80 protein-coding genes are annotated in these 96,706 nt (G+C 40.3%); 48 read left to right on the plus strand and 32 right to left on the minus strand.

The features are described 5' to 3' along the window. The 6 genes from B879_RS04100 to dnaG form a co-directional block, all read right to left on the minus strand. Positions 1–1,513, minus strand: a 1,513-nt coding sequence (locus B879_RS04100; protein ID WP_051012659.1) for a tetratricopeptide repeat-containing sensor histidine kinase, incomplete at its 3' end; no start/stop codon positions are given. A gap of 114 nt (positions 1,514–1,627) precedes the next feature. After that, positions 1,628–2,884, minus strand: coding sequence for a S8 family serine peptidase (locus B879_RS04105; RefSeq protein ID WP_009183879.1), 1,257 nt, complete (start codon positions 2,882–2,884; stop codon positions 1,628–1,630). A gap of 140 nt (positions 2,885–3,024) precedes the next feature. Beyond that, the gene (surE, locus tag B879_RS04110) at positions 3,025–3,807 is read right to left on the minus strand and encodes a 5'/3'-nucleotidase SurE (RefSeq protein ID WP_009183880.1); all 783 of its coding nucleotides are present in this window, start codon (positions 3,805–3,807) and stop codon (positions 3,025–3,027) included. 5 nt (positions 3,808–3,812) lie between these two features. Further along, positions 3,813–4,478, minus strand: a complete 666-nt coding sequence (locus tag B879_RS04115) for a hypothetical protein (protein WP_009183881.1) — start codon at positions 4,476–4,478, stop codon at positions 3,813–3,815. A gap of 81 nt (positions 4,479–4,559) precedes the next feature. Beyond that, positions 4,560–5,777, minus strand: a complete 1,218-nt coding sequence (locus B879_RS04120; protein WP_009183882.1) for a bifunctional 3,4-dihydroxy-2-butanone-4-phosphate synthase/GTP cyclohydrolase II — start codon at positions 5,775–5,777, stop codon at positions 4,560–4,562. Positions 5,778–5,858: 81 nt separating this feature from the next. Continuing rightward, positions 5,859–7,796: a DNA primase gene (gene dnaG, locus B879_RS04125; protein WP_009183883.1), complete on the minus strand. Its 1,938-nt coding sequence runs from the start codon at positions 7,794–7,796 to the stop codon at positions 5,859–5,861. A gap of 175 nt (positions 7,797–7,971) precedes the next feature. On the opposite strand from dnaG, the gene B879_RS04130 reads away from it, so the two are divergent. The 7 genes from B879_RS04130 (at position 7,972) to B879_RS04160 (ending at position 17,852) form a co-directional block, all read left to right on the plus strand. Further along, positions 7,972–9,066 (plus strand): Mrp/NBP35 family ATP-binding protein, encoded by a 1,095-nt coding sequence (locus tag B879_RS04130; RefSeq protein WP_009183884.1) that lies wholly within the window; start codon positions 7,972–7,974, stop codon positions 9,064–9,066. A gap of 12 nt (positions 9,067–9,078) precedes the next feature. After that, on the plus strand, positions 9,079–9,327 hold the full coding sequence (locus B879_RS04135; RefSeq protein WP_009183885.1) for a NifU family protein: 249 nt from the start codon (positions 9,079–9,081) through the stop codon (positions 9,325–9,327). Positions 9,328–9,337: 10 nt separating this feature from the next. Then, positions 9,338–12,379, plus strand: a complete 3,042-nt coding sequence (locus B879_RS04140) for a M43 family zinc metalloprotease (RefSeq protein WP_009183886.1) — start codon at positions 9,338–9,340, stop codon at positions 12,377–12,379. A 154-nt stretch (positions 12,380–12,533) separates the two neighbouring features. Further along, positions 12,534–13,295, plus strand: a complete 762-nt coding sequence (locus tag B879_RS04145; protein ID WP_009183887.1) for a PASTA domain-containing protein — start codon at positions 12,534–12,536, stop codon at positions 13,293–13,295. Between the two features lie 12 nt (positions 13,296–13,307). After that, entirely contained in the window at positions 13,308–15,146 is a 1,839-nt protein-coding gene (locus tag B879_RS04150) for a T9SS type A sorting domain-containing protein (protein WP_009183888.1), read from the plus strand. A 6-nt stretch (positions 15,147–15,152) separates the two neighbouring features. Next, positions 15,153–15,464: a rhodanese-like domain-containing protein gene (locus tag B879_RS04155; protein WP_009183889.1), complete on the plus strand. Its 312-nt coding sequence runs from the start codon at positions 15,153–15,155 to the stop codon at positions 15,462–15,464. 93 nt (positions 15,465–15,557) lie between these two features. Next, positions 15,558–17,852 carry an acyl-CoA dehydrogenase family protein gene (locus B879_RS04160; RefSeq protein WP_009183890.1) on the plus strand — a complete coding sequence of 765 codons (2,295 nt, stop codon included), beginning with the start codon at positions 15,558–15,560 and terminating at the stop codon, positions 17,850–17,852. 1 nt (position 17,853) lies between these two features. Here the strand turns inward: B879_RS04160 and B879_RS04165 are convergent, their stop codons facing one another. Further along, positions 17,854–18,897, minus strand: a complete 1,044-nt coding sequence (locus B879_RS04165) for an acyloxyacyl hydrolase (protein WP_009183891.1) — start codon at positions 18,895–18,897, stop codon at positions 17,854–17,856. A gap of 107 nt (positions 18,898–19,004) precedes the next feature. Between B879_RS04165 and B879_RS04170 the strand changes: the two genes are divergently transcribed. Both B879_RS04170 and B879_RS04175 read left to right on the plus strand, forming a co-directional pair. Further along, positions 19,005–19,610: a class I SAM-dependent methyltransferase gene (locus B879_RS04170; RefSeq protein ID WP_009183892.1), complete on the plus strand. Its 606-nt coding sequence runs from the start codon at positions 19,005–19,007 to the stop codon at positions 19,608–19,610. Between the two features lie 80 nt (positions 19,611–19,690). Then, positions 19,691–20,494, plus strand: coding sequence for a universal stress protein (locus B879_RS04175; RefSeq protein ID WP_009183893.1), 804 nt, complete (start codon positions 19,691–19,693; stop codon positions 20,492–20,494). A gap of 119 nt (positions 20,495–20,613) precedes the next feature. Here the strand turns inward: B879_RS04175 and B879_RS04180 are convergent, their stop codons facing one another. Then, positions 20,614–22,398, minus strand: a complete 1,785-nt coding sequence (locus B879_RS04180; RefSeq protein WP_009183894.1) for a bifunctional metallophosphatase/5'-nucleotidase — start codon at positions 22,396–22,398, stop codon at positions 20,614–20,616. 163 nt (positions 22,399–22,561) lie between these two features. On the opposite strand from B879_RS04180, the gene B879_RS04185 reads away from it, so the two are divergent. The 4 genes from B879_RS04185 (at position 22,562) to B879_RS04205 (ending at position 27,657) form a co-directional block, all read left to right on the plus strand. Next, positions 22,562–23,434, plus strand: coding sequence for a TraB/GumN family protein (locus B879_RS04185; RefSeq protein ID WP_009183895.1), 873 nt, complete (start codon positions 22,562–22,564; stop codon positions 23,432–23,434). Between the two features lie 449 nt (positions 23,435–23,883). Further along, positions 23,884–24,444 carry a hypothetical protein gene (locus B879_RS04195; protein WP_009183896.1) on the plus strand — a complete coding sequence of 187 codons (561 nt, stop codon included), beginning with the start codon at positions 23,884–23,886 and terminating at the stop codon, positions 24,442–24,444. Position 24,445: 1 nt separating this feature from the next. After that, positions 24,446–25,897, plus strand: coding sequence for an aldo/keto reductase (locus B879_RS04200; protein ID WP_009183897.1), 1,452 nt, complete (start codon positions 24,446–24,448; stop codon positions 25,895–25,897). 59 nt (positions 25,898–25,956) lie between these two features. Further along, positions 25,957–27,657: an amidohydrolase gene (locus B879_RS04205; RefSeq protein WP_009183898.1), complete on the plus strand. Its 1,701-nt coding sequence runs from the start codon at positions 25,957–25,959 to the stop codon at positions 27,655–27,657. Positions 27,658–27,933: 276 nt separating this feature from the next. Here B879_RS04205 and B879_RS04210 read toward each other — a convergent pair whose 3' ends face one another. Together B879_RS04210 and B879_RS04215 are read right to left on the minus strand one after the other, a co-directional pair. Beyond that, complete coding sequence (locus B879_RS04210; protein WP_009183899.1) at positions 27,934–28,284, minus strand: hypothetical protein; 351 nt, start codon at positions 28,282–28,284, stop codon at positions 27,934–27,936. 335 nt (positions 28,285–28,619) lie between these two features. Beyond that, complete coding sequence (locus B879_RS04215) at positions 28,620–29,339, minus strand: hypothetical protein (RefSeq protein ID WP_009183900.1); 720 nt, start codon at positions 29,337–29,339, stop codon at positions 28,620–28,622. A 113-nt stretch (positions 29,340–29,452) separates the two neighbouring features. Here B879_RS04215 and B879_RS04220 point away from each other — a divergent pair, with 113 nt between their 5' ends. Next, positions 29,453–30,379 carry an NAD-dependent epimerase/dehydratase family protein gene (locus B879_RS04220; protein ID WP_009183901.1) on the plus strand — a complete coding sequence of 309 codons (927 nt, stop codon included), beginning with the start codon at positions 29,453–29,455 and terminating at the stop codon, positions 30,377–30,379. 44 nt (positions 30,380–30,423) lie between these two features. On the opposite strand, the gene B879_RS04225 is transcribed toward B879_RS04220, so the two are convergent. Beyond that, complete coding sequence (locus B879_RS04225; protein WP_009183902.1) at positions 30,424–30,900, minus strand: class I SAM-dependent methyltransferase; 477 nt, start codon at positions 30,898–30,900, stop codon at positions 30,424–30,426. A 384-nt stretch (positions 30,901–31,284) separates the two neighbouring features. Between B879_RS04225 and B879_RS04230 the strand changes: the two genes are divergently transcribed. Both B879_RS04230 and B879_RS04235 read left to right on the plus strand, forming a co-directional pair. After that, positions 31,285–32,094: a phytanoyl-CoA dioxygenase family protein gene (locus tag B879_RS04230; RefSeq protein ID WP_009183903.1), complete on the plus strand. Its 810-nt coding sequence runs from the start codon at positions 31,285–31,287 to the stop codon at positions 32,092–32,094. A 3-nt stretch (positions 32,095–32,097) separates the two neighbouring features. Further along, positions 32,098–33,309 (plus strand): Gfo/Idh/MocA family protein, encoded by a 1,212-nt coding sequence (locus B879_RS04235; RefSeq protein WP_009183904.1) that lies wholly within the window; start codon positions 32,098–32,100, stop codon positions 33,307–33,309. 36 nt (positions 33,310–33,345) lie between these two features. Here the strand turns inward: B879_RS04235 and B879_RS04240 are convergent, their stop codons facing one another. After that, positions 33,346–33,894 carry a hypothetical protein gene (locus B879_RS04240; RefSeq protein ID WP_009183905.1) on the minus strand — a complete coding sequence of 183 codons (549 nt, stop codon included), beginning with the start codon at positions 33,892–33,894 and terminating at the stop codon, positions 33,346–33,348. A gap of 199 nt (positions 33,895–34,093) precedes the next feature. Here B879_RS04240 and B879_RS04245 point away from each other — a divergent pair, with 199 nt between their 5' ends. The 10 genes from B879_RS04245 to B879_RS04285 all read left to right on the plus strand — a co-directional run bounded on the left by B879_RS04245 (position 34,094) and on the right by B879_RS04285 (position 45,951). Beyond that, positions 34,094–34,732 carry a hypothetical protein gene (locus B879_RS04245; protein WP_083847927.1) on the plus strand — a complete coding sequence of 213 codons (639 nt, stop codon included), beginning with the start codon at positions 34,094–34,096 and terminating at the stop codon, positions 34,730–34,732. A gap of 126 nt (positions 34,733–34,858) precedes the next feature. Beyond that, positions 34,859–36,973, plus strand: a complete 2,115-nt coding sequence (locus tag B879_RS04250; RefSeq protein WP_202949583.1) for a tetratricopeptide repeat-containing sensor histidine kinase — start codon at positions 34,859–34,861, stop codon at positions 36,971–36,973. A 90-nt stretch (positions 36,974–37,063) separates the two neighbouring features. Continuing rightward, positions 37,064–38,299 (plus strand): BamA/TamA family outer membrane protein, encoded by a 1,236-nt coding sequence (locus B879_RS04255; RefSeq protein WP_040400246.1) that lies wholly within the window; start codon positions 37,064–37,066, stop codon positions 38,297–38,299. Positions 38,300–38,341: 42 nt separating this feature from the next. Beyond that, a complete protein-coding gene (locus B879_RS04260; RefSeq protein ID WP_009183909.1) occupies positions 38,342–39,175 on the plus strand; it encodes a fumarylacetoacetate hydrolase family protein in 834 nt (277 codons plus the stop codon). Positions 39,176–39,294: 119 nt separating this feature from the next. After that, positions 39,295–40,935, plus strand: a complete 1,641-nt coding sequence (locus B879_RS04265) for an acetolactate synthase large subunit (RefSeq protein WP_009183910.1) — start codon at positions 39,295–39,297, stop codon at positions 40,933–40,935. Beyond that, entirely contained in the window at positions 40,932–42,332 is a 1,401-nt protein-coding gene (locus B879_RS04270) for an aldehyde dehydrogenase family protein (protein WP_009183911.1), read from the plus strand. The genes B879_RS04265 and B879_RS04270 overlap by 4 nt, the downstream gene beginning before the upstream one ends. A 491-nt stretch (positions 42,333–42,823) precedes the next feature. Next, a complete protein-coding gene (locus B879_RS23410; RefSeq protein WP_262481903.1) occupies positions 42,824–43,669 on the plus strand; it encodes an amidase family protein in 846 nt (281 codons plus the stop codon). Further along, on the plus strand, positions 43,579–44,478 hold the full coding sequence (locus tag B879_RS23415) for an amidase family protein (protein ID WP_262481904.1): 900 nt from the start codon (positions 43,579–43,581) through the stop codon (positions 44,476–44,478). Before B879_RS23410 ends, B879_RS23415 begins: the two co-directional genes overlap by 91 nt. A gap of 30 nt (positions 44,479–44,508) precedes the next feature. Next, the gene (locus tag B879_RS04280; RefSeq protein WP_009183914.1) at positions 44,509–45,681 is read left to right on the plus strand and encodes an MFS transporter; all 1,173 of its coding nucleotides are present in this window, start codon (positions 44,509–44,511) and stop codon (positions 45,679–45,681) included. Positions 45,682–45,750: 69 nt separating this feature from the next. Continuing rightward, positions 45,751–45,951, plus strand: coding sequence for a YdeI/OmpD-associated family protein (locus B879_RS04285; protein WP_009183915.1), 201 nt, complete (start codon positions 45,751–45,753; stop codon positions 45,949–45,951). A 192-nt stretch (positions 45,952–46,143) separates the two neighbouring features. Here the strand turns inward: B879_RS04285 and B879_RS04290 are convergent, their stop codons facing one another. Then, the gene (locus tag B879_RS04290) at positions 46,144–46,410 is read right to left on the minus strand and encodes a type II toxin-antitoxin system RelE/ParE family toxin (protein WP_009183916.1); all 267 of its coding nucleotides are present in this window, start codon (positions 46,408–46,410) and stop codon (positions 46,144–46,146) included. A gap of 20 nt (positions 46,411–46,430) precedes the next feature. Further along, a complete protein-coding gene (locus B879_RS04295) occupies positions 46,431–46,673 on the minus strand; it encodes a hypothetical protein (protein WP_009183917.1) in 243 nt (80 codons plus the stop codon). A 268-nt stretch (positions 46,674–46,941) separates the two neighbouring features. Between B879_RS04295 and B879_RS04300 the strand changes: the two genes are divergently transcribed. Both B879_RS04300 and B879_RS04305 read left to right on the plus strand, forming a co-directional pair. Next, positions 46,942–47,547: a hypothetical protein gene (locus B879_RS04300; RefSeq protein ID WP_009183918.1), complete on the plus strand. Its 606-nt coding sequence runs from the start codon at positions 46,942–46,944 to the stop codon at positions 47,545–47,547. 28 nt (positions 47,548–47,575) lie between these two features. Continuing rightward, a complete protein-coding gene (locus tag B879_RS04305) occupies positions 47,576–47,968 on the plus strand; it encodes a nuclear transport factor 2 family protein (RefSeq protein WP_009183919.1) in 393 nt (130 codons plus the stop codon). A 186-nt stretch (positions 47,969–48,154) separates the two neighbouring features. Here the strand turns inward: B879_RS04305 and B879_RS04310 are convergent, their stop codons facing one another. Further along, positions 48,155–49,276: a Gfo/Idh/MocA family protein gene (locus tag B879_RS04310; protein ID WP_009183920.1), complete on the minus strand. Its 1,122-nt coding sequence runs from the start codon at positions 49,274–49,276 to the stop codon at positions 48,155–48,157. Between the two features lie 143 nt (positions 49,277–49,419). Here B879_RS04310 and B879_RS04315 point away from each other — a divergent pair, with 143 nt between their 5' ends. The 5 genes from B879_RS04315 (at position 49,420) to B879_RS04335 (ending at position 53,710) form a co-directional block, all read left to right on the plus strand. Then, positions 49,420–50,037 (plus strand): TetR/AcrR family transcriptional regulator, encoded by a 618-nt coding sequence (locus B879_RS04315; protein WP_009183921.1) that lies wholly within the window; start codon positions 49,420–49,422, stop codon positions 50,035–50,037. Positions 50,038–50,124: 87 nt separating this feature from the next. Beyond that, positions 50,125–51,201 (plus strand): MBL fold metallo-hydrolase, encoded by a 1,077-nt coding sequence (locus B879_RS04320; RefSeq protein ID WP_157231516.1) that lies wholly within the window; start codon positions 50,125–50,127, stop codon positions 51,199–51,201. Positions 51,202–51,368: 167 nt separating this feature from the next. Then, positions 51,369–51,581, plus strand: a complete 213-nt coding sequence (locus tag B879_RS04325; protein WP_009183923.1) for a hypothetical protein — start codon at positions 51,369–51,371, stop codon at positions 51,579–51,581. A 127-nt stretch (positions 51,582–51,708) separates the two neighbouring features. Continuing rightward, positions 51,709–52,101 (plus strand): DUF302 domain-containing protein, encoded by a 393-nt coding sequence (locus B879_RS04330; RefSeq protein ID WP_009183924.1) that lies wholly within the window; start codon positions 51,709–51,711, stop codon positions 52,099–52,101. Between the two features lie 373 nt (positions 52,102–52,474). Further along, positions 52,475–53,710: a polysaccharide deacetylase family protein gene (locus B879_RS04335; RefSeq protein WP_009183925.1), complete on the plus strand. Its 1,236-nt coding sequence runs from the start codon at positions 52,475–52,477 to the stop codon at positions 53,708–53,710. A gap of 35 nt (positions 53,711–53,745) precedes the next feature. On the opposite strand, the gene B879_RS04340 is transcribed toward B879_RS04335, so the two are convergent. Then, the gene (locus B879_RS04340; protein ID WP_009183926.1) at positions 53,746–54,831 is read right to left on the minus strand and encodes a hypothetical protein; all 1,086 of its coding nucleotides are present in this window, start codon (positions 54,829–54,831) and stop codon (positions 53,746–53,748) included. Between the two features lie 218 nt (positions 54,832–55,049). Here B879_RS04340 and B879_RS04345 point away from each other — a divergent pair, with 218 nt between their 5' ends. Next, a complete protein-coding gene (locus B879_RS04345; RefSeq protein WP_009183927.1) occupies positions 55,050–56,138 on the plus strand; it encodes a DUF6544 family protein in 1,089 nt (362 codons plus the stop codon). Between the two features lie 116 nt (positions 56,139–56,254). On the opposite strand, the gene B879_RS04350 is transcribed toward B879_RS04345, so the two are convergent. After that, positions 56,255–58,351 (minus strand): prolyl oligopeptidase family serine peptidase, encoded by a 2,097-nt coding sequence (locus B879_RS04350; RefSeq protein WP_009183928.1) that lies wholly within the window; start codon positions 58,349–58,351, stop codon positions 56,255–56,257. Positions 58,352–58,527: 176 nt separating this feature from the next. Then, positions 58,528–60,747, minus strand: a complete 2,220-nt coding sequence (locus B879_RS04355) for a sodium-translocating pyrophosphatase (RefSeq protein ID WP_009183930.1) — start codon at positions 60,745–60,747, stop codon at positions 58,528–58,530. Positions 60,748–60,935: 188 nt separating this feature from the next. On the opposite strand from B879_RS04355, the gene B879_RS04360 reads away from it, so the two are divergent. Next, positions 60,936–62,195, plus strand: coding sequence for a DUF819 family protein (locus B879_RS04360; RefSeq protein WP_009183931.1), 1,260 nt, complete (start codon positions 60,936–60,938; stop codon positions 62,193–62,195). Between the two features lie 83 nt (positions 62,196–62,278). After that, a complete protein-coding gene (locus B879_RS04365) occupies positions 62,279–64,966 on the plus strand; it encodes a phosphoenolpyruvate carboxylase (RefSeq protein ID WP_009183932.1) in 2,688 nt (895 codons plus the stop codon). Here B879_RS04365 and B879_RS04370 read toward each other — a convergent pair. Continuing rightward, positions 64,941–65,348, minus strand: coding sequence for a response regulator (locus B879_RS04370; protein WP_009183933.1), 408 nt, complete (start codon positions 65,346–65,348; stop codon positions 64,941–64,943). The two genes, B879_RS04365 and B879_RS04370, sit on opposite strands and share 26 nt — an antisense overlap. Before the next feature lie 224 nt (positions 65,349–65,572). Between B879_RS04370 and B879_RS04375 the strand changes: the two genes are divergently transcribed. From B879_RS04375 to B879_RS04405, 7 genes are all read left to right on the plus strand, one after another. Beyond that, complete coding sequence (locus B879_RS04375; protein WP_009183934.1) at positions 65,573–66,331, plus strand: outer membrane lipoprotein-sorting protein; 759 nt, start codon at positions 65,573–65,575, stop codon at positions 66,329–66,331. Further along, the gene (locus B879_RS04380; RefSeq protein ID WP_009183935.1) at positions 66,331–67,563 is read left to right on the plus strand and encodes an ABC transporter permease; all 1,233 of its coding nucleotides are present in this window, start codon (positions 66,331–66,333) and stop codon (positions 67,561–67,563) included. The genes B879_RS04375 and B879_RS04380 overlap by 1 nt, the downstream gene beginning before the upstream one ends. Beyond that, positions 67,560–68,777 carry an ABC transporter permease gene (locus B879_RS04385; RefSeq protein WP_009183936.1) on the plus strand — a complete coding sequence of 406 codons (1,218 nt, stop codon included), beginning with the start codon at positions 67,560–67,562 and terminating at the stop codon, positions 68,775–68,777. Before B879_RS04380 ends, B879_RS04385 begins: the two co-directional genes overlap by 4 nt. An 11-nt stretch (positions 68,778–68,788) precedes the next feature. Beyond that, entirely contained in the window at positions 68,789–69,478 is a 690-nt protein-coding gene (locus B879_RS04390; protein WP_009183937.1) for an ABC transporter ATP-binding protein, read from the plus strand. Next, entirely contained in the window at positions 69,453–70,757 is a 1,305-nt protein-coding gene (locus B879_RS04395) for a hypothetical protein (protein WP_009183938.1), read from the plus strand. The genes B879_RS04390 and B879_RS04395 overlap by 26 nt, the downstream gene beginning before the upstream one ends. 110 nt (positions 70,758–70,867) lie before the next feature. Continuing rightward, a complete protein-coding gene (locus tag B879_RS04400) occupies positions 70,868–72,523 on the plus strand; it encodes a Na/Pi cotransporter family protein (protein ID WP_009183939.1) in 1,656 nt (551 codons plus the stop codon). 190 nt (positions 72,524–72,713) lie between these two features. Beyond that, positions 72,714–73,406, plus strand: coding sequence for a hypothetical protein (locus tag B879_RS04405; protein WP_009183940.1), 693 nt, complete (start codon positions 72,714–72,716; stop codon positions 73,404–73,406). 61 nt (positions 73,407–73,467) lie between these two features. Here the strand turns inward: B879_RS04405 and B879_RS04410 are convergent, their stop codons facing one another. Then, positions 73,468–76,887, minus strand: coding sequence for a DUF7133 domain-containing protein (locus B879_RS04410; protein WP_009183941.1), 3,420 nt, complete (start codon positions 76,885–76,887; stop codon positions 73,468–73,470). 322 nt (positions 76,888–77,209) lie between these two features. Between B879_RS04410 and B879_RS04420 the strand changes: the two genes are divergently transcribed. Next, positions 77,210–78,313 carry an alanine racemase gene (locus B879_RS04420; RefSeq protein WP_009183942.1) on the plus strand — a complete coding sequence of 368 codons (1,104 nt, stop codon included), beginning with the start codon at positions 77,210–77,212 and terminating at the stop codon, positions 78,311–78,313. 19 nt (positions 78,314–78,332) lie between these two features. Here B879_RS04420 and B879_RS04425 read toward each other — a convergent pair whose 3' ends face one another. The 9 genes from B879_RS04425 to B879_RS04465 form a co-directional block, all read right to left on the minus strand. After that, on the minus strand, positions 78,333–79,130 hold the full coding sequence (locus tag B879_RS04425; RefSeq protein WP_238542080.1) for a DUF2490 domain-containing protein: 798 nt from the start codon (positions 79,128–79,130) through the stop codon (positions 78,333–78,335). Positions 79,131–79,144: 14 nt separating this feature from the next. After that, positions 79,145–81,130: a hypothetical protein gene (locus B879_RS04430; RefSeq protein ID WP_009183944.1), complete on the minus strand. Its 1,986-nt coding sequence runs from the start codon at positions 81,128–81,130 to the stop codon at positions 79,145–79,147. Position 81,131: 1 nt separating this feature from the next. Further along, a complete protein-coding gene (locus B879_RS04435; protein WP_202949584.1) occupies positions 81,132–81,833 on the minus strand; it encodes an outer membrane beta-barrel protein in 702 nt (233 codons plus the stop codon). Positions 81,834–81,941: 108 nt separating this feature from the next. Continuing rightward, complete coding sequence (locus B879_RS04440; RefSeq protein ID WP_009183946.1) at positions 81,942–82,409, minus strand: hypothetical protein; 468 nt, start codon at positions 82,407–82,409, stop codon at positions 81,942–81,944. 12 nt (positions 82,410–82,421) lie between these two features. Continuing rightward, the gene (locus B879_RS04445; RefSeq protein WP_009183947.1) at positions 82,422–83,246 is read right to left on the minus strand and encodes a DUF2490 domain-containing protein; all 825 of its coding nucleotides are present in this window, start codon (positions 83,244–83,246) and stop codon (positions 82,422–82,424) included. 11 nt (positions 83,247–83,257) lie between these two features. Beyond that, positions 83,258–85,210: a toxin-antitoxin system YwqK family antitoxin gene (locus B879_RS22825; RefSeq protein WP_009183948.1), complete on the minus strand. Its 1,953-nt coding sequence runs from the start codon at positions 85,208–85,210 to the stop codon at positions 83,258–83,260. A gap of 242 nt (positions 85,211–85,452) precedes the next feature. After that, a complete protein-coding gene (locus B879_RS04455) occupies positions 85,453–85,779 on the minus strand; it encodes a hypothetical protein (protein ID WP_009183949.1) in 327 nt (108 codons plus the stop codon). Between the two features lie 105 nt (positions 85,780–85,884). Continuing rightward, positions 85,885–87,273 carry an arginine decarboxylase gene (locus B879_RS04460; protein WP_009183950.1) on the minus strand — a complete coding sequence of 463 codons (1,389 nt, stop codon included), beginning with the start codon at positions 87,271–87,273 and terminating at the stop codon, positions 85,885–85,887. A 126-nt stretch (positions 87,274–87,399) separates the two neighbouring features. Next, positions 87,400–87,885: a hypothetical protein gene (locus tag B879_RS04465; protein ID WP_009183952.1), complete on the minus strand. Its 486-nt coding sequence runs from the start codon at positions 87,883–87,885 to the stop codon at positions 87,400–87,402. A 175-nt stretch (positions 87,886–88,060) separates the two neighbouring features. Here B879_RS04465 and glgX point away from each other — a divergent pair, with 175 nt between their 5' ends. Further along, positions 88,061–90,160, plus strand: a complete 2,100-nt coding sequence (glgX, locus tag B879_RS04470; RefSeq protein WP_009183953.1) for a glycogen debranching protein GlgX — start codon at positions 88,061–88,063, stop codon at positions 90,158–90,160. Here glgX and B879_RS04475 read toward each other — a convergent pair. Continuing rightward, positions 90,157–91,302, minus strand: coding sequence for a methionine aminotransferase (locus B879_RS04475; RefSeq protein WP_009183954.1), 1,146 nt, complete (start codon positions 91,300–91,302; stop codon positions 90,157–90,159). The two genes, glgX and B879_RS04475, sit on opposite strands and share 4 nt — an antisense overlap. Then, complete coding sequence (locus B879_RS04480; protein ID WP_009183955.1) at positions 91,299–92,594, minus strand: APC family permease; 1,296 nt, start codon at positions 92,592–92,594, stop codon at positions 91,299–91,301. The genes B879_RS04475 and B879_RS04480 overlap by 4 nt, the downstream gene beginning before the upstream one ends. A gap of 160 nt (positions 92,595–92,754) precedes the next feature. Here B879_RS04480 and rocF point away from each other — a divergent pair, with 160 nt between their 5' ends. Next, positions 92,755–93,705, plus strand: a complete 951-nt coding sequence (rocF, locus tag B879_RS04485) for an arginase (RefSeq protein WP_193786159.1) — start codon at positions 92,755–92,757, stop codon at positions 93,703–93,705. Positions 93,706–93,894: 189 nt separating this feature from the next. Here rocF and B879_RS04490 read toward each other — a convergent pair whose 3' ends face one another. After that, positions 93,895–94,287, minus strand: a complete 393-nt coding sequence (locus tag B879_RS04490) for a hypothetical protein (protein ID WP_157231517.1) — start codon at positions 94,285–94,287, stop codon at positions 93,895–93,897. A gap of 15 nt (positions 94,288–94,302) precedes the next feature. Here B879_RS04490 and argS point away from each other — a divergent pair, with 15 nt between their 5' ends. Both argS and B879_RS04500 read left to right on the plus strand, forming a co-directional pair. Continuing rightward, the gene (argS, locus tag B879_RS04495) at positions 94,303–96,093 is read left to right on the plus strand and encodes an arginine--tRNA ligase (RefSeq protein WP_009183958.1); all 1,791 of its coding nucleotides are present in this window, start codon (positions 94,303–94,305) and stop codon (positions 96,091–96,093) included. A 2-nt stretch (positions 96,094–96,095) separates the two neighbouring features. Next, positions 96,096–96,677: a glutathione peroxidase gene (locus B879_RS04500; RefSeq protein WP_009183959.1), complete on the plus strand. Its 582-nt coding sequence runs from the start codon at positions 96,096–96,098 to the stop codon at positions 96,675–96,677. Positions 96,678–96,706: the final 29 nt, after the last annotated feature.

Genomic DNA, 96,706 nt, shown 5'->3' on the forward strand with positions numbered 1-96,706 from the left:
GAAAAAGATCAGTATCCACCCATATCCTTAGGTTTTTTTCCATACTGAGGCGAAATGTCACTTCTTTTCCTTGTGCATACTGTTCAAGCAAATTCAAACAATCATCAATGACCTGACCGGCATGTGTAGGCCTGAGCTGTACTTTAAACCCTTCCATTTGTGCTCTCGACCATGTAAGGATATTATCGAGTGTGACATATAGCCCATCTACATTTCTTTTAAGCTTGGGGGATAATTCCAAAAACTCCTCCTTACTTATATTTTGGTCATTTATCAAACCCAGGACACCCTGTAATTGAGCGACAGGAGTTTTTAGATCATGGGCTAAAATAGAAAAAAGCCGATTTTTTAATTTATTGGACCTGTCTAAATTGTTGGATTGTTTTTCAAGTTCCCATTTTTGCTGCTCTACTTTCATTTGATTATTCAAAAGTTCCACATTGATGGCCTTGGCTTTTTTATGCAAGGACCATAACCAAACAAAAAGTATGGCAAGGAATAAGGTTCCAATTGTAAAAAGAATATTGTAGGTTTTAAAACTTTTAATTTGAAGATCCTGATAATCATTTTCTGCCCTTAGGTAACGGATTTCCGCATCACTTTTTTCAACTTCAAACATGGCAGAGATCAGGGCAAGCCTATCCTTATTGACCCTATCTTCAAGAATATCACTCAAGCGGTTATAAGACATCTGATTGAAATAGGCCATATCTAATTTTTCCACTTGTTCATAAGCAATGGCCAGGTACTTATAGCATTGAATCAATTCATCCTGAAAGTTTTTTTCCAAGGCAATGTCTTTGCCCTTTTCCAATAACTCAATAGCTTTGGTCACTTCGGATTTATTTAAAAATGCATGTCCCAAACGATGAAGGATTGATGCTTCAAAAGATTCCAAACGTTGATGACTCGCAGTTTGTAAAGCAAAATTATACGTGGCTATGGCTTCATCATTCAAGTTTCTGGCCAATTGTATATCACCTAATACCCTATAAATAAAACTGTTATAAAAATTGGTATTGAATTCATTATTGATCATGAGCGACTGATAGGCATACTGATATGCTGAGTCAAGCTGCGTCGTGGCCAAAAAGTTAAGTGCTGTATTATTTAGACTTCTTACCATGACAAAAGGATCATCCAACTGGACACCAATTCCATATGCTTCTTTAAACTTTTTAATGGCTTCAGGGTAATTTTTTTGCTTATAATAAATGACCCCGAGATTATTTAAGCTCATGGCCACTCCCCTTTTATCTCTGATTTTATAGCTGATTGTGTAGGCATCTCTGGAAAACCTAAATGCTTTGTCCCATACACCGGTTCTATAATAGATCCAACCCAGGTTTTCCTTGGCATTAGCTAAAATCAAGGAGTCATTTAAAGCTTTACCCAATTTTTCGGCCTCATTTGCATATTCAAATGCCTGGGACAAATTTTTCTCTCTGACCAAAAAAGAAAGCCTATTAAGGACCTGTCCCCTTTCTTTCCCATCCAATTCTTGTAAAATCAAACTTCAGCTCCTCAAATGGATCAATATTTTGGGCTTTTAAATCCCAATAAAAACCAAAAAAGTGTTATTAAAAAGAAATTATATTTCATCCCCTAAAAATCTGTTAATTAAAAATCATTCCCTTCTAAAAGCAATGGGTGCTGGATCAGGAAGCGGATAATTCAAGACAAAACCATCTGTACCGATACTTCCCAAGACCCTCAAGCCCGCCACATGAGGTGCAGCCATTGAAGTACCAGTGGAATTAGCATACCTTCCATTTAACCAAGTAGACCTGATGTTTACACCTGGTGCAGCAAATTTCACAGGATGTCCAAAATGGGAAAATGGTGCAAAAACATCACCGTTTTGAAAGGCCGATACGGTAATGGTAAAAGTACCTTCTACCCTTGCCGGACTGAAAGCGGAAGCTGGCAACCTACTGTTGCCTGCCGCTATGACCATCCAAACCCTTCTTTTATTGGAAACATTCAAGACTGCATCATCCAATACCCTACTTTCATCAAAACCACCAAAGCTCAAATTGGCCACGTCACCGGGAATTCCTCTTACACCTACATATTCAATACCTGCCACTAAACCAGAATAGGTATATGCCGCTCTAGGACCTGTAAATATTTTAACCGGCACAACAGGTACACCTGCAGCTACGCCGACTACCCCAAAACCATTGTCTAAAGCTCCAACGGTACCTGCTACATGGGTACCATGTCCATGCTCATCCTGAACATTCCAATTGGGTCTTTTCCCTCCATAAGCATCAAAGCCTTTCCTGACATCCACATTTAGGTCTGGATGATTTATATCAATCCCGGTATCCAAAATGAATACACTGTGCCTGCCCCTAAAAGGAAAAGCCCCACCTACTCTTTGTACTCCCCATGGAATAACCTGTGTACTTTCTTTTTCTTCCTCCGCTACGGGCCTACCTCTTTGGATTTCAAAAGGCCCAAGCTCTCCTTTTCTGTCTTGCTCCAAATAATTTACTTTTGGATCAGCCATAATAGCAGGTAAGGTCTCAGGTTTGATCCGGGCTGAGAAACCAGTGAGCGCTGTAGTGAAAATATGCTCTAAACCTTCAGGGTCAATCCTGTGCTTTCTGAAAAAAGCATCCACTTCTTTTCTCATCATAGCTTGAGAGTTTTCATAATAATCCCAATCAACCCTGAATGATAGCTGATCTTCGTGAAAAACTACGATATATTGATCTTCAATGGGCTCAGATTTAAAATTGGGAAAAGTTGAAAAATTCTCTTCCTCAAGATTTTGAATCTCCTGAATGGGGTCAGGTGAGCAGGAATACAATAAAACGCTGAACAAAAGTACATAAATGCTTTTATCAATGAGTAGAATTAAAAACCTGTTAATCATATACTTACAAAATGAATAGTGAAACCTAAATCTATGTAAAAACACAAAATAATGGAAAAATTTCCCGAAATATTTCTCTTATGAAATAAAAAAAGGCTGACAAAAATCTTGAACAGCCTTTCTTTTTTTATGATTTTTTGTCAGAGTTCATCCCAGTTCCAATCCTCATTGATCTGATTGATGGCATGATGCGCAGTAAGATCATATTGACAGGGAACAATAGAGATATAATTATTGGCAATGGCCCATTCATCGTTATCCTCGCCTTTATCAAAGTTGACAAAATTGCCTGCCATCCAAAAGTATTTTCTTCCATTAGGGTCAAATCGTTCAGAGAACTCTTCTTGCCACTTGGCATGAGCTTGCCTGCAGACCTTTACACCTTTGATGGGTTCATTTCTTTTTGGGGGAAAATTCACATTCAATGCAACACCTTTGGAAAGCCCGTTGTCCAAAACCTGTTTCGCTATCTTATACACATATTCTTCAGTATGGCTAAAATCTGCCTTAGAAGAATAATCGCATAGGCTGAAACCAATAGAAGGATAACCTTCAAGTGCACCTTCAATCGCCGCTGACATTGTACCGGAATACAAAACAGAAATGGAAGTATTACTCCCATGGTTGATACCTGATACGATAAGGTCTGGCTTTCTGTCTTTGAGTACATAATGCTTGGCCAATTTGACGCAATCAGCAGGTGTTCCGCTGGATTTAAAAGCCTGAACATCCTGAAAGATATCCTCTTCATACAACCGAAGGGTTTCACCAATGGTAATGGCATGGCCCATTCCGGACTGGGGACTATCGGGCGCAAGTACCACTACTTCACCCAATTGTTTCATAATATTTACTAAAACCCTGATGCCTTTTGAAGTGATTCCGTCATCATTAGAAACCAAAATCAATGGTTTTTTTGACATAAAAATTACTTAATTTGGTTATAATATGCAGTTATTCTGAGCAAATCTCCTCTTTTATCATGAGACAACCTATTTTTTCTCATAAAGAGTTGGACTTCATCTGCCCTATCATCAAAAATATCTAATAATTCCCTCTTTTTGAGTGAATATCTTTGAAGTCTGCCATCTTTAATGAAATAATAATTGAAGGATAATTTGTAGGCTCCCCCTATAGGAGGGCCCCACAAAGGATTCATAGCCATAGGTGCCATCCCCATGCCCATGCCCCTATTGTCTATGACGATTTGTTCCCTGCACAGCAGCACGATATCATTGCCCTCCGTAAGAATTTCAAAAAAAGTAGGCGTTTCGTAATCCCCTGTAGAGGCATATGGTAAGGTATAAAAGGTTCTAATGCCTCCATATACTTCATCAAATATTTCAAATTGCCTTACATTAGAAGCACCAAAGGTCTTTATACCTGTGTCCTGAAGCTGTACCACATTATTCTCTAGGTCATATTTGACCATACCCTGGATAACCTGCCCATCCTCAGTAACAATTTGACCCTTATGCCATACCTGTGAAGGAAACTGGTTTCCCTGCGCATGAACCAAAAATATGGTCATGAGAAACATGATGACAGTATAGAAGGATATTTTAATCATAAGTATATTTACTTGTCTACTCATGATAACGATTTATTTTTACAATTGGTTGATTTGATGCATAAAATCTTGTAGAAAATCCTCGAATTAATGAACCCTGAGAAGTTATTTTTTCAAAATATTATGTCCCATCTTATCCCTTTTGGTAGTCAGATACTTTTCATTATGTGGGTTTGGGCTAATTTCAATAGGTATTTGTTCCACGATTTCCAAACCATAACCGATCAAACCTACCCTTTTGGTAGGGTTATTGGAAATTAACCTGAGCTTACTGATACCCAAGTCTCGCAAAATTTGAGCGCCAACCCCATAATCTCGCCTGTCCATCGGGAGACCAAGTGCTAGATTAGCCTGAACGGTATCCATACCCTGCTCTTGTAATTTATAAGCCTTCAATTTATTAACCAGACCTATTCCCCGCCCTTCCTGATTCATGTAAAGTACAACACCTTTTCCTTCTTTCTCCACCATTTGCATTGCCGCATGCAATTGTGGACCACAGTCACACCTGCAAGAACCAAAAATATCTCCGGTCACACAGGAAGAGTGGACTCTGACCATAACAGGTTCTCCTTGCTCCCAAGAACCTTTGATTAATGCCAAATGCAAGTCATCAGTATTGGTTTGCCTAAAAGCAATTAGTTCAAAATCCCCCCATGTTGTAGGCATTTCAACACCTATTTCTCTTTTGATCAGGGATTCATTCTTTAACCTGTATGCGATTAAATCTTTGATGGAAACCAACTTAAGTTGAAAACGCTCGGCAACTTTTACCAAATCGGAAAGTCTCGCCATCGTCCCATCCTCATTCATAATTTCTACCAAAACCCCTGCAGGCGAAAAACCTGCCAGTCTGGCAAAATCAATCGCTGCCTCCGTATGCCCGGCCCTTCTAAGCACTCCACCTCTTTTGGCTTTAAGCGGAAAAATATGACCTGGTTTTCCCAGTTCATCAGGGTGAATGCTATCGTCCACCAGGGCCTTAATTGTTTTGGATCTGTCACTAGCTGAAATTCCTGTGGTACATCCATGGCCTATGAGGTCAATGGATACAGTAAATGGCGTCTCATATGCAGCAGTATTTTGCCCGACCATTAATTCTAAGCCCAATTGCTCACAACGATCCTCAATCAAAGGCGCACAAATCAATCCCCTACCATGCGTGGCCATAAAATTAATGATTTCAGGTGTGACCTTTTCTGCGGCACAGACAAAATCTCCCTCATTCTCCCTGTCTTCATCATCTACAACAATAATAACTTCACCTTTTTTTATGGCTTCTATGGCATCCTCAATAGGATCGAGCTTGATATCTTCTGACATTTTATTTTAATACTTGGGTTTAGTCGATGTAAAATTACATCCTTTATTGAGTTAAACATCGAAAAACAAATGAAAGTTTGGTTAAAAGCTGATCACAATTCCCAATTGCTTATCTATTTCAACCTGGTATTTTTTCAGTTCCATGTAAACAGATATTCTCTCTGTAATGACTTCTTCTTGGGCTTTTTCCGTTTCAGCCTCTTTTATTTTGGCTTTGGCTTCGTCCAGCATGTTTTTGATTACCTTTTTCTTTAAATGCAAAATGCTGTCATATACAGTTTTGGCAAGATCATCTGCTTCATGATGCGTAAAAATCTGGAACCGACTTTCCCACAAAGTTGACAATTCATATTTTTTAGTAATAAGGTGTATGACCTCCTTTTTGACCTCCTGATCATTATGTTGTAAAAAGTATTCAGGCTGAGGAAGTACCCCCTGCAACAAGGCTTCTTTATAAAGTGTCAATATTTTAGCGTACACCGGTGTTTTGAATTCAAGCTCCTCAGTTTCCTGCAAAAGGTATTGACAGACATGCAGCTCTTCAGATACCATCTCAAATCCATAATTCACCAATAACCTGAGCATTTCCCTTTCTTGTAACTCAATCAACCTGTAAAGTGCAGTGGGGACTTCTTTGGTTGGCAGTAAGTCTTCAACAAAATCTGTCGTGGGCGAATTTTGGGTTTTGAAAAATTGGTCTTTTTGAGACTTAAGGTAAATTTTATTCAGTTCTGCCTGAATAATCTGCTCATCAATCTCAAGAAGGCCTGCTGATTGCCGGACATAAACCGTTCTGATGACTGGGTCCGGGATTTTTGAAATGCTTTGAACCACCTGCTTGATCAAATCAGCCTGTTTGATAGGATCATTACCTGCATCATCAGCGTGCAAACCGATCATAAAGGAAATAAAGTCCTGGGCATTATCTGCCAAGTAGGAAGAAAAAGCAGCAGATCCTACTTTTCTGGCAAAGCTGTCCGGATCTTCTCCTTCGGGGAAAACCACAGCCTTTACGTTCAAACCGCCTTCCAAAATCATATCAATACCACGCAATGAAGCTCGGATACCTGCAGCATCCCCGTCATATAGTACAGTAATATTGTCCGTAAACCTTTTGATCAGTTTGATTTGATTCTCCGTCAAAGATGTGCCAGAAGAAGCCACAACATTCTCAATTCCCGCAAGGTGAAGGGAGATGACATCTGTATATCCTTCCACCAAATAACAGTTATCTTTTTCCCTGATGGATTTTTTAGCTTGAAAAATACCGTAGAGTATGTCACTTTTATGATAGACTTCTGTTTCAGGAGAATTGATGTACTTTGGCTGTTTTTTATCCTGGGTCAATATTCTGGCGCCGAAGCCAATAGATTTACCCCCTAAATTGTGGATGGTAAAAGTTACCCTACCTCTAAATCGGTCATAGAACCTGGAAGCATCTCCTTCTTTCTGGAGAATCAGCCCTGCCTTAAGCAATAAATCAGTAGAATGTCCCCCTTTTTGAGCCGCCTGAAGTAGGTAATCCCAACCATTCATCGCATAGCCCAGGTCAAATTTTTCAATGATTTCAGGAGTAAAACCCCTTTCTTTAAAATAACTTAAACCTATCGCCTTTCCTTCCTCAGTTAGCAGGTTTTTAACAAAAAACTCCTTGGCAAAATTGAGCACGATATAGAGACTTTCACGCTCATTATAAGCCTGAACTTCCTCAGGCGTGGCCTGTTTTTCTTCTTCAATTTCAATTCCATACTTACCTGCCAACTGACGGATAGCTTCATTGAAGCCTATCCCTTCAATGTCCATTACAAATTGTATGGGGTCTCCTGCCTTACCACAACCAAAGCATTTATATATCTGCTTGGTAGGTGATACAGAAAAAGAGGGGGATTTCTCATTATGAAAAGGACAACAGGCCCAAAGGTTTTGGCCTTTTTTCTTAAGCGGTACATAGTCGCCTACGACATCTTCAATATCTACTCTGTCTTTTACCTTATCTGTAGTCGCTCTGCTGATTGCCATTTTTATTCCCTTAGACTTCAAAGATAAAAGTATTCCGACAAAATTCAGCCGTATTTGACTTCGAAACTATTTACAAGGATTGGGGGTTTGTACAGATATAAAGGAGTATTCTTTCCTTTTGCCTTTTAATTTAGCGCATTTATAAACTAATTTGCAGCCCGTATAAATAGAAAAAATGTCGATCAATAAAGAAGCCGTTTTAAAAGCACTTTCCACCGTCGAAGACCCTGATTTAAAAAAAGACCTGGTAACACTTGGAATGATTCAGGATCTCCATATCGATGGAAAGCAAATAAAATTTAAGGTTGTACTGACCACACCTGCGTGCCCATTAAAGGAAGTGATTAAAAACAATTGTATTGAAGCTTTGGAATCAGCTTTCGGAGAGGATATAGCTTTGGATATTTTTATGACTTCAAACGTAACCACTGCAAGGGACAACGCACCTTTATTACCCAAAGTCAAAAACATCATTGCCATTGCCTCTGGTAAGGGTGGTGTTGGAAAATCCACCACTTCCAGTAATCTTGCTGTGGCTCTGGCCAACACTGGCACGAAGGTTGGTTTAATTGATGCGGATATCTCCGGACCTTCCATTCCAACCATGTTTAACGTAGAAGCCGAGCAGCCCGGTGTGAAACAGATTGACGGTAAAAATGTTATTATACCTATTGAACAGTATGGCGTGAAGTTGATGTCGATAGGTTTCCTCACCCCTGCAGATTCAGCTGTGGTTTGGAGAGGTCCAATGGCCAGTTCAGCACTCAAGCAGTTTATTGGAGACGTGGAATGGGGAGAATTGGACTATTTGTTAATTGACCTGCCTCCGGGCACTTCAGACATCCACTTGACTATGGTCCAAACTATTCCGGTTACCGGTGCAGTGATTGTAACAACACCTCAAAAAGTGGCATTAGCAGACGCTACCAAAGGTTTGAGTATGTTTAAACAACCGCAAATAAATGTACCTGTTTTAGGTGTTGTGGAAAATATGGCTTATTTTACCCCCGAAGAATTGCCTGATAACAAATATTATTTATTTGGCAAAGAGGGTGGGCAAAAATTGGCTGAAAAATTTGGAGTTCCCTTTTTGGGGGAAATTCCCATTGTGCAAACAATCCGCGAAAGTGGTGATATCGGTTACCCGGCAGTTATGAGGGAGGGCGTATCTCAGGAAGCATTTTCCTTGGTAGCTGAAAATGTGGCCAGGCAGGTAGCCATCAGGAATGCTGCCCAGGCCAAAACAGAAGTAGTTCAGGTGAAAATTTGATAATCGAATAGCATGAATTTAACATTAGTAGAAAAGGTAGAAAAGGCGCTGAATAGTATCAGACCTTATTTAGAGGCAGATGGGGGAAATGTGAAAATTGTTGAAATCACAGATGATATGATTTTGAGATTGGAACTCACAGGCACCTGCAGTTCATGCCCCATGTCCAGTATGACATTAAAAGCGGGAGTAGAAGAAGCCATAAAACGAGATATTCCTGAAATAGTGAAGGTTGAGGCCATAAATGTCGCTGTCGCATAATTTATTACACATGAAAATAATTGCTTCTCAGATAAGGATAGGTTTAATTCTATCCTTTTTCTTGTTATTAATTTCTCCAAGCAGTTTTTCACAGCAGTTTTTTGGACAGAGTTTTCAGCATATTCATGATGAAAAATGTGCCGCTACCCATATGGAGAAGCTACAAGAGGAGCAGTTGGGTATTTATGGCAGTAAAGAATTTTTTGAGTCCTGGATGAATGGGCAAATCAAAGAAAGAAAGTCAAGGCCACAGACTAGAACCACAGAAGATGTTAAATTTATCCCTGTTGTGGTGCATATCATTCATAATGGAACACCTATCGGTGAGGGTGCCAACATCTCTTTAGCACAAATTGAATCCCAAATACGTACTTTAAATGAGGATTTCCGAAGACAAAATCCAGATGCAAGTCAAACCCCTGAGGAATTTTTAGGTGTAGCAGCTGATTCAAGAGTAGAATTTGTCCTGGCCAAACAAGACCCTAGGGGTTTACCTACCGATGGGATTAACAGGGTACAAGGACCAAAAACTACCTATAGTCCAAACGATGCTGGTCTTATTGGCCAATTGGCCCAGTGGCCACCTGAAGATTATCTTAATATTTGGGTAGTTCCATTGGTCAACCCATTTATTGGCTACGCTACTTTTCCTGTGTCCAATCTCCCTGGTTTAAATTTTCCTGCTGCAGCAAGGGAAACAGATGGCGTAACAGTGGACTATCGCTACTTCGGACAAGGAGGATCTGCGGTCGGAGGATCAAGAGGTCGAACACTTACCCATGAAATTGGACATTTTTTTGGACTACGGCATATATGGGGAGATGGCAACTGCAATGCAGACGATTTTGTAGACGACACTCCTAACCAGGATGGCCCCAATAACATTTGCAGACCCACTCCCCGAGTGACATGTGGTACAAGGGACATGGTGGAAAATTATATGGATTATACCACGGACGTCTGCATGAATATTTTCACACAGGGTCAGGTGGATAGAATGGATGTGGTATTGGCGAATAGTCCGAGGCGTGCCAGCTTGGTCAATGGAAGAGCAACCATTGAACCTATTTTGCAAGACAATGATTTGGGCGTTGAGCGCCTTTTGAACCCACAAAATTTTATATGTGAACTAAATATCGTGCCAGAGGTATTAATATTCAACTCTGGAAGTAACCGCATCACTTCTGCCAGGATTGAAATCCGTAACAATACCAATTTACTGCAAAGCCTTAACATTAGCTTGGACCTGGAAACTGGTGATAATACCATTGTTACTTTTAACCCGGTAACACTCAACAATAATTCCAATAATTTTGAAGTCAATATTGTAGAGGTTAATGGGACTACAGACCCTAACCCCTCCAACAATAGCGTTACGTCCACTCCTGTATTACAACCTGAACTTTCTCTCCCTTATAGTCTGCGCATTGAAGACATAGGAAATACCTGGGTGATTGATAATCCTGATAATGATATCACTTGGGAAACAATTCCACTGACAATCGGTGGCAGTACACAAGAGGTTATACGAGTTCAAAATTATGAATATGATGCCATCGGAGAATTGGATTTCTTAGTTTCTCCACAGATCAACCTGAATCAGTTTCCTAACGCACAACTTACTTTTCTCATGGCGCATGCGCCGTATAATGCACAGGGTTTTGGGGATGATCTGATCATTGCCATTTCAGCTGATTGTGGGAATACCTTTGAAATCATTGATGCCCCATATAGCAAGGACAGGGTATTCCTTCAGACTTCAGAACCCACACTTAATGAATTTGTACCACGAAATGAAAGTCAGTTCAGAAGAGAAATTGTCAATTTGGCTCCTTTTGCCGATTTGGGCAACGTGAGAATTGCTTTTATCAACAGAAATGGATTCGGTAATAACATTTACATCAAAGATATTGAAGTCCTTGAAGAAGAATTCTTTAAGTATGATGTGCAATTAACCCAACTGGTCAGTCCCACTCCAATATCTACTGGAAATCACGAAGTAGAGTCAATTTTGCTTAAAAACACAGGGAACTTACCGATTTCTGGTTTTGTTTTCCGAAGGACCACCAGTTTTACGCCTAGACAATCGTTTTTGGCTAGAGGTACAGTCGTTCCACCGGGTGATTCAACACTGATCAATCTACCCATTTCCACCCGCGAAGGTGTTAATCAGCTGATATACAGACTAGAATTTCCGAATTTTGATCAGAATCCTCGAAACCCAATAGTGCTGGATAGACATGTGGTCATTCACCAAGAAAATATCAGGTCCCCTTGGCGCCAAAACTTCAATAATGCCGTAAATCTTGATCCTTGGGTAGCCATTAATCCTGAAAATAACCTAAGGGGTTGGGCGCTTTCACCGCTTCAGGTTGGCTCTTCCGCCAGTAATGTAGTCCGAATAGATCCTGTTGCCGGCATGAATACATTTTGGCTTGGTTCTCCCACATTTGACCTTACGCGAAGTAGTCAGGCTGCCCTATTTTTCGATAGAGCGGCAGGAAGCGTGAGTCCAACGACCAAGTTATTGGTTTATGCCAGTGACGATGGGGGGACAAATTATCGTGAAGTCTTTAATAAATCAGGGAATGACCTTGTAACCGTCAGTTCAGGTGACCCCAACCCAAATAGTTCAGGGGATTTCACCAGAGAATATGTCAATTTGAGCGATTTTGCCGGTTCAAATAAAAGTATGGTTCGTGTTGCCATAGTGCTAGAGGGACAGGAAGATACAAACAGTACCATTTTCCTGAACAATATAGAATTGTTCCTTTCCGCCAACCCAGAGCCTGTTGATCCTGGATTAGGCAGTACCATCATTTATCCAAACCCAGCCAACGAACTGTTCAATATCGTCTTCAATTTACCAAGATTTGAGACAGTCAAAATTCAGATTGTATCTGCTACAGGCACTTTGGTACATGATGTGGATTACCCGAATACCTTGAACCAGACCTATACTTTCAGCTCAAGGAATTTCTCAAAAGGTCTTTTCATCGTCCAAATTACCAGCCAATCGATAACAGAAACACGTAAACTGATCATCTATTAACAGGCTTTTGAACCGGAGCATTTCATGGTGTTTCCGGTTTTTGTTCTTTTTCTTAAAAATTTGGCTTATTCTTTGAAGACCCCAGATAGATATTAACGTTTGAAAAAATTAATTATACCTTTATACGTTTGAACTGTAACTTACCTCAAATTTCATGAGAGATTTAAAAACCTCCACCAAAAAAATTGTCACCCATTTGACTATTGTATTTGGTATACTATTGGTTTTCGCTTTCCTTTTTCTTAAAGTATTCCTCCCCTCCTATACCAATCACGGGCAAACGGTGAGTGTTCCTGATCTGGAAGGATTTGAATTTAACCGATTAGAATCCTACCTGAGTGAAAGAGATTTGCAGATAGAAGTAGCTTTGGATAGCGGCTACAACGCTGATCTTCCACCATTAACCGTATTAAAACAAAATCCAAGGGCAGGAAGCAAGGTCAAACAGGGCAGAAAAGTATATGTTACCTTGAATTCGAAAAATGCCCCAATGATCAAAATGCCCAATTTGGTCAATGCACCACTTAAAAACGCACAGGAAATTTTGAATAACATGGGACTTATCCGTGGTGAATTCATTTACATTCCAGATATAACTTTCAATGTGGTCCTTGAACAACGCTACAGAGGCAGGAATATCCCTGAAGGATTTGAAATTCCTAAAGGTTCTCAGATTGACCTTGTCATTGGTGATGGTCTGGGGAATCAAATATTGGATGTACCTAATTTGATCGGAATGGATGAAATTGACGCAGAATTTCTTATTTTAGGATCAGGTTTAAGGTTGGGGAGGATCAATTATGTGGAAACGGATACTGTTCCTTCTGGGATTATCATTAGGCAGATACCACCACCGGGTGCAGAAATGAAAACCGGAGAGCCAGTAGATGTTTGGATTTCTGATGTGAAAAGATAATTTGTAGTTTTCATGTTCAAAAGGAAGGCAGTTGCTTTTATTTTTATTACTTGGGCACTTTTAATATGCGCACAGCAGGCCAATGCTCAATTTCAACAACTTCCTACACCCATATTCCCATCAGAGGAAAAGGCTATTTTGAATGCCAGAATATTGGAAAACAACCTGCAACTGCCATTCTGGGATGATTTTTCCAGTCCTGGGGTGGACCCCGCAAAATGGATCAATGGAGGAACTACCCAATCCTATACCGTGGGCAATGCACCACCAAGCTTGGGGGTATTGCTTATGGACGGTGTGGATGAAAGAGGTAGGCCATACTCAAATGTTCCAATAGAACAGGGTATCAACGATCAGATAACCTCCTTGCCTATAGATTTGTCCGGTCTTTCTGAGGCCGAAAAAAACACCGTATTTCTAAGTTTTTTTTGGCAAGCAGGTGGAAAAGCGGAATTACCGGATTTCAATGATGACCTCAACTTGTTTTTCTTGGATTCAGCAGGAATATGGACTCAGGTATGGCGTGTATCTGGAGAGTTAGAAGCCGAGCAGTTCTTTTTTACCCCTGAAATAATACAGGTGACTGAGGATTTCCAACACGAAAATTTTCAATTCAGGTTCCAAATCAGCGGAAGAGCTTCCGGTCCTTTTGATGCATGGCTTTTGGATTATGTGTACCTGAACAAAAACCGTAATCCAAATAACCTGTTTTTCCCGGACAGGGCGCTGACCCAGACAAACTCCCGCCCATTGGGGAAGTACGCTGCCATCCCCCTATTTGAACTAAAAAATAAAAATAACACCATCTGGACCAATGTCTCCAATGAGTTTAAAAACTTGGAAAACCGTTTCAGGGCTATGGAGTACTCCATAGAATTAAGAAATAAAGCAGATGATGCCCTGATAAGCAGGATTAATAACAACACCCCTTTTAATCCTGTGCCATTAGCGAATGAAAGACGCACATTTACAAGTAATAATTTCGGTAATATTGATCTACCTGAAGCAGAAACAGACCTGGAATTAACCACCTATATCAGTTCAGGAGATCGGTTTCTTTTCCAGATTGTAGATGGAGACAGCCTGATTTTTGAACAAGTGGACCTACGGGTAAATGATACCGTCAAAACCATCATTACAGTAAAGGATTTTTATGCCTATGACGATGGTATTGTGGACTATTCCGCTGGAATTAATCAAAGGAATGGGATGTTAGCCAACCGCTTTGAGGTAGAAAATCCAGCATATGTCAAGGGGATCAGTATTAATTTTACCAATTTTCTCCAAGCAAATACCTTTATTGATTTGATGGTGTGGAATAACTTAACCAACGAGCCCCTTTTTGTCAAAGAGGTGTTTATCCCCGAAAAAGAAGTGCTTGGTGAATTTGCTTACTTTGAACTGGAAGAAAATGTCCGGGTAGAGGGCAATTTTTTTGTGGGCTTTACTCAGTTCACCAACGACTTTGTCTATGTGGGACTTGATAAAACCTTTGATAATGGCAGTGAGATATTTTTCAACGTTTCCGGAAGCTGGGAACAAAATACCATTGTGGGAGGCTCATTGATGATCAGGGTGCATTTAAGCGAGGAACCCCTTTTAGCAGAAGAAGAGCAGAATACGAAAACATTAAAGGTATTTCCAAATCCTGTTACAGATTGGCTAAGCATTGAAGGGGATATTGACAGTTACCAGGTATTTGATAACTTTGGCAGGAGCCTTGATCTACCCGAAGAAAATCCCGAAATTAACAGTAAAATGATTAATTTTGCCGGGTTGCAAAAAGGAATTTACCTGATTCAGGTGATTCAGGGAGAAGAACAAAAATCATTCAGAATATTAGTTAAATAACAAAACATGGAAGACATTACCGTATCAGAATTGAGAGAAAAATTACAGAATAAAGAAGATTTTGTATTCATAGATGTGAGGGAAGAATGGGAATACGAAGAAGATAATCTAGGAGCTGACAATATACCTTTAGGCCAATTGCCTTATGAATTGGACCAACTTGAACAATATAAAGACAAGGAAATTGTACTTCAGTGCCGTTCGGGTGCAAGAAGTGGAAATGCCAAAAAATTCATGGAAACAAGAGGCTTTACCAAAGTGAGAAACCTCCTGGGTGGTATTTTGGCATATAGGGAAATGGAAGAGGAAGAAAATTAAATTCAGGGAATTTATACCCGGAATTTGACACAAATCATTTTTCTTTGCTATTGCCTTATTTTTTCACTATATTTTTTCAGAAAAATTTTCCCTATGTCACCAATTGATCTATTTCCAAGACAGTCAAAACTAAATGTTTTTTTACCTTTTTATTACACTTTGTGGGCCGATATGGTACTCACACCAACAGAGTTTCAGGTAATGCAAAGCCTGATTTTTGAACTTGATTGGTTAAGTAATACCGACCGTGAATTACTGATTGAAAACCTGAATCCTGAAAAAGCTCCTTCTCCAAAAACGCTAAAGCAATGGAAAAAATCAGTAGAAGGGCTAGATCTGGATTCAAAAGAGTCTTTGACGGATATAGCGCTTACCCTTGCCAACAAAAATACACCAGAATTCAGCTTTTCCGATAGTTCCATACAATCTTTTCGTTCTGCAGAAAATGCGCTGGGCATCGTTGGTAGAGAAGCCCGTTATATTTTTAGAGAAGGACACAAAACGCAGACAGCCAAACACCAGGCAGAAAGTAATTTTGATATCCATATTATGACTGAGTTTCTCAATGGAGAACAGTCCGAATTGATAAGGAAGGTGAAAACAATTATATCTGACCCGACTTTTTCATTGAGGGAATATGAAAGCTTAGCCGAACAAAGGGAACAGGTCTTAAGCTGGTGTAAAGAATTGGCTAGACAAGGCTTTGGGTCTTGGGCCTATCCTGAATTTGCCGGTGGTAAAAATGACATGGCGGGATATTTCACCATTATGGAAACCCTCTCATACCATGATCTTAGTATGGTGATCAAATTTGGCGTACAGTTTGGGCTCTGGGGTATGAGTATCTACTTTCTCGGCACAGAAAAACACCACCAAAAATACCTGAAGGATATCGGTAGCTTGCAATTGCCCGGTTGTTTTGCCATGACAGAAACAGGACATGGATCCAATGTCAGGGGGCTGGAAACCACAGCAACTTACAATCAGGAAAACAAAACTTTTACCATCCACACCCCTCATCCAGCCGCAAGAAAAGAGTATATAGGCAATGCAGCCCTACATGGTGAAATGGCCACTGTTTTCGCCAAGTTGATCATTGAAGGGGAAGATTATGGGGTCAATGCATTTGTCGTACCTATAAGAAATAAGAACGGGTCACTTATTGATGGCGTTAAGATTGAGGATTGCGGTAGAAAAATGGGACTCAATGGCGTGGATAATGGCGTAATTTACTTTGATCAATTGGTCATTCCCAAGGACAACATGTTGGACAGGTTCTCTTCAGTAAACGAAAATGGTGAATTTGAAAGCCCCATAAGTTCAGATAATAAAAGGTTTTTTACCATGTTAGGCACCTTGGTAGGCGGAAGGATCGGTATTCCAAGGTCTGCTTTATCCGCAAGCAAGACAGGCTTGACCATAGCCATACGTTATGGAGACAAAAGGAAACAGTTTGGCCCTCCGGGAGGAGACGAAGTTCCCGTTCTCAATTACCGCATGCACCAAAGAAGACTCATCCCCCCTTTGGCCAGTACTTACGCTTTGCATTTTGCACTACAGTACCTTACAGTTCGATATCTCAATCATTCTGAAAAGGATGCCCAGGAAATAGAAGCATTAGCAGCAGGGCTTAAAGCTTATACCACTTGGTTTACTACAAAAACACTCCAAATCTGCAGGGAAGCCTGTGGGGGAAAAGGTTATCTTTCTGAGAATAGAATCGATGATTTGAAAAACGACACAGATGTCTATACCACTTTTGAGGGAGACAATGTGGTTTTGATGCAATTGGTAGCAAAAAACAGACTAACGGAATTCAGACAAGAATTCAGTGACATGAATATGTTTACTGTAGCCAATTACCTGGCCAATCAGGCTAAAGTCAGCATAACTGAAAAGAATCCGATCATTACCCGCAGTACAGATGAATCACATCTTTTGGATTTCAATTTTCACCTCAGTGCTTTCAGATATCGGGAAAGAGCCATATTGAGCAGTGCCGCAAGAAGAATCAAAAGACATATTGATGATGGAATGGATTCCTTTGATGCCTTCAATGTGGTCCAACATCATTTGGTCAATGTAGGTCAGGCTTACATCGAAAGGGTCATCCTGGAAAGCTTTCAGGAAGGGATACAGAAAATAAGTAATGCAGGATGTAAAGCTGTCCTTTCCCAGCTATGTCAATTGTTTGCACTCTACACGCTTGAAAACAACAGGGGCTGGTACCTGGAACAAGGTTATATGGAGGGGGTGAAAACCAAAGCCATCAGAAAAATGGTTAACCAATTGTGTTGGGACGTCCGAAAAGACGCCCTTGCCCTCACAGATGCTTTCGATATTCCGGAATCTTGTATTAAAGCACCCATTGCACAGAGAAATCAGTAACCTAAAACGCCCAACCTAATCTCAAATCTATATTTTCAGCCACATGTCCATGGGCTTTCAATGAGATCCCTAAAGATAAATTTTTGAAATAGCGATATTTCAGAATGTACCGCTGATAAAATAAATTATCCACATAACCAATGGGTTTTTGGGTGTAGACTCCTATTCTTTGGCTAAAATCAAATCTCCCAAAAAGAAAATGATGGGCAATATATGGGGAAGGCATAAGGGCCTCCAAGCGGCTATTGTTCACAGACAGGGAATAATCTTTATTCAGTTCAATGCCCCCACCAATCCCATTGATGGCAGATAAAGGTTTTACGGCACCCAAGACCAAGGAAAAAGTAGGCCTTCTAGCCTCCTGTTCCACAGATCTTCGTGTTGTCAATCCACCTTCCAAGAAAAAAGAAAGTTCCTTGTCTAAATCAAGACGGAAATATTGCGGAAGCCTATCCTTTTTCAGGTAATAGGATATACCGAATCCCAGCATGGGGAAATTAATACCCTTGTTAGGTTGTCTTTGACCTCCATTGGAGATATGGTTGTAAGACAGTGAGATACTGGCCTCTATTTGCTCATTTAAGGTATATGCCAATCTGGGTGTAAGAAAAAGCAGAAAACTCAAATTTGAACTGAAAAAAACATTATCTGGATTATTTTTTTCATTAAATACCCTGTCTAAATAAGTGACCCCCATTCCAGTGAGCACACTGAAAGTCCATTTAGGGTGCCGCCAGATCGAAGGTTCAAAAGTCCCTGAAAGACTACTTGCCGTACCCAAAATTTCCCTGTTTGAAAAATTATAATGACTGAGCTGGAGCCCCAAATAATGAAAGCAATTGCAGGCAGACCATTTTTTTTCAGACAAACCCATCATTTGAAAATTTAAGTTGAAGCCATAGGGGTTATTTTGAGCAAAAGGTCTTAACTCTGGTGAATGTGGAATAATGAAACCATAAGAAGATTCTAAATTCAAGCGGGAATTGAATTGGGCATGGGTCAAATGACTGAAAAGTAGTAAAAATATAATCAAATAAAAGCGCATGATCTAGGTCTTAAGTGACAATAGTTCTACTCATTATAGAAAGGATTGTTGCAATTTTACAGGTAAGATTAAAACAACAATCATTAACATTAAAACCATAAATAACGATGAACGCAAATTTTTGGGATGAAAAATTTGGCCAAGCCCCAGGCCTATACGGAGAATCACCCAATGACTTTGTCAGGCAGCAATTAGCGAAACACCCAAAAGGTAAAATTCTGTTTCCTGGTGAAGGAGAAGGTAGAAATGCCCTTTATGCAGCTTCATTGGGCTGGGAGGTCACAGCTTTGGACCAAAGCAAGATTGCACAAAAGCACACCCTGGAAAAAGCAAAAGATTTGGGGCTTACCATTGATTATCAGGTCTGTGATGTAGTAAACTTTATCTCGGCGCCCAATGAATTTGACGTTATTGCCCTGATTTATTTTCACCTGCCCTTGATGATTCGTGATAAAGTACACCAAAAATTTATAAAGGCCCTTAAAGATACCGGTACGTTGATCATAGAAGGTTTTGGCAAACCACAGCTCCAATTTAATTCCGGAGGACCTAAGTCTCTGGAAATGCTTTATGATTTGGATGAGCTCAAAAATAGTTTTCCCGGAATGACCTGGGAGTCAGAATTTGACGGTATAATACAACTCAATGAAGGTATTGGACATAAGGGGGATGCACATGTGGTAAGGCTAATCGGTAAAAAATTAGGGTCCTAACTGATTAAAGTCAGTATTTTTTTATAATTTCTGACATATATTGAAGGCAAAACAAGAATCAAAACAATAACCAAACGGCCATGAAAATACTTGTCCCTACAGACTTTTCAGACAATGCAGCTAATGCTTTGGAATTTGCAAAAAAAATTGCCCACAAGGAGAATGCTTCTATCACATTATTTTATGCCTTTTATGCAGTTTATGATTTTGCTGCCCAAGCCACAGAAATACTTGGTCAAATCGAACAGGATGCCAAAACAGCACTAAAGAAAGCAGTGGAAGAAGGAAAGGCAGAAGGCCTGGAGTTTAACTATAAAATCGTACAGGGAACGGTTGCTTCAGCTGTAACTTCTTTTGCATACAGGGAAGATTATGACCTGGTGGTGATGGGTACCCAAGGTGCAAGCGGTATTAAGAAAGCATTGATTGGGTCCAACACAGGACATGTAATCAAGGAAAGCAAAACCAGCGTAATAGCAGTGCCTGAAAAAGCAAAATTGGAATTGGTAACAAAAATTTCAGTGGGTCTCGAACTTGAGAAAGAAGAGGAGAAGTTTTTCAATAGTTTATTTAAGCTCACCGTGGACCTTGGGCTGCCCTATGAATTTTTCCACATCCAAAAAGAGGGGAATTTCGAAAAAGAGATAGAGTTTAAGGGACTTGAAGCACATCTCAAAGAAAAATACCCAGGGCTTAGTCTTGATTTTAAAATTTATAACCATAAGGATACAGAAAAAGGCCTCAAGGATTATCTTAATACAAATAAAGATAGCTTTCTGGTGATGTTTTATAAGGGAAAATCTTTCTTCGAATACTTGTTTAACAAAAGTGAAAGCCTAAAAATGGCTTATCATACCCATGTGCCGCTTCTGATTATCAAATAATTTTTCTTTAAAAAATAAATGGGACTGACTTTAATATTTTAGCCAGCCCCTTTGTTTCTATTATTATAAGCAAATCCAAATTATGAATTCATAATCCCGGTCAATGCTTCATGACACGATTACCTGAACTCATAATCTACACCTGACACTTGTGTCAATAAGGTAGCTGGTGCATCCAAAGCCACTGCTGCTCCTCTTGGGGTTGGGTTAACAGGTGAGTTTTCCCTGAGATAGTTCAGCATGACATCATGCAATGTTAAATCCAGATTTTGCACATTTTTTACATTATTCATCCTACAGACCACATCTTCAGGATCTCCCTCACGTTCGCATGCAGATATGCTGTATATCTTATTCATGTCCAAAGGTTGCCCCTTGATTGTCATGGAATCGACACGCTTACCTTCGTCTCCAAATGCGTGAAATCTAACTTCCATCCCATTAAATTTGATCACCCAGCCACCAAACCTTTTGGAGGCATCTTCAGCAAACACATTATTCAGCTCATTTTCCATCCAGTTCCATAACTGCTGACCCGTAACCTCACCTTTTCTGACGATGCTATCTACAGGTAACATGTCATAAATAAACCCCCTGGTGATGGGGATGTTTCCGGTTTCATCCGGTGTAACCAAAGGAGGACAAAAACGGAATCCATTGGATAATACAATATCTATATCTGGCATGTTATACCTCAGTGCATCTGTCACCATGGTATCGATAGGGTTTTCGATTACAAAATACCTGTATAATGGTACGGTACTGTAGCCCACCACTGTATTGATATCTTCCTTGAAAGGCGCTTCTACCTCTTCAATAATTTTTGCTATTCTTGGAGAACCCTTGATATCATCCGCAGGAACATCCAATAAGGCATATTCATCACTGACTACTTTTCCTTTGTCTACCTCAAGAACCAATTTACCCAAGAATGAGCCAAAAGCACCTGGCTGTACTACCTTAGCATATTTTCCCTGGATAGGTCTCCTTACTCTTTCATGGGTATCTGCCCCAAAAATGTAATCTACTCCCTCACAAGCAGGGTGGTTGGAAAGTGCTATTTCCTGTGATAAGCCAGTATGGGAAAGAATTCCTACAAAAGCACACTGTTCCTGATTCCTAAGTACATCTACATAATGCGCCAGATTTTCTTCAGGTTTGGTGAAGATGATACCTTCACTGTAACCTGGCGATTGTCTTTTGGGGACCAAATGGTCATTGTATCCAACAAATCCAAATTTCACCCCGTTTACTTGCCAAATATAATAAGGTGGAAAAATCAGCTCTCCCCGCTTACCATCCCCTAAATCATGATACATATTGGCACAAACCTTATTGCCATGCAAAGCACCCATGAGTTGCTGCATAGGTCCTTTATTATATACCACTTCCCAATTACCAGGGAGGTATAGATCGTATGACATGGCATTTAAAATGGGGACAATGGCTTTACCTTCCGTTTTCACAGAAAGCATGGAACCCTGAAACATATCCCCTGTATCCATCAACAATGAATATTCCGCTTTAGCCCTTTCTTCCTGAATAAACGTATGTAGATTGGCATAACCTCCAGCCTTTCTGAATACTGCCTGACCATCTTCCCAATACAATTCATCATGGGGATGGATTTGACAATGTACATCGGTAGTTTGAAGAAAAGTGACTTTGAACTTATCCTTAGGCTCACCGTTTCCGATGGATGATTCAGGTTTAGGGCTGCTACAAGAAGTCAGTGGACTGGCGGCAAATAAACCTGTACCCGCTCCTAAGGCTCCTAATTTTTTAAGAAATTCTCTTTTTGATGTATTCATCTTGGTTTTGGTTTCCTTTGGGTTATGCATTCCTTGAGAAGATTTTTTGGTTTGATAATTACCTAAGGTTCTTGAATAAACCAATGGTAGCATGATTTTTGAATAGCATATATTTTGGCAAAATATACTTGAATCCAAATATCAAATAATTGAAAAGGAAACTTTGTGACTTTTATTACAGGAAATTATTCAACACAGCTGTTAATGGCTGAAAATGATATTTTTTTGTAATTTCATATAAAATCAAAAAACCGACATGAAGAAGAACCATCTGCTGTTTGCTATGCTATTGCTCTTTAACCTTTCTTTCAGCATTGGCTGTTGGGGGCAGATTTCAGATGGCCGTTCTTTGCTTTGGAAAATATCAGGAGATAAACTTCCAGCTGATTCCTATCTATTTGGGACCATTCACATCATCTGTCAAGATCAGTTTAAGATGGATGAGCGGATTTTGAAAGCTTTTGAATCTTCAGAGAAAATAGCATTGGAACTTAACCTTTCAGATCAAAATGAACTGATGGCCATGCAAAAGCTTTCAATGAACGAAAACTTTTCAAATATTCAGGATGAATTCGAAGAAGAGGACCGGGAGGCAATTGATGCATTTTTAACAGAACATTATGGGATAGGACTTCAGCAGTTTGGCATATTCAAACCATTCGCACTTTCCAGTTTGATTTTGGTTAAATTATTACCCTGTGAAGAAGTTGGTAGCTATGAGTTGTTTTTTGTCGAAAAAGCAAAAGAAAAATCCATACCCATGATGGGCTTGGAAAGTGGAGACTTTCAAGCTGGACTTTTTGATCAAATACCCCTTCAACAACAGCTGGTTGATTTGGGGAGAATGGTCACTGATCCAGAAAGTTTAAAAGAATTCGAAGAATTGGTAAAAGCCTATCTGGACGAAGATATTGACCGGCTCTATGCCCTGATTACGGAAGCAGATTTATTTGTGGAGTATGGAGACCTTCTTTTAGTAGAAAGAAACAAAAACTGGATTCCTATCATCGAATCATTGATCATGGAGCAGTCCACCTTTATCGCAGTGGGTTCGGGCCATTTGGCCTCAGAAGTGGGAATCATACAATTGCTTCGGAATGCAGGTTATTCGGTAGAGCCTATCAAATAATTTTTATCTCCAAAGACACATTATTAACTTTTATTAATTACAAACTGATATAATTAGGGCATGCTGAAAAACGCCAATTGGAGAATAATTTCTTTAAATTTTGATGAATACCCCATTTATTAAGCACTGTCTTTTTAAGCAGGTGCAAACTTATTAAATGCTCTGGTTTGATTTGCGTGCACTTGAAAATTTCAAAATTTGAAATTATCAGGCTAGCCAGGCATACCATCCCTGCCTGTCGACTTGACAGGTTCAAATAGGGCTCATTCGAAGAATAAGCATACATCTTCATTCGCCCGCTTTGAACTTGCCTACCGATAGGGAGGGCTGGCATACCTGAGACTTTTTCAGCAAGCCCTAATTATAAAAATCTAGAGGTATTTTCCTGATTTTCATGACTTTTAATAGGATTTTATTAAATTCGGGTGCTACTTATCACCTCCTACATCATGAAAAACGCAAGCAAAACATTGAGTTATGGATATGTAAAGCAATTGACTTTAGTACTTGTTGCTGCAATCATCTTTCCTTTTTTCATTCACTTACTTCCTCCCTATAATGGATTTCCCGTGGGCGCCTATTTGCTACCTATGTTTTATATTCCATTCATAGCTTTGTTTGCTTATGGATGGAGATTAGCTTTACCCATTGCATTATTAGCCCCATTTTTAAACACCATGATTACTGGAAACCCAAACTGGGAATTTTTGGTGGTACTAACCTTAGAATTGACTATTTTTTCTTGTATTGCCTATCTCTTGCTACAAAGTGATAAAGTCAAATTATTTGCTGCACCATTGTCATATATTGGAGCTAAAATCAGTTCATCGATACTTCTTTTGTTTATTCCTTTGGTAAAAGCAGTTCCTTTTGATTTCTTAATTTCTTCCACGCTTAGGGCTATTCCAGGAATCGGGTTACTTCTTTTGATCAATTATTTGATGCTTAAGTATTTTAATCCTAACAATTCCGTGCATAAAAAGAATTTCAATATAGGCCATCAGCAATAACATGAGCGAAAGTAAAACTCCCCTATCTCTGGACCAAATCAAGCAAAGGTTGCAGGCATATCCCTTACCCAAAGTGGATTTGGTGGTAGGCATAGCGGAAGGCGGTAGGATTCCTGCTCAAATGGTTGCCGGATTTTTGGGTAAGCCCTTGATCACTGTAAAGGTGAATTTTCGGGACAAGGACAATCAGCCTCATAGAACAAGCCCTGAGTTTCTTGAACCCTTCTCTTTAAACTTCCAAAAAGGGGCTTCAATTTTATTGGTAGACGATGTCGCTGTAACAGGTAAAACTTTGGAAGTGGTGAAGGAAAAGCTAAATGATTATCAGGTACTGACATTTGTATTCAAAGGTAAAGCAGACCATGTGCTTTTCCCTGAAATCAAAACCTGTGTGACATGGCCTTGGAAAGCTGTTAAGGAAGATGAATTACATCAAAACAGTGAAAGAAGAAAATTTTTGAAATCCCTGGCAGGAATTACAGCAGGCATGATGCTTCCTTTCGGAGGTAAAGCAGTGGCTGATATGGACCAACAAAATAGGTTTTCAAAAGATCCAAACAGGGACAGGTTCGGGGATTTATTGCCCAAGAGAAAATTCGGTAATACAGGCATTGAAATGACCATGCTTGGACTTGGTGGTGCCCATATAGCCAGAATGAGTGAAAAAGAAGCAGAAAGAACCATAGAAACTGCTTTGGAGGGCGGAATCCGTTTTTTTGATAATGCAGAATCCTATGGCAATGGACTGGCAGAAAAACGGTATGGCATGTTCCTGACGCCCAAATACCGAGATGTAGCCTTTATACAAAGTAAAACCACTGCAAGGGATGCCAAAACTGCCAAAGCCCACTTGGAAGGAAGCTTAAAACGCATGAATACAGACTTTTTGGACTTATGGTTTATCCATGCAGTTAGCAGCCCGGGAGATGTAGATCATAGAATAAATAATGGGGTTTTGGATGTTTTTTTGGAAGCCCAGCAAAGTGGAAAAGTTAAATACATAGGCTTTTCAGGACATTCCGATTATAAAGCACATCTCCGGATGTTGGAAAAGAGTGATACCATGCAGGCTTGTCAAATGCCTGTAAATGCCTTTGATCCTAACTACAAAAGTTTCATCAATAATGTAATGCCCCAACTGATCGAAAAGAATATAGCTCCAATTGCTATGAAAACTTTGGCCAATGGAGGCTTCTTTGGGGGCACTTCCCATTTTATGCATGGCAACAAACCTAAGATTGTCCCCAATGTACTGACTGTAGAAGAAGCGCTCTATTTTTCTTGGTCACTTCCCGTTTCGGTTTTGGTAACCGGTGCTGATGATGCACAAATGCTCAAGGAAAAAATTGACCTGGCCAAAAAATTCAAAGCCTTTCATGAGGATAAAAGGTTGGAATTGGTAGAAAAGGTGGCGGACTTTGATGGACAGTTCGTGGAATATTATAAGGTTTGATGTAAGAATATTTGTTCTTTTGCCTTACAAAATCCTAATTTTAGAAAAATTAAAAATTCATGAAATACACTTTCTTAGTCGGCCTGATTGCCATGCTCCTATTTGCATGTGGAGCGGATAAATTTGCCGATCAGGTTTATTTGAATGGCACTATATACACCGTAGATGCATCTAGACCCCAAGTAGAAGCCATAGCCGTAAAAGAGGGGCTTATCCTTGCTGTGGGCAGCAAAGAAGAAATTCAAAAATTAATTGGTAATAAAACTGAAGTCATTGACTTGGCAGGAAAAACAATGACTCCCGGTTTTATAGAATCCCACGCGCACTTAATGGGAATAGGCTATAATAAACTGGACATAGACCTTATGTATGTCCAAACCTATGATGAACTCGTAGAAAAAGTTGCCGAAGCAGCAGCAAATGCCGAACCGGGAGAATGGATTACGGGAAGAGGTTGGCATCAGGATAAATGGATTAAAATGCCTGAAAATACGGTGAAAGGTTTCCAGACGCATGAGCAACTGAGTGCAGTCACACCTGATAACCCGGTTTTTTTGGCTCATGCTTCAGGTCATGCGTCATTTGTCAATCAAAAAGCCTTGGAATTGGCAGGTATCACCCCATTGGGAAGTGAAAACCCCATTCAAGAAGTCGAAGGTGGAGAAGTTTTAAGAGATGAACTGGGCAACCCAACCGGTGTCTTGGTAGAAACAGCATCAGGACTGGTGAGGAAACTTGTACCGGAAGATACTCCGGAAAGAAGAGAGAAAGCACTTGAATTGGCATTACAGGAACTTGCAGAAAAAGGTATCACCTCCTTTCATGATGCCGGAAGCGGTCAGGATTTCATTGATCTTTTAGAACAATTTAAAGCAGAAGGGCGCCTCACTTCCCGCATGTACGTCATGCTCAGCAGCAGGCAGCCAAATCTATTGCAAGACTGGTACAAAAAAGGCCCTCATATAGATCCTGACCATATGGTAACCGTCAGATCCATCAAACTCAACATGGATGGTGCATTGGGGCCATGGGGTGCTTGGTTGTTGGAAGATTACGAAGATAAGCCAGGCCATAGAGGTCATGAGACGATGCCCATAGCTTTGGTAACAGAAGTTTCTGAAAAAGGATTGGAGTTGGGTTTTCAGGTATGTTCCCATGCTATTGGAGACCGAACCAACAGGGAGGTTTTGGACAGGTATGAGGCCGCATTTGCCAAATTCCCAGCCGTCACCGATCACCGTTTCAGGGTAGAACATGCCCAACACCTACATCCTGATGACATCAGCAGGTTTGGTGAATTGGGCGTCATCGCAGCCATTCAGGCCATACACCTGAGTTCGGACAGACCTTGGGCCATTGGTAGATTAGGTGCCAAAAGGATCAAAGATGGTGCCTATGTATGGCAAAAATTACTGCAATCAGGAGCGATCATTTCCAATGGTACCGATGCTCCTGTGGAGCCTTTGGATCCTGTGCCCTCTTTCTTTGCCTCGGTAACAAGAAAAACCCTTAAAATGACGCCTGAAGGTGGCTTTGAACCTGATCAAAAGATGACGAGGGAACAAGCACTCAAGTCTTATACCCTTGATGGCGCCTATGCAGAATTTGAGGAAGATTTCAAAGGTTCAATCGAAGTGGGAAAAGCTGCTGATTTTACTGTCTTTGACCAGGACATCATGCAGGTTCCCGACAATCAATTGCTCAATACAAAAGTAACCATGACGGTAGTTGGAGGAAAAACCGTATATAAAGCCGATTGAAAAACAGTAAAAGGCCTGATGGGAGAATGAACCATGAGGCCTTTTTTCTTTTTATCTTTTAACCTCTGCCTTGAGGTCAAAGGAAAATAAAGGTATCCCCAGCTGCCGGAGGGGAGAGATTCCAGTTCTAAATGGGTAAATTGATTAACTGAAGTTCTGATGGAAGCACCTACATTTCCCCTTATTAGAAAAAGGTGCAGTTTTTACCAAGTTTGTGAATGAAAGCAATCATTTCCTGCTTTTGATAAATTATCTCTTCAAAATATTTGAAGGATACTATTTACTGCTTTTAACAAATAATCCATTTTGAAATAAATACTCCAAATCTTTCCCAAAAATATTGAGGTCTCCCAAGGAGTCTCTTGGAATGAAAAACCACCTTTCATTTTCAATTACAGCAGATGTTCCTTCGATAGGACCTTCATTGGCCATGGGTATCCCTCCATTTCCCTCCAATAAAGAATAGCTTTTTGCGGTCTTAAAACTCTTTGACTTTCTGGGCTCTCCTATTTCCTCTGAAAAATCCCAAAAAGCAATAAGACTACTTTCAATAGACGTCAAATGTGTTTGCGGCTTATCACAAGCACTCAAGAATACTGCTGTTATTAAAAACCATAATTTTCTCATCTTTTTACTGATTTAAACTTTTGTGAAATAATAAATTATTCTTAATGAAATATTGCCATTCAAAGGCTCTGTATTCCAGTATGTTTCTATTCCTTTGCGTCCAATTTTTTGCCTTATCAATCCATTCAGGGTTAAGGTGGATCAGAAGTTCATGCTCCCTGTCCTCGAGATTATGGAAAGTTAAATAGCAGATCCTGCAAGTGAAAAGCTTTAAGGTCAGAGCCGACTCTCCTCCAATAGTCGCAATTTTAGGTAATAATCAACTTCCCATCCAGCCACTATTTAATGTCAGGTATGTTATAATACACCCTATAGGTTCAAAAAACCTCAACTAATCAAAACCTCTCCCTTAACAACTCAGCCCTGACGATTTCTGAAAAATCATCCTTAAGTTCATAATACAGCCAAAAAGCATTGTCAATCCGATCACTGTCATCGATATCAGGCATCCTGATATAGCGGGTTCCCACACCTGGAGGCCAGGCTGCAGAAGTGGCTTTAAGGTGCAGAACACCATTTTTATAGGCGAGTTTCCTGACCTGAAGTGTATTTGTGTTTCCATTATTCAAGCGGGCTGTTAAAAATGTCCCCTTGATAATTTGTCCATTGTTGGGATCGATTTCACAAACCACACTGACTTTGGGCCCTCCTCCCCTTTCATAACCGGACTGGAAAACATTACTGAATGCCCCTACCTTCACCTGACGGGCATTGATATAGGTTTGAGCGGTACTTCCCCCATCTACAGAAAAAACAGCAAACAATCTTCCATCAAACCAACCCAACAACAGGCCCCTCCCATCCACGGGCGTCTCTTCATACCGCAACCGCCAAACAGTGTTTCCGGAAGCATCCCTTTTATGAATAAAAGGATCTTGGTTTAAGGAAGTGACCTGATCAAAACCTGTAGTATATTGGTTGCCTTCTTCATCATTTACAACATTAGTCTCTGAATAATCCAATCCTTTAAATACTGATGGATTCTCTTTTTCCTGACAGGAAAATACTGCAAAGCTCAAGCTGAGAAGAAAATAAAAATACAATCGGTGGTCCATAAAATAATTTATCGTTCATTAATTTAAAAAAATAACTAATCAATTATTAGGCCAAATCTATTAAAGCATTAATATTGGGATCTTTTTGTAAATTTAGGAAATAGACAATTCCTATGACATCCAATTCCCTACATACGATTCTTGGTTCGACAGGCAATATTGGAACTGCACTTGCCAAAGAATTGACATCCTACACCTCCAATATCAGATTGGTAAGCCGAAACCCAAAAAAAGTCAATACAACAGACCAACTCTTTAAAGCAGACTTGCTCAAATCAGAAGAGGTAGCGGCTGCTGTAAAAGGTTCGGAAATTGTATATTTGGTAGTGGGGATCACGTATAAAACAGTGCTTTGGGAAGAGCAATGGCCTATTATCATGAAAAATGTCATCAGGGCCTGCCAAGCTGAAAAAGCCAAATTGGTGTTTTTTGACAATATGTATTGCTATGACCCAACTCATGTGGGGCACTTAACAGAAGATAGTCATATCAATCCAAAGAGCAGAAAAGGAAAAGTCAGGGCAGAAATCGCCCATATGCTGATGGAAGAAATAAATAATGGCCAACTTACCGGAATGATCGTTAGGGCAGCTGATTTTTATGGTCCAAATGCAAGACAAAGTTTTCTAAATGAATCGGTTATCAAACGAATGAAAGCCGGTAAAACAGCACAGTGGCTTTACAACAAAGACAAAAAACATTCATTTACTTTCATTCCGGACGCTGCATTTGCTACTGCCTTTCTGGCCCAAAAAGAATCGGCTTGGAACCAAGTTTGGCACCTGCCCACTTCCAAAGCCTATCCCAGTGGTCAGGAAGTGGTGGATATTTTAGCGAAACACTTAAAAAGCAGCAATAAAATAGCTGTTCTGCCAGGTTTTATGGTATCTGTTTTGGGATTGTTCATACCCATTTTGAAAGAAATAAAAGAATTGAGATACCAATTGGATCAGGATTATCGCTTTGATTCCAGCAAAATTGAATCAACGTTTGGATTAAAAGCAACCCCTATTGAGGAAGGTCTGAGCAATTGCTTATAAGGCATTTACATTAGAAAAACAATGGGGTATAAAATCCTTGTTTTTCAGGGAACTAACCATAAAAAAATCTTATGCTTTTTCCCATCTGCCAATTCAATGGTTCTTGTCTCATGCGGCTCCCAATCCCCCATGTCAAAGCGGTGGGAAATCACCCTTGTACCAGAAGGCATTTCCCAGATTCTCGGTCTCAATTTCAAATTAATGTCCGGAAAAAGATATAAAGTCAGCACGGTGGCTTTACTGAAATCCAGTTCAAACAAATCCCCTTGCTTAAAGTCCACCAAATGCCCTACTCCTTCCTTGTTCGCCAAATCAAAAGCTTCCTGAATCAAGTCCTTATCAATCTCTATACCCAGTCCTTTGGTACCAAATTTTTTTGCTGCCAAAATAGGAATTCTTCCATCACCTGAGCCCAAATCAATAATGTAATCATTTGAGGTGACTTCTGCCATATCCAGCATCTCTTCAATTACTTCCCATGGCGTCGTGACAAATGGAACCAGATCAGCAAAGGTGGCCAAGGTATCCTGTGCTTTGATATCGGAAAGGACCCAAGAAAAAAAGCTTAAAAAAACACCGTTTTCAATTTATTACCCATTGAAATTCAATTATTTAAATAGATTTATCCTAACTAATTTCAAACACTACATTTGCTGTTTTTTGACCAGAAGCAACATAGTTGGAACCGCACGACTGCTTTCATTGTAGCATCTAGAAGTAAGATATGATGGGCCTAAAGTAGGTAATTTTCTGTGAATAAACACCTTCACAAAATCTACTCAACCATCGTAAAATTCTTTATAAATTCATTTGAATTGAATAACTTATAGGACAATACCACTAGTCTTTTGCCCGAAGTCATATGTAGGGCTTTTGCTTTCCCAATAAACCCTAAATCATTCCTTATGAAAAAAGAACAAATTGAAGCCTATAAAAATGATGGCTATTTAATAGTCAGACAAATGTTCAGCCCGGAAGAGATTTCACTTTTATTCAGTGTGGCCACCGATGATTCTGTAACGGGCAATTCATTTGATCTGAATGACCAAGATGGGAAGAAAACCAAACTCACCTTATGGTTTACTGCGGGGGATGATTCTTTTGGACTGATGTCCAAATGTAAAAGGATGGTATCGTCCGTTCAGGATTTGTTGGGTCCTGGAGAAGTGTGCCACTTCCATTCAAAGGTCATGCAAAAACAGCCCAAGGTGGGTGGTGCCTGGGAATGGCACCAAGACTATGGCTACTGGTATAAAAACGGATTCCTATTTCCTGAAGCGATGATTTCGGTCATGGTGGCCTTAACTGATGCCAACAAAGAAAATGGCTGTTTGCAGGTTTTAAAAGGAACCCATAAAATGCAGCGTTTTGAGCATACTTTTGTTGGAGAACAGCAAGGTGCAGACCTTGATTTTGTTAAAGAAGCTGAAAAGATTTCAGCATTGGTTTATTGTGAATTAAAAGCTGGAGATGTGCTTTTCTTCCATCCCAACTTACTGCACCGATCTGAGGCCAATTTATCAGACTTCCCCAGGTGGTCTGTGATTTCTGCCTATAATTTGTCATACAATATTCCATTTAGAGAAAAGCATACATCCTGTATCACTCCTCTGGAGATGGTTCCCGACGAAGCCGTTTTGAAAAGTGGAAAAAAAGAAGTTAGCCAAGCGGACTTCCTGAAAAAAGAAGCCGAAATCACCCTGAATGTTAAATAAATTATGGTCAAAATATGTATTCTAGGAGGAGGCTTCATTGGAAGGTTTTATGCCGAATCTCTAATTGGTAGACGCGGTAAAGATCCCGTTAAGGTAATCTATGCACGAAGAGAAGAAACCGCCAAAAGATTTTCCTCCGATTACAAAGTAGCTCATTACACCACCGATATGGAAGCTGCTATTTCCCATCCCGAGACAGATATGGTGGTGATCGCCTTACCGAATTATGTGCATGAAGAAGCGGTTATGCTTTGTGTGAAACACAAAAAGCCGGTACTATGCACCAAACCATTGGGTAGAAACGCAGAAGAGGCGCTACGCATGACCTTGGCATGTGAAAAAGCTGGGATTTTTGCAGGTTACCTCGAGGACTTGTGTTATACCCCAAAGTTCCTCAAATCTGTGAAAAGTGTGGAATCCGGTGCCATTGGTAGAGTATTATGGGCCAAGTCCAGAGAAACCCATCCTGGTCCCCACTCCGATTGGTTCTGGGATTTGGAAAAAGCAGGAGGAGGTGCCATTGTGGATTTGGGATGCCATTGTATTGAAATCGCCAGGAACTTCATTGGAAAGGATGTACTTCCCGTCGAAGTAATGTGCTGGGCCGATACCCAAGTAAAACCCATCGAGGCAGAAGACCATGCCATAGGCCTGGTCAAATATGAAAATGGCGCTATTGGACAATTTGAAGTGTCTTGGACCTTCAGAGGCGGTATGGACTTAAGGGATGAGGTGATGGGAACTGAAGGTACGATTTGGATAAATTCTTTCTTGCGTACTGGATTTGAAATGTTTAGTAGTGGTGAAGGCACAGACTACGTAGCCGAAAAAGCGGAAACTGCTGCTGGATGGCTCTTTCCTGTGGGTGATGAGGCCCATGAACTAGGTTATCCCAATATGTTCATTGACATGTTTGATGCCTTTGAAAATGGAGCCCAACCCCGCGAAACCTTCTATGATGGTTATGTAGTGAATGCCATTATTGATGCGGCTTATAAATCTGCCAAAACAAAATTATGGGAACCTGTTGAATTGCCGGTTTGGAGAGGAAAAAGAGGCTTGACAAAACCCTCCGTGTATACGGAATATGACAAAGACCACTGGTTTATCAAAGAAGAAATTCTTCCTAATAAAGATAAAAAAATCATTATTAAGCATAAAACTACAGGAGAGGTTATCGAGAAACGAATAATTGGTAAAAACACAACGGGATAGTTGGAAAAATATATCTGTCTATAAACTAATCGTGGCTCAGTTTTTTATGATCCATTTTGCTGAAATAAAATAAGCAAAAGTCCAACTGATGATAAGGTTAAATCCAACACCAAGCCCATAAATCGCTGGCATAGCCCACCAATTTAATTGCTGGCCAATTATGCTGCTCACCACGGCAATAGCTGCAATTAACATGATTAAGACTCTTTTTGAAAGCGGCATTTGTCTGCTTAGGAAGAGCAGAAAGGTTAAAAAAACAGCTACCATAAATTGAGTCAATAACTCAAGCGCGAAATAGGTCTCAGCATCATACCTGGCAATCGGTGCACTGATGATCCATGAAAAGGATTTGTCTGTGGTCAATGTCGATATTTTTCCCACCATGACCTCATCAAACTTTTCAGTAGTAAGTGATCCAGGATCCATTTTTATCTCTTGAGGAGCCTGAAAAGCTTCCGTTTGCTCACCTGATTGGGCAGTTATCACTTGGGTACTAGGTATTCCCCAAGGAAATATCTGGGCCAATCCTCCGAAAAGAAATAAAATTACGGTAATCGCCAGTGTTGAAAGGATGAATTTTTTCATAGTGCACAATTGAACGGTTTATAATCTTAATTTTCTGAAAATTTGGAAGCCATAAATTGGGTCAGCAAGGGTTTTCTTTAAGCAATCCTTCTTAATTTATTATAAGTTAAGGATTCATTGCTTAACTTTTGAAACTTTCCATGGAAAATGAAGTTAACCATTTGGCCTATATGGAATTATAAAGTCTCAAAATTCTGAAATGAAATATAAATTATTAGCATTTTTTCTAATGTTGACATTTATGGGTGTTATACCCATTACTTCCTGCGTGGACCAATGTAATGGTCCATGTGGATGTTTTCCGGTGTTTGAAGCAGAAGAACATTCCATAACCCAACTGGCCATTGAACCGGTTTTTAGGCATGCACAAAGTCAGCCTTTTAATCCGGAAATGTTTTATTTTTATCAAACTTTATACCTTGGAATTTTGGCTTCTGATTTCAGGCAGGTCAGTGAAAAAACGGAAAATATTGCCCATAGATCCGGCTTCTTTCCTTCAGCTTTGGCCAATTGTAGTTCGGGAGAAATTGTATCAATAGAAACGCTCAGCGGATTAAAGGTGATCAACAGAAGTGCCATTCAAATTACTGAGGATATTTTTTTGGAAGAAAGAGAGGATATAACAGATAAATTTGTAGCTACTACCAACTTTCAGCAAATGGTTAGCATTGAAGATTTTTTGAAAAGAGGACACCGCTTTCAAGAAAAAGTTAGATTTCATATACGGTTTAATCAAAAACCCAGGTCTAATTCGGACCTTGTATTTGATGTTTTTTTGGAATTGAGCAATGGCAACAATTTTATTTTCCGCAGCCAAAGATTAAAAATATCTCCTTGAAGAATGCGATTTTTTCAGGCCTAATTCTTTTTGTTTGCTTATCATTGTACTAAAGTTTTTATGATGCCTCAAAAAACTATATTCCATTTGTTTTTCTTATTTCTGCTTTTACCCCAATTCTTGGTGATGGGTAAAACAGATTCATTGATAAGGGCATTGGATAACTTGAATGCTCAAAGCCCAAAGGACTTGGAAAAGATTGCCGAGTTACAATTTGAGATAGCGATGATTTTCTATCAGGACCGCGACTTTTCATCTTCTCTACAATATCACCAAGAAGCGGGTGATAATTTTTGGACCACTAAGAACTATACAAAATTTGGAGAGTGTTTACATAACCTGGGAAACATTTCCTACTTCTTGGGGGAATCAGATAAGGCTATCGCCTATTATTCCAAGGCCATTACCCAAAGGGAAAAGATTAATGACACCAAAGGTTTGGCCACTAGCCTTAACAATCTGGCCAATGTGTACAACCGATTGGGGAATTATGCTGCAGCCCTTGAAAATTATGAAAAATCCATAGTGATAAAGGAACTGTTAGATGACCAAAAAGGCATAGCCTCCAGTTTAAAAAATATAGCTTCCATTCATTATTTCAGGGATAATTATGTGGCCGCTTTAGAAATCAATTTTAGGGCACTGAGAATTTCAGAATCACTGGAGGATGAAACGGGGATATCATTTGTTTACAACAATATTGCCCTGATCTACGAAAAGCAGGAAAAATTTCAGGAAGCTTTAGCGTACTACCAAAAATCTCTGGCCATCAAAGAAAAGGCTAAAGACGAACAAGGTATGGCGACAACCCTCAACAATATGGGAAGTCTTTACCAAAAACTAGGAGAAGAAAAACCAGCATTGCGGTCCTTACAACGCTCTCTTGATATATCTGAAAAAATAGGTGAAAAAGAAGGTATATCAGCAGCCCTGAATAATATGGCCACCGTGTATGAGGAGATGGGCGATATAGAAAAGGCCATGCTGCTTTTTATTGAATCCCAGAAAATCGATGGAGAAATTGGCAATAAAAGAGGCATGCTATTAAGCATTACCAGCCTATCTAACATCAATTATAATTTGGGAAACTATGAAACTTCCCTACGTTTGGCCCTTGAAGGTATTCAACTTGCCAGTCAACTGGACTCAAAAACTGAACTCAGGGATTTGAATGCCCTGATCAGTAAAAATTATGAGGCCTTGGGTAATTTCCGGTCTGCCCTAAAACACAACCAACTTTCTCAAGCATACGCAGACAGTGTCTTCAACCAGGAAATCGAAAGGAAAACAGCTAGGATTGAAGCAGAATATGAATACGATAAAAAATTATCGATTATACAGGCTGAACAAAAGGCTTTGGAACTTGAAAATGAAAAAGAAATCCAAAGGCAAACTTTCCAAAAAAGAATGCTGCTACTGGCATTTTTTGGTATTCTGTTGATTTCCGGGGTTATTTTCATCAATTACAAAAAGCAGAAAAAAGCCAAGCAACTATTGGAAATCAAGACGGCAGAGCTAGAGGAGGCCAATCAGGTGAAATCAAAGTTATTCAGTATTATCGGACATGACCTAAGAGGTCCTATCGCCAGTTTGTATATGCTATTGGGACTCTACAGAAAAGAGCAAGTGAAAGATTCAGAATTTAGAAGTTTAGCTCCTGAATTGTACAAAAATGTAGGTGCCATTATGGAAACCCTCAACAATCTATTGAGATGGTCCATGGGCGAAATGAAAATGGTGAAGGCTGATCCTAAACCGACATTGCTTCATGAAAAAGTAGAGGAGCTAAGGGAATTTTTCTCAACTTTAATTGCACAAAAACAATTGAATTTGACCAACCGGGTTCCAGATCAACTTCATATACTGATTGACCCCAACCATTTGGAACTGATTCTTAGAAACTTATTGAGCAATGCCATCAAATACTCCCATAATCAAGGCAATATTATTGTCTCTAGTCTAGAAAATGAAGATACAATAGTTATTGCTGTTAAAGATGATGGAATTGGCATGGATGAAAATGAAGCAAAACAGCTTTTTAACAATAACTTAGCTAAAAGCAAGAGAGGGACTTCTGGGGAACAAGGGACAGGGCTTGGTTTAAACCTGAGTCAACTTTACATAGAACAGAACGGCGGAAAAATTTGGATTGAATCCGAAAAAGGCAAAGGCAGTACTTTTTATTTTGAGCTGAAAAAGTCATTGGAAAGCAGTCCTGAACTAAGTGAAATTATCCCATGATTCATCTTTCATATAAATTGTTGGAGTGAAGAAATAAGTGTAAATTAGGCTTAAGCAATAATGCCCAAACCAGCCTTAATTTCATACAAAATGAACCCAGCAAATCGCCTCAGATTACCCATCCAAGGCATCCTTTTAATTTCTTTAATTTTTCTGGTCAGTGGTCTAAGCCTTGCACAGGAAGTTACCGAAAAGAAACCTAAAAAAGAACGGAAAGTATCCATTGTCCCACTTCCGGCCATCGCAGGCGATCCCACTTCGGGGCTCATTCTGGGCATTGCTCCTGCTTTTTCCTGGACCATGGGCAATCCAGAAACCACTAGCATGTCCACTGCTATTGGTTTGGGCCTGGTCACTACCAAAAGACAGCTTTACACCTCTCTTAGATCCAATGCTTTTTTAAATGATGATGCTTACACCATTTTAACGGATTTCAGATTCAATATCAACAATCAACCAACCTATGGTTTGGGCACTAAAATATGGGCCAGACCTTGGAGAGAAATCCCTCCTACCGAAGAAGTAAATGATTTACAAAAGGAGATGATTTTCTTCAGGCATGTGCGCTTGTACGGGATAGTCATGAAGCGATTTCAGGATAGCCGGTTTTTTTATGGTTTAGGCTATCATTTTGACAATATGTTCCGAATAGATGACAGAAGCCTGGACCTTGAAGTTTCTCCTCCGGAATTGACATTTCATGAAGTTTATCAGAGGGAAAGGAACCTGCCAACAACAGCCTATAAACAGTCCGGGCTGTCATTCAATGCGGTCTATGATAGTCGGGACAATGTGGCCAATCCTTATACCGGAAAATATTTATATGCGTCATGGAGAGGGTTTGCTGAGTTTTTAGGCAGTACCTCAAATAGTGGAACATTATGGCTGGAATACAGGGATTATTTCAGTTTGAGCAAAAATAGGCCAAGAAACATCCTCGCGCTTTGGACCTATGCCTGGTCCGTCACCAATGGAGAAGTACCCTATATGTTTTTACCAGCTGTGGGCTGGGACATGTTTGCCAGATCAGGAAGGGCCTATACACAAGGAAGATTTAGAGGGGAAGATGTAGTGTACTCTGAATTGGAATGGAGATTTCCCCTACAAAAAAACAAAGAAAGGTTCGGGGGCGTCCTATTCGCCAATACCAGCACCGCCAGCAGCCGAGGAGAGGACATCAACCTGTTCAATCATTTTCAAATGGGTTATGGACTAGGTTTGCGGTACATGGTCCTACCCAAACGAAGGATCAACATTGCCCTGGATTATGGCTTTGGGATAAGAGGGGAATCGGGAATATTCCTTAATGTGAATGAAATGTTTTGATTTTTTAGTACTTTCAATCCCAAACCTATTTAACCTATTTTCATGAAACTATATAAATCCGCTAACGACATTATTATTGAACAGGATGGGAAGCACTATTTGGCTCAAACCCGTGATTGGGACCACTTGGTCAATCAAAAAAATCTTTTTAAAGAGTTACAGGAAGAAATAAACCCCTGGAATGAAATCAATTGGCAACCTGACCAATTAAATGCCCCAATAGGTACCCAGGAAATCTGGGCAGCAGGTGTTACCTATTACAGGAGCAGGGAAGCACGAATGGAAGAATCAAAAGAAAGTGGCGCCGCAGTTTTTTATTCCAAAGTCTATGAAGCAGAAAGGCCAGAGCTGTTCTTCAAATCTACCCACTACCGAGTAGCACAGCCAGGAGGGCAGGTGAATATCAGGAAGGATTCCAAATGGAATGTACCAGAGCCCGAGCTCACATTATTTGTAAACAAAGCCAATGAAATTGTAGGCTATACGGTTGGAAACGATATGAGCTCCAGAGATATAGAAGGGGAAAACCCCCTCTATCTCCCACAAGCCAAATGTTATGATTATTCCGCAGCTATTGGCCCTTGTCTTTGGATCCCAGAAAAACCTATCAATCCGGACGCTAAAATATTTATGCAAATTGAAAGGAACGGGAAAATGGTTTTTGAAGGGGAAATTTCCATCAATCAAATGAAAAGAAAACATACCGAGTTAGTAGATTATTTGACCAAAGAAATGTCTTTTCCCAATGGGGTTTACCTGATGACCGGAACTTGTCTGGTACCGGATGATCACTTTACCCTAGAAGAAGGAGATTGGGTCCACATTGAAATTGATGGCATTGGAAAGCTGAGCAATAAGGTGGGATTATCCTCTTGAATGGAAGATTATTTCTGGATTTTTATTAGATAAAATTCAGCTGAAACAAACATTTCATAGGATTTTTTCGTGTTTAATGTATTAGGAAAGTTCTTTTTAATCATCATAACCCCTATTTAATGAAAGCTTCAGACCTTTTTGTAAAAGCCTTGGAAAACGAAGGCGTGGAATATATTTTTGCCGTTCCCGGTGAAGAAAACCTAGATTTTCTCCAGTCCCTAAAAAACTCCTCCATCCGCTTGGTGGTCACCCGGCATGAACAAGGTGCCGGTTTTATGGCAGCCACTTATGGGAGGCTCACAGGAAAACCTGGCGTATGCTTATCCACTTTGGGACCAGGAGCCACCAATCTGGTTACCCCTGCCGCATATGCCCAGTTGGGCGGAATGCCCATGTTCATGATTACAGGACAAAAGCCTATCAAAAAAAGCAAACAAGCCCGCTTTCAGATCATCGATGTGGTTGATATGATGCGTCCTATCACCAAGTACACCAAACAGATAGTCAATTCCAATAACATGACTGCCCAAATCAGGGAGGCCTTTAGATTGGCCATAGAGGAAAAACCGGGAGCTGTACATTTAGAGTTTCCTGAGGATATTGCCCAAGAGACTTGCGAAGAAAGACTCTATGAGCCAGTTGGCCACATCATTCCAAAGCCTGATGAAACAGCCATCGAAAAGGCGGTTGAAATGATCCATGCTGCCAAAAACCCTTTACTCTTAATAGGTGCAGGTGCCAATAGAAAAATCACATGCGATGCCTTGAGGGATTTTGTGGATGGTACGGGTATCTACTTTTTCAATACCCAAATGGGCAAAGGGGTCATTGACGAGAGGCATGAACAATACTTAGGTACCGCCGCCCTTTCCAGCAATGATTTTGTACATGCAGGTATTGATGCTGCTGATTTGATCATCAATGTTGGTCATGACGTGATAGAAAAGCCTCCCTTCTTTATGGAAAAGGGCGGAAAAAAAGTCATCCATGTAAACTTCTCCCCTGCAGAGGTGGATCAGGTGTACTTCCCACAGCTGAATGTGGTGGGCGATATCACCAATGCCATCAAACAGTTGACAGCTCGGATTAAAAAGCAAAGCCATTGGGATTTTGAATTCTATAAAAAAGTAAAAAAGGAAGTTCAGGAACATTTGGGTAAGTATTTTGAAGATGAAAGGTTCCCCATGCTGCCCCAAAGGCTAGTCAACCTCCTGCGCAACAAATTGGCGTCTGAGGACATCATCACACTGGACAATGGAATTTACAAACTCTGGTTTGCGAGAAATTATCCCTGCCACAAACCCAATACCCTGCTCTTGGACAATGCCTTGGCCAGCATGGGAGCAGGACTGCCATCAGCCATGATGGTCAATATGCTGTATCCTGAAAGGAAAGTTGTGGCAGTCTGTGGTGACGGAGGCTTTATGATGAATTCACAGGAAATGGAAACCGCCGTCAGGTTGGGGCTTGACCTTACGGTGATCATTCTCAATGACCATGCTTATGGAATGATCAAATGGAAACAAGAGGATATGGGATTTGATGATTTTGGACTGGATTATAACAATCCCGACTTTGTAAAGTATGCCGAGAGCTATGGGGCAAAAGGTTTCCGCCCGGAATCAGATAAGGATTTTCAGGAAATCCTTGAGGAATGTTTCACAACAAAGGGTGTAAAGTTGATTGATCTGCCTGTGGATTATTCCCTGAATCATCCAATTTTAAATGTTATGTTAAAAGAGAAAGCACAAAAATTATGAGTGACACCAAAACATTGAAAGTTTTTTCCCCTTATGACCAAAGTCTGATCAAAGAGATCCCCATGGTCGGTGAAAAAGAGGTGGAAAATGCCCTTCAAAAAGCCTATGCCCTGTTCCTTGACAGGAGTCAGTGGATTCCTGCTTATAAAAGAATTGAAATTCTGGAAAAAGTCCAGGAATTGATGAAATCAAGGGTAGAAGAACTGACGAAAACAGCGGCTGAAGAGGGGGGTAAACCTTATGTGGACTCCAAAGTGGAAATACTTCGGGCCATCAATGGGGTGAAAATAGCGGCTGAAGAAATCGGAAGATTGACCGGAGAACAAATCCCGATGGGAATTACCCAAGCTTCGGTCAACCGGATAGCATTTACTACACGGGAACCCATTGGCGTAGTGGCTTCCATTTCCGCATTTAACCATCCCTTAAACCTCATTGTCCATCAGACAGTCACTGCTTTTGCGGCAGGTTGTCCGGTAATTGTAAAACCTGCTTCCACTACCCCACTTTCCTGTTTGGCTTTTGTGGACCTGCTCCATGAGGCAGGTGTGCCCGATGGATGGGTGCAAGCTGTTATTACAGACAACGAATCCGCGGAAAAGTTAGTGACGGATGCCCGCATCAATTACCTTTCTTTTATTGGATCAGCAAAAATCGGTTGGTACCTGAAATCCAAATTGGCACCGGGTACCCGCTGTGCTTTGGAGCACGGAGGGGCAGCGCCTGTGATTGTAGCTCCCGATGCAGACCTGAAGGACATGTTGCCTGCCTTGGTCAAAGGTGGCTTTTATCATGCCGGTCAGGTTTGTGTTTCCGTGCAAAAAGTATTTGTCCATGAAAGTTTAGCTAAAGAAGTGGCTAAAGAAATGGCAAAAATGGCCGAAAAGCTAATTGTCGGTGATCCCTTGGATGAAAAGACGGAAGTTGGTCCTTTGATTTTGCCCAAAGAAGTAGACCGGGTGGAAGATTGGGTCAATGAAGCCAAGGAAAAAGGAGGAGAAATCCTTTGTGGCGGCAAGCGGCTTTCTGATACCTGCTATGCACCGACAGTCATCTTTAATCCACCTCAAGATGTCAAGGTATCCCAAGAAGAGATTTTTGGACCCGTAGTTTGTATTTATCCTTATTCAGACCGGGAAAAAGCCATTGAGCAGGCCAATGCCCTACCCTATCATTTCCAAGCTGCTGTTTTCACCAAAGACCTGGACATCGCTTTGGATACCGTTCAGAAACTTAATGCTACGGCAGTCATGGTCAATGACCACACCGCTTTCCGGGTGGATTGGATGCCCTTTGGCGGACGTGATGCTTCTGGAGAAGGACTGGGAGGTATCCCCTACTCCATGCATGAAATGACAAGGGAGAAGTTGATGGTGGTGAAAAGTAAGTTTTTGTAAAGGCCGAGGTCCTAAGTCGGATTTCGGAAGTTGGAATTGAATCTTAAGCCTTAGGATTTTGAACCATTCAGATTTAAGGTTTTAAGGATTGTAATAGGAAGTAGCAATATCCTTCGGGTGTGCCGCAGCGTACTCGAAGGCTTTTTTAATTTTACCTCAATCTATCATGGATTGCAGATTAAAAGTCTGCTGTATCTCCTCAGGAAATTAAAAATTTCAAGAAGCTGGAATTTTATAAAGTGGGAAATATAAAGGCGGATGTTGGATTTCGGCCTCCCATTTCCGAAATCACCCTTTCCACTTCCACAATTCTGTCTTGATTCTTGCTTCTTATCTCTTGCATCTTGCCACATGGTACATTGTACATGGTACTTGGTAAATCTCAAAACCCTCCTCTAGTCCCATACCTCCTAATCCCCTTCCAAAAAAGAATCCTCCCAGAACCCCTCAAAACGGACAACAGAACCGATCTTTTTTTCTATTTTGAAACCATGAAAAAACATGGATGGTTGATCCTTTTCATAGGAATCATTTTTGGATTCACCTTGGCCAATTCCGCCGGGAGAATCACCAAGAAACAGGTAATCGCAGCCCAAAACCTCTTTGGAATCAACTTTGAAGGCAAGTCTATAGAAACCATGTTGGCTTACCTGAGCAGCAACCGCAAAGGCTACGAAAGCATGCGTAACTTTCCTCTGGAAAATGCTGTCAGTCCTGCCCTGATTTTTGACCCCATTCCGGTTGATTATCAGCTCCCAAAAAACGAAGGACTCAATGATTGGAAAATCAATGAAGCCGCGGAGTTGCCTGAAAACTTTGAGGACCTCGCCTTTTATCCCCTACTGGACCTGGCAGGATTGATCAAGTCAGGCAAAATCAGTGCATTGAATTTGACAAAATTATACCTGGAACGCATTAAAAAATACGATGAGCAGCTAAAGGCATTTGTTACGGTCACTGAAGAATTGGCACTTAATCAAGCCCAAAAGGCAGACGAGGAATTAGCAAAAGGGATCTACCGAGGCCCACTGCATGGCATTCCTTATGGAGTAAAAGATCTTGCGGCTGTACCGGGGTATCCCACTACTTGGGGAGCTGCTCCTTATAGGGAACAAGTGCTTGACCAAAAAGCCACAGTCGTACAGAAACTGGAAGATGCAGGTGCGGTGCTTTTGGGGAAGTTGGTTTCGGGGAGCTTGGCCCGTGGAGATGTCTGGTTTGGGGGAAAAAAAAAAATCCCTGGGACTTGGAACAAGGAGCCACAGGCTCCTCCGCAGGCTCGGGGGCAGCCACTGCTGCGGGATTGGTGGCATTCTCCATTGGTACAGAAACTTTAGGATCCATTATATCCCCCAGTACCAGAACAGGAAGTACTGGATTGAGACCAACATACGGTGCGGTTAGCAAACAGGGCTTTATGGTACTATCCTGGAGTATGGATAAGGTTGGCCCCATCTGTCGCTCTGCAGAGGACTGTGCCTTGGTTTTTGATTACATCCGTGGCATTGATCCTCTTGACCGAACCACTAAAGAGGCTAGTTTTAAACCTTTATCAGATCCCGATTTAAGCCAACTTAAGGTTGCTTATTTTAAAGAACTTTTTGAAAAAGACAGTTCCGCTACAGGCCAAAACAACCAAAGAACCTTGGAAGAGCTGGCCCAAATGGGCATAAAACCTGTACCGGTAAATCTGCCGGGCAACTTCCCATTTGAAGCTTTTGACATCATCTTGAGGGCAGAATCAGGAGCATTTTTCGATGAATTGGTAAGATCAGGAGGTGTAGACCAGTTGGTAGAACAGCATGAGGGTTCACGGGCTAATTCACTGCGTCAGTCTAGGTTTATTCCTGCGGTAGAATACCTACAGGCCAACCGGCACCGAACCTTGTTGATAGAAGCCTTTCATCAGCTAATCAAAGACTATGACCTTATCCTCTCCACTACTTATGGTGGCAATCAGTTACTTCAGACTAACCTTACCGGCCATCCGGCCTTAAGTTTGCCCAATGGTTTTGATGACAAGGGAAGGCCCACCAGCATCACGTTAGTTGCCAATTATTTTGGTGAAGATAAATTGATCATGCTGGCTAATGCTTACCAAAAGCAATACAGATACCATGGTCTTGTACCAAGTCCTTTGAAATAGATATTGCGAAAATTTTGATTTTGGCCTAAGATGAAACATATTCTACCCACCATTGTCATTGCTCAATTTCTGAGCACCTCCCTGTGGTTTGCAGGAAATGCGGTATTGGCTGATATGGCAGCTGAACTTGAATTGGCACCTGCCTTTTTGGGAAACCTCACCTCTGCTGTTCAGTTGGGTTTTATTTCCGGCACCTTGGTATTTGCCATTTTTACCATTGCCGATAAATTTTCTCCATCAAAAGTATTTCTTTGGAGCGCCATCATTGCTTCCTTATTCAATCTGGCAGTCAGTTTTAAAGGTATGTCAGGTATACAGATATTGGTTTTTAGGTTTGGTACAGGCTTTTTCCTTGCAGGAATTTATCCTATTGGAATGAAAATCGCTTCGGATTACTTTCAGAAAGGATTAGGCAAATCCTTAGGTTTATTGGTCGGGGCTTTGGTTTTGGGCACAGCCTTTCCCCATTTGGTAAGGAGCATGACTGATGCATTGCCCTGGCGATTTGTACTCTATGCCACCTCATCATTAGCTGTGATTGGGGGATTACTGATTTGGGTCTTGGTACCCAATGGACCTCATCGGAGACCCAGTCAGGCTTTTGATTTCACGGTGTTTTTTAAAGTTTTTCAGGTCAAACCCTTTCGATCTGCTGCCTTGGGTTACTTTGGACATATGTGGGAACTGTATGCCTTTTGGGCATTTTTGCCAGTTTTTATCCTCCAATATGGAAAACTCCATGGCCAGGAAATAAACATTTCCTTTACCAGTTTTGCCATCATCGGCTTAGGGGGATTGTCATGTGCCATGGGTGGATATCTTTCCGAAAAAATTCATCCGAGCCAAATCGCAAAGTTTGCTTTGACAAGTTCCGGTATTTGTTGTTTCCTCTCGCCCTTTATCTTATTTCAACCCAACTTGGTTGTATTTATGCTGTTTCTTATGGTCTGGGGCTTAGCTATCACCGCGGATTCTCCTATGTTCTCCACCTTGGTAGCCCAAAATGCCCCGGAACAAAGCAGAGGAACGGCTTTGACCATTGTCAATTCCATTGGTTTTGGTATTTCCATTCTCAGCATACAATTATTGAATATGCTGAATCAAAACTTGGAGCCTGCTTTCCTTTTTTTAGTCCTTGGCATTGGACCTGTAATTGGATTGTTTTACTTTGTTAAAGGTAAACCCAAACAAGCATCCCTATGAAAAGCTCATCATGGGCAGAGGAAATCTCCCTTTTGAAATCCTTGGCAGAACAAAACTGGACAATTTGAAATGCCTGAATTCCTGGCAAAAGCCCTGGAATCAGATGCAGTCCTGAAAGCCTCGTTTGAACAACTTACTCCAGGTAAGCAAAAGGAATATGCAGAACACCTCGGCAGCGCGAAAAGAGAACAAACACAAATTGAGCGATTGGCAAAAATCCGTCCTATGATTCTAGAAGGTAAGGGCTTGAATGACAAGTATAAGAAATGAGGGGAAATACCTTAAAATAGAAAATGCTGAGGTAAGGGGCCGGTTTTTCAGGATGACACCTTTTGGTGTTGAATGGGAAGAATGAAATATTCCATTCCTATTGACCTATACCAGTTAGCTGCATACCGAAAATGATTATTAGCAAGTGAAGGCAGAGTTGTTGAGGTTTAGGTTGTGAAAAACTGTATTTACTTACCTTAAAATTTTAAGTAGCTTATCAGGGTCTTGACGGTTGTCCCAAAAAGCAGTAATAATAATATCTTCTTCTGTAACCTTGTAAAAAATGCTAAAATCTTTAAGAATGGCAATTCTATGATCTTTGAAACCACTGGTAGGATAAATAAAAGGAGTCTTTGAAATCTGTTGGGTCTTTTGTTCAACCAACTTAATTAGCTTTTTTGAAAATGTAGTTGACTTCGTCCTATTTGCCCAATATTCCAAGACGCCAACAAATTGCATATCTGCAGTTTTAGTCCAAATTACAACTCATTTAGCCATTCGAGGTTTCTTTTGTTCATAGCTTCTTGTGATATCAAATCCCCATTTTTGATATCCATTTCACTAAGCTCCAACATTTCCCTTTGTGATTCTGTCAAAACTGTTTTTGACGGCTCTTCTCCTGTGGAAGCAATAAGTTTGTTCAAGGCTTCCAAAAAACCTTTATTTTTGATAGTAAGAATTTTACCGATCAATTCTTGCTGAATTTTTTCTATTGATTCCATGCCTTATGGTTGAGTTGTTTTCCAATTTAAAAAATTAATTCTTATCAATCTCAATAAAATTTTCACGAAAATAATTCAAAAGGAATTAAGACAAGACTTTTCTTGGCCTTTTTTCTGCCAGCATTCCAACTGACAGCATACTGCATAAAGCCATTGGCTATGAGCGTCTAAGTCTTAAGACTTGAACTAGACTTAAAAGAATCTCCACATTTTTTGTAAATTCCATAAACTAAACCAAAGTATTGAAAAATTAAGCATCCCCCATTCCATGCCAAAACCTATTCTTTTTATTTCCTTGTTTCTCATTTTTTCCAGTTATAAAGAAATAAAGGCTCAGAAAGGCTATGAACCTGGCTATATCGTCACCAAGGCATTTGACACCATTCCCGGCAGCATCAAGGACCGAAAAGAGGCACCTTTTGCCAAACTGTATTTCAAAATCCGGTTTAAAAGCATGAATTCAAGGGACAGAAGATACAGTCCTAAACAGATCCAAGGATATGCCAAAGGAGAGGATATATTTGAAAGCCAATGGATATTACGTTACTCCCGCTTGTTCAAAACTGAATACCTGAGTAGAAAGGATTTGGGCAAGCCCCATTTTCTAAATGTAAGGGAGAAAGGCTTTTTGACTTATTACCAATGGGAATTTATGGACCAGGAATCCTCTACAGTAGATGCCGTGGATCTTTTCAAAAGAGAAAATGAGGATTACTTTATCAGGGTTACCCAAGGCTTACTTGGTCTAAGAATCGCTGCTTTGGAAAAGTACTTTGAGGATTGCCCTGAACTGATGGATAAAATCCGGAGCAAGGAATTCCGTACTCCAATGGAAATCGCGAGGTTTTATAATAACTGGAATAAAGTAAAATAGCAGGTAAGATTCCTAAACTCTAAAAAAAATGAGGGAAATAAATAAAATAAGGGAAAGCATCATCTTTAATTACATACAGGCATACAATAATTTTGATATTGACAATATGGTAAAGGATATGTCTTCCAACTTAACATTTGAAAACATTGCTAATGGGGAAATGACCATAAGCCTTAAAGGAGTTGATGCCTTTAAACATCAAGCTGAACTGGCTTTGGATTATTTCTCTTACAGAAGACAAGAAATCCTATCCTATAAACATGATGGATTTAATACCATTATTGAAATTGACTACCAAGCCACTTTGGCCATGGATTTCCCAAATGGATTAAAAAAAGGTGACCAATTGCAATTAAATGGAACTTCCATTTTCAAATTTAATAAGGATAACCAGATTACTCACCTAAAGGACATCGCTTAATGAAGACCAATAAAACCTGCTGGAACACCATAAGGCATTCCAACAGGTCTTTGGGAACGGCTACCTATACGTTCCCTTCTACCTTTAAAGCTCCAACCACGACAACTTGACAACTACGACAACTACGAAACACCATTCACACTCTCCATTCTACACTAACCTCTTGCTCTTTAACTTTTTCCCTAATTACACGTACGTTATCTCCTCCTTCTTACCTGTCCTGATCGACTCAAAAATGGCATCAATAATCACCATATCCTTCCAGCCCTCTTCTCCATCCACAGGAATAATGGCCTTTTTTCCATCCAATATTATCGCTGCCATTTCATCCATCTGTGTAGTCTGATGGGTGACATGGGGCAAGTCTAATCTGCCTTTATGGGTCCAGGACCTTATCGGACCATAGCCAGTGGAAGGCTGCATCTCCGCAAAGCCTTTGTCCCCATTCAGATAAAATTTATCCAAATAATTCATGTTGTAAGTAGAGAGACAGGAAGCAATCGCCCCTGAAGGAAACCCTAATTGAAAAGTAATCGTCTCATCCACTCCCTCTCTAAACTTGACCGGATCGGTTTTGACTTCCTGGGCAGTCACCCAAATAGGTTCCTCTCCCACCATGTACCGGGCGCCATTGATGGCATAGATCCCTATGTCCATCATGGCTCCTCCGCCTGCCAATTCCCTGTTCAATCTCCATTGGGTAGGATCTCCGATTTTGAAGCCACTTAATCCTTGAAAAAACCTGATGGTCCCTAATTCCCCTTCCCTCCTCATTCGGACTATTTCCAGGGTATTGGCTTCAAAATGCATCCGGTAACCAATCAAAAGATGTACACCGGCTTTTTTACAGACCTCAATCATTTCTCTCCCCTCCTGGGCATTGATGGACATAGGCTTTTCGCAGATGACATGCTTACCAGCTGCAGCCACCCGCAAAGCCTGTGGATGGTGCAGGGCATTTGGGGTAATGATATATACTGCGTCTATATCCGGATTATCCTTGATAGCATCAAAATTTTCATAATTGTAACAGTTCTTATCAGGAATATTAAACCTGCCCTGCCAATCCTTGATCTTTGAAGGGGTGCCACTGATTACTCCCGTTATTTTGGCTCTTTTGCAGTCCCTCATGGCATCCGCTACCCTGTTGGCATAACTGCCCAGTCCCATCAGTGCTACTTTTAGGACTTTTTCATTTTGATATAGATTTGTTCTTTCGGCAAATACTTCAGGGACCACAGTGGATACCAAAGGAATGGTGAAAGCCGTTGCGGTTAGCTTTTGGAGAAAATCTCTTCTGGAATGCATGGGCAGGAATTTTAGGTTTGAAAACAATCATTAAAATAGATCTTTCAATTTAATAAATACACAGTTAATTTTTGTATACCAAATTCATATTTCTTGTTTTATTGAACAATGTTTATTTATATTGCGCTGTTTAACAATGAATTATGGGAGTTGCTGAGAGAAAATTACGTGAGAAGGAGCAGCTGAGGACTTTAATCCTTGATGCTGCCCGTAGCTTATTCTTTAAATATGGTTATGAAAAAACATCTATCAGAAACATTGCTGATGCCATAGAATACAGTCCTGGGATCATATATCACTATTTCAAAGATAAAAATGAAATATTCCATACCCTTCACCAAGAGGGGTTCAACCATTTGAAAGCTGAAATGGAAACCGTAGCAAACATGGCAGACCCCATGGGGAGAATGAAAGCCATGGGCAAGAAATACCTCCAGTTTGCGCTGGATAATCCAGTGGTTTATGAGCTGATGTTCACCTTGGAAGCACCTGTAGAAAACCTGATTCAAGTAGAAGACCAAGCTTGGAATGAAGGTGATGCCATATTTGATCTCATAAAAAAATGCGTACGGGAATGTATCATGATGGGTTACTTCAGGGGGCAAACTGCCGAATCAACTACCTACACGGTTTTGGCCATGTTGCACGGATTAGTATCCCTAAAAATAAGCAAACGTTCAAACCTTTTTAAGATCAATGAAAAAGAAAACCTGGTCATGAACAGTTTCCAGGCTTTTTCTTACATGTTGGACAGACAGTAATTCCTGATTATAGATCAAGAGATTTTATTAACGGGTTAATTCAGCCCCTGAACAAATGCTGACTGTGCTGTGTTTTACTTTTGAGTTATGAAAAAAACATACCCAGTCACATTATTTGGAATTATTATATTTTTATTTGTTATGGGTTACCGCACTGTAGAGAAGGAACCAAGTTTAACGTTTATTGACAATCCTGAATTGGTAACCATCTCCCCATCTGCTGATTGGCAGGGAACTCCTGTAGATCAACAGGGCAGGTTTACCAATTTATACCACCCTTTTGAATCCGGTTTTGGAGATTTGCTCAAATGGCAAATGGGTAAGAATCCCCAAAAAGAAGCAAAAAGATCCGAGCAGCGCAGATTATCGGTTGAGTTTGATAGCCTGGCATTATACGGTGAGGAAGACTATCTCTTGTGGCTTGGGCACAGCACTTACCTGATGCAGATCAATGGAAAAGTCTTCCTGACAGACCCCTTATTATTAGACAATACATTTTTAAAGCGGGAAAGCCCGCTACCCTTTCCTTTGGAAAAATTGCCGGCCTTGGATTATCTGTTGATTTCCCATAACCATAGGGATCATCTGGATGCCAAATCACTGAAGTATTTATTTGAAAAAAATTCCGGTATGAAAATACTTACCGGGCTGGGAATTGGAGAAATCATCGGCAGCTGGGGAGATAACTTGGAAATTCAGGAAGCAGGATGGTACCAACAATATCTTTTACAGGACATCGGTGTTGAAATCACCTATGTTCCTTCGAGGCATTGGTCAAGAAGAGGATTATTGGACCAAAACAAAAGCCTTTGGGGTGGTTTTTTCATTAAAAATGGATCTTATTCCGTCTATTTTATGGGAGATAGCGGGCATGGTCCTCATTTTCAGGATATCAGCAACACTTTAGGGGCACCCGATTACTGTTTGATGGGTGTGGGTGCCTTTAGACCGGAGTGGTTCATGGCGCAGGCACATATCAGTCCTACTGATGCCATAGAAGCCTTCAATATGATGGGGGGAAAATATTTTATTCCCATGCATTTTGGCACTTTTGACCTTTCGGATGAACCCAGAATGGAACCTTGGGACCTATTAGTTGAAAAGAGGGATAATATCAATGGCTTATTGCTTGAACCTATCTTGGGCAAAAACTTACTCAGGTAAAATTTTCCAAAATTTGTTGAATTGAAATTGATACACGGTGATAACCTTTGAGAGCGAGAGAATACCTCTTCTGTAAAATCCATGAATGCTAGAAAATTATAAGAATATTTTATTAACTTGCTGTACATCAGCGAAATACACTAATTTTTTCTAAGCAAAACCTTACTATGGACGAAAATGAAGACTCCGTAGGTGAAATCCTATATAAAAACTCAGGCATGCGCCTAGAAGAATGGATAGCTATGGTCCAAATTATGGAATTTGATAGTAAGGACAAGATGATTGAATTCTTGATGGAAAATGAAGGATTAACGCATAGGGTAGCACATTTTATTGCTTTTAAGGCCTTTAGCAGGATTAAAAGGGAACGGAATGAATGATTTACCACAAGTCTTTAATCTGAATTTGCCTCTTGATTTTTCAGGATCTTTCAGAATACGTAACCCAAGTCACCAAGTTTTCGGGTTTTGTATTCTATCTTGATGTCTAATATCAATAGCAACAACTATGAAATACCATATCACAAAATCAGTTTCAAACCAAGATTTCCCGTTACTAAGGGAAAAAGTAATAACCGCATTAAAAGAAGAGGGGTTTGGCGTGCTTACAGAAATCGACATACAGGCGACTATGAAGAAAAAGCTGGACAAAGATTACCTTCCCTTTGTCATTTTGGGTGCCTGTAACCCAGTTTTTGCAGATAAAGTTCTCAGCATAGATCCAAATATGAGTGCACTACTACCCTGTAATGTAAGTCTAAGGAAACTGGATTCCGGAGAAATTGAAATTTCTGCCATCGACCCGATTGCAGCCATGAGTAACTTAGGCAATCCTGCTATTGAACCCTTGGCCACAGAAGTAAGAAAAAAACTGGAAAATGTGGTAGCAAGTGTTCAGTAAGCGGCATTCTGTGAAACTCCATATGTTTTATTAGCTTAGATATTTTAAAGCGATCAAATTGAACCATAAAGGAAGTGCTGTTGAATGAAGTTGATAGGAGAAAGGAATAGCTTCTAAGGTTAATTGGAGCAGTTCCGATAGCGCGGTAATTTTTTAATGTCTGTTATCATTTTTTTTCAAAAGTATGATAGAAATCATATGATAAGCATTGATATGCAATTACCTTTACCCTTATAAGTTAGCTACTTAGATCAATTAACAAACTGTTTCGACTTTCATCAAACCACCAACAAATAGGCTGAATGGTTCCAACAAATCGGCGTTGGATAATCGTATCTGATATTTCATCAAATAGACTTGACCAAACAAGACCATGAAAACCCTTTGCCTGGTGTTTTATACACATCAACCTATAGTTCTAAAAAATTATCGCTTTTATGAAATTGGAACCAATAGTACTTATTTCAGTGAAATGCACAATTACGCCAATATCGAGAAATTGGTGAAAAAAAAATATAGGCCACTGAATGCTGTGTTGACCAAAATATTCCAAGAATATGGCAGTAAATTCAAAGTCAGCTTTTCGTTTTCTGGAGTAACTTTGGACTTATTGGAATATGCTGCACCAGAGGTCATTTGTGACCTGAAAAAACTCAATGAATTTGGGCCTATTGAATTTTTATCTGAAACTTATTCCCATTCAGTCCTTTCCAAAAAATGTCATCATGAATTCATGCAGCAGACCATCAAACAAAAGGATAAGGTGCTACAGCTGTTTGGTCAGATCCCTAAAGCCTTTATGAATAATTATGGTTATCCCATAAAATTTCTATCCAATACATTGCCGCAGATGGGATTCAAAGTTGTACTTCAATTCAAAGAATTACAGGCAAATCCCGAAAGCCAGCCCACTGTTCAGCATTATGTAACGGATACCGAAGTTTTTCATGTGCTCCAAAGCAAAAAAAGAATACTGCAACCTTTCATAAAAGCATCTAAAAAAATTGATACGGATGCCTTCCTTCAGTGGGTACTCTCATTACCAGAGGATAATGAAATTGTTTGTCTGGCTTTGGATTACCTGGAATTAGCTGCTCAAAGCGATCAGGATGTACAAATTTTAGAATTTATCGAAGAATTACCGGAAAAGGCGGCTGCTCTGGACATCAATTTTTCCAGTCCTTCTGAGTTAATTCATAATTCGCGTCAAAATCACATCAAAAAAAATCTGATTTCCCTGGAAACAGGGCAAGAATTGGAATCCAATGTTTCAAATGATTTACAAATTGAAATCCTAGAGATTTTGGATGGATTAAAGGATAAAGTCTATGCGTGCAACAATGAGAAAATCATAAAAACCTGGTTTTACTTGCAAGACCAATGGTTATTAAATCATTTGAACTTAGAAGATGGAGTGGATGCTGAGAAAAATCAGGCCATCCAACATTACATCAACTTCAGAAATGTATTACAGGATTTTTCTCAAAGAGTAGAACAAACCTTAGCCCAAAACAAGCAAGAACTGAAACAGAACTTTCAAAACCCTTTACGACCTGTAAAGCGTCAGCAGCCTATTTCCTCATCTGAGATATTTAACACCCTTTTCTGAGCTTTGGTCAATGCATAACCCAAATAATTAACCACTTATTTTTTCAAACGCTCCCAGGAAGAAATCATTACCCAATGATTTTCTTCCTGTTGCAGCGTGGCCGTCCATAGGTAAGTTTTAGGCCAGTTTCTAAAAATTCCTGCCATAGCGTATAATAGCCTAAGCGATATTTTCTTTTCATTAGGTATCCAGCCTCCATCAGGATGAAGTAGAATCTGCACCCCCTCTCTTTTGGTGGAAACTGTATAGATACCCTTTATGATTCCCGTACTTTTTTCCCCGGCGATCACAAAAGATCCTTTTACTTCCAAGCCTGGCTTGATCATATTGAACTGAGGAAATGCGGGATCAAAGGATAGGCTTACCTGATGTCCATCACCCTCCGCTATCAAAGATTTGATTTCCTTGGCTTTCCCATTGTAATCCCATGTCAAATGCCTATTATCCAGTCTTACGGGTTTCAGGACCTCAGAAGTTGCAGGATTAAAGGTAACAATGAATGGATCAGGGGAATACCTCGCAAAATACATCCAAGTACCATCCAAAGGAAGTGGTAATTTATCCGCTTGGTGCTTCCTTCCGTCAATACTTACCTCCAGTTGGGTATGCTTCCTTCTTACAAAATAAAAATCATGCAAAAGCACTAAAGGCATGGCCGATGGATTACTGGCGGCATCTCCCATCGGTGCCAATAGACCAAAGGGCTCCCTTTTTTTGGGGTGCTTTTCTTCAATATGAATTTTAATCTTTCGGTTGCTTTTATCCCTAAATTCAATTTCAGCCAAGACCCCCGTACCAGAAATTTCAAATTCACTTTTGTCAAAATCCACTTGGTGCATGGCAGCAAGACCATTTCCAGCAATATCATATTTATCTGGATCTGGCCTTAGCCCGGCTTCATGATATACCTCTATCCGCATATCCTTCCTCCAGGCAATTACCAAAAGCCCCCGGCCATTGGCTTCATCATCAAAATACTGAGGTTCTAATCCGATATACTCTCCATCAGGATCTTTTTCAAAATTGACCAACAGTAAGCGTTGCATGGGATCAATTTCAAATTGGAAGGGCAAATAAAGAATTGATTCCTCTTCCAAATAGATATTTTGGGGATGATTCATTTTCTGGATTTCATTATTGGAGATACAGGATACAAGGCATAACAGCAGTAAAAGAAATCTGACAATGATGACCTAATTTTAAGTTAAAGGTAAAGCTTTTAAAACCAAAAGATAAAGGTTAAATCAGGGTTTTACCTGACAAAGGTCATGAAAATATTTTCCTTTATCAGCTATATTGACGGTCAATATAAGATGCTAACAATCTCATTTTCATTGCTATGAAATTTGCCTTTATACTTTTGGTTTTAGTCCATGCTTTGATCCACTTATTAGGCTTCGCAAAGGCATTTCAACTGGCAGAGTTAAAGGATTTCCCCATTCAAGTGAGTAAGCCTGCTGGTTTATTTTGGCTGGGTGTTGCCATGATGCTCCTTACAGTAGCCATTTTTTACTATTTGGAAAACAAAGATTGGTGGATATTTGCCTTTATTGGGTTACTGATTTCTCAAGCTTTAATTTTTTCCCAATGGTCAGAGGCCAAATTTGGAAGTTTCCCTAATCTGATCATTTTGTTGGTAGCTTTCATTGCCTTCTTCCAGTACAGTTTCGAAAAAAAGATCCAAAGGGAAACCAAAGAACATATTCAAAATATAAAAGAAGTACCCCAACTGAGCACTGCATCCATCATGCACCTTCCCCCTCCTGTTCAAAAATGGCTGAACAGATCGGGGCTTGTAGACCAAGCCCCCTTAAAATCTGTTTATTCAGAGCAATCTTATAGGTTAAAGCTAAACCCTGAACAGAAAAACTGGTATGCTGCAAGTGCACAGCAGCTTTCCACAGTCAATCCCCCCAGCTTTATCTGGTCTGTAGACTTACAAATGATGCCTCTATTGTTTGCTATCGGGAGGGATAGGTTTTATCAGGGAGAGGGAGAAATGTTGATCAAATTTCTGGCCTTATTTCCTGTGGCCAATGAAGGGAAAAACAATCAGATCAACGAAGCTACCTTACAAAGATTTTTAGGAGAAATAGTCTGGTATCCCTCTGCTGCCATCATGGATTATATACAATGGAAAGAATTGGACAGTCATTCGGCAGAAGCCACCATGAAGGTAGGCAATACTTCGGGTTCCGGCATATTTGAATTTGATGATGACGGTAAATTGATCCGCTTTATTACCCAAAGGTATATGGGAAGTGGTCCGGATGCAGTAAAAAAGGATTGGATAGTAGAGGTTTTGGAACATCAAGCTTTTGAAGGCGTTTTGCTTCCCAGTAAGTGCAATGCTACCTGGAGATTAGAAACAGGAGACTGGACCTGGGCTGAAATACAGATTGACTCAGTAAACTTTAATAGGAATTAATACCTGGTTTGGGTCCTGATTTTTACCTTTTCCTTTCTCACCATTTTATCCGTGAACTTATGTGCATGCTACTGAAATGCCTGTCCTGAAAGTATTTCGAAAAGTGAGATACCTGTTCAATCCCGTTGGAGATGCTTCTTTAAGAAGTCTACGGTTGCCTGATTCACTTTAACCAAATTGCCATACTTCATCCAATGATGGGTATCATCTGGGATGATCAGGGATTCAAATGGCATTTTCCTGTCTTCAAACCTTCTGATCAGATCCGTAGTTTGGCTGACCTGTACGTTTCTATCATCATCACCATGGATAAAAAGTACAGGAGAACGCCAGGTATCCAAATATGCCAAGGGAGAGGAATAGAATGCCGTTCTTTGGGCTTTTTCAAAATCAGGAGCTTTTTCAAATCCATCAGGCATTTCCAGCCTTCTGGAAAGCTCATGAACCCCATGAATGTCCACGCCTGCCGCAAATAGATCCGAATCTTTAGCCAGTGCCAAAGCTGTCAAATAGCCCCCATATGAACCTCCATAAATCCCAATTCTCTCCGGATCCACTTGGGGTAAGCCTGCCAGGTATTCCCCCGCAGCTTTTACATCCAGGTATTCCTCTGCCCCCTGCCAGTAGGTCCTGGCAGGCTTGTGGAATTCATACCCATAGCCTATACCCAACCTGAAATTCACAGACAAGACAACAAAGCCCATATTGGCCAAGTATTGGTTGATTGCATAGGTATTTGAATAATAATCCCCATAATGCCAACCGAGCAACATTTGTCGCTGTGGGCCGCCATGTACGAATAACACAGCCGGCTTTTTATCTGCCCCCCCCTCTTTTTCAAAAATCTGGGCATGTACATCCAATCCATCCGGAGATTTAAAAATCACCTGTTTGGGCTTGACCATTTCGGCCAAGGGAAAATCTTTGGGCAGTAGCTCATCTGCAATCACCTGCATCTGACCTGTACTCAATTGCAGAATTGTAGGCAACATTGGCCTGGCATAAGTTGAGGAAATACAGGCGATAAATTGCGAACTTGATAGCATCACAGGATTGGTTTCAATACTTTCCCCTTGCGACCAAATTTCAAAATTGCCATCTGCAATATTGACCCTACCGATATGCCTTCTGTCAATATCATCATCCAGAGGGCCTGTATTGGCAGAAAAAAGCAGTGATTTACCATCCGGTGCTAATTGGACATGCTCTACCATAAAATTCCCTTTGGTCAATTGACGGGATGGGCCAGCATTAGCATCCATGGCATACATATGCGGCCAACCATCCTCATAAGAAAGATACACCAACTGATTATCAGTGGCCCAATGAAGGTTTGCCCCACCATGTGTGGTGGATATAGATCCCCTCAAAGTCTCAGGAGCTTTCCACCGCATTTTCCCTTCCCCTGACTCCAAGTCTGCTGTCCAAATTTCCCAAGGATTATGACGCTGCTCCAAAATAGGCTGAGGTTCCGCTTTTCCTCCTGGTCTTCGGATAAAAGCTACCAATTTCCCATCAGGGGACCATCTAGGGCTGTAATCCCTACTAAAGGATGGGGAAACATAACTCAGCTTTTTTTCTTGGATGTCAAATACACCCACCAAAGCATGGGTGCCTCTATTGATGGTAAACAATAACTTATCCCCTTGTGGGGACCAACTGAGTTCGCTGACCGAGCCTTTTGTTTCAAAAAGTTGCTCAGGCTTTGGATCGTTTAATTTAAAGGTCCAAACCTGTCTGTTTTTAATATAGGCAACCGTGTGATTGTCTGCCCCAATAACAGGATCATCTCCTTCAGTAATTTTTTCGGCTTTTCCTCCACTATAAGGGACTTTCCAAATCTCCACCTTTGGGATAAATATTTCTTGGGAAGGGTTTATCCCAACATTTCTCTCCCAATTGCTGCCATGTTCTCCTCCCCTTACAAAAATCAGGGTATTGCCATCAGCGGTGTATTGTAGGTTGGTAATTTCCTGACCATCATCATGAGTAAAATCAGTGAGTCTTCTGGGTTTAAAATCAGGAGCCTCCGCAACATACACATTACGCAAGCCTTTTTCATTCATGGCCCAGGCTATTCTATCCTGCTGACCAGCAGCTGTAAGTTCAGATGGAAAAGGAAATGAGTTTACCTGTTCCATGGAGAAACGCTGCGCATTGTTTTGCCCAAATGAAACTAAAAACAGGAAAGTTAAAATCAGTAAATTTCTCATAGGAATGGAATAATATTTTAAAATATAGCCAAAAGCTATGAATGTAAAAAGAAAATTTCTCGGAAGTGTAGCTTTACTTAATATACACGGCAAATTGTGCGCAGAACAAATGAGGATAAAAAAAAAGGCTGTCCCTATTTATGAGACAGCCTCTTAATACTTGTACTTTGGGTTAATTAATCGACTTTCAATACTTCTACACTTACGATTTCCTTGATAGCTTCAACCTTTATCTCTTTGATGATTTCTTTTTCGAGGTTAGCATGCCCATGTCCATCACCTTCAGAAATATGAGGCGCAATGATCAATGCTACAATAGAGGTCAATTTGATCAGGATATTCATGGAAGGCCCTGAAGTATCTTTAAACGGATCACCTACGGTGTCTCCTGTGACAGAGGCTTTGTGGGCTTCAGAACCCTTATACTCCATTTTACCGTTAATCTCTACCCCTTTTTCAAAAGATTTCTTGGCATTGTCCCAAGCACCACCGGCATTATTTTGGAAAATACCCATCATAACACCGGATACGGTGATACCGGCCAACATACCGCCCAATACTTCTGGACCAAATGCAAAACCCACAATAATCGGAGAAATTAAGGCAATGGCTCCTGGAGGTATCATTTCCCTAATGGAAGCAGCCGTAGAAATTTCCACACATTTTTCATACTCAGGCTTGGCCTTGTACTCCATAATTCCAGGAATCTCTTTGAATTGCCTCCTTACCTCATTCACCATATCCATGGCAGCACGACCCACAGCAGCAATGGCTAAGGAGGAGAAAATAAATGGAATCATAGCCCCTATAAATAGACCGGCCAATACATCCGCTTTGTAAATATCGATGGTATTGATGCCTGCCAAACCTACATAAGCGGCAAACAAAGCCAAAGCTGTCAAAGCAGCAGAGGCAATCGCAAAACCTTTTCCGGTAGCTGCAGTGGTATTACCTACCGCATCCAAAATATCTGTTCTTTCACGCACTTCTTTAGGAAGGCCGGACATTTCTGCAATACCCCCTGCATTATCTGCAATTGGCCCAAAAGCATCAATGGCCAACTGCATCGCCGTAGTGGCCATCATTCCAGCTGCTGCAATGGCCACACCATAAAGACCGGCAAAAAGGAAGGAACCATAAATACCCGCAGCCAAAACAATAATAGGCATTACGGTAGACTGCATACCTACAGCCAAACCTGCAATAATATTTGTGGCGTGACCTGTAGAGGACTGTTGTACAATAGAGTTAACAGGTTTTTTCCCAATGGCAGTGTAATATTCTGTAATGATACTCATCAAGGCGCCCACAATCAATCCTAAGAAAACGGCACCAAAAACACCCATTTTTGTAAAAGAAGGAGAGCCTTCACGAATCATCACCAAGTCTCCTTCCGGAAACATATAATCAATAACGAAATAAGAGGCTATAACCGTTAATATAATCGAATACCAGTTACCTTTATTCAAAGCTGCCTGAACACTGTCATTGTCAGTTTTGATTTTCACAAACAGGGTACCTACGACAGAGAATAAAAGACCCAAACCGGCTATCACCAATGGCAATAAGACAGGTGCAATTCCTCCAAAATTATCAGCAGATACTATCTCTCTTCCCAATACCATAGAAGCCAAAATAGTCGCTACATAAGATCCAAAAAGGTCAGCGCCCATACCGGCCACGTCTCCCACATTGTCCCCAACGTTATCTGCAATGGTAGCAGGATTTCTGACATCATCTTCCGGAATACCTGCTTCCACCTTACCTACTAAATCAGCACCCACATCAGCTGCTTTGGTGTAAATACCTCCGCCTACACGGGCAAAAAGGGCAATGGATTCCGCACCCAAAGAAAACCCAGCAAGCACTTCGAGCGCTTTGCTCATTTCCAATCCGTTGACATTGGCTCCGGTGGAAACTACATAAACATTGTAAAATAGAATGAATAGGGAGCCCATTCCCAAAACAGCCAAACCTGCTACACCAAGACCCATTACAGATCCACCCGTAAAGGACACATTTAAGGCATTTTTCAAACTGGTTTTTGCAGCCTGGGTGGTTCTTACATTGGCTTTGGTGGCTATATTCATCCCAATGTAACCTGCAAGGGCAGAAAAAAAGGCACCAATAACAAAAGAGACAGCAATTACCGGACTGGAGGTTTCAATAAGTGTTCCTGACCAAGCTAGGATAATACCGGCTATGATCACAAAGTAAGTCAAAACCCTCCATTCTGCCTTTAAAAAGGCCATCGCACCCTTGGCGATGTGTCCGGCGAGTTCTGCCATGTTAGCATCACCTGCATCCTGCTTGGTTACCCAAGCTGATTTAATTGCCATTACTATCAGGCCTATTATTCCCATAAAGGGAACCACATATACAAACGCTTGTTCCATAAAGTTTACTGAGTTTATAGTCAAAATAACATTCCGACAAAGATATTACTATTCAATTATCAAGCAATCAAAATAGATAAATGTCATGTATTTTTGTATACAGAAGAATATTTTGCATGCAATTGCTTATGATGGGTTATTTATTTTTACCTTTTTCATCCATATATTGGATGGGATAAAATTGAAATATGGATCTAACTTTAATCCTGCTATTTATTTTCTACCTGATTGCACCGGCAGTCATTTTATATTTATGTTATCGCTACCCTTTTCTGGATAAAATTGGATCTGTCATTATCGCCTATGTTTTTGGGCTGGTATTAGGGAATGTGGGTATACTCCCCGGATTGGGAGAAGTGCTATATGAAAAAATCATTACCCATCCCCATACTAATGTGAAGGATGTGAAAAACATGCTTGATGCAGGCCTTATAACAGCCAATGACCTGATCGGTTTCCAGGTTTACCAGCTAAAAGATATCCTCATGAGCATTACGGTACTCTTAGCGATTCCATTAATGCTTTTTTCCACCAATTTAAAATCTTGGAAAAAATTGGCAGGTAAAGTAGTGTTATCTCTTATAATTGCTCTTTTTTCTGTTTTAAGTACAATCACTTTGGGTTTTTTTCTTTTCAGAAACAGTAGTATTGATGACTTATGGAAAATATCCGGCTTGCTTGTAGGGGTCTACACAGGAGGCACACCCAACCTGGCCTCCCTCAAGCTTATGCTGAAAGTAGACGCCAATACTTATATACTTACCCATACCTACGACCTGATCATAGGCGTGTTCTATCTGGGCTTTTTGATTACAGTGGGGAAAAACCTGTTTGGTAAATTTTTACCTCCTTTCCATAATGATATCGCATCCATCAAAAATGCTGAGCATGTAACGAACCCTAAGGCTCCGGATACTACCAAAAAACGGGTACAAGTGATTATCAAGGGGTTGGCATTGTCTATTGGAATTGCTGGAGTTTCTTTAGGCATAGCTACTTTATTTCCTGAAAATCTCCTTATGGTCACCGTGATATTAAGTATTACTAGCTTAGGAATAATCGCCTCCAATGCTGATAAAATCAATCAATTGCCTTTAACTTTTGAGACAGGGATGTACCTGATCCTGATATTCAGCTTGGTTGTGGCCTCCTTGGCGGATATTTCCAATTTTACCGGCATCAACCCATCCCTTCTGGGCTACATCAGCATGGCAGTTTTTGGATCTCTTTTAATCCACGTCCTCTTATGTAAACTATTTAAAATTGATGCTGACACCACGATGATTACCTCGGTTTCTTTCATATGCTCTCCACCATTTGTGCCTGTAATTGCAGGAGCTTTAGGTAATAAACAAATTATTATTTCTGGTATTACAGTAGGAATTATTGGGTATGCTATTGGTAATTATTTGGGTTATTTTTTGGCTAATTTTCTAAAAATGTTTTAGTCATTGTTTTAAAATCTGATTATTTGGCAATATATTAGGAATTCCATAATGAAATGTAATACTTTTTTTAACGCCTGGTGACAATGACAATATTCGATAAAGTTCAGCAAGATGTACAATTCCTCGCACAATGTTTTAGGGAAGTCCTGGAAGAATTGGGAGAATCGGAACTTTCCAACTTATTGGCGCTTAAAACATCTGGAAACCTAAAACCTGAGCAGATTCAAGAGTTGGAAGCAAAACACATTCAGGTATTAAGTATTTACCTGCAATTGATGAATCTTGTCGAAGAAAATGCTGCAGTACAATACAGGAGGCAAGTTTCAGAGCAAGATGGGCCAATAAAAATCCGAGGTTCTTGGGTAGAAACTTTCACCCGGCTAAAAGACAAGGGGTTAAGTGTGAATGAAATTTCCGATCTGTTATCCAAGGTGGAACTCACTCCTGTTTTGACCGCACACCCTACGGAGGCAAAACGTATCTCTGTACTCGAACTGCACCGGGAACTTTATCTTCAAATGGTAAAATTGGAGAATTCCTCCTTCACCAAATTGGAAAAAAATGCCATCAGGGAAAATATAAAGGCCCTTATTGAAAGATGGTGGAAAACCGGAGAGGTTTATCTGGAAAAACCCACTATCCAATCAGAGCGAAATAATGTTGTTCATTATTTTACTAAAGTATTCCCAAAGGCCTTAGCCAAAAGTGATCAGCAGTTAAAGGCAAGCTGGCAACTTATGGGTTTTGACCCTGAATTGCTCAGGTACCCCGAACAGTTCCCCATTCTGCAGTTTGGAAGCTGGGTCGGTGGAGACCGCGACGGACATCCCTACGTAACGGCGGAAATTACAGCAGAGACTTTGTTGACCCACAGAAAAAATGCACTTGACTTGTTAAGAAGTCAGATATTCGATCTGGGTGCCAAAATGACCTTTTCGGAAATTCGTAACCCTATCCCTGAATTTTTCAAAGAAAGCATAGAAGAGAAAACAAAGGAACTTGGCAACCATGGTTTATCAGCCGTAAAAAGAAATCCATACGAACCCTGGAGACAGTTCATCAACCTGATACTCCTCCAATTGGACAATACAGCTTCTGAAATTCCAAATGAGGACATCCCCATCTATGAAAATCCGGAGGCCCTTGCCAAAGATCTAAAAGTTCTTAGGGAAAGTCTATTGGCCATAGGGGCAAACAGGGTGGTGGATGAACTTTTGTTTCCTGTCGAACGACAAAATCAGTGTTTCGGATTTCACCTTGCCAAACTGGATATCAGACAGAACTCCACATTTCATGATAAGGCGTTTGAGCAAATTCTTTCCACTACCTATCCTCATCTGTCCCCTTTCAATACTTGGAGCGAAGAAGAAAGACTCAGCTTCATGTTGAATGAATTGGAAAATCCAAGACCCTTTGGTGTCGTAGGAAAATCCTTTGGGCCAGAGGCAGATAAAGTATTGGGGTATTATCGGGCTGTTAAGAACCACACCGACCTTCACGGAAATGATGGAATAGGAACATTTATCATCAGTATGACCCGCCAAGTCAGTGATATTTTGATGGTATACCTCTATTTTAGAGAAGTAGGGTTAGATCCTGCCGCCTTTAAGGTTGCCCCTCTTTTTGAAACCATTGAAGACTTAAAGCAGTCCTCTACCATCATGCAGGACTTCCTCAAGCTTCCGTTCTACCAAAGGGTTAAATCAGGCCTTCAGGAAATCATGCTGGGCTATTCTGACAGCAATAAAGATGGAGGGATACTGGCGAGTAGGTGGAACATTTACCAGACAGAAAAAGCGCTGACAGATGTAGGAAATGAGCATGGACTCAATCTTCAATTTTTCCACGGCATGGGTGGCACCATTAGCCGGGGCGGCGGAAAATATCACCGTTTTTTGGAAAGTATGCCACTAGGCAGCTTAAGTGGTAAAATGAAGTTGACCGTTCAGGGTGAAACGATCGCCCAACAATTCGCCAACCTGTTAAATGGTGTATACAACATCGAAATGCTGCTTTCAGGCATTACCCTACAAACAGCATTTTTTGATTATCCGGAAAAAGCCCACACCTTCCCTGAACCTGCTTTACAAAGGTTGGCAGATTTTGCCTTCTCCCAGTACAGAACTTTGATGGAACACCCAAATTTTGTGGAATTTTATGGAGAAGCCACCCCTATAGATGTTTTGGAAATGAGTAAAATCGGTTCCAGACCGGCCAGGAGAACAGGAACCCGTACACTTGCCGATCTCCGTGCCATCCCTTGGGTATTCAGCTGGAACCAATCCAGATTCAACCTTACCGGCTGGTTTGGGATTGGCTTTGCGCTGGAAAAGATGAAGAAGGAGGAACCGGAGTTGTATGCATCTTTAAAAGCCAATGCCAATACCTGGCCATTACTAAGGTATATTTTGATTCAGGTAGAAACCAATGTGATGAATGCTGATGCGGAATGGATGAAAGTCTATGCATCTAAAGTTAATAATCCTGAAACCCGAGAAACCATCCTTACCATCATTCTCGAAGAATACCAAAAAAGCCTGGACGAAATTGCCCTGATGTTTGAGGAAAGTAGAGAGAAAAGGAGGGTCAGCCAATTGGATAATTTGCGCCGCAGAACCTTGGCTTTAAACGCCCTGCACAAGCTGCAGTTGGACAACCTCAGCCTTTGGAGGGCCGAAAAGGACATAGAGCCGGAGCGCTCCGAGGTTTTGGTAAAAAAACTGCTTGAAATTACCACGGCACTAGCTAGTGGTTTGAAAAACACGGGATAATATGTTGCTCGATTAACCCCTTGATATCCTCCTTCCTCATTGGTTTTTCTAAAAAATCAATGAGGAAAGGGAATTCATGAACCAATTTTTTATCTTCCTCCAATAGGGAAGATGATAAAATTACCACGTACAGATCAAATGCAATATCCATATACTGAATTTCTTGAAGTACCGCCCTCCCATTCTTCACGGGCATGTTTAAATCCAACAAGACAAAAAAACACTTACTGGAATCATGGTTTTCATTTAAATAATCTAAAAATTCCTGCCCATCATCAAACGTTTTAGTGGTGATATCCTGATCAATGCTTTCAAGGATGTGCCGGTTCATTAAATGCGTAATTGGATCATCATCTACCAACAATACTTCGAATTCTTTCATGTTTTGATTTCCTTGCATGGTACAAAACAAATAAAGTTTTACAGGAAAGTCACTAAATGATGACGCTCGTTCATTTACAAAAAATAACAAAATTACAGACAATAGAATATATAAAAGTGTAAAATTTACCAGTAAACGGTATCATAATGTCTACAAAATATTTTAAAATGAGTAAAAGAGGTAAGAAAGATTTCGTAATTTAAGCTTTCCTAACCGTCAGCAGCATGAAGTTTTTTTTTCCTGTGTTTCTAATTGTCTCCCACTTGATTATCGGTAATATCCAAGACTCCACGGCTCAAACAGCCAGGGAAATTGTGGAAATTATGGATCAAAAAATGCGTGGTGAATCCATGATAGTAGAGATGGAAATGGAAATAATCCGCCCCCGCTTCTCCCGTACCATTGGCATCAAAAGTTGGTCAAAGGGGCAGGATTTTTCCATGATCCTGATAACAGCACCTGCCAGGGACAGGGGAACTTCATTTTTGAAGAGGCAGAGAGAAATCTGGAATTGGGTACCCAACATTGAACGGACCATCAAGCTTCCACCGTCTATGATGGCCCAGTCCTGGATGGGCTCAGATTTTACCAATGATGATTTGGTCCGTGAGAGTTCGATCATCAATGATTATGTACACAGCATCATTGGTTCAGAAGTCATTGACGGAATGGAATGTTATAAAATCGAAATGATTCCCAAACCAGATGCCGCAGTAGTTTTTGGCAAAATCTTGGTCTGGATCACCAAAGACTCCTATCTCCAATTAAGGGGAGAAAATTATGATGAATATGGAGCACTTGTCAGTACTGTAATAGGATCAAATATAAAAAAAATGGATGATAGGGAAATCCCCACCGTATTGGAAATGATTCCTTCTGACAAGCCTGGAAATAAAACCATCCTAAGATACCTGAATATTGAATTTGACCGACCTATTGAAGAAGCCTTCTTTTCTGTTCAAAGGATGAAAGATTTACGCTGATGAACTGGATATTGATTTTTAAGTTGGCTTGGAGAAATCTCTGGCGAAATAAAAGAAGAACCCTGATTACCGCAGGTTCCATTCTTTTTGCTGTCATTTTGGCCCTCTTGATGGATTCCATGAATATTGGTTCGCATGAACAAATCATCAGCAACTCCCTTCGCTTTGGAACAGGCTATCTCCAAATCCAGGATACTGCCTATTTTGAAACCCCATCTTTGGATTTTGCTTTTGACTTGGACAAGCGTCAGGAAGAAGCTTTGAATCAGCTTTTGAGACATCATGCCTATGCCGTACCCAGGGTAGAATCTTTTGTGCTTGCCGCAGGAGAAAGCGAAACCAGAGGAGCTTTGGTAATTGGCATTATACCGGAATTGGAAAACCGTATGAATGGATTTCAAAATTTTCTGACAGAAGGGAAAATCTTAAATAACGATGACCAAATGGTAATGGTCGGGAGCGGACTGGCCCAAAGACTTTCACTCTCCCTCCATGATACCTTGGTAGTTATAGGTCAGGGGTATCAAGGCATGCAGGCAGCGGGCAAATACCCAATAAAAGGCATTATCTCCCATCCTATGGAATTCCTTGACAACCAATTGATCTACCTGCCATTTGAGGAGGCTTCTTGGTTATTTGTCATGGATGGAAAAGCAAGCCATTGGCTCATCATGGCAGACACTGATAAAAGTGCACTTAGGGTGCAACAAGAGATTGAAAAACTTCTGGAAGGAACAGAACTGCAAGTCCTGCATTGGAAAGACTTGCAGCCTGACCTGGTTAAAGCTTTGGCATTTGATGCGGTCTCTGGAAGAATCATGCAGTTTATCCTGTACGTAGTGATTGCTTTTGGCATCTTTGGTACGGTGCTCACCATGACCCTGGAAAGACAAAAGGAGTTTGCCATCTTGGTCAGCTTGGGGATGAAGCGCCATATCCTGGCCTTACAGTGCTTTATTGAAACCATTCTGATCAGTATTTTGGGCGTTGGAGCTGGGATTGTACTCGGTTTTCCCGTGTTGTTTTATTTCAACCGCAATCCCATTCCCTTAGGAGAAGGATTATCAGACCTGGTGAAAGAATATGGCATGGAACCCTTTTTGCCTTTTTCATTGGCGCCCACCGTTTTCATCTTCCAGGGAATCACCATGCTGATCCTTACCTTGATCATTACCACTTATCCTGTTTGGAGAAGCTTAACCTTTCCTGTCCTTGAAAATTTAAGAAGATGAGAACCTTGCTATTGCTATCCTGGAAAAACATTTGGAGAAACAAAGGCAGAAGCATGGCCTTGATGATGGCCATTATTTTAGGGATAGCTGCAGGCTTGCTTATGTTTGGACTGGTGGCGGGATTGGTCATGCAGCGCTTCAATGGATTAGTGCAGAACCATCTTTCCCATATCCAAATTCACCATAAAGATTATTTAAGGGAACAGGAAAATAAAATGATCCTTCCAAACCCTCAGCGGATCAGACAAAGTTTGGCGGGCATGCCAGAAATAAAAGGCTATGCTTTCAGGACACTCAGTTTTGGTATGCTGGCCTCCGGATATAATTCCTCAGGAGTAAAGATTACCGGAATCAACAAGGAAGAAGAGGGTGGCATCAGTAAATTCAGGTATAATATCATAGATGGGGAATACCTTGATGAATCCATGCGTAACCCCTTACTGATTTCACAGCGAAATGCCCGTAAATTGAGGGTACAATTGGGTGGAAGGGTAATTTTAACTTTTCAAAACCTGGAAGGTGATCTTACTTCTGCTGCATTCAGGGTAAGCGGAATCTTCAGAACCTCAGACTCCAATTTTGATGACCTGAATGTTTATGTTAACCAAGCTGATCTGCAAGAGCTTCTGGGAGAAAATGAGGCTTACCATCAAGTCGCTATATTACTGGAAAGCCATGAAGAAGCAGAAAATTTAGCTGCACTTTTATCAGAAAAATTACCAGAGGTGGATATCCGAAGTTGGTCAGCCTTATCTCCTGAGTTGAGGATTCTGGTTGAACAAGGCGGATTCATCATGTACATTTTTATGATAATCATCTTATTGGGGCTTTCTTTTGGAATATTGAATACCATGCTGATGGCAGTATTTGAAAGGGTACAGGAATTGGGCATGTTGATGGCCATTGGTATGACAAAAATCAAAGTCGCGGCTATGATTGTCCTTGAAACCACATTCATTGCCTTGATCGGGGGTGTTATAGGAGTCGTTTTAGGTTTGGGAATCCACAGTTTGATTGCAGAGGAGGGCTTGGATCTATCCGGTTTTGCAGATGCACTCGCAGAATTTGGCTATGATGCCATCATTTATCCCCTATTGGAAGCCAAAGATGTTGGGATTACCATTATCATGGTCTCTATAACAGCGGTTTTAGCAGCAGTTATCCCGGCGATAAGGGCTGTACAATTAAACCCAGCCGAAGCAGTTAGAAAATAATTCAAGTACTTATGCCTATCATACAGACACAGCAGCTTTTCAAAATTTATAATGAGGATACCATTCCCGTCTATGCATTGAGGGACCTGAGTTTGGATTTTGAAGAAGGAGAATTTACTACCATCGTGGGGCCATCTGGATCGGGAAAAACCACCTTATTGAACATGATAGGAGGACTTGACACCCCTACCCGTGGGGACGTATTTATCGATGGTACCAATATCGCATCCTTACGCAAGGGAGACCTAATAGATTTTCGCTTGAGAAATATCGGCTTTGTATTCCAATCCTATAACCTCATCCCTGTCCTTACCGCTTTGGAAAACGTCAGCTTGATCATGGAATTACAAAACTTAGACCCCAAATCCACCAGGGAAAGAGCACTTCAGGTTTTAGAGGAAGTGGGTTTGGCTGATAAACTGCACAGCAAACCTTCAGAATTATCAGGAGGACAGCAACAACGGGTGGCAGTGGCCAGGGCATTGGCTTCCCGGCCAAAATTCGTTTTGGCAGATGAACCCACCGCCAACTTGGACAGCAAAGCTGCCATGAACTTATTGGATATTATGGCCAAATTGAATGAGGAAGAATCCATGACCTTTATTTTCAGCACCCATGACCAGCGGGTCATCGAAAGGGCAAGAAGAGTAGTCACCTTGGTAGACGGCGCATTACATGAAGACCTTGTCAAAGCAAAATAAGTCAACTTTACTTTTTATCGTTCCAACTTGGATTCTGTGCTTTTCCATAGTGACGCCTGTTGCTGCACAAAGTTTTGCACTACAGGTGGATTCTTTAAAAAATGGCTTTCAAAATGATTTCCAAATTGAAAAATTAAGTGAAAAATCCTTGGGAGAGGATTCGGAATTTACAGTTAAAGAAGTATCTCCTTATCCGGAATATCAATTGAATGGCTACCTCAAGTACCTTCCCTCCTACCGGAAAAGTCCATCCTTTGAGAATGCCTTTTTTGACCAATTATTGCACAACCGCTTTAATTTGAGGGCCAATTTCAATGAAAAATGGACAGCTTATGGAAGCTTGAGAACGAGGTTCTTTATAGGTAGTTCAGTTAAGGAATTCCCTTTTTTTAAAGATTTTTTGGAAGAAGATTTTGGCTTTTTCAATATCAGCAAAGTGCTTTGGAGTGGCAATAATTTCATGTTGCACAGTACCATCGATAGGTTTTTCACAGAATATAGAACCGATAAGTGGCAGGTACGCATCGGTAGGCAACGCATCAATTGGGGCATTAATTTAGTCTCCAATCCCAACGACCTTTTCAATACCTATTCTTTCTTTGATTTCGATTATGAAGAAAGACCCGGAACCGATGCCATCAGGGTTTCTTATTTTACTGGTGACTTAAGCAGGATAGAATTTGCTGTTGCCCCAGGCAGAACAAAGAAAGAAAGTGTGGCTGCAGTCTATTATTCACTCAACCACCGGGGTTATGACCTGCAATTTATCAGTGGATACTTCAAAGACCGATGGACAGGAGGCTTTGGATGGGCAGGAAGTATAAAAGATACAGGTTTCAAGGGTGAATTCAGTTACTTTCGAGACCTGAACCCTATACCTGGAAGAGAAGCTGGTAATTTTGTGGTAAGTACTTCTGTTGACCATATGTTTGGGAACGGTATTTTTCTGGTGGTAGAATATCTATATAATCAACCAAGAAAAGGCAGTGAGCAAAATGTGCTTTTACTTACAAGACCATTACAAGCGGACAATCTATCCTTTACAGATCATTCGGTTTTTGTTCAGGGAACCTACCCCATTTCCCCCATTTTGAATGCAGGTTTGGCTGGATTTTATTATCCCACAGATCCTGCGGTCTTTATCAGTCCAAGCTTTACTGGCAATGTGCTTGAAAACCTCGACCTTTTATTGATCGGTCAATTTTTTGTTGGCGGTTCAGGTTCTATTTTTGAAGAGGCAGGAAGTTTGATTGCCGCAGCACTGAAATGGAGTTTCTGAAAAAAATATAGTAATTTCTATCTCATTCTTTCCATTTATGAATGCTTGTAACTACATTCATGTTAACTTAATGTTAAGCAGGGCATATAGGTAATCGATTCTTAAAGTGCATGAATTGGAGTGAATTTGATTTTTGGTTGTTTTTGGCTGGATTGGGAATGTTCCTTTTCGGCATGTACCATTTGGAAAGTGGTCTGCAAGGATTAGCTGGCAAATCTTTTAAAAGATTCCTTAAAAACTCCACAAGGACTAAATTCAAAGGAATTTTATCAGGTACCCTAGTTACTGCGATCTTGCAGAGCAGCTCATTGGTCACGCTACTTACTTTGGCTTTTTTAAGCTCTGGCATCATCAGTTTTCAAAGTTCACTGGGTGTAGTTCTAGGTGCAAATTTGGGTACAACAGTTACCGCATGGCTTGTAGCTTCACTGGGTTTTAAAGCCGATATTGCAGGTCTTTCCTTTCCATTCCTGACAATAGGAATACTGAGTTACCTTTTTATGGAAAATAGGCCATTTTTGAAAAACATAGGGGCATTTTTGGTTGGATTTGGGCTTTTATTTTTGGGATTGGATTACATGAAAGACAGCATAGAAGAACTGGCCAATCATTTAGATTTAGCGTCCTATTCTCATTTTGGACTTTGGGTTTTTTTGTTAATAGGCCTGATAATCACCGCTTTAATTCAATCCAGTTCAGCACTCATTGTTATTGTATTGAGTGCCTTAAACGCTAATTTGATAGATATTTATCAATCTACCTCTATGGTAATTGGTGCCAGTATTGGTACAACATCCACTTTGCTTTTGGCCTCTATTAAGGGTACACCGGATAAAAAAAGGTTGGCCTGGTCCAATGTAATATTCAAAGGAATAGCAGGGATTACCACATTTTTAATTCTTGAACCGATGGTGGATTTTACTTATAACACTTTGAAAATAAGCGATCCCTTAATGGAACTGGTTTTTTTAAACACAGCCATCAATATCATTGGCATTGCTATGTTTTTCCCCATTTTAGAACCATTTGGCATTTACATGTCCTCAAAATTCAAAGATGTAGCTCCCTCCAAAAAATGTGTTTATATCACACATGTTACCCCCGAAATAGTAGATATAGCATTTGGGGCCTTAGAAAAGGAAATGAAACATATTTTTAAACTGACCCAGGATTTTATTTTGGACGTACTTTTTTTAAAAGATGAAAGAAGAACTGGTAGTTTATGGCTAACAGTTTTTGGCAAAGGTTCCGATACCCTGAGTAAATACACCCATTTGAAACTCATGGAAGATGAAATCACCGAGTTTTATGCACAAATTCAAAAACAAAATCTAACTGAAAATGAAGCCAAGTTACTTACTGGCTATATGAACAAAATAAGGGCTCTAGTAGATGCTGCAAAAAATGTCAAGGACATAGTGCCTAATATCCGTGAAATGAAAAATTCCGAGAAAAAGCTAGACCTTGATATTTTGAGAAAACTTCAACATTTCACTGCCGGTAAACTTGATGAACTGGAGGAATACTATAAAATTCCAGAACAACAAAAAGCGCTTCCATACTGGCAGATGGAGATTGAAAGCTTCTACCAGGAGCTCATAAGCTACCTATATGGACAGGTTGAAAAAAAAGTACCTCACGGGGCAATGGTATCCACTATGACCAATGCCATTAAAAAAAATATCTCATCCTTGGAATCATTGGCAGTGTTTGTAACAGAAAAAAATAGCATGACCAACATTTTTGAAGAGGTTACCCAAAAATAAAATTCAAACAAGGTTTGTTATAGAATCTGATTGAAAATGTTTAATATTACGATTGATTTGAATTTCTTGATCCAAATTGATTGAATTGTTTCATCCCCAAATACCTAGGAGGTTTTTAAACATGATCCAAACTTTAGCGTTTTGTAAAAGATAATTCCAAAACTTTAGAAGTTAACATAAAAATATGTCCATGAATAAAGTAGTTTTGACCTTAGTTTTCTTTTTTACTTTCCAGGCTCTTTCATATGCGCAAAGGTCTATGGCAAGACCTGATAAAATTGGAGTAGGTGTAGGGCCATCTTTTCTTTACGGAGATAATACGGGAATCCACAGTGATTTTAAATTCAGAGTACTTCCTACGGCAAGTATAGATTATACTCAATATTTAGATACACATTTTGACATAAGAGCTACTTTAGGTTGGCAGAGAATTGGTAGCGGAGATTTTTATTCAGAAAATCTAATCCGTAATATTGCTGAAGCAGGTTACCCTCATGCATTTTTGGGTAATATGGTCTTTGCTGACGTAATGCCTATATATATTCTAAACCCGGACAGAAGAGGGTTTTTGCCTTCCTTGATAAAAGTCTATGGTGGCCTAGGTCTAGGGGTGTTCCATTCCTTTAGGAATGATGAATTCAGAACCTACCAAGGTGATAATTTCACCACTGAAACGATAACAGGGAATAATACAGGAGTTTATTTCCCTATCAGAATTGGAGCTTTTATAGAACTGCCTGAACTAAATGGAGAAATAGGACTGGAAGGAGTATCCTTGATAAGCCCTTTTGCCAATATGGAAGGTAACAGTAAACAGCAAAAATTAATATCACCTGATGTTGCAGTACAATTACAGGTTTTTTACCGTATTTATTTATGGTAGTATTTTCCCATAAAAAAATTAAAAAAGGCTGTCCCTTCATTTGAGACAGCCTTTTTTATTTTCAATAATCCTCTTTTAAAGTGGCCAAATAGGCCACCAAATCCCTTATTTCCCGCCTACTCAATACTCCTTTCATATCAGGCATACTCGAGGGGGCATTCTTCCGTTCCTGCACATCCGACTTCCTGATCAAAGTATCAGCCAAATTCCCCCTGCTTACCAAGATGGACTGGGCACTTTCTTCAGTCAAAATACCTGTTACCCTTTTACCATCTTTTAAGTCCACAGTTACTATACCATAGCCAGGTGCAATTCTCTTACTTGGATCTACCAATGACTCTAACAACTCCTGCCTACTCAGTTTCCTCCCAATACCATTCATTGGCGGCCCCACATTCCCTCCCATATCGTCATAGGCATGGCAGCGCATGCATTGTCCCGTTTGGGACTGGAAAAATATCCGTCGCCCACTTATCACATCTCCACCTTCGAGACTGCTTTGGTAAGAGGCGATCAGGTCTCCTTTCCAAAGCTGTTCAGCGGCCTGTTCATAGGCGGTAGCTATGCTTCCATCGGCATTCTTTTCTACTGCTTCCCCTAGCTCCAATAATACCTGTCCATTCAGTTTGCCTGAACCCATTTTATCCAACAAACTGATAAATAAAGGCTTAGAAAATTCCGCTGGAATTTTGCCCAAAGCCAGTAAAGCAGCCTGTTGCTCTTCTACAGTTCTTTTGTCAATGATATCACTTAGCAAGTTGACTTTCAGTTTTTTATCAATATCCAATTGATCCAATAATTGCAAGCCTGAAACCCTGACTGCCTTATCTGCATCGGCAATGGCCCGCTCTATGGCTTCCGGTGTTTTTTTGGCTTCTATTTTTGCCAAGGACTGCAGGGCAGCAATTCTGACCTGAGAAGAGGGATCCCGCTGAAGTATAGCCAATAACCGTTCCTCTGCCGCATCAATTTTAAGCCTACCAATGGCATGAATCGCACTTAATTTCAATGCCTCTTCCCTTCCAGCTAACAATTCCATCAAAGCATCGGCGGATGCTGCCCGCACTTCCGCCCCATCCCTGGTAATTTCCCCCCTGTACCTTCCATCTACCCTATCCAAAACAGAAGGCTTGGTCCAAGTTCCTAAGGCATCTATGGCCTCCTGACGCAGCGTCAATGGCACATCAGGTTTCAGCATAAAACTGACCAGGTTTTGCATGGCTTCGGTGCTTCCTACCCTTAGATTAGCATTGATGGATCTTCTTATCAAAGGCTCATTGTAAAACTTGGTCTTGGCAAGCAAATTTCCCAACTCTGGAAGCGCATCTTCAATTGAAAAATCATCATTGATCGCCCGGGCTGCCTCGGTAACAATGTACTCATCGGAATCATTGAGAAATTCCTTAATTCTAGGATGCGCTAATCTCCTCAATGCCAAAACGGCTCCTAACCTTACCGCATTACTGTAGTGATTGGAAAGGGCAACCAGCTCCTCCTCTTTGTCTATCCTTGACATGGCCAAAGACACTGCGTGGCGGATATAGGCATCCTCATTGTCATTTCTTTCCAATAAAGTCACCAAAGATGGGAAAGCAGGCCCATATCCTATTCTTCCTATGGCTTCGGCCCCAAAAAATCTCGCCCTGGGATATTCATCCACCAGCAAAGCCAGCATGGAAGGACCAGCCTCCTCGTAACGGATGTCTCCCAACCATTTCGCTGCCTGTGCCCGGATTTCAGGATCCTGATCTTTTAACAATGGGATTAGCTTTCCTGCATATTTCATGTCTTTCAGCCTGGCGATTTGGCTCATACCAACGATCGCATTGATCCGGGCGAGCTGATGCTCCCTTTGGTTCATCACTTTTTCAAAAATCGCAGCTCCTTTTTCTCCTCTTTTGGCCAACTCGAACTGGGCTTTCCTCCTTATCCTTTGGTCTTCATAATATAGATGCCCTTCCAACTCCGCTTCGCTCATTTTTTTGTAATCCAAAGTCAATCGTCTTTGGGTTTCTTTGATCAGCTCCCAATCTTTCCCTTGTTCATCTTCAATCTTCCAAATCCTGCCATAATTCTTGTTTCCCCAACCGTTGATCCAGTCTGCGGCATAAAGCGCTCCATCAGGCCCAAAAGCAATCCCCGTAGGCAGCATTCCACTCTGAATCATTTCAGTTTCCTGAAGTTCAAAGGTTGCACCGTTAGGTTTCAGTTTAAAAGCATGTATCCCTGACCTAGCCGGGTTGCCTACAAACTCCACAACAAAAAAGGTGTTTTTCCACCTTGGTGCCAAGGCTGTTCCCGGGTTATAAAGCATACCCGTAGGACCGTTTACATAATTGATGATACATGGGGTGATGTAAGCCGCCTGACCTTCATGGCGTGGGATGTAAAGTTTTTCATCCATCCACACCTTATAGGTGTTGTTATTGGGGTCACGGTATTTACCAAACTGCCAGTTGATCCGCCAACCTGTATCTGATCCATTGACCAAATACACCAAGCGCTCACTTTCACCCCTATGGTCCCCATCATTATCCACGGAAATCAGGTTGTTGTAATCGTCAAAAACAAATTCGTGGGTATTCCTCACCCCCATGGCAAAAACTTCAAAGTCCGAACCATCAGGATTGGCCCTGACCACAACTCCTCTGTTGGGGTACTTCCATTGCTTTCCGGTTTGGTCCACACCATTGAACCCAATATCGCCGATGGCCCAGTAAATCCTGCCATCAGGTCCTACTGTAGCTCCTGACATACCATGTGCCCCAAAACCGATGTGGATACCGTATCCATGGGAAAGCGAAACTTTTTCGTCTATAATGCCATCCCCGTTTTTATCCTTCAATTTCCAAAAATCAGGCCCCACCCCTACATAAAGGTCATCTTCAAATTTTAAGACAGCTGCAGCTATATCCGTAACTTCCTCATGAAAATCTTCTATCATTTTTTGGGTCCAATCTGCAAGTCCATCTCCATTGGTATCTTTAACTCTGTAGACGCTCTCCTTGATTGCCAACATGTCCCGCCAATCGTGGGAGCCATCACCATTGTAATCCTTCAACCAGGTATTGAACTCACTTCTTTCAGGAGACAGCTCTTTTCTTAGAAAAGCCCTTTTCTCCTCAATGGACTGCAATCCAATGGATTCAATCTCCCAGTCCTGATGTCCCCTGATATCAAATTCCACCTTGCCCAATCTTCCGGAACTGGTATAATACAAAGTCCCCTCCTCGTCCATATCAATGGAGATAGGGTCTATGATCAGGGAATCTACAGCCCAAATGGACATACTCAAGCCCTCTTTTAAGCTGGCCGTACTGGCAGCCTCTAAGGTTGCTGCCAATTCCTTCACTTCTTCATGGGCCATTTGCTTAATTCTTAAATCAAGGGGCTCAGAAGGGGATTTTTTACAGGAAATAAAAATAAGGAGGAATAGTCCTGCCATCCAAGGGAATTGAAGGCATCTTACAATAGTTTTCATAGGTTTAACTCAGGTTTATTGCATTGAAATAGAAATATAGAGAAAAAACACAAACAATTCTTTTCTTCGGTTTTTTGAAAGACTGCAAACTTTTTGATTGGTCGAATGAGGTGATGAATCAACCTGATTTGTTTTTCTCTTTTTTTAATCTTATAAAATAATTTCTTGGTACTTAGTACATGGTACTTGGAACTTGGTACATAATACTTGGTACTTGGTACATGATCTTGGTACTTGGTACAATGTTCACTCCTTTCCATCAAATGCCTCTTGGGGAAGTCTATCTTTATTTCTATTTTCCGATCCCTAAACAAAGCAACACATGTCTTATCTGAAGCAAATCACCTCTCCCACCTTATTGATCAATGAAGATATCTGCCGCAACAACCTTAAAAAGATGGCGGATAAAGCAAAAAGACATGGCATGAAACTGGTGCCCCATTTTAAAACCGCCCAATCCCATGAAATAGGGAAATGGGCCAAAGATTATGGCATCACTGAAATTACCGTATCCTCCATCAAAATGGCGGAATATTTTTGCGGACAGGGGTGGGACAACATCCATATCGCTTTTCCTTTCAACCCGCTGGAGGCAGAAAAATTAAATGCCTTGGCCAAAAACCAGCGGCTATCTGTGCAGCTGATCAATGTAGCGGTAGCGCAAGAACTGAATGAAACTTTGGAAAATCCTGTAGGCTTTTTTATTGAAATTGATGCAGGCTATGGAAGAACAGGTGTTGAAGTAAGTGATTTTGGCCTGATGGAAGCCATATTGCGGACCGCCAAAAAACGGGATGTACTCCAATTCAAAGGATTCTATTTACATGCAGGGCATACTTATTATGAACCGGACAAAGCTCGTATTTATGCCCAAACCCGGGCCGCATTATCCATGCTGAAAAACAAATACCGCACAGAGTACCCTGAACTAGTAACCAGGACCGGAGATACCCCGGGATGTGCGGTGATTGATAATTTTGGAGATATTGATGAAATGGGGCCAGGTAATTTTGTGTTCTATGACATGATGCAGGTGAATTTAGGGAGCTGCAAAGTAGAAGATGTGGCCGTCGCCCTTGCGGTACCAGTAGTGGACATCAAAAAAGACAGAAAAGAAATCCTGGTACATGGCGGAGGGGTGCATTTGGCCAAGGATGTGCTTATTGAACCTGATGGGGGTAAAAATTTTGGTGAGGTGGTGTGGCTACATGAAAATGACTGGGAAATTCCCTTGCAGCGTTCTTTCCTCAAAAGCATTTCCCAGGAACATGGCATCATCAAAGCCTCTGATGATTTACTGGCCCGTGTTAAAGTCGGAGATGTTTTGGGGATTTTACCTATTCATAGTTGTATGACAGCCGACTGCATGGGCAGGTATTTAAGCCTGAAAAGAGAATGGATTGATCATGCGGAACAAGCCTATTAATTGGCGTATGAGTAACTGCTTAAAAGCTGTAATTGTACCTTCTTTTGTTCTTGCTAAGAATATCAATAAAAAGATAGAACATGGGCCCTCTTGACACGTCTATTTGCCTATTGTTCCCTCTGGTATTTAACTGATAAATATAGCCCAATTCTAATCGGGTCCATTCCCAGAACCGGTAACCCAGCCCTATATAATTCCTGTTCTGTGAGAAATAATTCGTGCCATAATCCCTACCAAATTCTACATGAATTTCAGAGTACTGAGAAATATAGTAGGTATTATTGGTATAAAAATAGTCTGTATTTAAGGGTATCCTCGTTCTCATCCTGTATCTAACCCGCCAGTTATGTGTAGCACCCTCCTCATTATCTATCCCTCTCCATCGGGATTCAAACCTTAACCTGTGTGTAAAATTGAACCTACCATAATAGGCATAATTGTTAATCTGTAAAGTTGTCCTCAATTCCCTTTCAAAAGGCCTGTCCAAATCACTTTCCTGGGGAAATCTTGGTGCAGAATAAAACATACCAATGGGGTTTAAACTCACTCTCGTAAGTTTGGTAAACTGATAGGCTATCCAGGGTCTGATACTGATTCTCAAAGGTTCACTCCAAAAATCTGACTGTCCCAACTCACTTTGTCTTCTGTAAACCACATCGGCTTCCCAAGCCCATTTGGTGGTATCATTAAAGAAATCTGCTATGTAATACTTGGTATAAAGAATCCGGTTATCCAAAAATTCTCTTTCATCCTGCCCATAAGATGAAAAAGCTACAAGGGTCAAACCGACTAAAAGAAATATTTTTCTGATCATCATCTCTCTGATTTAGCTTAAAGATTAAGAAGACGTTCGATTCGGGAAGGAATATTTTCCCTCCTTAAAGCCCTATCCAAACGACCCACTTCCGGATTATCACTATCTGCCGCCAATGCCTTTAATCTTTCTTCAAGCTTTTCTATTCGCTGAATTCTATTTTTTAATTGCTCACAGGTCCTTGCCGAAAACAGATTTTCCAAGTAATATTCAAACAATACTCCTGTACCCTTTCCGTAAATGCCTGGCAAAATCTTTGTTTCTATATCCCTTTCAAAGAAAGGATTGGGACTGAACCTGGTAAAGGTCTTATCCAACCTAGATGGCATATTTTGGAAGTCAAGAATATCATCATGCTTGTCTTCCAATAAGGCATGAAGGCAGGTCAACTCTTCTCCGAGTTTCACTTTCTCTTCAAATTCTTCTGCATCCAAGTATTTTTCTTGAAGATCTAAAAGTAAGTTATTGCTCAACACCCTATATAACCTATAATCTAAAGGCATTTCCTCAAAACTTCTGTCTGTAGGAATCGTCTGAAAAAAGGAATACAAGGCATCATTTCTGGTCTTCAACTGAACAATGAGATTATCCAAACTGTCTATAGTTGCTTGCTGATCAAATATCCTGATCTCCATAAAGGCATATTCCAGAAATTTATCGGTTCGTTCCCTTAATACTTCACTTACCTCATCCATCTGACTGACCATGGCCATGGGATTGTCTAAATATGTTCCCAAATCAAAAACGGCCGTTTCTTCTCCTTTTTCAGATTCATAACTGAATTCCCCAGGTCTATTTAATCCAGATAACCCATTGGGATAGTAATTAGGTCTATATAAAAAATCAAAATACCCATCATTTATCAGTTCTATGACGTCCAACATGTCTTGACTTCTTTTTCTGGCATGGTCAATATATCCAAAAATATAGGGCAAACTATCGATTCTAAACTTGTTCAGAATAAACTTTGGATTGGATAAAAATGCGTTGTATTCATCTAACATGATATTTAACCTAGGTTCTAGGTTTAAAATTATTTCATCCTCCTCTTCAGGATAAACAAATTTAAACCTTCGGGTCAATTTAAATTCCGGTTGGCCTCGCTCTTCCTCTGCATTATTGGCAAACCTACCAATTCTATCCAATACCCTTTGCAGTACACCATTACCCAACGTTTGTTCAGTCAGTTTTGGGTCTGTTTCATTGTATCCATTTTGAAAAAGTAAACCAAAACCTTCCTCGCTGATCGTATAATTGATGTTTTCTATAGTTCCTTCCAAAGATTTTAAATTTTTGATCACGTCATCATACTCCAGATCAAGAATCACTTCATCCTGCTGCAGTTTGATCAGGTTGATCAAAAAACCATTTTCATAAATCCTTCTTTCGGTAGTCTCAATTCCATCTTCTTCATATTGAAGGGTAATCAAGCCTTCAAAAAAACCTTCATCATTTAACTTCCCTACTGAAGAAGTTTTAGAAATCACCCCTTTAGTAGAAAAATTCCCCACTGCAACCCCTGATTCAAATTGAAAAACAGCAGCACTAGAGGCAGTTTGTTTCCTACTATTATTTATCACGATATTCTCTACTTCCCATCTTCCCTGAGGAATTCCCTCCTTATATAAAAATTTTGCATTCCTTTCGATACCGTCCAATCCATAATCCAGCCTAAGTGTTCTTCCATCAATAACATCATTAATACTCAGGTCATATTCATCTAATTTGTAGGTCCATAACCCATCAAATTTCCCTTCTTTGTAATTGCCTGTTATGCTCAATCTGTTTAATTGGGTAGAAAGCGGTAAATTAAATAACCTAGAAGTAAAACTGTACCTTCCATGCTTCACTTCCAAGGTGTCTCTGGGAAGTAAACGCAACTCTTCAGTACCCACGAATTCATCATAGAAAACAGTATCTCTGGTCACTGAACGTGCCGTTTGTGCCATCCCTTCCAGTTGAAGCAATGCAAATAAGCTGATCAAAATCCATTTTCCTCTCATATCACTGCCTATATCGTCTAAACAAGAAGTAACCAAAATCTATATAAAATGCATTCATTCCACCTTGGTCTTTCCTGTCCAATTTGTTCACACCTACATAAGACCTTAAACGGAAATAGAAGTCATTTTTCTCAGCACTAAGGCCAAAGAACATCCCCCCATCAAAATTTTTGAAATCGTTGGTGTCAAACTGGAACTGGTCTTGTGGACCAACAGGATATACTCCTGACTGTGAGGCACCAACCCGGGTACTCAATTGAGTACCTAATAAAAAACGCCAATCAATAGACCTAAATTCAGGTAAACTAAAAGAGGCAAAAATCGGAAAATCCAAATGATTGGTCCGGAAAGTTACTTGGTTTAGGTGAGAGAAATTTCTGGTAGAATAGTGTATTCCATAATGAAAAAAGGAAATCTTACCCATTGGAATAAAGCCTTCAAGTCCAAATAGGGCACCACTTCCATAACTTAAATCCCTAAATTGATCACTCCAATATAAGCCGCTTCTGTTAAATCCGATAACTACTTTTAAATCATCCATGAAGTAAGGTAGATTTGACCACTTACTTTCCTTTCCTTCCAACTCTTCTTCAGTTAGCTCTTCATTTGAAGCATCTTGGGCATAAATTTGAACAGACGAACAAAAGAAAACCAGAAAAACCAAAAGCAAACACCCATTAAAGGGCCCTCTAAAAACTGACACTTTATTTTTATTTAAATTATTCACAAGCAGTCCTTTAACTATTGATATACTTAGGGATTAAAGACTTAATACAGTTAAAGCCAGAATCTATACATATTGATTTCCCGACTAATTTATAAAATAAACAATCCCTAATTTAAAGATTACTTCATTCCTACCCATAGGTTGATACCTTATTTCTGGATTTATTCCTAACTCGTCTCTGAATTTAAGCATCCCTCCCGCACCAAGATTGATTGAATTATGTCTTCTAATGCCTTCCGGATTAAACTCAAATACCCGAGTATAGTGACCATAGCCAAGTAAAGTATACCATTGCTTTTCCTTTTCTGTTAAATAATACCTAGCATTGATATCAAAGCCTCTAGCATTCCCAGTGGCTGGTGTAAAAAAAGTAACAGAAGGGTGAAGAGATAAATAGTTGAACGCTAAGTATTCAAAACCAAAATTCATTCCAAAAAAACCCTTGTCTGAAGTTATTTCATAAGCATGAATAAACCTAACCTGACCTTTATATTGAGCTTTTGCCGAAAAACCCATAAACAGAAATATTGCAAAAATGACTATTCTTTTCATTATCATCAGCTGTTAAAAGGCAAAATCCCTTGTCAATGGTCTTCTTGAATCACGAAAATCAATGGTGTACATCACATTTAACCGGATAATATGGCGGTTTCTGTAGACACCAGGTGTATTTGTTGGCCCATAAGTCCACATATGACCACCAAAGAACATGTAATTATTATAAGTATAACCTATAGCTGTATATACCCTGTTTTCTTCAAATATATTCCAGATTTCCTTTCCTGATTGGAAGAAAAACTCATTGGAGGGGGCTATGAAGAAAGTCTTATTCTCCATCCTTGGCTTATTTAATGGAACATAAGCAGTGATTTTGTAGCGCCACCGGTCTGTATACTCATATTGAGCGCCGACATTATTGTCCCGTTTATATCGATGTTCAAAACGGAACTGATGGAGAACCTTCACCGAACCTACACTTTGGGTTAATAACCATTGGTGCCAAAAACGGGTGTCAAAAACAGAATCTACATACTCAGGATTCCCTCTTTCAGGTGCAAACTGCCAAACTAGGGTTGGACCAAAAGTCACTTCAAAATTATCATTAAATAGATAAGTAAACCCAAAACGATTATATAATTGGCTCATTCTACCAATAAAATCCATTCTGTTTTCAACACTGTTTCTTCTTCTATAGTGGTTCTCCTGATACCAAAACCATTTTTCCGTCAATCTCAACTTCAGATAAAGCCCATTCCAATTTTCAGAAGTAGCTGGAAGGCTTACCCTTTGAGGAGTAGATGGTGCCTCTTGGGCGTACGAAGGAATAAATATGAAAAGAATAGAAAACGTAAAGAAAGCTATCCTTAACCCAGTAAATATTGATTTCATTAAATTTCCCTTTAAAGATCCAGTAAGGACTCTATTTTTTTAACATCTAGCCTTCTATTGATTCTATTTTCAAGCCTTCTGGTGTCGGCAAACCTCAATTCCTCCATTCTAATCATCAAATCTTTAACTTTGTTTATCAAAACCCTTATTTCTGAGTAGTCTTGTTCATTAATTATTGAAGATATATAATGATCAAAAAGCTTTTCTCCTGCTTCATAAAGTCTAGGTTTTGCCCTTTGATCATATCGTGAAAAAGTAAAAGGGTTAAAAACTTCTTCTTGGTACAAGACATCAAGGGTCACTTTAAATTCAGGTATAGCGATTAAATCAGTATAGTTATTGGACATTTCCTCCAATAAATCCTCCATTACTCTGGCTTTTTGCTTTTTATCTGTAAAAAGATTGAGCCTTGCATATTCTTGGAGCATATTTTCGAATGCGTTAACCAAGATATTTGTGTGTACGGAAGAAATAATTTGTTTCTGATCTTCATTTAGAGTCTCAAATTGCAAGTAAAGCTCATCCAAAACTATTTTTTGAGACTGTACTCGATTCTCAATGCTTCTCAAATCATCATCACGCTCAATTTGTGAAAGAGATTCATCCACATAACCTTTTACCGACCTTATGGTAACCCCCATTTGTCTAAAATAGTCAGATAAACCAACATAAAAATCAGTCTCAAACTTGCTCAGGTCATATGCTACTTCCATCACCTTAACTTCGTCCTCAAAAGTATATTCAATTCTTTCTTTTTCTCTGATAAATGGAATCCCTCTTTGGAACATTTCATTCACATCAAAAAACTGTATTCTTTTTGACTTAATTAAATCCATTAATTCGTCAAACTCCTTCAATTTCTCAGCCTTAAACTCAAAATAAGCGTTGGCGAAGGCCAAACTGTCCGATCTTTGCCTGTTAATCCTTAATGAATTTCGGTTAGAATAATCTCTAACAACCCGGATTTGACGATCATATTCTTCAGGTAGCTCCTCTATTATTCTCTGTTGGGACCTGCTTAGTTCATAAACAAACCTTCTGGTGTGTATTGGGAATTGGATTAAGTTACCCTCTTCATTCACATAGCTTTCATCATATCTTAATACATTATTCAAAAATTCGGAAATAAAAGCGTTTCCTGAGGTTTGAGATATAAACTCGGGGTCACTGGACAAAAAGGCATCATTAAAAAGAATCCCAAACTTATCATTAGAAACCCTATATCCCTTGTTCTCTTTATTGTTAATTTGATTGAGTTTGTTGATCACTTCAAAAAACACACGCTCTTCCAATATTTCATCAGACAATAAATCCCTTTTTACCAATCCTATCAAAAATCCTTTTTCGTAATTCCTTACTTCCGAAATCAAAACCCCATCGACTTTATAAACAAATGTCCATTCCCCATTCATAAAGCCACCATCGGAAACTTCTCCACGAATAAAAAGTGTTCTATTGTCTACAAATGACTTATACTGAAAGAATCCATCTATCTGTCCTTCTGAAAATTGAATTTCATCTGCCTCGGATTTTGGACTTAATTTTCCCTCACTATAAATATTTTCTTCAAAGACCCATTTCCCGTGTGGAATACCTTCCAAATAATTTGCCTTTAACTTAATCTGTTGACTATTAATGGTGTAGTCTAATCGAAAATTATTAACATCATTAAGATCAATTAAATGAATTTCATCCAAATAATCCCATAATCCGGTTTTCTTATCGGCATCATAAAAACCTTCAACCATTGTTTTATTGATCCTTGTCCTATCCTCTCTATCCTTTTCACGTCGGGAAAATTTAAATTCACCTTGACGAATGATTGCATTTCCTTCTCCTCTGACAAATTCAAAAATGGCTTCACCCTTTAACCCGTTAAATGTATACTCTCCTTGGAATTTTTCTTGGGCTACCACCAAGAATGGAAAGAAAAAACAAAATATTAATGGGGCAATTTTTCTCATGTTGGGTAAATTCATTTTTCAAAGAAGTAGCAAAACTAAAAAAAATCCAAGTATTGGCCATTTTAAAAACGAATAAATATAATATTAATGGCAAAACTTAAAATTTCAATAATTTACAAAATTTAATTCAGTCCAATAAAATTATTTAAAACTAAATAACAATTCTGCCACACAAGAGAAGTGGATACAAAATTAAATTTTAAGCAAAGGAGAAAACATCATTACAATGTTAAATTAAACCATTAATTATTGTGATTTTTTAAGGAAACCCAAAGAGAGACATAACCTCTTTTCCCAAATTGGGACTCGGTTGGGATCTCACCATGTTGCATTTCAATCACAAATATCTCAACTACCTCTACTCCTCTTTCCTTGGCAATTTCTATAAGCTCATTTTCTGCTTCATGTAATAGCTTTTCTCCCCTGTCCAAATGATTATTTGATTCTTTTTTAAAAAAAATCATTTCCTGGATATCTGTTGGTTCGTCCTCTATGTAAACGATTCTCACTCCATTTTTAATGGGCAAAAGAAACAAGCCAACAAATATTAAATAAATCAGGGTTTTCATGGTTACTCAGGTTTTATGTGACTTAAGTCACAAATATAAATACCTGAAATACTGGAAAAAAGTTCAAAAAAAAGCGTGTTTTTTCAAACACGCCTTATTAAATTTTTAGTATCCTAATACTTTTAACATACTTTCTGAATTCTGTTCCGGTGCGAAAAGCCAATGCTTGATACTGCCATCCTTTTCCCTGTCTATCAGCACATGCTTAGGGGCAGGAATCAGGCAATGTTGAATACCTCCGTATCCTCCCAAAGATTCCTGATAGGCACCTGTATGAAAAAAGCCAATATACTGCTTGTTGCCTTCTTCCGCTTTTGGCAGGTAAATATTAAACTGATGGGCTTCTGAATTATAGTAATCCATACTGTCACAAGTTAAGCCACCCAAATTGATGTTGTGGTACTCATTGTCCCAATTATTGACCGCCAGCATGATGTACTTTTGGTTGAGCCCCCAACTGTCCGGCAGCTGCGTGATAAAGGAACCGTCAATCATGTACCATAGCTCTTTGTCATTTTGGAGTTTTTCATCCAAAATTGAATACAACACTGCCCCACTTTCCCCTACGGTATAGGATCCGAATTCTGTAAATATATGAGGCTCATCCGTATGGTTTTTGGCACACATCCATTTGATGTTTTTGACGATCTGTTCTGCCATATACTGATAATCGTAGTCAAAAAACACATTGGTCTTGATGGGCCAGCCTCCACCAATATCCATGGTATCCAAAGAAGGAGCAATTTTCTTTAAATCCACATATTTTTGGATAAACCTAGTCAACTCTGACCAATAATAAGCGGTGTCTTTAATGCCGGAGTTGAGAAAGAAATGCAGCATTTTAAGGCTTACATTGGGGTTATCTTTAATTTTTTCCTCGTACAACTTCACGATATCACTATAGCGTACTCCCAGTCTTGAAGTATAGAATCCAAATTTCGGCTCCTCATCCGCCGCAATCCTGATACCCACTTGGAAGGGAACTTTTACATACTCCAAATAATAATCAATCTCAGAAAGGTTGTCCAACACAGGAATACAATTCACAAAACCATCATTCAATAGTTCTGTGATGTATTGCTTGTAAAGCTCTCTTTTAAAGCCATTGCAGACGATGTAGGTTTCTTTGTTGATTTTCCCTTGTTCATACAAATTTCTAACTAAAGGAATATCAAAAGTGGAAGAGGTTTCAATATGGATATCATTTTTCAAAGCCTCATCCAAAACAAAGCTGAAATGCGAAGATTTGGTACAGTAGCAATAGGTATATTTACCCTTATAGTCATGCTGCTGTATGGCATTGCCAAAATAGGTCTTGGCATTTTGTATGTTTTCTGAAATTTTTGGTAAATAAGTCAATTTCAAAGGTGTTCCATAGGTTTTGATGATGTCCATCAAATTCACACCATTGAAATGTAATTCGTTATTTTCTACATGAAACTCTTTGGTAGGGAAATCAAATGTCTGCTGAATGAGATCTATGTATTTATTCATTGTATAGGTTTGGGTTATAGCATTAAACCAGTCACAAAATTTGCTTTAAATATTCGGAAATCAAACCAAAAAGGGGAAAATCCCATAAGATTCTCCCCTTTCCCTAAGTTTTTTGTTGATTTTGTTTTATTGAACAAATAGTTCTCTTTGTAATAGGCTTTGGCTTTGTTCATGTCTTTTTTCCTGGATGAGGTAGGAGGACAAAACCTGCTTGAACCTTAATTCTTTAGACAGATAGTATTCCGTTTTTTGAAGGTAATCAAGTGCCCTAGCATCATTATGTTCATAGTATTTCAATGCATAGGTATTCAATTCTTTTTGAAATTCTAACACAATCCCATGCGATTGCCCCAATAGTATCAAACCATTGAACAAAGCCTTAAGCTGCGCCTCATTATGAGCCCATTCAAAGTACAGCACATGAAATACTTTCTGGGTTTCAGGAAAATTGGGGAAATCAAAACAGGACTGGTGTTTTAGCATGAAAAAAGGTGATTGATGGAACCAATCTTCGATCATTGATTTATTGGAAAAGACTGCTTTTTCAGCAGGTTGAATCCTTAAAACTTGTTGTGATTGCTCAGTAGCGATAGCTGCCGTCGAAAGTCCCATTGTTTGTTTATTTGAAATCCGATGTAAAGAAAATAAAAGTTTTTTTAATTACCTAATTACCCTATCTTTTTTATAGGGATTGTAAAAAACTTTTATATTTCGCATGAATTCATATTGAAATGTGTAGATTTCGCTCCAAATTCGTTTAATAATTGAATCAACTGACTTTTTCCCCTTGAATAAAAATAGATTACACCCAAAATTTGAGGCAAGTCCTGGACAGAGTTTCCCCATTGGACCTTCATTTGAAGAAGGAGGCGTCAACTTTGTTATCTTTTCCAAACATGCCACCGCTGTTGAGCTGCTCTTTTTTGACCATGTAGAGGATCACCAACCTTCCCATGTTTTCAAATTGGATAAAGCAAAAAACAAAACTTACCATTATTGGCACATATTTATTTCTGGAGTTCGGGCCGGACAACATTACGGTTACCGCATGTATGGCCCTTTTCTGCCAGAAAAAGGGCACAGGTTTGATGCCTCTAAAGTGATACTTGACCCTTATGGTAAGGCTGTTGCAGTACCCAAAAATTATGACCGCAAAGCCCTGTCTGTTTTTGGAAATGATGAGGCTGCTTTTATGAAGTCAGTTTTGGCAGACTTGGGGAAATACGATTGGGAAAACGACAAACATCCCAAAAAGTCTTTTTCCCAGAATGTCATTTATGAATTACACGTAGGCGGCTTTACAAAACATCCAAATTCCGGTGTAGAAGAAGGCAAAAGAGGAACATTCAAAGGCTTAATAGAAAAAATTCCTTACCTCCAAGAATTAGGTATAACAGCTGTAGAACTACTTCCTGTGTTTCAATTTGATGTACAGGATGCACCCGAAGGACTCACCAATTACTGGGGATATAGCCCGGTTTCCTTTTTTGCTTTACATCAAGGCTACAGTACGGATTCAGACCAACCGCTTTTGGTCTTGGATGAATTCAGGGATATGGTCAAGGCACTTCACAAGGCGGGCATTGAAGTTATTTTGGATGTGGTATTTAACCACACGGCTGAAAATAAAGAAGATGGCCCCACTTACACGTTCCGGGGCATCGACAACAGTGTATATTACCTGCTCAACGGTGACAAATCCAAATACAAGAATTACTCAGGAACAGGGAATACCCTTAACGCCAACCAATCTATTGTCAGGCGCATGATCCTTTCCAGCCTTCATTTTTGGGTCAGGGACATGCATGTGGATGGATTCAGGTTTGATTTGGCTTCCATTCTTTCCCGTGATGAAAATGGCAATCCCATTGAAAACCCTCCCATTCTTTGGGATATTGAATCAGACCCTGTCTTCGCAGGCACCAAACTCATAGCTGAAGCCTGGGATGCTGCAGGCCTTTACCAGGTAGGGAAATTTATTGGGGATAGTTGGAAAGAATGGAACGGAAGATTTCGAGATGATATAAGGGGATTCCTCAGGGGAGATGAAGGGAAAGTCAGCAATTTTGTGACCCGGTTGATCGGTAGTCCCGACCTTTATGAAGAAAAGGACAAGATCCCGGAACAAAGCATCAACTTTGTCACCTGCCATGATGGTTTTACTTTGATGGACCTGGTTTCCTACAACCATAAACATAACCTGGCCAATAATGAGGGCAACAGGGATGGGCATAATGAAAATTTCAGCTGGAATTTTGGGGTAGAAGGCCCCACAGAGGACCCTCATATCCTGTCTTTGCGCAGGAGACAGATCAAAAATTTCCACGTCGTCAATTTACTTTCCATGGGTGCACCCATGATCCTGATGGGTGATGAAGTCTGCCGTACCCAGCATGGAAATAACAACGCTTACTGTCAGGACAATGAAACAACTTGGTTTGACTGGTCCTTGCTGGAAAAAAATGCCGACATGTTGCGTTTTGTAAAGATTCTGATTGAAAAAAGGTTGAAAAGGGAAACGGCTCATCCAGATTTCAACATGAGTTTAAAGGATCTGCTGAATCAGCCATTGATCACTTGGCATGGATCGAAGCTTTATCGGCCGGATTGGTCAGATAATTCCCATAGCATTGCCACTACGGTAATTTCCATCAACCGAAAAATGGCCATGCATTACATTTTCAATGCCTATCATGAAGATATCAGTTTTGAACTGCCAAGAACCATTGGACAAAGAAAAACCAAATGGAGGGTATGGATAGACACCGCCGCAGAAGCACCAAATGACATCTGCCTTTGGTCGGATGCCAATCCCATCAAAAATGGGCAATATTTGGTCAAGGCCCACTCTACAGTGATCCTCATGAGCCATTTAACTCCCGTTTAAAACCGAAAGGTCTTGATCCTGTCCAGGGCTTTATCCAGATCCCTGTCTTCTTTGGCAAAGCAGAACCTCAACAGTTTAGGGTCTCTATGGTCATGGAAAAAAGCTGAAACCGGAATACAGGCCACTCCGATTTCTTTGGTCATCCTGATGGCTACTTCGGTATCTTTTTCATCGGATAGATGCCCATAAGAGACGACCTGAAAGAAACTTCCCTGTGCAGGAATGAATTCAAATGCTGTTTCTTTCAAGCCCCTGCAGAAGCGATTGCGCTTTTTCTCGTAAAATTCATGCAGAAAAATATACCTGCTGGGATTTTCCATAAAATCCGCCAAAGCATATTGCATGGGAGTACTTGTACTAAAAGTGAGGAATTGGTGAATTTTCCTAAACTCCCTACTGAGTGGTTTGGGTGCCAGGCAATAGCCTATTTTCCAGCCGGTAACATGGAAAGTTTTACCAAATGATCCACATACCAATGAACGCTCCCGCAAACCTGGATGGCTGAATACCGGCAAATGTTTTCTCCCATCAAAGGTGATTTGTTCATACACTTCGTCACTGATGACATAAATTTCCCGGTCTTGAATCAAAGCATACAATTGATTCAGATCTTCGGCTGTCCACACGTAACCTCCGGGATTATGGGGCGTATTCACCATAATCACCTTGGTTTTTTCGGTGATAGCATCTTTTACCTTTTGCCAATCCACAGAAAAATCAGGCAGATTTAAAGGAATATATACAGGCACTCCCCCATTTAGCCTGACCGCAGGGGAATAGCTGTCATAGGCGGGCTCTAATATGATGGCCTCATCTCCAGGTTCTATAACTGCAGTAACTGCAGCGTATAAAGCTTCCGTAGCACCAGAAACCACAGTCACCTCCTCTTCCGCTTCAAAGGCCACATCATGTAAATTCAGGGTTTTGTCTGCTATCCTTTCCTTCAGGGAAGGTATCCCGGTCATGGGGGCATATTGATTATATCCCTCCATGACATATTTAGCAAGCAGGTCCCTCAGGTAGGGATAAGTGTCAAAACCTGGGAAACCCTGAGAAAGGTTAATGGCCCCATGTTCCTGGGCCAATTGGGACATCACTGTGAAAATAGTGGTCCCTACATCCGGTAATTTTGATTTGATCATGTAGGCCGTTCAGTATTGTTTTTTTTATCAAATAAATAAATGATATATCCAATTAAAACGATTCCTATGCCAATCGCACTCTCTTTAGGGCGATCATATAACATAAAGAACATCACCCAAAGGGTAAATATCAGGTAAATGATCTGTAACCATGGTTTGAAAGGACTTTTGAACCCTTCCACCTTTTTTACCAATAAAGAGGAAAAGATGGTAAAAGCGCCCATCATTTGCAAGGCAAAACCCACATAAAGCAATACCATTTCAAAAGAACCTGTAGACATCAATAGAAAACTCATTCCTGTATTGAACCAAATGGCCCTCACGGGTATTCCTCTGGAATTGGTCTTGGCCAATGGGCTCCATAACTTAAACTCCTTGGCCATCGCCTGGGTAATTCTAGGTCCTACCCAAGTATATCCACTGATGGTGGCAATCAGCTGAATACCAATAAACAGACTTACCCAAAATACCCCTTGTGTCCCAAAAATATTACCAAATGCCAGAGTGGCAACCTGAACTTTTCCACTTAATTGATCGATACTGGCGTGCTTCAAAAAGATCAATTGCAAAAGCACATAGACCAACATCACCAAAAGGGTTGCACTTAGTAGCGCTTTGGGTAAATTTTTTCTTGGTTCTTCGATCTCTTCAATGATATAGGCGGCCGAATTCCAACCCGTGTACGCATAAAACACATAGATCAAAGAAACTGCAAAGCCAGGTTTCCATATTTCTTCCGTCCAAGAGGTGGTATAGTCAAATGAACTGGATTCTAAAGTTGATGCAAAATATGCGCCAATACCTATCAGCGCAAAAACAAATAAGACTTTGATGGCGGTGAGAACATTCTGAACTGTCCCCGATTGCTGGACAGAATAGGAATGAAAAACACTCATCATCATGATGGAAATCACCCCAAGACTCAAACTCCACATCTCTCCTATTAACGGTTGCCAGTACTGCACCATGGCCATGGCAGCAATCGCAACCGGGGCAGGAAAACCCAAGGTTAGGGAAATCCAAGCATATAGGTAGCCTACTGATGGGTTGATTGTCCTGGAAAGAAAAATATAATCCCCACCCGATTTCTTGAAATGTGTCCCCAGTTCAGCATACACCATGGCCCCCATCAGCGCCATAACCCCACCAATCACCCAAAGCAGAATGATACTCCATGTATTTTGGCTTTCAGCTACCTGAAACCCTAAACTGGTAAATACGCCGGTACCAATCATGTTGGCGATTACCAGACCTGCGGCGGTTTTCCAACCTATTTTATCACTTAAGTTCACAAAAAGGGATATTATAACCCTCCAATTTATAGGATTTCGTAGAATATTCTCCTACCGATAGAAAAAAACCATATTCCCAGGGCTTTCCTTGTGGCTTGCGGGCCAAATAGCTACTTTTGCGCGGATTATTGTTTAATAATATAAACCCAAAATACTTATGATGCGAGATATCAAATTGGTAGAAGTACGCTCAGAAATTGCCGCTGGTACAAGAGGGGCCAGTTTGGGCATTGATGCTTTAAAAATTGCCAGTTTGGATAAACTGTCTGACTTTTTCACCCGTTTTGATCCCATTAATGTTCAAGACGCCAACAATTACCTTTGGAAAGGCAATAGACACCCCCAAGCCAAATACATAGAAGGGGTCTATCAGGTATTGAAAAATGTACACAGCACGATAGAATCCCTGCGATTGGACAAGAAATTCCCCATCATATTGGCAGGAGACCATTCCACTGCTGCCGGCACCATTATGGGCATCAAAGCAGCCCATCCGGAAAAAAGACTGGGGGTAATTTGGATTGATGCCCATGCCGATTTACATACACCTTACACCACGCCTTCAGGCAATATGCATGGTATGCCACTGGCCATGTGTATCCATACTGACAACTTGGACTGTCAGGTGAATGAACCCATGGAGGAAACAGTTCAATACTGGGAAAAAATCAAAAATATAGGCGGGAACTTCCCCAAAATCAAAGCGGAAGACATCGTTTTTATTTCCGTAAGGGATACCGAGGAACCTGAAGATTACCTCATGCGTCAGTATGGCATCAAGAATTTCACAACAGAGGAAGTTAGGGCTTTGGGCGTGGAAAAAGTGGCAAAGTCCGCTCTTGAATTGATCAAAGACTGCGACCAAGTTTATATATCCTTTGATGTGGACAGCCTGGATTCCTCCATTTCTGTGGGAACAGGCACTCCTGTACCGAATGGGTTGACAGTAGAAGAAGCATTGAAACTCAATGCTGAGCTGATCAAAGACAAACGGGTCTGTTGTTGGGAAATTGTTGAAGTGAACCCTACCCTGGATACTGAGAACTTGATGGCAGAGAATGCCTTTGATATCCTTGAAGCCACCACACGCTCATTGGTAGAAAATTTCTAGTTTTTCTTTAACCGCAAGGGATGCAAAGAGTAAAAACCTTTTCCTTGCGACCTTGGCGGTAAAAAATATAAACCGCTATGGACGTGAAGAGTAAAAACCATCCCTTTGCGACCTTAGCGGTAAAAAAAATAAACCGCTATGGACGCGAGGAGTATAGACCATCTCCCTGCGACCTTGGCGGTAAAAAATTTAAACCGCAATGGACGCGAAGAGTAAAAACCATCTCCTTGCGGCCTTAGCGGTAAAAAAATATAAACCGCTATGGACGTGAAGAGTAAAAACCATCCCTTTGCGACCTTGGCGGTAAAAAAAATAAACCGCCATGGACGCGAAGAGTAAAAACCATCTCCCTGCGGCCTTGGCGGTAAAAAAAAATAAACCGCAATGGACCCAAAGAGTAAAAACCTTTTCCTTGCGACCTTGGCGGTAAAAAATATAAACCGCCATGGACGCGAAGAGTAAAAACCATCCCTCTGCGGCCATTGCGGTAAAAATAACAACGCAAAAATGAACAAGAAGAGAGAAAACCATCTCTTTGCGGCTTTGGCGGTAAAACAAAAAAATAGAATCTTTGTAGCTCACACGGCATAAGATAAAATGAATTTAGAAGAACAGATAATTTCTAGCCTGCACCAGGCATTTAAAACTTGTTTTGACCATAACTTAAACATAGGGGAAATTTCCCTTCAGCCTACCAGAAAGGATTTTGAAGGCACCTTTACTTTTGTGGTTTTTCCATATTTGAAAATCACTAAACTCAACCCTGAGGCCTCTGGCAACAAAATCGGAGAATTTCTCAAAGAAAACTGTCCACCAGTGACTGATTTCAATGTGGTTAAAGGCTTTTTGAACCTCTCCGTCAGTAAAGCATCCTGGCTGGATATCTTCAAAAAACTATACACGCACCCATCCTTTGCTAAACTTCCTGCCAATGGCAAAAAAGTAATGGTAGAGTATTCAAGTCCCAACACGAATAAACCCCTGCATTTGGGCCACCTGAGGAATAATTTTCTAGGTTATGCCGTGTCTGAAATACTGAAGGCCAATGGTTATGAAGTCATCAAGAGCAACTTGGTCAATGACAGGGGAATACATATCTGTAAATCCATGGTGGCTTACAAGCATTATGGTAATGGGGAAACCCCAGAAACATCTGGACTTAAAGGAGACCATCTTGCCGGCAAATATTATGTAATATTTGACAAAGAATATAAAAAGCAGATCCAAGGATTGGTGGAAAATGGGGAAGCTGAGGAAACTGCCAAAAAGAATGCGCCTTTGATGCTAGAGGCACAGGAAATGCTCAGGTTATGGGAGGCAGGAAATGAAGAAGTGGTACAGTTATGGAAGACCATGAACAGTTGGGTATACCAAGGTTTTGACGCCACTTACAAAAAAATGGGCGTGGACTTTGATAAATATTATTATGAATCCGATACCTACTTATTAGGGAAAAACATTGTTGAAGAAGGATTACAAAAAGGTGTTTTCTTCAAAAAGGAAAATGGATCGGTATGGGTAGACCTCAGCGAAGAAGGACTAGATGAAAAACTCGTACTAAGGGCCGACGGTACTTCTGTTTACATCACACAGGACATGGGAACCTGTGACCTCAAATATAACGATTTCAAAATCGACAAATCAGTATATGTGGTAGGAAACGAGCAGGATTACCACTTTGATGTGCTTTTCAAAATCATGCGGAAATTGGGAAGACCTTATGGGGATGGGCTTTACCACCTTTCTTATGGCATGGTGGACTTGCCAACAGGCAAAATGAAATCCAGGGAAGGCACCGTAGTGGATGCCGATGACCTGATGCAGGAAATGGTTGCTACGGCAGAAAGCCATACCAAAGAATTAGGTAAAATTGAAGGTTTTACCCAAGAACAGGCCTCAGAACTATATGAAGTCTTAGGCTTGGGGGCACTGAAATACTTCCTATTGAAAGTGGATCCCAAAAAACGCATGTTATTCAATCCGCAGGAATCCATAGAGTTTCAGGGTAACACAGGACCTTTTATTCAATATTCCCATGCCAGGATCGCATCGATTCTTAGAAAAGCGGACCAGATAGGTGTCAACTATCAAAAAGACGGTTTTGAACACTTAAACCAACTGGAAGGTACAGAAAGGGATCTCATCGTCATGTTGAATGATTTTGAGAAAAAAATCCGACAGGCCGGAGAGGAATATTCACCGGCTGTAATCGCCCAGTATATGTTTGATTTGGCCAAAGAGTATAACCGTTTTTATGCTGAATTACCCATATTCAATGAATCTGACAACCAGATCCAATCCTTTAGAATTGCACTTTCTGCCCTCACTGCACAAACAATCCGTGAAGGCATGAAGTTACTAGGTATAAAAGTCCCAGACAGAATGTAATTATGAAAAAAATCTTATTTGTTATTGCCATCATTGCTTTTGCCTGTACTGCCAGTGTACAAAAGCAGGATCCAGAAAACATTACCAGTTTAGAACAATTGCTTATGGAAAAGTCGATTTACGATTTTAAGATGAATGACATCAATGGAGAGGAAGTAGATTTTTCCCAATTTAAAGGAAAAAGACTTTTATTGGTGAATGTTGCTTCCAAATGTGGGTATACCCCACAATATGCTGACCTTCAAAAACTACATGAAGCGCATGGTGATCAAGTGGTAATCATAGGTTTCCCGGCCAATAATTTCGGTGGCCAGGAACCAGGTAGTAATGAGGAAATAGCTCAGTTTTGCTCTGAAAACTATGGGGTTACCTTCAAAATGATGGATAAAATTTCTGTAAAGGGAGCCGATAAGCATCCATTGTACAGATGGTTATCTGACAAGGATTTGAATGGATGGAATGATAAAGAGCCAAGCTGGAATTTTTGCAAATACTTTATAGATGAAAATGGTAAATTGTTGAAATTCTTCCCTTCCTCTGTAAAACCAACCAGTGAAGATATCATTAGTTTGGTTACCGCTTAATTTCAATTGTGATCATTTTAAATGTAAAT

The organism is Cecembia lonarensis LW9 (assembly GCF_000298295.1).
GTDB classification, from domain to species: domain Bacteria; phylum Bacteroidota; class Bacteroidia; order Cytophagales; family Cyclobacteriaceae; genus Cecembia; species Cecembia lonarensis.

Bases quoted from the DNA above. Each gene is read 5' to 3' on its own strand.
- B879_RS04105 (WP_009183879.1), bottom strand. From the start codon at position 2,884: ATGATTAACAGGTTTTTAATTCTACTCATTGATAAAAGCATTTATGTA.
- surE (WP_009183880.1), bottom strand. From the start codon at position 3,807: ATGTCAAAAAAACCATTGATTTTGGTTTCTAATGATGACGGAATCACT.
- B879_RS04115 (WP_009183881.1), bottom strand. From the start codon at position 4,478: ATGAGTAGACAAGTAAATATACTTATGATTAAAATATCCTTCTATACT.
- B879_RS04120 (WP_009183882.1), bottom strand. From the start codon at position 5,777: ATGTCAGAAGATATCAAGCTCGATCCTATTGAGGATGCCATAGAAGCC.
- dnaG (WP_009183883.1), bottom strand. From the start codon at position 7,796: ATGGCAATCAGCAGAGCGACTACAGATAAGGTAAAAGACAGAGTAGAT.
- B879_RS04130 (WP_009183884.1), top strand. From the start codon at position 7,972: ATGTCGATCAATAAAGAAGCCGTTTTAAAAGCACTTTCCACCGTCGAA.
- B879_RS04135 (WP_009183885.1), top strand. From the start codon at position 9,079: ATGAATTTAACATTAGTAGAAAAGGTAGAAAAGGCGCTGAATAGTATC.
- B879_RS04140 (WP_009183886.1), top strand. From the start codon at position 9,338: ATGAAAATAATTGCTTCTCAGATAAGGATAGGTTTAATTCTATCCTTT.
- B879_RS04145 (WP_009183887.1), top strand. From the start codon at position 12,534: ATGAGAGATTTAAAAACCTCCACCAAAAAAATTGTCACCCATTTGACT.
- B879_RS04150 (WP_009183888.1), top strand. From the start codon at position 13,308: ATGTTCAAAAGGAAGGCAGTTGCTTTTATTTTTATTACTTGGGCACTT.
- B879_RS04155 (WP_009183889.1), top strand. From the start codon at position 15,153: ATGGAAGACATTACCGTATCAGAATTGAGAGAAAAATTACAGAATAAA.
- B879_RS04160 (WP_009183890.1), top strand. From the start codon at position 15,558: ATGTCACCAATTGATCTATTTCCAAGACAGTCAAAACTAAATGTTTTT.
- B879_RS04165 (WP_009183891.1), bottom strand. From the start codon at position 18,897: ATGCGCTTTTATTTGATTATATTTTTACTACTTTTCAGTCATTTGACC.
- B879_RS04170 (WP_009183892.1), top strand. From the start codon at position 19,005: ATGAACGCAAATTTTTGGGATGAAAAATTTGGCCAAGCCCCAGGCCTA.
- B879_RS04175 (WP_009183893.1), top strand. From the start codon at position 19,691: ATGAAAATACTTGTCCCTACAGACTTTTCAGACAATGCAGCTAATGCT.
- B879_RS04180 (WP_009183894.1), bottom strand. From the start codon at position 22,398: ATGCTACCATTGGTTTATTCAAGAACCTTAGGTAATTATCAAACCAAA.
- B879_RS04185 (WP_009183895.1), top strand. From the start codon at position 22,562: ATGAAGAAGAACCATCTGCTGTTTGCTATGCTATTGCTCTTTAACCTT.
- B879_RS04195 (WP_009183896.1), top strand. From the start codon at position 23,884: ATGAAAAACGCAAGCAAAACATTGAGTTATGGATATGTAAAGCAATTG.
- B879_RS04200 (WP_009183897.1), top strand. From the start codon at position 24,446: ATGAGCGAAAGTAAAACTCCCCTATCTCTGGACCAAATCAAGCAAAGG.
- B879_RS04205 (WP_009183898.1), top strand. From the start codon at position 25,957: ATGAAATACACTTTCTTAGTCGGCCTGATTGCCATGCTCCTATTTGCA.
- B879_RS04210 (WP_009183899.1), bottom strand. From the start codon at position 28,284: ATGAGAAAATTATGGTTTTTAATAACAGCAGTATTCTTGAGTGCTTGT.
- B879_RS04215 (WP_009183900.1), bottom strand. From the start codon at position 29,339: ATGGACCACCGATTGTATTTTTATTTTCTTCTCAGCTTGAGCTTTGCA.
- B879_RS04220 (WP_009183901.1), top strand. From the start codon at position 29,453: ATGACATCCAATTCCCTACATACGATTCTTGGTTCGACAGGCAATATT.
- B879_RS04230 (WP_009183903.1), top strand. From the start codon at position 31,285: ATGAAAAAAGAACAAATTGAAGCCTATAAAAATGATGGCTATTTAATA.
- B879_RS04235 (WP_009183904.1), top strand. From the start codon at position 32,098: ATGGTCAAAATATGTATTCTAGGAGGAGGCTTCATTGGAAGGTTTTAT.
- B879_RS04240 (WP_009183905.1), bottom strand. From the start codon at position 33,894: ATGAAAAAATTCATCCTTTCAACACTGGCGATTACCGTAATTTTATTT.
- B879_RS04245 (WP_083847927.1), top strand. From the start codon at position 34,094: ATGAAATATAAATTATTAGCATTTTTTCTAATGTTGACATTTATGGGT.
- B879_RS04250 (WP_202949583.1), top strand. From the start codon at position 34,859: ATGGGTAAAACAGATTCATTGATAAGGGCATTGGATAACTTGAATGCT.
- B879_RS04255 (WP_040400246.1), top strand. From the start codon at position 37,064: ATGAACCCAGCAAATCGCCTCAGATTACCCATCCAAGGCATCCTTTTA.
- B879_RS04260 (WP_009183909.1), top strand. From the start codon at position 38,342: ATGAAACTATATAAATCCGCTAACGACATTATTATTGAACAGGATGGG.
- B879_RS04265 (WP_009183910.1), top strand. From the start codon at position 39,295: ATGAAAGCTTCAGACCTTTTTGTAAAAGCCTTGGAAAACGAAGGCGTG.
- B879_RS04270 (WP_009183911.1), top strand. From the start codon at position 40,932: ATGAGTGACACCAAAACATTGAAAGTTTTTTCCCCTTATGACCAAAGT.
- B879_RS23410 (WP_262481903.1), top strand. From the start codon at position 42,824: ATGAAAAAACATGGATGGTTGATCCTTTTCATAGGAATCATTTTTGGA.
- B879_RS04280 (WP_009183914.1), top strand. From the start codon at position 44,509: ATGAAACATATTCTACCCACCATTGTCATTGCTCAATTTCTGAGCACC.
- B879_RS04285 (WP_009183915.1), top strand. From the start codon at position 45,751: ATGCCTGAATTCCTGGCAAAAGCCCTGGAATCAGATGCAGTCCTGAAA.
- B879_RS04290 (WP_009183916.1), bottom strand. From the start codon at position 46,410: ATGCAATTTGTTGGCGTCTTGGAATATTGGGCAAATAGGACGAAGTCA.
- B879_RS04295 (WP_009183917.1), bottom strand. From the start codon at position 46,673: ATGGAATCAATAGAAAAAATTCAGCAAGAATTGATCGGTAAAATTCTT.
- B879_RS04300 (WP_009183918.1), top strand. From the start codon at position 46,942: ATGCCAAAACCTATTCTTTTTATTTCCTTGTTTCTCATTTTTTCCAGT.
- B879_RS04305 (WP_009183919.1), top strand. From the start codon at position 47,576: ATGAGGGAAATAAATAAAATAAGGGAAAGCATCATCTTTAATTACATA.
- B879_RS04310 (WP_009183920.1), bottom strand. From the start codon at position 49,276: ATGCATTCCAGAAGAGATTTTCTCCAAAAGCTAACCGCAACGGCTTTC.
- B879_RS04315 (WP_009183921.1), top strand. From the start codon at position 49,420: ATGGGAGTTGCTGAGAGAAAATTACGTGAGAAGGAGCAGCTGAGGACT.
- B879_RS04320 (WP_157231516.1), top strand. From the start codon at position 50,125: ATGAAAAAAACATACCCAGTCACATTATTTGGAATTATTATATTTTTA.
- B879_RS04325 (WP_009183923.1), top strand. From the start codon at position 51,369: ATGGACGAAAATGAAGACTCCGTAGGTGAAATCCTATATAAAAACTCA.
- B879_RS04330 (WP_009183924.1), top strand. From the start codon at position 51,709: ATGAAATACCATATCACAAAATCAGTTTCAAACCAAGATTTCCCGTTA.
- B879_RS04335 (WP_009183925.1), top strand. From the start codon at position 52,475: ATGAAAACCCTTTGCCTGGTGTTTTATACACATCAACCTATAGTTCTA.
- B879_RS04340 (WP_009183926.1), bottom strand. From the start codon at position 54,831: ATGAATCATCCCCAAAATATCTATTTGGAAGAGGAATCAATTCTTTAT.
- B879_RS04345 (WP_009183927.1), top strand. From the start codon at position 55,050: ATGAAATTTGCCTTTATACTTTTGGTTTTAGTCCATGCTTTGATCCAC.
- B879_RS04350 (WP_009183928.1), bottom strand. From the start codon at position 58,351: ATGAGAAATTTACTGATTTTAACTTTCCTGTTTTTAGTTTCATTTGGG.
- B879_RS04355 (WP_009183930.1), bottom strand. From the start codon at position 60,747: ATGGAACAAGCGTTTGTATATGTGGTTCCCTTTATGGGAATAATAGGC.
- B879_RS04360 (WP_009183931.1), top strand. From the start codon at position 60,936: ATGGATCTAACTTTAATCCTGCTATTTATTTTCTACCTGATTGCACCG.
- B879_RS04365 (WP_009183932.1), top strand. From the start codon at position 62,279: ATGACAATATTCGATAAAGTTCAGCAAGATGTACAATTCCTCGCACAA.
- B879_RS04370 (WP_009183933.1), bottom strand. From the start codon at position 65,348: ATGAAAGAATTCGAAGTATTGTTGGTAGATGATGATCCAATTACGCAT.
- B879_RS04375 (WP_009183934.1), top strand. From the start codon at position 65,573: ATGAAGTTTTTTTTTCCTGTGTTTCTAATTGTCTCCCACTTGATTATC.
- B879_RS04380 (WP_009183935.1), top strand. From the start codon at position 66,331: ATGAACTGGATATTGATTTTTAAGTTGGCTTGGAGAAATCTCTGGCGA.
- B879_RS04385 (WP_009183936.1), top strand. From the start codon at position 67,560: ATGAGAACCTTGCTATTGCTATCCTGGAAAAACATTTGGAGAAACAAA.
- B879_RS04390 (WP_009183937.1), top strand. From the start codon at position 68,789: ATGCCTATCATACAGACACAGCAGCTTTTCAAAATTTATAATGAGGAT.
- B879_RS04395 (WP_009183938.1), top strand. From the start codon at position 69,453: ATGAAGACCTTGTCAAAGCAAAATAAGTCAACTTTACTTTTTATCGTT.
- B879_RS04400 (WP_009183939.1), top strand. From the start codon at position 70,868: ATGAATTGGAGTGAATTTGATTTTTGGTTGTTTTTGGCTGGATTGGGA.
- B879_RS04405 (WP_009183940.1), top strand. From the start codon at position 72,714: ATGAATAAAGTAGTTTTGACCTTAGTTTTCTTTTTTACTTTCCAGGCT.
- B879_RS04410 (WP_009183941.1), bottom strand. From the start codon at position 76,887: ATGAAAACTATTGTAAGATGCCTTCAATTCCCTTGGATGGCAGGACTA.
- B879_RS04420 (WP_009183942.1), top strand. From the start codon at position 77,210: ATGTCTTATCTGAAGCAAATCACCTCTCCCACCTTATTGATCAATGAA.
- B879_RS04425 (WP_238542080.1), bottom strand. From the start codon at position 79,130: ATGATGATCAGAAAAATATTTCTTTTAGTCGGTTTGACCCTTGTAGCT.
- B879_RS04430 (WP_009183944.1), bottom strand. From the start codon at position 81,130: ATGAGAGGAAAATGGATTTTGATCAGCTTATTTGCATTGCTTCAACTG.
- B879_RS04440 (WP_009183946.1), bottom strand. From the start codon at position 82,409: ATGAAAAGAATAGTCATTTTTGCAATATTTCTGTTTATGGGTTTTTCG.
- B879_RS04445 (WP_009183947.1), bottom strand. From the start codon at position 83,246: ATGAAATCAATATTTACTGGGTTAAGGATAGCTTTCTTTACGTTTTCT.
- B879_RS22825 (WP_009183948.1), bottom strand. From the start codon at position 85,210: ATGAGAAAAATTGCCCCATTAATATTTTGTTTTTTCTTTCCATTCTTG.
- B879_RS04455 (WP_009183949.1), bottom strand. From the start codon at position 85,779: ATGAAAACCCTGATTTATTTAATATTTGTTGGCTTGTTTCTTTTGCCC.
- B879_RS04460 (WP_009183950.1), bottom strand. From the start codon at position 87,273: ATGAATAAATACATAGATCTCATTCAGCAGACATTTGATTTCCCTACC.
- B879_RS04465 (WP_009183952.1), bottom strand. From the start codon at position 87,885: ATGGGACTTTCGACGGCAGCTATCGCTACTGAGCAATCACAACAAGTT.
- B879_RS04475 (WP_009183954.1), bottom strand. From the start codon at position 91,302: ATGATCAAATCAAAATTACCGGATGTAGGGACCACTATTTTCACAGTG.
- rocF (WP_193786159.1), top strand. From the start codon at position 92,755: ATGCGAGATATCAAATTGGTAGAAGTACGCTCAGAAATTGCCGCTGGT.
- argS (WP_009183958.1), top strand. From the start codon at position 94,303: ATGAATTTAGAAGAACAGATAATTTCTAGCCTGCACCAGGCATTTAAA.
- B879_RS04500 (WP_009183959.1), top strand. From the start codon at position 96,096: ATGAAAAAAATCTTATTTGTTATTGCCATCATTGCTTTTGCCTGTACT.